Source organism: uncultured Tateyamaria sp. (genome assembly GCF_947497045.1).
Lineage (GTDB): Bacteria > Pseudomonadota > Alphaproteobacteria > Rhodobacterales > Rhodobacteraceae > Tateyamaria.
This window is the reverse complement of record NZ_CANMEU010000004.1, coordinates 226025-337874: the sequence shown is the minus strand read 5'-3', so window position 1 is coordinate 337874 and position 111850 is coordinate 226025. Positions and strand designations below refer to the sequence as shown.

General features: G+C 59.7%; 116 protein-coding genes, 3 pseudogenes and 1 riboswitch (2 of these 120 cut by a window edge). Of the genes and pseudogenes, 56 read left to right on the top strand and 63 right to left on the bottom strand.

What is annotated here, in order from left to right:
- The 6 genes from Q0859_RS11185 to Q0859_RS11160 all read left to right on the top strand — a co-directional run.
- On the top strand, positions 1 to 58 hold the final stretch of the coding sequence (locus Q0859_RS11185; protein WP_299151096.1) for a cupin domain-containing protein. 911 nt of this gene lie to the left of the window's left edge; the window shows 58 of its 969 coding nt (coding positions 912–969); the start codon falls outside the window, past its left edge; it ends in the stop codon at positions 56 to 58.
- Positions 55 to 669: a class I SAM-dependent methyltransferase gene (locus tag Q0859_RS11180; protein WP_299151093.1), complete on the top strand. Its 615-nt coding sequence runs from the start codon at positions 55 to 57 to the stop codon at positions 667 to 669. The genes Q0859_RS11185 and Q0859_RS11180 overlap by 4 nt, the downstream gene beginning before the upstream one ends.
- A gap of 9 nt (positions 670 to 678) precedes the next feature.
- Positions 679 to 1803 (top strand): cobalamin-independent methionine synthase II family protein, encoded by a 1125-nt coding sequence (locus Q0859_RS11175; protein WP_299151090.1) that lies wholly within the window; start codon positions 679 to 681, stop codon positions 1801 to 1803.
- Positions 1804 to 1807: 4 nt separating this feature from the next.
- Entirely contained in the window at positions 1808 to 2500 is a 693-nt protein-coding gene (locus Q0859_RS11170) for an RraA family protein (RefSeq protein ID WP_299151087.1), read from the top strand.
- A 62-nt stretch (positions 2501 to 2562) separates the two neighbouring features.
- Entirely contained in the window at positions 2563 to 3021 is a 459-nt protein-coding gene (locus tag Q0859_RS11165; RefSeq protein WP_299151085.1) for a CIA30 family protein, read from the top strand.
- Between the two features lie 148 nt (positions 3022 to 3169).
- A complete protein-coding gene (locus tag Q0859_RS11160) occupies positions 3170 to 4060 on the top strand; it encodes an adenylate/guanylate cyclase domain-containing protein (protein ID WP_299151082.1) in 891 nt (296 codons plus the stop codon).
- Here the strand turns inward: Q0859_RS11160 and Q0859_RS11155 are convergent.
- The 9 genes from Q0859_RS11155 to Q0859_RS11115 all read right to left on the bottom strand — a co-directional run bounded on the left by Q0859_RS11155 (position 4057) and on the right by Q0859_RS11115 (position 13526).
- A complete protein-coding gene (locus Q0859_RS11155; RefSeq protein WP_299151081.1) occupies positions 4057 to 5289 on the bottom strand; it encodes a mandelate racemase/muconate lactonizing enzyme family protein in 1233 nt (410 codons plus the stop codon). The two genes, Q0859_RS11160 and Q0859_RS11155, sit on opposite strands and share 4 nt — an antisense overlap.
- Before the next feature lie 50 nt (positions 5290 to 5339).
- Positions 5340 to 6431, bottom strand: a complete 1092-nt coding sequence (locus Q0859_RS11150) for a Zn-dependent alcohol dehydrogenase (protein WP_299151080.1) — start codon at positions 6429 to 6431, stop codon at positions 5340 to 5342.
- An 82-nt stretch (positions 6432 to 6513) separates the two neighbouring features.
- Positions 6514 to 7746, bottom strand: coding sequence for a TCR/Tet family MFS transporter (locus Q0859_RS11145; RefSeq protein WP_299151078.1), 1233 nt, complete (start codon positions 7744 to 7746; stop codon positions 6514 to 6516).
- Positions 7743 to 9065 carry a lyase family protein gene (locus tag Q0859_RS11140; protein ID WP_299151076.1) on the bottom strand — a complete coding sequence of 441 codons (1323 nt, stop codon included), beginning with the start codon at positions 9063 to 9065 and terminating at the stop codon, positions 7743 to 7745. Before Q0859_RS11140 ends, Q0859_RS11145 begins: the two co-directional genes overlap by 4 nt.
- 3 nt (positions 9066 to 9068) lie before the next feature.
- Positions 9069 to 9857, bottom strand: coding sequence for a 3-oxoadipate enol-lactonase (gene pcaD, locus Q0859_RS11135; protein WP_299151074.1), 789 nt, complete (start codon positions 9855 to 9857; stop codon positions 9069 to 9071).
- 6 nt (positions 9858 to 9863) lie between these two features.
- Positions 9864 to 11057: an endonuclease/exonuclease/phosphatase family protein gene (locus tag Q0859_RS11130; RefSeq protein ID WP_299151072.1), complete on the bottom strand. Its 1194-nt coding sequence runs from the start codon at positions 11055 to 11057 to the stop codon at positions 9864 to 9866.
- Positions 11054 to 12025, bottom strand: coding sequence for a threonine/serine dehydratase (locus tag Q0859_RS11125; RefSeq protein ID WP_299151071.1), 972 nt, complete (start codon positions 12023 to 12025; stop codon positions 11054 to 11056). The genes Q0859_RS11130 and Q0859_RS11125 overlap by 4 nt, the downstream gene beginning before the upstream one ends.
- Positions 12022 to 12840 (bottom strand): alpha/beta hydrolase, encoded by an 819-nt coding sequence (locus tag Q0859_RS11120; RefSeq protein ID WP_299151069.1) that lies wholly within the window; start codon positions 12838 to 12840, stop codon positions 12022 to 12024. Before Q0859_RS11120 ends, Q0859_RS11125 begins: the two co-directional genes overlap by 4 nt.
- Positions 12840 to 13526: a haloacid dehalogenase type II gene (locus Q0859_RS11115; protein WP_299151067.1), complete on the bottom strand. Its 687-nt coding sequence runs from the start codon at positions 13524 to 13526 to the stop codon at positions 12840 to 12842. Before Q0859_RS11115 ends, Q0859_RS11120 begins: the two co-directional genes overlap by 1 nt.
- Before the next feature lie 137 nt (positions 13527 to 13663).
- Between Q0859_RS11115 and Q0859_RS11110 the strand changes: the two genes are divergently transcribed.
- The gene (locus Q0859_RS11110; RefSeq protein WP_299151065.1) at positions 13664 to 14098 is read left to right on the top strand and encodes a peptidylprolyl isomerase; all 435 of its coding nucleotides are present in this window, start codon (positions 13664 to 13666) and stop codon (positions 14096 to 14098) included.
- A 72-nt stretch (positions 14099 to 14170) separates the two neighbouring features.
- On the opposite strand, the gene Q0859_RS11105 is transcribed toward Q0859_RS11110, so the two are convergent.
- Genes Q0859_RS11105 through fabA form a run of 4 tightly spaced genes read right to left on the bottom strand, consistent with a single transcriptional unit; the run spans position 14171 to position 17182 of the window.
- Complete coding sequence (locus tag Q0859_RS11105) at positions 14171 to 14551, bottom strand: hypothetical protein (protein WP_299151063.1); 381 nt, start codon at positions 14549 to 14551, stop codon at positions 14171 to 14173.
- 53 nt (positions 14552 to 14604) lie between these two features.
- Positions 14605 to 15396 carry an enoyl-ACP reductase gene (locus tag Q0859_RS11100; protein ID WP_299151060.1) on the bottom strand — a complete coding sequence of 264 codons (792 nt, stop codon included), beginning with the start codon at positions 15394 to 15396 and terminating at the stop codon, positions 14605 to 14607.
- Between the two features lie 9 nt (positions 15397 to 15405).
- Complete coding sequence (fabB, locus tag Q0859_RS11095; protein WP_299151057.1) at positions 15406 to 16635, bottom strand: beta-ketoacyl-ACP synthase I; 1230 nt, start codon at positions 16633 to 16635, stop codon at positions 15406 to 15408.
- Between the two features lie 37 nt (positions 16636 to 16672).
- Positions 16673 to 17182, bottom strand: a complete 510-nt coding sequence (gene fabA / locus Q0859_RS11090) for a bifunctional 3-hydroxydecanoyl-ACP dehydratase/trans-2-decenoyl-ACP isomerase (RefSeq protein ID WP_299151055.1) — start codon at positions 17180 to 17182, stop codon at positions 16673 to 16675.
- A 136-nt stretch (positions 17183 to 17318) separates the two neighbouring features.
- Here fabA and Q0859_RS11085 point away from each other — a divergent pair, with 136 nt between their 5' ends.
- The 3 genes from Q0859_RS11085 to Q0859_RS11075 all read left to right on the top strand — a co-directional run bounded on the left by Q0859_RS11085 (position 17319) and on the right by Q0859_RS11075 (position 19380).
- Positions 17319 to 18104 (top strand): 2OG-Fe(II) oxygenase, encoded by a 786-nt coding sequence (locus Q0859_RS11085; RefSeq protein WP_299151053.1) that lies wholly within the window; start codon positions 17319 to 17321, stop codon positions 18102 to 18104.
- A 76-nt stretch (positions 18105 to 18180) separates the two neighbouring features.
- Complete coding sequence (irrA, locus tag Q0859_RS11080; protein ID WP_299151051.1) at positions 18181 to 18600, top strand: iron response transcriptional regulator IrrA; 420 nt, start codon at positions 18181 to 18183, stop codon at positions 18598 to 18600.
- Positions 18601 to 19380: a phytanoyl-CoA dioxygenase family protein gene (locus tag Q0859_RS11075; RefSeq protein ID WP_299151049.1), complete on the top strand. Its 780-nt coding sequence runs from the start codon at positions 18601 to 18603 to the stop codon at positions 19378 to 19380.
- On the opposite strand, the gene Q0859_RS11070 is transcribed toward Q0859_RS11075, so the two are convergent.
- Together Q0859_RS11070 and Q0859_RS11065 are read right to left on the bottom strand one after the other, a co-directional pair.
- Complete coding sequence (locus tag Q0859_RS11070) at positions 19377 to 19748, bottom strand: DUF1428 domain-containing protein (RefSeq protein ID WP_299151048.1); 372 nt, start codon at positions 19746 to 19748, stop codon at positions 19377 to 19379. The genes Q0859_RS11075 and Q0859_RS11070 overlap by 4 nt on opposite strands.
- Before the next feature lie 83 nt (positions 19749 to 19831).
- The gene (locus tag Q0859_RS11065; RefSeq protein WP_299151046.1) at positions 19832 to 20698 is read right to left on the bottom strand and encodes a glycosyltransferase family 2 protein; all 867 of its coding nucleotides are present in this window, start codon (positions 20696 to 20698) and stop codon (positions 19832 to 19834) included.
- A gap of 119 nt (positions 20699 to 20817) precedes the next feature.
- Between Q0859_RS11065 and miaB the strand changes: the two genes are divergently transcribed.
- The 14 genes from miaB (at position 20818) to trpB (ending at position 34313) form a co-directional block, all read left to right on the top strand.
- Positions 20818 to 22140, top strand: a complete 1323-nt coding sequence (miaB, locus tag Q0859_RS11060) for a tRNA (N6-isopentenyl adenosine(37)-C2)-methylthiotransferase MiaB (RefSeq protein ID WP_299151044.1) — start codon at positions 20818 to 20820, stop codon at positions 22138 to 22140.
- A gap of 241 nt (positions 22141 to 22381) precedes the next feature.
- Positions 22382 to 22939, top strand: a complete 558-nt coding sequence (locus tag Q0859_RS11055) for an OmpA family protein (RefSeq protein WP_299151041.1) — start codon at positions 22382 to 22384, stop codon at positions 22937 to 22939.
- Positions 22940 to 22951: 12 nt separating this feature from the next.
- Positions 22952 to 23254, top strand: a complete 303-nt coding sequence (locus tag Q0859_RS11050) for a hypothetical protein (protein ID WP_299151039.1) — start codon at positions 22952 to 22954, stop codon at positions 23252 to 23254.
- Positions 23255 to 23413: 159 nt separating this feature from the next.
- Positions 23414 to 24406 carry a PhoH family protein gene (locus Q0859_RS11045; RefSeq protein ID WP_299151037.1) on the top strand — a complete coding sequence of 331 codons (993 nt, stop codon included), beginning with the start codon at positions 23414 to 23416 and terminating at the stop codon, positions 24404 to 24406.
- A gap of 63 nt (positions 24407 to 24469) precedes the next feature.
- Complete coding sequence (ybeY, locus tag Q0859_RS11040) at positions 24470 to 24964, top strand: rRNA maturation RNase YbeY (protein WP_299151034.1); 495 nt, start codon at positions 24470 to 24472, stop codon at positions 24962 to 24964.
- Positions 24965 to 25018: 54 nt separating this feature from the next.
- Entirely contained in the window at positions 25019 to 25906 is an 888-nt protein-coding gene (locus Q0859_RS11035; RefSeq protein ID WP_299151032.1) for a hemolysin family protein, read from the top strand.
- Entirely contained in the window at positions 25903 to 27420 is a 1518-nt protein-coding gene (gene lnt, locus Q0859_RS11030) for an apolipoprotein N-acyltransferase (RefSeq protein WP_299151030.1), read from the top strand. Before Q0859_RS11035 ends, lnt begins: the two co-directional genes overlap by 4 nt.
- A 9-nt stretch (positions 27421 to 27429) precedes the next feature.
- Positions 27430 to 27479, top strand: a riboswitch (SAM-SAH riboswitch).
- Positions 27480 to 27482: 3 nt separating this feature from the next.
- The gene (gene metK, locus Q0859_RS11025) at positions 27483 to 28664 is read left to right on the top strand and encodes a methionine adenosyltransferase (protein WP_299151028.1); all 1182 of its coding nucleotides are present in this window, start codon (positions 27483 to 27485) and stop codon (positions 28662 to 28664) included.
- A gap of 113 nt (positions 28665 to 28777) precedes the next feature.
- Positions 28778 to 29353: a hypothetical protein gene (locus Q0859_RS11020; protein ID WP_299151026.1), complete on the top strand. Its 576-nt coding sequence runs from the start codon at positions 28778 to 28780 to the stop codon at positions 29351 to 29353.
- Between the two features lie 366 nt (positions 29354 to 29719).
- Positions 29720 to 31396 carry a 30S ribosomal protein S1 gene (gene rpsA, locus Q0859_RS11015; protein ID WP_299151024.1) on the top strand — a complete coding sequence of 559 codons (1677 nt, stop codon included), beginning with the start codon at positions 29720 to 29722 and terminating at the stop codon, positions 31394 to 31396.
- Positions 31397 to 31707: 311 nt separating this feature from the next.
- Entirely contained in the window at positions 31708 to 31992 is a 285-nt protein-coding gene (ihfB, locus tag Q0859_RS11010) for an integration host factor subunit beta (RefSeq protein ID WP_299151020.1), read from the top strand.
- Complete coding sequence (locus Q0859_RS11005; RefSeq protein ID WP_299151014.1) at positions 31992 to 32342, top strand: LapA family protein; 351 nt, start codon at positions 31992 to 31994, stop codon at positions 32340 to 32342. The genes ihfB and Q0859_RS11005 overlap by 1 nt, the downstream gene beginning before the upstream one ends.
- A gap of 5 nt (positions 32343 to 32347) precedes the next feature.
- The gene (locus tag Q0859_RS11000) at positions 32348 to 32992 is read left to right on the top strand and encodes a phosphoribosylanthranilate isomerase (RefSeq protein ID WP_299151009.1); all 645 of its coding nucleotides are present in this window, start codon (positions 32348 to 32350) and stop codon (positions 32990 to 32992) included.
- A gap of 73 nt (positions 32993 to 33065) precedes the next feature.
- Positions 33066 to 34313 (top strand): tryptophan synthase subunit beta, encoded by a 1248-nt coding sequence (gene trpB, locus Q0859_RS10995; RefSeq protein ID WP_299151005.1) that lies wholly within the window; start codon positions 33066 to 33068, stop codon positions 34311 to 34313.
- A 3-nt stretch (positions 34314 to 34316) separates the two neighbouring features.
- On the opposite strand, the gene Q0859_RS10990 is transcribed toward trpB, so the two are convergent.
- The 5 genes from Q0859_RS10990 to Q0859_RS10970 all read right to left on the bottom strand — a co-directional run bounded on the left by Q0859_RS10990 (position 34317) and on the right by Q0859_RS10970 (position 38664).
- A complete protein-coding gene (locus Q0859_RS10990) occupies positions 34317 to 34685 on the bottom strand; it encodes a DUF2237 domain-containing protein (RefSeq protein WP_299151001.1) in 369 nt (122 codons plus the stop codon).
- Positions 34686 to 34690: 5 nt separating this feature from the next.
- Positions 34691 to 35860, bottom strand: coding sequence for a serine hydrolase (locus Q0859_RS10985; protein WP_299150998.1), 1170 nt, complete (start codon positions 35858 to 35860; stop codon positions 34691 to 34693).
- A 64-nt stretch (positions 35861 to 35924) separates the two neighbouring features.
- Positions 35925 to 36959, bottom strand: coding sequence for a DUF2332 family protein (locus Q0859_RS10980; RefSeq protein WP_299150995.1), 1035 nt, complete (start codon positions 36957 to 36959; stop codon positions 35925 to 35927).
- A complete protein-coding gene (pth, locus tag Q0859_RS10975) occupies positions 36956 to 37639 on the bottom strand; it encodes an aminoacyl-tRNA hydrolase (protein WP_299150989.1) in 684 nt (227 codons plus the stop codon). The genes Q0859_RS10980 and pth overlap by 4 nt, the downstream gene beginning before the upstream one ends.
- Positions 37640 to 38013: 374 nt before the next feature.
- A complete protein-coding gene (locus tag Q0859_RS10970; RefSeq protein ID WP_299150983.1) occupies positions 38014 to 38664 on the bottom strand; it encodes a 50S ribosomal protein L25/general stress protein Ctc in 651 nt (216 codons plus the stop codon).
- 150 nt (positions 38665 to 38814) lie between these two features.
- Between Q0859_RS10970 and Q0859_RS10965 the strand changes: the two genes are divergently transcribed.
- Positions 38815 to 39972, top strand: a complete 1158-nt coding sequence (locus tag Q0859_RS10965) for an MFS transporter (protein WP_299150979.1) — start codon at positions 38815 to 38817, stop codon at positions 39970 to 39972.
- 82 nt (positions 39973 to 40054) lie between these two features.
- On the opposite strand, the gene Q0859_RS10960 is transcribed toward Q0859_RS10965, so the two are convergent.
- Positions 40055 to 41221 (bottom strand): alpha-hydroxy acid oxidase, encoded by a 1167-nt coding sequence (locus Q0859_RS10960; RefSeq protein ID WP_299150974.1) that lies wholly within the window; start codon positions 41219 to 41221, stop codon positions 40055 to 40057.
- Positions 41222 to 41377: 156 nt separating this feature from the next.
- Here Q0859_RS10960 and Q0859_RS10955 point away from each other — a divergent pair, with 156 nt between their 5' ends.
- The 5 genes from Q0859_RS10955 (at position 41378) to Q0859_RS10935 (ending at position 45870) form a co-directional block, all read left to right on the top strand.
- Positions 41378 to 42523, top strand: a complete 1146-nt coding sequence (locus Q0859_RS10955; protein WP_299150970.1) for a twin-arginine translocation pathway signal protein — start codon at positions 41378 to 41380, stop codon at positions 42521 to 42523.
- A gap of 18 nt (positions 42524 to 42541) precedes the next feature.
- A complete protein-coding gene (locus tag Q0859_RS10950; protein WP_299150966.1) occupies positions 42542 to 43003 on the top strand; it encodes a MarR family transcriptional regulator in 462 nt (153 codons plus the stop codon).
- A gap of 72 nt (positions 43004 to 43075) precedes the next feature.
- Complete coding sequence (locus tag Q0859_RS10945; protein WP_299150964.1) at positions 43076 to 43771, top strand: tRNA (guanine(46)-N(7))-methyltransferase TrmB; 696 nt, start codon at positions 43076 to 43078, stop codon at positions 43769 to 43771.
- A 129-nt stretch (positions 43772 to 43900) separates the two neighbouring features.
- Entirely contained in the window at positions 43901 to 45247 is a 1347-nt protein-coding gene (aroA, locus tag Q0859_RS10940; protein ID WP_299150961.1) for a 3-phosphoshikimate 1-carboxyvinyltransferase, read from the top strand.
- On the top strand, positions 45247 to 45870 hold the full coding sequence (locus Q0859_RS10935) for a (d)CMP kinase (RefSeq protein WP_299150958.1): 624 nt from the start codon (positions 45247 to 45249) through the stop codon (positions 45868 to 45870). The genes aroA and Q0859_RS10935 overlap by 1 nt, the downstream gene beginning before the upstream one ends.
- Here Q0859_RS10935 and Q0859_RS10930 read toward each other — a convergent pair.
- The 3 genes from Q0859_RS10930 to Q0859_RS10920 all read right to left on the bottom strand — a co-directional run bounded on the left by Q0859_RS10930 (position 45843) and on the right by Q0859_RS10920 (position 47767).
- Entirely contained in the window at positions 45843 to 46307 is a 465-nt protein-coding gene (locus Q0859_RS10930) for a hypothetical protein (RefSeq protein WP_299150956.1), read from the bottom strand. The genes Q0859_RS10935 and Q0859_RS10930 overlap by 28 nt on opposite strands.
- A 117-nt stretch (positions 46308 to 46424) precedes the next feature.
- Positions 46425 to 47219 (bottom strand): tryptophan synthase subunit alpha, encoded by a 795-nt coding sequence (gene trpA, locus Q0859_RS10925; RefSeq protein ID WP_299150954.1) that lies wholly within the window; start codon positions 47217 to 47219, stop codon positions 46425 to 46427.
- Positions 47220 to 47278: 59 nt separating this feature from the next.
- Positions 47279 to 47767: an acyloxyacyl hydrolase gene (locus Q0859_RS10920; RefSeq protein WP_299150951.1), complete on the bottom strand. Its 489-nt coding sequence runs from the start codon at positions 47765 to 47767 to the stop codon at positions 47279 to 47281.
- 182 nt (positions 47768 to 47949) lie between these two features.
- On the opposite strand from Q0859_RS10920, the gene ychF reads away from it, so the two are divergent.
- Positions 47950 to 49047 (top strand): redox-regulated ATPase YchF, encoded by a 1098-nt coding sequence (gene ychF, locus Q0859_RS10915; protein WP_299150948.1) that lies wholly within the window; start codon positions 47950 to 47952, stop codon positions 49045 to 49047.
- A 56-nt stretch (positions 49048 to 49103) separates the two neighbouring features.
- Here ychF and Q0859_RS10910 read toward each other — a convergent pair whose 3' ends face one another.
- Genes Q0859_RS10910 through hutI form a run of 6 tightly spaced genes read right to left on the bottom strand, consistent with a single transcriptional unit; the run spans position 49104 to position 55691 of the window.
- On the bottom strand, positions 49104 to 49385 hold the full coding sequence (locus Q0859_RS10910; protein ID WP_299150946.1) for a hypothetical protein: 282 nt from the start codon (positions 49383 to 49385) through the stop codon (positions 49104 to 49106).
- Positions 49386 to 49436: 51 nt separating this feature from the next.
- Positions 49437 to 50477 carry an aromatic ring-hydroxylating dioxygenase subunit alpha gene (locus Q0859_RS10905; RefSeq protein WP_366523197.1) on the bottom strand — a complete coding sequence of 347 codons (1041 nt, stop codon included), beginning with the start codon at positions 50475 to 50477 and terminating at the stop codon, positions 49437 to 49439.
- 3 nt (positions 50478 to 50480) lie between these two features.
- On the bottom strand, positions 50481 to 52151 hold the full coding sequence (gene hutU / locus Q0859_RS10900) for a urocanate hydratase (RefSeq protein ID WP_299150938.1): 1671 nt from the start codon (positions 52149 to 52151) through the stop codon (positions 50481 to 50483).
- Positions 52148 to 52963, bottom strand: a complete 816-nt coding sequence (gene hutG / locus Q0859_RS10895; protein WP_299150936.1) for an N-formylglutamate deformylase — start codon at positions 52961 to 52963, stop codon at positions 52148 to 52150. Before hutG ends, hutU begins: the two co-directional genes overlap by 4 nt.
- Positions 52960 to 54501 carry a histidine ammonia-lyase gene (gene hutH / locus Q0859_RS10890; RefSeq protein WP_299150934.1) on the bottom strand — a complete coding sequence of 514 codons (1542 nt, stop codon included), beginning with the start codon at positions 54499 to 54501 and terminating at the stop codon, positions 52960 to 52962. The genes hutG and hutH overlap by 4 nt, the downstream gene beginning before the upstream one ends.
- Entirely contained in the window at positions 54498 to 55691 is a 1194-nt protein-coding gene (hutI, locus tag Q0859_RS10885) for an imidazolonepropionase (protein WP_299150931.1), read from the bottom strand. The genes hutH and hutI overlap by 4 nt, the downstream gene beginning before the upstream one ends.
- Before the next feature lie 76 nt (positions 55692 to 55767).
- Here hutI and Q0859_RS10880 point away from each other — a divergent pair, with 76 nt between their 5' ends.
- The gene (locus Q0859_RS10880; RefSeq protein WP_299150928.1) at positions 55768 to 57132 is read left to right on the top strand and encodes a formimidoylglutamate deiminase; all 1365 of its coding nucleotides are present in this window, start codon (positions 55768 to 55770) and stop codon (positions 57130 to 57132) included.
- A complete protein-coding gene (locus Q0859_RS10875; protein ID WP_299150927.1) occupies positions 57129 to 57830 on the top strand; it encodes a GntR family transcriptional regulator in 702 nt (233 codons plus the stop codon). Before Q0859_RS10880 ends, Q0859_RS10875 begins: the two co-directional genes overlap by 4 nt.
- 97 nt (positions 57831 to 57927) lie before the next feature.
- Here Q0859_RS10875 and Q0859_RS10870 read toward each other — a convergent pair.
- From Q0859_RS10870 to hmgA, 4 genes and pseudogenes are all read right to left on the bottom strand, one after another.
- Positions 57928 to 58155, bottom strand: a pseudogene (locus Q0859_RS10870) (pseudouridine-5'-phosphate glycosidase); the annotation flags it as partial.
- Between the two features lie 120 nt (positions 58156 to 58275).
- Positions 58276 to 59526 carry a fumarylacetoacetase gene (fahA, locus tag Q0859_RS10865; RefSeq protein ID WP_299150923.1) on the bottom strand — a complete coding sequence of 417 codons (1251 nt, stop codon included), beginning with the start codon at positions 59524 to 59526 and terminating at the stop codon, positions 58276 to 58278.
- Positions 59527 to 59536: 10 nt separating this feature from the next.
- The gene (maiA, locus tag Q0859_RS10860) at positions 59537 to 60178 is read right to left on the bottom strand and encodes a maleylacetoacetate isomerase (protein ID WP_299150921.1); all 642 of its coding nucleotides are present in this window, start codon (positions 60176 to 60178) and stop codon (positions 59537 to 59539) included.
- Positions 60178 to 61527, bottom strand: coding sequence for a homogentisate 1,2-dioxygenase (gene hmgA / locus Q0859_RS10855; protein WP_299150919.1), 1350 nt, complete (start codon positions 61525 to 61527; stop codon positions 60178 to 60180). Before hmgA ends, maiA begins: the two co-directional genes overlap by 1 nt.
- A gap of 220 nt (positions 61528 to 61747) precedes the next feature.
- Here hmgA and Q0859_RS10850 point away from each other — a divergent pair, with 220 nt between their 5' ends.
- The 4 genes and pseudogenes from Q0859_RS10850 to Q0859_RS10830 all read left to right on the top strand — a co-directional run bounded on the left by Q0859_RS10850 (position 61748) and on the right by Q0859_RS10830 (position 65085).
- Entirely contained in the window at positions 61748 to 62185 is a 438-nt protein-coding gene (locus Q0859_RS10850) for a MarR family winged helix-turn-helix transcriptional regulator (RefSeq protein ID WP_299150916.1), read from the top strand.
- Positions 62182 to 63927: pseudogene (locus tag Q0859_RS10840) on the top strand (CoA-transferase). Before Q0859_RS10850 ends, Q0859_RS10840 begins: the two are co-directional and overlap by 4 nt.
- Positions 63928 to 64043: 116 nt before the next feature.
- The gene (locus Q0859_RS10835; protein ID WP_299150909.1) at positions 64044 to 64577 is read left to right on the top strand and encodes a sulfatase-like hydrolase/transferase; all 534 of its coding nucleotides are present in this window, start codon (positions 64044 to 64046) and stop codon (positions 64575 to 64577) included.
- Positions 64519 to 65085, top strand: a complete 567-nt coding sequence (locus tag Q0859_RS10830) for a sulfatase/phosphatase domain-containing protein (RefSeq protein WP_299150907.1) — start codon at positions 64519 to 64521, stop codon at positions 65083 to 65085. The genes Q0859_RS10835 and Q0859_RS10830 overlap by 59 nt, the downstream gene beginning before the upstream one ends.
- 47 nt (positions 65086 to 65132) lie before the next feature.
- Here Q0859_RS10830 and kynU read toward each other — a convergent pair whose 3' ends face one another.
- The 3 genes from kynU to Q0859_RS10815 form a co-directional block, all read right to left on the bottom strand.
- Positions 65133 to 66389 carry a kynureninase gene (gene kynU / locus Q0859_RS10825; protein ID WP_299150904.1) on the bottom strand — a complete coding sequence of 419 codons (1257 nt, stop codon included), beginning with the start codon at positions 66387 to 66389 and terminating at the stop codon, positions 65133 to 65135.
- Between the two features lie 35 nt (positions 66390 to 66424).
- Entirely contained in the window at positions 66425 to 67855 is a 1431-nt protein-coding gene (locus Q0859_RS10820) for an NAD-dependent succinate-semialdehyde dehydrogenase (RefSeq protein ID WP_299150901.1), read from the bottom strand.
- Between the two features lie 176 nt (positions 67856 to 68031).
- Positions 68032 to 68565, bottom strand: coding sequence for a LysR substrate-binding domain-containing protein (locus Q0859_RS10815; protein ID WP_299150898.1), 534 nt, complete (start codon positions 68563 to 68565; stop codon positions 68032 to 68034).
- 233 nt (positions 68566 to 68798) lie between these two features.
- Here Q0859_RS10815 and Q0859_RS10810 point away from each other — a divergent pair, with 233 nt between their 5' ends.
- The 3 genes from Q0859_RS10810 (at position 68799) to Q0859_RS10800 (ending at position 70749) form a co-directional block, all read left to right on the top strand.
- Entirely contained in the window at positions 68799 to 69107 is a 309-nt protein-coding gene (locus Q0859_RS10810; RefSeq protein ID WP_299150895.1) for a hypothetical protein, read from the top strand.
- A gap of 21 nt (positions 69108 to 69128) precedes the next feature.
- Entirely contained in the window at positions 69129 to 69737 is a 609-nt protein-coding gene (locus Q0859_RS10805) for a nitronate monooxygenase (RefSeq protein WP_299150893.1), read from the top strand.
- 127 nt (positions 69738 to 69864) lie between these two features.
- On the top strand, positions 69865 to 70749 hold the full coding sequence (locus Q0859_RS10800) for an aromatic ring-hydroxylating dioxygenase subunit alpha (protein ID WP_299150890.1): 885 nt from the start codon (positions 69865 to 69867) through the stop codon (positions 70747 to 70749).
- Positions 70750 to 70797: 48 nt separating this feature from the next.
- Here the strand turns inward: Q0859_RS10800 and Q0859_RS10795 are convergent, their stop codons facing one another.
- From Q0859_RS10795 to Q0859_RS10780, 4 genes are all read right to left on the bottom strand, one after another.
- Complete coding sequence (locus Q0859_RS10795; protein ID WP_299150888.1) at positions 70798 to 71616, bottom strand: class I SAM-dependent methyltransferase; 819 nt, start codon at positions 71614 to 71616, stop codon at positions 70798 to 70800.
- Positions 71617 to 71734: 118 nt separating this feature from the next.
- Entirely contained in the window at positions 71735 to 72175 is a 441-nt protein-coding gene (locus tag Q0859_RS10790; protein WP_299150885.1) for a hypothetical protein, read from the bottom strand.
- Positions 72176 to 72341: 166 nt separating this feature from the next.
- On the bottom strand, positions 72342 to 72575 hold the full coding sequence (locus Q0859_RS10785) for a ClbS/DfsB family four-helix bundle protein (protein ID WP_299150883.1): 234 nt from the start codon (positions 72573 to 72575) through the stop codon (positions 72342 to 72344).
- A gap of 159 nt (positions 72576 to 72734) precedes the next feature.
- Positions 72735 to 73190, bottom strand: coding sequence for a universal stress protein (locus tag Q0859_RS10780; protein ID WP_299150881.1), 456 nt, complete (start codon positions 73188 to 73190; stop codon positions 72735 to 72737).
- 168 nt (positions 73191 to 73358) lie between these two features.
- Here Q0859_RS10780 and Q0859_RS10775 point away from each other — a divergent pair, with 168 nt between their 5' ends.
- The 3 genes from Q0859_RS10775 to Q0859_RS10765 are packed head-to-tail and all read left to right on the top strand — an operon-like array spanning position 73359 to position 74965.
- Positions 73359 to 73688 carry a hypothetical protein gene (locus Q0859_RS10775; RefSeq protein ID WP_299150880.1) on the top strand — a complete coding sequence of 110 codons (330 nt, stop codon included), beginning with the start codon at positions 73359 to 73361 and terminating at the stop codon, positions 73686 to 73688.
- Between the two features lie 46 nt (positions 73689 to 73734).
- A complete protein-coding gene (locus Q0859_RS10770) occupies positions 73735 to 74610 on the top strand; it encodes a DnaJ C-terminal domain-containing protein (RefSeq protein ID WP_299150878.1) in 876 nt (291 codons plus the stop codon).
- A 55-nt stretch (positions 74611 to 74665) separates the two neighbouring features.
- The gene (locus tag Q0859_RS10765) at positions 74666 to 74965 is read left to right on the top strand and encodes a chaperone modulator CbpM (protein WP_299150876.1); all 300 of its coding nucleotides are present in this window, start codon (positions 74666 to 74668) and stop codon (positions 74963 to 74965) included.
- A gap of 6 nt (positions 74966 to 74971) precedes the next feature.
- Here the strand turns inward: Q0859_RS10765 and Q0859_RS21520 are convergent.
- Together Q0859_RS21520 and Q0859_RS10760 are read right to left on the bottom strand one after the other, a co-directional pair.
- Positions 74972 to 75109, bottom strand: a pseudogene (locus Q0859_RS21520) (carbamate kinase); the annotation flags it as partial.
- Between the two features lie 600 nt (positions 75110 to 75709).
- Positions 75710 to 76198 carry a hypothetical protein gene (locus tag Q0859_RS10760; RefSeq protein WP_299150874.1) on the bottom strand — a complete coding sequence of 163 codons (489 nt, stop codon included), beginning with the start codon at positions 76196 to 76198 and terminating at the stop codon, positions 75710 to 75712.
- A gap of 308 nt (positions 76199 to 76506) precedes the next feature.
- Between Q0859_RS10760 and Q0859_RS10755 the strand changes: the two genes are divergently transcribed.
- The 5 genes from Q0859_RS10755 (at position 76507) to Q0859_RS10735 (ending at position 82208) form a co-directional block, all read left to right on the top strand.
- Entirely contained in the window at positions 76507 to 77424 is a 918-nt protein-coding gene (locus tag Q0859_RS10755; RefSeq protein ID WP_299150873.1) for a LysR family transcriptional regulator, read from the top strand.
- 104 nt (positions 77425 to 77528) lie between these two features.
- Positions 77529 to 78923, top strand: a complete 1395-nt coding sequence (locus tag Q0859_RS10750; protein WP_299150871.1) for an extracellular solute-binding protein — start codon at positions 77529 to 77531, stop codon at positions 78921 to 78923.
- 65 nt (positions 78924 to 78988) lie between these two features.
- The gene (locus Q0859_RS10745; protein WP_299150868.1) at positions 78989 to 79879 is read left to right on the top strand and encodes a sugar ABC transporter permease; all 891 of its coding nucleotides are present in this window, start codon (positions 78989 to 78991) and stop codon (positions 79877 to 79879) included.
- On the top strand, positions 79879 to 80706 hold the full coding sequence (locus tag Q0859_RS10740) for a carbohydrate ABC transporter permease (protein ID WP_299150865.1): 828 nt from the start codon (positions 79879 to 79881) through the stop codon (positions 80704 to 80706). Before Q0859_RS10745 ends, Q0859_RS10740 begins: the two co-directional genes overlap by 1 nt.
- Positions 80706 to 82208 carry a sulfatase-like hydrolase/transferase gene (locus Q0859_RS10735; RefSeq protein WP_299150862.1) on the top strand — a complete coding sequence of 501 codons (1503 nt, stop codon included), beginning with the start codon at positions 80706 to 80708 and terminating at the stop codon, positions 82206 to 82208. Before Q0859_RS10740 ends, Q0859_RS10735 begins: the two co-directional genes overlap by 1 nt.
- Positions 82209 to 82350: 142 nt before the next feature.
- On the opposite strand, the gene Q0859_RS10730 is transcribed toward Q0859_RS10735, so the two are convergent.
- The 12 genes from Q0859_RS10730 to Q0859_RS10675 all read right to left on the bottom strand — a co-directional run bounded on the left by Q0859_RS10730 (position 82351) and on the right by Q0859_RS10675 (position 95748).
- Positions 82351 to 83556, bottom strand: coding sequence for a hypothetical protein (locus Q0859_RS10730; RefSeq protein ID WP_299150861.1), 1206 nt, complete (start codon positions 83554 to 83556; stop codon positions 82351 to 82353).
- A gap of 247 nt (positions 83557 to 83803) precedes the next feature.
- A complete protein-coding gene (locus Q0859_RS10725; RefSeq protein ID WP_299150858.1) occupies positions 83804 to 84487 on the bottom strand; it encodes a YrbL family protein in 684 nt (227 codons plus the stop codon).
- A 565-nt stretch (positions 84488 to 85052) separates the two neighbouring features.
- Positions 85053 to 86177: a Gfo/Idh/MocA family oxidoreductase gene (locus Q0859_RS10720; protein ID WP_299150855.1), complete on the bottom strand. Its 1125-nt coding sequence runs from the start codon at positions 86175 to 86177 to the stop codon at positions 85053 to 85055.
- Between the two features lie 103 nt (positions 86178 to 86280).
- Positions 86281 to 87336, bottom strand: coding sequence for a sugar phosphate isomerase/epimerase (locus Q0859_RS10715; RefSeq protein ID WP_299150852.1), 1056 nt, complete (start codon positions 87334 to 87336; stop codon positions 86281 to 86283).
- A 27-nt stretch (positions 87337 to 87363) separates the two neighbouring features.
- Positions 87364 to 88416, bottom strand: a complete 1053-nt coding sequence (locus Q0859_RS10710) for a LacI family DNA-binding transcriptional regulator (protein WP_299150851.1) — start codon at positions 88414 to 88416, stop codon at positions 87364 to 87366.
- A gap of 17 nt (positions 88417 to 88433) precedes the next feature.
- Positions 88434 to 90059, bottom strand: coding sequence for a dihydroxyacetone kinase subunit DhaK (locus Q0859_RS10705; RefSeq protein ID WP_299150849.1), 1626 nt, complete (start codon positions 90057 to 90059; stop codon positions 88434 to 88436).
- 16 nt (positions 90060 to 90075) lie between these two features.
- The gene (locus tag Q0859_RS10700) at positions 90076 to 91071 is read right to left on the bottom strand and encodes an ABC transporter ATP-binding protein (RefSeq protein ID WP_299150846.1); all 996 of its coding nucleotides are present in this window, start codon (positions 91069 to 91071) and stop codon (positions 90076 to 90078) included.
- The gene (locus Q0859_RS10695) at positions 91064 to 92161 is read right to left on the bottom strand and encodes an ABC transporter ATP-binding protein (RefSeq protein ID WP_299150843.1); all 1098 of its coding nucleotides are present in this window, start codon (positions 92159 to 92161) and stop codon (positions 91064 to 91066) included. Before Q0859_RS10695 ends, Q0859_RS10700 begins: the two co-directional genes overlap by 8 nt.
- A 4-nt stretch (positions 92162 to 92165) precedes the next feature.
- Positions 92166 to 92354 (bottom strand): hypothetical protein, encoded by a 189-nt coding sequence (locus Q0859_RS10690; protein WP_299150841.1) that lies wholly within the window; start codon positions 92352 to 92354, stop codon positions 92166 to 92168.
- Entirely contained in the window at positions 92351 to 93289 is a 939-nt protein-coding gene (locus Q0859_RS10685) for a carbohydrate ABC transporter permease (RefSeq protein ID WP_299150838.1), read from the bottom strand. The genes Q0859_RS10690 and Q0859_RS10685 overlap by 4 nt, the downstream gene beginning before the upstream one ends.
- 100 nt (positions 93290 to 93389) lie before the next feature.
- A complete protein-coding gene (locus Q0859_RS10680) occupies positions 93390 to 94334 on the bottom strand; it encodes a sugar ABC transporter permease (protein WP_299150835.1) in 945 nt (314 codons plus the stop codon).
- A gap of 94 nt (positions 94335 to 94428) precedes the next feature.
- A complete protein-coding gene (locus tag Q0859_RS10675) occupies positions 94429 to 95748 on the bottom strand; it encodes an extracellular solute-binding protein (RefSeq protein WP_299150831.1) in 1320 nt (439 codons plus the stop codon).
- A gap of 288 nt (positions 95749 to 96036) precedes the next feature.
- On the opposite strand from Q0859_RS10675, the gene Q0859_RS10670 reads away from it, so the two are divergent.
- Positions 96037 to 96810 carry an MOSC domain-containing protein gene (locus Q0859_RS10670; RefSeq protein ID WP_299150828.1) on the top strand — a complete coding sequence of 258 codons (774 nt, stop codon included), beginning with the start codon at positions 96037 to 96039 and terminating at the stop codon, positions 96808 to 96810.
- Here the strand turns inward: Q0859_RS10670 and Q0859_RS10665 are convergent.
- From Q0859_RS10665 to Q0859_RS10635, 7 genes are all read right to left on the bottom strand, one after another.
- Complete coding sequence (locus Q0859_RS10665; protein ID WP_299150826.1) at positions 96803 to 97927, bottom strand: Gfo/Idh/MocA family oxidoreductase; 1125 nt, start codon at positions 97925 to 97927, stop codon at positions 96803 to 96805. The two genes, Q0859_RS10670 and Q0859_RS10665, sit on opposite strands and share 8 nt — an antisense overlap.
- A 17-nt stretch (positions 97928 to 97944) precedes the next feature.
- The gene (locus Q0859_RS10660; protein WP_299150824.1) at positions 97945 to 98700 is read right to left on the bottom strand and encodes a sugar phosphate isomerase/epimerase; all 756 of its coding nucleotides are present in this window, start codon (positions 98698 to 98700) and stop codon (positions 97945 to 97947) included.
- An 11-nt stretch (positions 98701 to 98711) separates the two neighbouring features.
- Complete coding sequence (locus Q0859_RS10655) at positions 98712 to 101108, bottom strand: glycoside hydrolase family 2 protein (protein ID WP_299150821.1); 2397 nt, start codon at positions 101106 to 101108, stop codon at positions 98712 to 98714.
- Positions 101105 to 102178, bottom strand: a complete 1074-nt coding sequence (locus tag Q0859_RS10650) for an ABC transporter ATP-binding protein (protein WP_299150818.1) — start codon at positions 102176 to 102178, stop codon at positions 101105 to 101107. Before Q0859_RS10650 ends, Q0859_RS10655 begins: the two co-directional genes overlap by 4 nt.
- A 3-nt stretch (positions 102179 to 102181) precedes the next feature.
- Positions 102182 to 103009: a carbohydrate ABC transporter permease gene (locus Q0859_RS10645; protein ID WP_299150816.1), complete on the bottom strand. Its 828-nt coding sequence runs from the start codon at positions 103007 to 103009 to the stop codon at positions 102182 to 102184.
- 55 nt (positions 103010 to 103064) lie between these two features.
- Positions 103065 to 103970 (bottom strand): sugar ABC transporter permease, encoded by a 906-nt coding sequence (locus Q0859_RS10640; protein WP_299150814.1) that lies wholly within the window; start codon positions 103968 to 103970, stop codon positions 103065 to 103067.
- A gap of 66 nt (positions 103971 to 104036) precedes the next feature.
- On the bottom strand, positions 104037 to 105266 hold the full coding sequence (locus tag Q0859_RS10635) for an ABC transporter substrate-binding protein (RefSeq protein ID WP_299150812.1): 1230 nt from the start codon (positions 105264 to 105266) through the stop codon (positions 104037 to 104039).
- Positions 105267 to 105453: 187 nt separating this feature from the next.
- Between Q0859_RS10635 and Q0859_RS10630 the strand changes: the two genes are divergently transcribed.
- The 7 genes from Q0859_RS10630 to Q0859_RS10600 all read left to right on the top strand — a co-directional run bounded on the left by Q0859_RS10630 (position 105454) and on the right by Q0859_RS10600 (position 111525).
- Positions 105454 to 106500, top strand: a complete 1047-nt coding sequence (locus Q0859_RS10630; RefSeq protein ID WP_299150809.1) for a LacI family transcriptional regulator — start codon at positions 105454 to 105456, stop codon at positions 106498 to 106500.
- A gap of 207 nt (positions 106501 to 106707) precedes the next feature.
- Complete coding sequence (locus tag Q0859_RS10625; RefSeq protein WP_299150808.1) at positions 106708 to 107646, top strand: sugar ABC transporter substrate-binding protein; 939 nt, start codon at positions 106708 to 106710, stop codon at positions 107644 to 107646.
- Between the two features lie 84 nt (positions 107647 to 107730).
- Positions 107731 to 108804: an ABC transporter permease gene (locus tag Q0859_RS10620; RefSeq protein WP_299150806.1), complete on the top strand. Its 1074-nt coding sequence runs from the start codon at positions 107731 to 107733 to the stop codon at positions 108802 to 108804.
- Positions 108805 to 108816: 12 nt separating this feature from the next.
- Entirely contained in the window at positions 108817 to 109590 is a 774-nt protein-coding gene (locus Q0859_RS10615) for an ATP-binding cassette domain-containing protein (protein WP_299150804.1), read from the top strand.
- A 6-nt stretch (positions 109591 to 109596) separates the two neighbouring features.
- Positions 109597 to 109800, top strand: a complete 204-nt coding sequence (locus Q0859_RS10610; protein WP_299150802.1) for a hypothetical protein — start codon at positions 109597 to 109599, stop codon at positions 109798 to 109800.
- A 3-nt stretch (positions 109801 to 109803) separates the two neighbouring features.
- Positions 109804 to 110799 (top strand): LacI family DNA-binding transcriptional regulator, encoded by a 996-nt coding sequence (locus Q0859_RS10605; RefSeq protein ID WP_299150800.1) that lies wholly within the window; start codon positions 109804 to 109806, stop codon positions 110797 to 110799.
- Between the two features lie 30 nt (positions 110800 to 110829).
- A complete protein-coding gene (locus Q0859_RS10600) occupies positions 110830 to 111525 on the top strand; it encodes an SGNH/GDSL hydrolase family protein (protein ID WP_299150798.1) in 696 nt (231 codons plus the stop codon).
- Here the strand turns inward: Q0859_RS10600 and Q0859_RS10595 are convergent.
- Positions 111522 to 111850 carry the 3' end of a Gfo/Idh/MocA family oxidoreductase gene (locus Q0859_RS10595; RefSeq protein ID WP_299150796.1) on the bottom strand. The gene runs 826 nt beyond the window's last position, so only the last 329 of its 1155 coding nucleotides appear in the window; its start codon lies off the right edge, out of view; its stop codon occupies positions 111522 to 111524. The genes Q0859_RS10600 and Q0859_RS10595 overlap by 4 nt on opposite strands.

The following is a 111850-nucleotide window of genomic DNA, read 5'->3' as shown; positions in this document are numbered from 1 at the left end:
ACTTTATCATATCGTGGGCACGGACGATCCGGCGGGGCCGACATGGCAAGGCCAGTGACACGGACACCCAACGCCTCCTCCGAAGATACGCGCGAGGTCTATGAACGTCAGGCCGCCGCCTATGACGCGACGCGCTCGCGCGCGTTGTTCGAGGCGCGGTGGCTGGCGCGGTTCACCAACGGGCTGCCAGCAGGGGCGCGGGTGCTTGATCTGGGCTGCGGCGCTGGCGAGCCGATTGCGCGCTGGTTCATCGCCGAGGGGTTCGCGGTCACGGGCGTTGATTTTGCGACCTCCATGCTGAATATCGCGCGTGCCCGCTGGCCGGATGGTGACTGGCGACAGGGCGATATGCGCACCCTCGACCTGGGCGAAACATTCGATGGGATCGTGGCATGGGACAGCTTTTTCCACCTGCGCCCGGAAGAACAGCGCAGCTGCATCGCGCACATGGCCCGCCACCTTGCCCCGGGTGGTTCGCTGCTGATAACCGTGGGGCCACGCGCGGGCGAGGTCAGCGGCACCGTGGGCGGCGAGGCGGTCTATCACGCCTCTCTTTCGCCTGCCGAATACGCGACATGCCTTGAAAACAACGACCTGCGCATGACCGGGTTTCTGGCTGAAGACCCGGAGACGCAAAACCACAGCGTGCTGATGGCACGCAAGGACTAGGACAGAACGATGGCAATTCTCACGACCCACACCGGCAGCCTGCCCCGCACCCAAGAGGTGGTCGATTTCATCTTTGCACGTGAACGCGAAGAACCTTACGACCCGGCCGCCTTTGATGCGGCGATGGCCAAGGCGGTGGATGCCACGGTGGCGCGGCAAGTTGCTGCCGGGGTCGATATCGTCAGCGATGGCGAGACGTCCAAGATCAGCTATGCGACCTATGTCAAGGATCGCTACACCGGCTTTTCCGGTGACAGCCCGCGCAACGCGCCCGCCGACCTCAAGCAATTCCCCAGCTTTCTCAAGCGTCTCGCAGAGGGTGGCGGCACGCCCCAATATGCTCGGCCCATGTGCACAGGCGCGGTCAAGAGCCGTGGGCAAGGCGAATTGCAAAAGGATATCGACAACCTCAAGGCGGCCATGGCCAAGCACGGGGTGAGGCGCGGGTTTATGAACGCCGCCTCACCCGGTGTTATTTCGCTGTTCCTGCAGAACGATTTCTATCCGACGCGGGATGCCTACCTTGCTGCCCTCGCCGATGCGATGAAGGCGGAATACGAGACCATTGTGGCCGCCGGTTTGGATGTGCAACTGGACTGCCCGGATCTGGCCCTCAGCCGCCACATGCTGTTCGCTGATCTGAGCGACAAGGAGTTCCTCAAGATCGCTGACAGTCACGTCGAGGCGCTGAACCATGCGCTCTCGGATGTGCCCGCCGACAAGGTGCGGGTGCATATCTGCTGGGGCAACTACGAGGGGCCCCACACCTGCGACATCGACATGGACACGGTGTTTCCGACGCTCATGTCGACCAAGTCGCGCTATGTGCTGTTTGAGACGTCGAACCCCCGCCATGCCCATGAATGGACGGTCTTCCGGGATCGCAAATCCGAGATTCCGGACGACAAGGTGCTGGTTCCGGGCGTCGTGGACACCACCACCAATTTCGTCGAGCACCCCGAGGTCGTGACCCAACGTATCGAACGCTTCACCGATATCGTCGGTGGAGACCGGGTGATCGCGGGCAGCGATTGCGGTTTTGGCACCTTTGCCGGGTTCGGCTCGGTCGATCCGGAAATCGCCTATGCCAAGCTCGACGCACTCAGTACCGGTGCGGCCAAGGCAAAGGGGTAGGGCGATGGACGGCACACTCCATGACCTGCTCAGATCGGTCGATACCCCCACGGTCTGTAACGCCATCGAGGTGGCGCAGGGCAAGCGTGGGTTCAACGCCTTCACGCGGGGCACGATGCTGGCCTCGGACCCTGCGGGCGTCATGGTTGGCTATGCGCGCACGGCCCGCATCCGCGCGCTGGCCCCGCCGACCGAACCGGCGGATGTGATCAAGGCGCGACGCATGGCCTACTACAAGTACATGGCCGAGGGCACGCGCCCGTCGGTCTGCGTGGTGCAGGATCTGGACGTGCCCAACGCCATCGGGGCCTATTGGGGCGAGGTCAACACCAACATTCACAAGGCGCTCGGGCTGTCGGGCACGTTGACAGACGGGGTCATGCGTGACCTTGGCGATCTGGCGGACGGTTATCCGGTTGTGGCGGGCTCTATCGGACCAAGCCATGGCTATGTGCATGTGATTGATTACGACCAGCCGGTGCGCATCCATGGGCTCGACATCCGGCCCGGCGATCTGGTCCATGCGGACCGGCATGGGGCCGTAGTGATCCCCGAAGAGGTGGTCGAGGACCTGTCGGATGCCATCGCAACGCTGATGCGCGCTGAAGGGATCGTGTTTGATGCGGTCAAAGGCAAGCAAATCAGCTTTGCCGAGTTCGAGACTGCCTGGGCGGCATTCGAAGCTGCGCGCACGTGATCGCGCGGGCGTTCGGTGCACTGCTGATGCTGGGCACCGCGTCATGGGCGCAGGAGAGCGTGATGGAATTGACCCCCACTTGGGAATATGTGGCCGATACGGTCATGGGCGGTGTCTCGACCGGGCAACTCGATTTGGGTCCCGTCGAGGGACGCGACGCTGCACGGCTGACCGGTACGGTGTTGCTGGACAACAATGGCGGCTTTGTGCAGATGGCCTTTGACACCGGGACAGTGGGGGCTGACCGCTATACCGGACTTGAAATCGACGTGCTTGGCAACGGCGAACCCTACGAGGTGCGGCTGCGTACTAACGATCTGACGCGGCCCTGGCAGGCGTATCGCGCGGTCTTCACAGCACCGCCCGCGTGGACCACGATCAGGCTGCCCTTTGACAGCTTTGCCACACACCGAACCGAGGCCCCATTGGACCTGGCGCAACTGCGCCGGATCGGGGTGCTTGCCATCGGGCGGGCCTTTGAGGCCGACATTGCCATCGCGCAGATGCGGTTCTATCGCTAAGCGACATTGGATCACAGATTGGGGACCTGCCACCAAATATAGTGACGGGGCGGCGACGGGCGTGTAATCATAGAGGCGTTAAAGCAAACGATTTGAAAACACAGATGGCCATATTGAACGCGGCCGCATTTCTGGGGGATGCAGTGGCATGAGTATTGAGCGCGCGATCCTGCTCGCTGATGTGTCGGGCAGCACGCCTTTGTATCAACGCTATGGTGACGCCGAAGCCAGCCGGATGGTGTTTGAATGCGTCGAGGGGATGCAGCGGATCGCCACTGAAACGGGGGGCGAATTTGTGCGCTCCAAAGGCGACGATGTGCTGTGCCTTTTCGAATCTGCCGATCACGCCATGGCCGCCGCACGCGGGATCCTTGAACAAGGGGCACGGGGCGAAGTGTCGGTGCATGCGGGCCTGCATTGGGGCACCGTATTGTGGCGGGGTGAAGAGCTGTTTGGAAATGCCGTCAACGTCGCGGCCCGCCTGGGCGGGCAGGCCAAAGAGAACGAAGTGCTGATGAGCCGCGAGTTGGTCGAACATGCGTCCGCCAGTGAAACATCCGATTTGCGGTCGATGGGCGAAATCACCTTGCGGGGGACGGATGCGCCGACCGAGATCTTTGCGATGTTGGCCGAGATTGACGATGATGAGGACGGCGTGACCAGTTTCATGTCGCAATCGACTGTCTTTACTGCCCGTCAGCGCGAACACGTGGCCAAAACCACCCTGCGCCTGTCCTTTGAAGACTGGGCGCAGGACATTCCCGAGGGGCGCGAGCTGAAAATCGGACGCTCGACCCAGTGTGATCTGGTCATGTCCTATGCCTGGGTGTCGCGGGTGCATGCGGCCATCTCGGTGCGTGGTGGCATCGTGGAATTCAAGGACAGCTCGTCAGCGGGCTGCACCCTGACCATCGGGACCCACCCCGAGTTTTTCATCCGCCGTCAAACGGTCGCTCTGACCGGCAGCGGTGTGATCGAATTGGGAAGCAACGCGGCAGGCGACAACCGCCCCCGGATCAGATTTGAGGTCACCGGCTAGTCCCTTGGTGCGGGTGCACCCCCTTCGAAATTGTTGCCATCGGCATAGTTACAGGGGTCTTCCTGCATCTGCAAATGCAACCCGTCGCCGGTATAGGGATGCGCACGGGCGAGGCCTTCGTCCACCTCGATCCCCAAACCGGGGGTTGTCGGCGGTGTGATGAACCCATCCTCGACCCGGATTGTGCCCCCGATCAGCTGGTCGTGGAATGGCGTTTCAATCGTTTCGCACATCAGAATGTTCGGGATGGAGGCGGCCAGATGTATGTTGGCCGCCCACTCAATGGGGCCCGCATAAAAGTGCGGCGCGATCTGCGCGTTGTAGACTTCGGCGATGGCGGCGACCTTTTTCATCTCCCAGATGCCCCCGGCCCGACCCAGGGCAGGTTGCAGAATGCTCGCAGCTCCGGACCGCAGGATGGGCGCGAATTCAGCCTTGGTTGTCAGCCGCTCGCCCGTGGCCACGGGGATGCGCACGGCGCGGGCAACCTTGGCCATTTCCTCGACCGCATCGGGTGGGATCGGCTCTTCGAACCAGAGGGGGGAGTAGGGCTCAAGCGCCTGACCCAGACGGATCGCACCTGCGGTGGTGAACTGCCCGTGGGTGCCGAACAGCAGGTCCGCACGATCCCCGACCGCAGCGCGGATCGCCTTGCAGAACGCGACCGACATCGAAATGTCGCGCATCCCCGGCATGTGCCCGCCGCGCATCGTATATGGGCCTGCGGGGTCGAACTTTACGGCCGTAAAGCCACGTTCCACGCAATCAAGTGCCGATTCTGCCGCCATCTCGGGCGAGGTCCAGAACGCGTCCAGCCCGTGATGGGGCAGGGGATAGAGGTAGGTGTAGGCGCGGATGCGGTCATTCATGCGGCCCCCGAGCAGTGCATGCACGGGGCGGTTTCGGGCTTTGCCAAGGATGTCCCAGCACGCAATCTCAAGGCCCGAAAACGCGCCCATCACCGTCAAATCGGGGCGTTGGGTAAAGCCCGAGGAATAGGCGCGGCGAAACATCAACTCGATATTTTCGGGGTTCTCCCCAGCCATATGCCGGGCGAACACGTCTTCGATGACGGCCCGCATCGCGTCCGGCCCGACGGAGGAGGCATAGCATTCGCCCCAACCCACGATCCCGTCGTCTGTCGTCAACTTGACCAAGATCCAATAGCGCCCACCCCATCCGGGTGCTGGTGGTGCGGTGACTATGATGTCGAGATCACGCAATTTCATGGGCTGGGGTCTTTCATTCTCTGGTTCAACAGCTGGGCCTCTGAGCGTTTCTAGCGGTCAAACATGATGACGTTCCGGCGGGCTTTGCCACCTTTGGTATCCGCAATCGCCTCGTTGATCTGATCCAGCGACCAGCGGCCCGAGATCAGGCTGTCCAGTTGCAAGCGCCCCTGTTGGTAGAGATCAACCATCCATGGAATATCGCGCTGGATGACCACATCACCCATCTTGGAGCCGATCATGCCCTGCCCGATGGCGGCCAGCACCGCAGGCTCGTACGATGCCTCCGCACCGGATGGAGGCATGCCGACCATCACGACCTTGCCGCCGCGCCCCATGAACCGGGGGGCCTGTTCATAGGCGGGGATCGCGCCAACGGTGACAATCACCGCCTCGGCACCCTTGCCGCCAAGCGCCTTGTAGCTGGCGCGCCACGGGGCGTTTTGAGTGGCGAGCACGCCGTGGGTTGCGCCGAATGCCTTGGCGTCCTCCAGCTTGTCCTCGGTCATGTCCACGGCCACGATGCGTCGCGCCCCTGCGATACGCGCGCCCTGAATGGCGTTCAGGCCCACGCCGCCTGCGCCGATCACGACCACGTCCTGGCCTGCGCGCAGGCCTGCCGCGTTCACCACCGCGCCGACGCCTGTGATCACACCGCAAGCGATCAGGCTGGCCGCATCCTTGGCGATCTCGCCCGAGATTTTGACCAGTTGGCGTTGGTCCACGACCACCTTTTCGGCAAAGGCCCCGCAGGCCATCGCCTGATGCAGTTTGCCGTCATCTGCGGTGCGGATCGGCCCCTTGTCCCCGTCATAGGGGGTTTCGCAAATCGTCGGCTTCCCACCCGCGCAAGACGGGCAGGTGCCGCAGGACCGGATCAGGGTGACAACGACGCTGTCGCCGGGGGCGAGGTCCACGACGCCGGGGCCAACCGCGCTTACGATCCCCGCCGCCTCGTGGCCATAGACCGCAGGCAGCGATCCCCCCCAGATCCCTTCCGCATAGGAAATGTCGGAATGACAGATCGCCACGGCGTCAAGGCAGACCTCGACCTCACCCGTTTCGGGCGCGCGCAGCAGGATGTCTTCGATCACAAGGGGGGCGCCAAAGGCGTGGCATACGGCGGCTTTGATGGTCTGCATGGGCGATCCTTGCTGGCGCTGTCAGTGTTGTCTTTCAAGGACGGTGGCGCAGCCTGTGCGCCCTCGCAAGACCGAATGCGACTTATTGTGACGCAGGCGGCTCGGGAATGGGTGTCTTGTAGGTGATTTTCCCGGCGCGCAGGAAGATGAACAGCCCAATTGCGATCAGAACGCCGGACAAAAAGAACGACGATCCCGGCGCATAGATCGGTGCGCCCGGTTCGGTGAAGGCATAAAACACGTAAGTCATCACCATGGGCGATATGATCATCGCGAGGGCCGACACCGAGGTCAGCGCCCCCTGCAATTCGCCTTGTTGATTGTCATCGACCGCCTTGGACATGATCCCCTGCAAGGCGGGTGTGATCACGGCCGGCAGGGCGGCGAGCGGTGTCAGGATCAGCAGCCATGTCCCCGAACTGACCACTCCGATCAGCAGGAACACGATCACATCCGCGCCGTGCCCGTAGATCACCGCGCCCCGCTCGCCAAGGGCGCGCAGGATGGGCCGGATCAAGCCGCCTTGAACGACTGCCATGGCAATGCCGAACAATCCCAGGGACAGCCCGCGCATGCCCGGTGACCAGTCAAAGCGTTCGAGGGTGTAGTAGCTCCAGATCGCGGGGTAGACGCCAAAGGCCACCTGATAGAAGAAGAACACGACCAGCAGCGGACCCAGACCGGGCAGTCGTGCGAGGTATTTGAACAGCCCGAACGGGTTCGCGCGCCGCCACTCAAAGGGTCGGCGAATGCGATCATCCACGGTTTCCTTGAGCACGAAATACCCAAATACCGCGTTGGCCGCCGCCAATCCTGCCGCTGCATAAAACGGCGCGCGCGTGCCGTATTCGGCGAGTGCACCCCCGATCATGGGACCAAAGACAAAGCCCATCCCGAACGCCGCCCCGATCAGTCCAAAATTCGCGGCCTTTTCGCCGGGTTTCGAAATGTCAGCCATGTAGGCATTGGCGGTGGACTGTGTGGCGGCGGTGATCCCGCCCACGACCCGCCCCGCGAGCAGCAGCCAGATCGATCCGGCCACAGCCATCACCAGATAGTCGGCCGTCATCACCACAAGCGACACCAACAGGATGGGCCGCCGACCGAACCGATCCGACAGCGCCCCGATCACCGGGCCGAACAGGAATTGCATGGCCGCAAATGTCGCTGACAGAATCCCGCCCCAGACGGCTGCTGACCCGATGCCTGCGCCGCGCACCTCCTGCACGAGATCGGGCATGACCGGCACGATCAGCCCAATGCCCATCGCATCCAGCATCACGGTGAACAGGATAAAGAGGACAGGCAGTTTCAAAGCTGTGCCACCCGGTCCGCAAAGCGGCGTGCATCGTCGGGGGCGTGGCCCATCTGGGCGCTTGGCTCGAACAGATCAGAGGAGAGATCGGGATATGCGGCCTGCGCCACCGCTTCGAGTGTATCGCCTGTTTCGATGGCGGCTGCGACCAGTCGTTTGGTTTCGCTTTGGGCCTCCGGGCGGGTCATGCGCGCGGTCAGCACAAAACTCAGGGCTTCGGCATGCACAAACCCTTGCCCTGTCACATTGCCCGTCATTTGGCCCGGTACGGGCGCGGCGCTGTCCATGACCTGCACAGCGGTTTCAATGGCAGATGCCGTTGTCAAAGCGATCTGGGGCAGCACCATCCATTCCGTGAACCACGCCGCCCCGTCCCGTTGGTATTGATGTGCGGCGGCCATCTGCAAACTGGTGCGCAGGCCTGCGATTTGATTTTGGCACGCCACCAGAAGGGAGGGACCGACCGGGTTCTGTTTTTGGGGCATGGTTGATGACCCACCCGCCCCGCCAAGCGTCACCTCGGCTGTGTCTGATCCGGCCAGCCCGATCAGGCTGTGCCCCATCCCGCCAAGGGTTGCGACCACATCTGCCATCCAGTCGGTGATGCGCAAGATTGGCCCGCGATCCGTGTGCCAACCGCGCCCCGGATCGCCCAGACGCAACGCTTCGGCCAAGGCTGCTCGGGTGGCGGGCGCGTTAGGGCCAAGGGCGGATGCAGTGCCCGATGCACCACTGAGCGAGACCCAAAGGGCGCTTGCGCGCACCGCCTCCAACCGCTCGACCGCCTCCAGCAGCGGATTGCCCCATTGCGCCAGCACAGCCCCCCAAGAGGTCACAGTCGCATGTTGCCCATAGGTGCGCGCGGCCATGGGCAGGCCGGCATGTGCGTGGGCCTCGGACCCCAAATGGGTCAGTAGCGCGCGCAGACGATCCTCCATCACGGCCAGGGTTTGACGCAGGCGCAGCATCAGGGCGGTGTCGATAATGTCCTGACTTGTGGCCCCCCAATGGGCGTATTGGGCGTGCTCGGGCGCCTCCATCGCGGTACGAAACGCGGCAACAAGCGCCGGCACGCTGACGCCGTTGGTGCCCGTTGCCTCGGCCAACCCGGCGGGGTCAATCTGCACCTCAAGGCTTGAGCGGTGCACGAATGCGGCGCTGGTCTCGGGGATGATGCCCTGGGCCCCTTGCACCTTGGCCAATGCCCCCTCAACCACCAGCATTGCACGCACTTCGGCGCTGTTTGACCAGAGGCGGCCCACCTCTCCGGTCGGAAAAAGGCCGCTGTAAAGAGGAGATGAAAACACACTCGCCGCCATGGATCAGATATGCCCCGTGGCGCGCATGAAATCGGTCAGGACCTGCGCGTATTCCTCGGGCTGCTCGACACAGGGCAAATGGCCTGCGCGGCGGATGAGGTGGAATTGGCTGCCGGGCACCAGATTGACGGTTTCGCGCACCAGATCGGGCGGCGTTGCGCCATCCTCGCTGCCCGCAATCCCGAGGGTGGGCAGGCGCAGCGTCGCGGTGGCTGCATAGAAATCCGTGCCGGAAATTGCGGCTGAACACCCCGTGTACCCCGCATCTGGCTGACGGACGAGCAGGTTGCGCCACAGCTCCAGTTCGGGTGTCGCAAGGAAGGCGCGGGAAAACCACCGCTCCATCGTGGCATCCGCAAGTGCCTCGATCCCGCCGGCCTCGACCGCTGCAATCCGGTCGCCCCACATGTCCTTGGTGCCGATCTTGGCCCCGGTGTTGGACAACACCATGGCACGGACCAGATCAAGGCGCTTGACGGCCAGACCTTGGGCAATCAACCCGCCGATGGACAGGCCGACAAACAGCGCATCGCGAAAGCCCAAGCGATCCATCAACCGCTCCACATCGCCCACAAGGCTGCCCATCGCATAAGGTGCCGCAGGGCAGGCGGACAGGCCATGCCCGCGCTTGTCATAGCGCAGGATGCGCAGACCGTGAGGCAGCAGCGGCAGGATCGGGTCCCACAGGCGCATGTCGGTCCCAAGCGAGTTGGCAAAGACCACCGGCGCGCCATCGTCGGGGCCATCAATGCGGTAGTGCAGGGTAACATCGCCCAGATCAGCCATATGCATTTGGTTTCAGTCCTTTAGACGGATGTGGGCGATGATCTGGCCATGATCCGAGGCCAGCTTGTTATAGGGGGCCTCGGCGTGGCTGCCATCGGTCAGATGATCGTTCAGCACGCTGAAATATTCCATATGCCCGATGCTATCGGGGGTATCGGCGAGAAAGTGGCGGGACATATAGATCTGGTCAATGCTCTCATACACCCCGCCAAATGCCGCCGTATAGACCATGTCGCGGGCCGAGCTGCGCACGAATTGTTTTTCGGCTGAATGCAGGCGGACCTTTTCAATGGCCTCGCGGATATAGGCATCTTCGTCCTCGGAATAGCGGTCGCGCGGGGTTTGGGCGTCGTGGCGCAGCATCCAGGCGTAGTTTTTGAACGGATGTTCACCGCTGATAATCTCGGAACTGACCGCATGTTCGCCGTCGTTGAAATCGCCCATGACCATGACAGGGTGGCCCTGATCCAACTCCGCGACAATGGCACGGCGCAGCACCCAGGCCTCGGCCATACGGCGCAGTGCGGCGCGCGCACCACCAAGGGCGCGCCCCACGGGGTCATATTGGGTGAGGTCGACTTCGGGCGGGAAAGGCGCGCCTTCGGGGCGGACAAATTCGCCCAGTTTGGATTTGAGATGGCAGTTGAACACGGTGATCACATGGCCCGCGACGGGTACCCGCACCTTGAGGATCGGGCGGCTGAGCCGTGTAAGGCGGAAATGTCCGCCTCCCCCTGCGTCACCCATGGAACCAAAGTCGATATCGACAGGTTCGGACAGATCTTGGATCACCTCAGGTGCGCCCACAAAGCCAAAGCGGGACAGGATCGCAACGCCAGGGCGGCGCTGACCGGGGCCGCCATCATTGACGTTGGGGGCAACGGCCAAAGCGGCGTCAGTGTAGGGGCGATAGGCCAGTTTGCGAAAGATGGCCTTGCGCCGATAACGTTTGTTGGGGCCGGGGATGTGGGCGTCGTTTCCGGCAATCCCGTCGGCATCCGCCATGTCGATCACGTCGCGCAGCGCGCTTTCCTCAAAGACTTCCTGAAAGCCGACGATATCGGCGTCCATGGTCTGAAGCTGTTCGGCCAGCCAATCGGCTTTCCATGCGTATTCTTCGGGCGTGTAACTTTGAAATTTGTAATATTCCTGATCCGCCCCGATCAGGTTTTTGACGTTGAAACTGGCGATAGTGAAATGGGTCATGCAAGGCTCCGGAGTGCGCGGGCGAACAGGTCAGGATCAACATTGCCGCCCGAGATTGTGATGATCACGTCCTCGCCTTCTATCTGGTCCGCGCGACACAAAGCGGCAGCAAGTGCGACGGCCCCACCCGGTTCGGCCACCAGTTTGAGGCGCAGGAACGCGTGGGCCATGGCGGCCAGCGCCTCATCTTCGCTCACCACCAGACCGGGGCCGCACAGCCGCTGCATGATTGGGAATGTGATGTCGCCGGGTTGCGGGGTGATGATCGCGTCACAGATATTGCCCGAGACGGCGTTGTTGCGTTCGATCCCGCCCGAACGCAGGGACCGCGCCACATCATCAAACCTTTCAGGCTCGACCGGGCGCACGCGCAAGCCGGGCGCTTCGGCCTCAAGCGCCAGGGCGATGCCGCTGGTCAGCCCGCCGCCGCCACAACACACCAACACGTCGGCTACTGTGACGCCGAGGGCCTCGGCCTGGGCTGCGATTTCCAGCCCCGTCGTGCCCTGGCCTGCGATGACTTGCGGTTCATCAAAGGGTTTGATCAGCGTCAGGTCCCGTTCTGCTGCGAGCTGTGCGCCGATGATATCGCGATCCTCGCTGCCACGTTCGTACAGGACCACCTCAGCGCCCAGAGCTTGCGTGTTCTCGATCTTGAGCGCGGGGGCGTCACGGGGCATCACGATCACCGCTGGCACGTCGTGCATGTTTGCCGCCAGTGCAACGCCTTGGGCGTGATTGCCGCTGGAAAAGGCGATCACCCCCGCCGTGCGGATTGCAGGATCGAGCGCGGACAGGGCCGACCACGCGCCGCGAAACTTGAAGCTGCCGGTGTGTTGCAGACATTCCGGTTTGATCCACACCCGCCGCCCCGCGATCTTGTCGATAAAGGGCGAATTCAGCAGCGGGGTGTGGCGCGCATGCCCGTTCAGGCGGGTGGCCGCAGCGCGGATCATCTCGATATTCATGTGAGGGCTTCTATCCATCTGTGCAGGGCCGCGAGGGCTTCGGGTTCGTCCAGAAACGGCACGTGGCCGCGCCCAGGGACCTCGGCAGCGATTATGTCGGGGCGACGATCCTGCATCTTGCGGACCGTGTCTGCGCTCAGCAGATCGGAGCCTGTGCCGCGGATCACGCAGATTGGTTTGCCCGCAAGCGAGTCGAAAAAGGGCCACAGGTCTGGCATGTCCCCACCTGCCTCGACCGCATCGCGCAGGTGGGGGTCATAGGTGATGTCAAGCCCCTGATCCGTCTCGACAAAATGAGTTTGGGCCTCTTGCATCCAGCGGGTTTGGGGGACCCCTTCGAACCCTTTGAGGATATATGGCAACGCAGCGGCCACTTCGGCATGGGTGCGGGCGGCAGGGCGGCGGCCAAGGTAGGTCATTATGCCTTCAAGACCTGCGGGGTCGAGTTCGGGACCCACATCATTGAGAGCGGCACCGAGCAGCCGATCAGGGGCGGCAGCGGCCAGGCCCATGGCGTTCAATCCGCCGCGTGAGGTGCCAAGGATCGCGCAGGATGCAAGCGACAGATGGTCCATCAGCTCCATCACGTCGCGGATTTCGATAGGCAACACGTAGTGGGCCCATATGTCGTCCCATTGCGATTGGCCCCGCCCGCGATAGTCCATCTTGATCAGGCGACAGAGGGGCAGGTGGGGGGTGACGTATTGGAAATCCTCGGTGGTGCGGGTGAGGCCCGGCAGGCACAGCAGCGGCAGCCCCGCCCCCTCGTCGGTGTAAAACAGTGACAGGCCGTCCGAGGTGGTGAAGGTTGCCATCAAACACCTGCCAGTTCTGGAATGCCGGTGAGGTCGTCGAGGCGATGTCTGGGTGTCCATGGCAGGCGATCGACAGGATCACCTGCGCGGTTGACCCAAGCGGTTTCAAAGCCGTACCCGGTGGCTGCCGCCGCATCCCAGCCATTTGAGGACACGAACAGAACCTCATCCTTGGCGCATCCAAAGCGTTGCCCGACCAGATCATAGACCCGCGCGCCGGGTTTGAAGATGCCAACCGATTGCACAGACAGGCTGTCGTCGAGAACATCCGCGATGCCCGCGGATTGCACAGCACCGTCGAGCATGTCGGGTGACCCATTGGACAGGATCGCAGTGTTCAACCCTGCCGATTTTAGGGCGCGCAACATCGCGGGCACTTCGGGATAGGCCTGCAATTCCCAATAAAGCGCCAGCAGCCGGTCCCGCAGGGCAGCGTCATCGCCGTGCCCGACCTTTTCAAGCGCCCAGTCCAGCCCTTCTTGGGTGACTTGCCAGAAATCGGTATGCGCCCCGGTGACGGCCCGCAGCCAGGTGTATTGCAACTGCTTGAGCCGCCAATGTTCGGCGAGGGTTGGCCATGTGTCCCTGATCGATGCAAAGGCGGGTTCGGTGGCGGCCTGCCGGGCGGCGGCGGCCACATCAAACAGGGTGCCATAGGCGTCAAAGATACAGGTGGTGATGGGCATGGGCGGTCTTCCTTTTTGAGGCAGAGTGGCACGGAGCGGCGCGCGCGAAAAGGGGGCAGGTGGGGTTTACCCGACTGGTATGCGTGCGCGCAGTGTGGCACGCTGCTGATCGGACGGAATATGTTGGGAGACAAGGCATGGCCGAGATCAAAGACGGCGACACGGTGCGCATTCACTATACCGGGACATTGGTGGACGGCACTGTGTTTGACAGCTCGGAGGGGCGCGACCCACTCGAGTTCGTGGCCGGGTCTGGTCAGATCATCTCGGGCCTTGATGTGGCGCTGATCGGGATGCAGCCGGGGGAAAAGAAGGTTGTGAACATCGCCTGCGATCAAGCCTATGGCCCGCTGAACCCGGCCCTGCGTCAGGGGGTGCCGCGGGATGCGATCCCCGAAGAGATTCCGCTGGAGCTGGGTTTGCAGTTGCAGATGCAGACACCACAGGGTCAGCCCATGCCGGTCACGGTTGTGGATATCGGCACCGAAGAGGTCATGCTGGATGCCAACCACCCGCTTGCGGGCAAGGACCTGACCTTTGATTTCGAAGTGGTGTCTGTTGATCCCAAGTGACGCTGTGCAGACGTTGTTTGCCGTATGGGGAAAGACGTCCCGCCCATCATCCCATGCGCCAAGCCGCCCAGATTATCCGCCGGGATCAAACGTGCTCAGGGTGTGCCCGATCGCGTCCGCTTGCGCCTGGGTGTCATTGCCGGGCGGCGACGTACCATGACCGGGCAAGGTATTGCCCCGTCGCACCGGCACCTTGTCGGTCAGCATGATGCGTGTCTGAACCTCACTGGGTTTGGCAAAGACCCGGTCAGGTGACCCGGCCCGAGGTGTGTCATGCGCCCAGGCGATCACATCCTCGACCACATTGGGATAGGCACGCAGTCCCAGCATCAAAACCACACCCATCAGCGAAAAGATCAGCCGCCCCAACCACTTGGAGAGTTGCGTCCGCCGCGCGCGCCGCTTGAGCACACGTGCGTGTTTGTCTGATGAATGTGTCTCTACCGCTGTCATGGGGCCGAGCCTAGCCTCAAGACGTGACCAAACTATGAACTAATTTTGGAGAATTAGAGGTGGTCCGGCTGTGGCATCCCAAGCACGTGGAAGCCGCCATCGACGCGGATGATCTCTCCGGTTGTGCAAGCCCCGGCTTCGGAACACAGGTAAACGGCGGTGCCGCCGACCGCCTCAAGCGTCGCGTTCGAGCGTAGGGGGGCGTTGAGGTCGGTGTGTTTGTAGGTCTTGCGCGCCCCGCCAATGGCGGCACCCGCCAGCGTTTTCATCGGCCCCGGCGAAATTGCATTCACCCGGATCCCCTCGGGCCCAAGGTCGTTGGCCAGATAGCGTGTAGCAGATTCCAGTGCGGCCTTGGCCACGCCCATCACGTTGTAATTCGGCACGACCCGGTTGGACCCCTGATAGGTCAGCGTCAGCAAGGTGCCGCCGTTTTCGATCATCAGCGGATGGGCGCGCCGGGCCACTTCGATGAAGGAATAGGCCGAGATGTCCATCGAGTGTTTGAAATTGGCGCGGCTGGTGTTCAGGAACCGGCCTGTGAGCTCGGATTTATCTGAAAACGCAATGGCATGGATCACAAAGTCAATCGTGGGCCAACGCGCCTCAAGCGCATCAAATGCGGCATCGAGTGAGGCATCATCCGTCACATCCACGTCCACCATGAAGTCCGAACCGACGCTGGCTGCCAGTGGCTCAAGTCGCTTGCCAAATGCCTCGCCCTGATAGGTGAACGCCAATTCGGCCCCGGCCTCGGCCATGGCCTTGGCAATGCCCCATGCAATGGATCGATCATTGGCGACGCCCATCACAAGGCCGCGTTTTCCTGAGAGCATTCCAGCCATATTCAATACTTACCCGTGAAATTTCGAAAGGATCATCGACCCGTTGGTGCCACCAAATCCGAATGAATTGGTCATAACGGAATCAAGCCCCGCTGCCGCCTTCATCTGCGTCGCAATCTCGGCCGGGTCCAGGCCGGGGTCGAGCGTCTCGACGTTGATCGAAGGCGTGATAAAATCGTTGTCCAGCATCAAGAGGCTAAAGATTGCCTCAAGTGCGCCTGCGGCCCCCTGGGCGTGCCCCGTCATCGATTTGGTTGAACTGACAGGCGGCGTGGTGCCTTGGCCAAAGACGCGGCGCACGGCCTCGATCTCGCCCACATCACCGACCGGGGTCGAGGTGCCATGGGCGTTGATATAGCTGACCTTGCGGTCCTCAGGCAGGGTCGACAGCGCCACACGCATCGCCCGCTCGCCGCCTTCGCCTGAAGGGGCCACCATATCGTGCCCGTCGGATGTGGCAGCGTAGCCTGTGACTTCGGCGTAGATCTTGGCCCCGCGTGCGCGGGCGTGTTCCAATTCCTCAAGCACGACGATCCCGCCGCCGCCCGAGATCACGAACCCGTCGCGATCTGCGTCAAAGGCGCGGCTCGCCCGTGCGGGGGTGTCGTTGTATTTCGAGGACATCGCGCCCATCGCGTCAAAGAGGCAGGACAGCGTCCAGTCCAGCTCCTCGGCACCGCCTGCGAACATAACGTCCTGCTTGCCCAGCATGATCTGTTCGGCGGCATTGCCGATGCAGTGCAGCGAGGTCGAACAGGCCGAGGTGATCGAATAGTTGATGCCCTTGATCTTGAAACCCGTGGCCAGGTTCGCGCTGATGGTCGAGGACATGCACTTGGGCACGGCAAAGGGGCCGATGCGTTTGGTGGCACCGGTTTTCAACACAGTCTGATGTGCCGCCAGCATGGCCGAGGTCGATGGGCCGCCCGAGCCTGCCACAAGACCGGTGCGCGGGTTCACGATGTCGCTTTCTTCGAGCCCCGCATCCGCAATCGCCTGGGTCATGGCGATATGGGCATAGGCCGCACCGGGCCCCATGAAGCGCAAGGTGCGTTTTTCCACGTGATCAGCCACGTCCAGCTTGAGCGTGCCTGCGATCTGGCTGCGAAAGCCGTGTTCGGCCATCTCTTCGCTGGCTTCAATCCCGCTGGCGCCTGCCTTGAGAGAGGCCAAAACCTCGTCCACGTTCGTGCCGATAGACGACACAATCCCCAATCCGGTGACGACGACGCGACGCATGTTCATGGTCCTTTTGTTGCTTTGGTGACGGGCACGCTTAACTTTCGGACAGCGCGACCTTCATGTCCTTGACCTGATAGATCACTTCGCCGTCGGCTTCCACCCGCCCGTCGGCGACACCCATCGTCAGGCGGCGGGTTTGGACGGCCTTGGTGAAATCCACATGGTAGGTCAGCATCTTGCGATCCGGGCGGACCATGCCGGTCAATTTGACCTCGCCCACCCCAAGCGCATAGCCGCGCCCCTGCCAGCCGCGCCAGCCGAGGTTGAAGCCGGTCAGCTGCCACAACCCGTCAAGACCCAGACAACCGGGCATGATCGGATTGCCCGGGAAATGGCAGTCAAAGAACCACAGATCAGGGGTGATATCAAACTCGGCCACGATGTGCCCCTTGCCGTGTTCACCGCTATCGCCGGACACGTCCGTGATCCGGTCCATCATCAACATGGGCGGTTCGGGCAATTGCGCATTGCCGGGGCCAAACAGCTCGCCACGGGCGCACTTGAGCAGGGCGTCTTTGTCGAAACTCGTTGGATATTCTGCCATTCTGGCCTCGTTTATTTGCGCACATGTCCCGCGTGGCGGGGTCAGGCCCGTCTAGCACTGGGAACGCAAAAAGCGCAAGAGCAGGGGCCATGAGGCACACTTGCCATCCCGCACATTCTTCAGGCACTCTCGGAACATGGATGATATTGTTGACCTTGAACGGTACCCGCTGGATCGCCCCCACACCGCCACGTGGCAGGCCCTTGTGGACGGGGCCAAAGCTGGCTTGGCGCGGGATGGGTTGTTCAACTTTGACGGGTTCATGCGGCCTGCTGCACTGGCCCAGGTGCTGGAGCATGTCCACCCGCGTATGGCAAGCGACTCCTTTCATCATAGCCGCTGGCACAACATCCATTTCAAGGACACCGTGGAGGGGGTGGCCGCGGATGATCCGGCCCTCAAGAAGGTCGAAACCTCGAACCACACGCTGTGTCACGACCAGTTGCGGGGCACGCCGCTGGATCGGCTTTACAACTGGCCCGAATTCGTAATCTTTCTGGCGGCGGTGATGGATCGCCCGCAGCTTTACGTGATGGATGACGCGCTGGCGGGTCTCAATGTGCTGGAATACCGCGATGGCGAGGCGCTGAACTGGCACTTTGATCGCTCGATTTTTACCACGACCCTGTTGCTGCAAGAACCCGAAAAGGGCGGGGTGTTTGAATACGCTCAGGATTTGCGCGGCGAGGACGATCCGAACCACGCAGGTATCGCCGCGCTGCTGGACGGTCAGATCACGCCAATTCAACTGCCTCAAGGGGCAGGCACGCTGAATGTCTTTCTTGGGGTGAATACGGCGCACAGGGTCAGCATCGTGCAGGGGGCAAAATCGCGCATTGTGGCGGTGCTGTCCCATTACGATACGCCGGGCCGGACCTTTAGCGCGTCCGAGCAAATGGGCTTTTTCGGACGTGTGGCATAATGCACGCCTGCGTGTTTGCAATTGATTTGCAAAAGTTTGACCCTTTATATGTAAGGGGAGAGCGCACGGGGACATAATGACACAAGATCAGCACCAAGTTGGAACCACATGGCTGTCCGGGGCAGGTTTGCGCCCGACGCGGCAACGCGTGACGCTGGCGGCTTTGCTGGTCGGCGATGGGCAAAACCGTCACGTCACTGCCGAAAGCCTGTTCGAGGCAGCCAAGGATCAGGGCGAGGCGGTGTCGCTGGCCACGGTCTACAACACTTTGCGCGCGTTTTGCGATGCGGGCCTCATGCAAGAGGTCACGGTGGACGGCTCCAAAAGCTATTTTGATACCAACACCCACGACCACCCCCACTTTTTCTGGGAGGATGACGCCAAGCTGACGGATGCCCCATCTGATCAGTTGGTGATCGCGCAACTGCCGGATGCCCCTCAGGGGGCCGAGATTGCGTCGGTGGATGTGGTGATCCGACTGCGCCGTAAGTCGTAAATGACGGCTGCTACGGCCTTGGGTGCGCAAACCTATCGCGCGGATGGGGTTGTCCTGATCCGCGGGCTGTTCGCACCTCACGTCGAAACCCTGCGTGCCGGTGTGGCGCGCAACATGGCTGATCCCGGCCCTTACGCCTCGACCAATGATCGGGCGGGTGAGACGGGGCTGTTTTTTGATGACTACTGCAATTGGCAGCGTATTCCCGAATTTCAGGAAGTGGTGCGGGACCCTGCGGTGATCGATGCTGCGGCGACCCTGATGGGGTCTAAATCCGTGCAGCTGTTCCACGATCACGTACTGGTCAAGGAACCGGGCACATCCATGGCAACCCCATGGCATCAGGACGCGCCCTATTATTTTGTGCAGGGTCAGCAGACGATCAGCTTTTGGTCCCCGCTTGATCCGGTGCGGGAGGCGACGCTGCGCTGCGTGGCAGGCTCGCACCTGTGGCCCAAGGATGTGGTGCCAACGCGGTGGGTGTCAGAGACGGCGTTTTTTGAGGGCGACTACATCCCCGTGCCGGACCCCGAGGCCGAGGGCATGCGGATTGTCGAGTTCGAGATGGAGCCGGGCGATGCGGTCGCCTTTCATTACCGCACCCTGCATGGCGCGCGCGGCAACACCGCCACGACCCGGCGGCGCGCGTTCTCGCTGCGGCTGGTCGGGGATGATGCGTGTTATGTCACGCGACCCGGCCCCACATCGCCCCCGTTTCCAGGGCACGACATGGTCGAAGGACAACGCCTGCGCGAGGACTGGTTCCCGGTCTTGCGCTAGGCCGACGGCGTCGCACCTTGCATGAACACAGGTTGGAACCCGCCATAGATCATGCGTTTGCCGTCAAAGGGCATCTCGCCCATTTTCTGTTCCATCTCGGGGTCGCTCATCATCCGCTCCCAACTGGCATCGCGGGTGGCGCGGTCTGGCCATATCACCCAGGAAAACACGACGGTCTCGCCTTCTTTGGCTTTCACAGCCATGGGGAATGACGTCATCTCGCCATCTGGCACTTCATCGCCCCAGCATTCCCACTGCGCCAGCGCACCCATTTCTTGAAAGATCGGCCAAGACTGTTTGGCATGGGCGATGAATGCCGCCTTTTTGTCCGTGGGCACGGCGGCCACAAAGCCATCTACATAACTCATCTCAGCACTCCCATCTGCGATTGGTGATGGGTCCAAGACTACCCCAAATCGCTCAATCTCTCAAATGCGGGAGGCTTGGTGCGCTAAAACCACTGTCCCGGCTCCATCAGCCCCAGATCGAGGAGCTGGCGGGAATGCCACTCGAATGGAGCCGAATTATGCCATTTGAAGGTATGGATATCGTAGGTGCTGCCGGGGTTCTGCTTCAGCGCCTTGGCGGTGCGGAAGGAACAGATGGCGGCCGTGAGGTTGTGATGCCATTTGCAGGCATAGGTGTTGTATTCCTCGTCATTCAGCGTGTGATCGGGGCGTAGTTTCAGCCCCGGCTTGGTCTTGAACAAAGAAATCCGGTCGATCTTGCGACGGGCTTCGGGCACGTGTTCCTCATAGCGCCAGCGCAGCCCCCCGAAAAAATCCAACTGGCGTTCCTTGGGATGACCCTGCGCATCAGGCCGCGCCAACGCATAATAACCGGAGCGATCCAGATGCGCCCGATCAAGGGACACCGCGTCAGGATGCTCCCAAAGGTCGTCGGAATACAGGTCCACCACATAGGTCAGCATGCCGTCGCGCCGTTCTTCGGTATGAAAGGCGAGCATTTCGCCCACCGACCGCGTTTCGCAAAACGGGTGAAACAGAAATTCGGCGTTGTAACAGTAATAAAGCCACGTGCCCGCAGGAACAGCGGCGATGATCGGATTGATCGCGCCCTCCAGCGCGCCCTCGACGGACATGTCATAGTCGATGCGGATCACATCCTCGACCAGATCGCGCGGCATGTCGAAATCGGTGGGCATACAGGCGATGACGTGGGCAAAACCGGCCTGCAAGTGGTGGCGCAAAGTGGTGGCCACCTCGATATTGTCCTCGACCAGAACCACGGCAACCGGACCCTTGGCAGGCACCGCTTCGGGGGTTTTTACGAACTGGGTCAGACTGTCAAAACGCATATGTGCTCCGGGATATGCACCGCTTAACCCTTTCATTCGGTTAAACCGCGCTCCATTGCAAGATCGGCGAGGCACTGTTACATCGCCAGCCTGATTTTCCTCAACCCCGGATACGCCCCATGTCGACGCCTAAAAAGCTCTTTATCAAGACCTATGGCTGTCAGATGAACGTCTATGACAGTGAGCGCATGGCCGAAGCACTGGGCGGGCAGGGCTATGTGGAAACCACGTCTGCGGATGAGGCGGATATGATCCTGCTCAACACCTGCCACATCCGCGAAAAGGCCGCCGAGAAAACCTATTCCGAATTGGGGCGGCTCAAGGCGCTGAAAAAGGGCAAACCGGACCTCAAGATCGGTGTGGCCGGATGTGTGGCCCAGGCCGAAGGGGCCGAGATCATGCGTCGCCAGCCTGCCGTCGATCTGGTTGTCGGCCCCCAAAGCTATCACCGCCTGCCCGAGATGGAGGCCAAGACCCGCACAGGGGCCACCGCCCTCGATACGGACTTCCCCGAGGAAGACAAGTTCGAAAAGCTGACATCGCGCCCCAAGGCCAAGCGCGGCCCAAGTGCGTTTCTGACCGTGCAGGAAGGGTGCGACAAGTTTTGTGCGTTCTGTGTGGTGCCCTATACCCGCGGGGCCGAGGTGTCGCGCCCGGTGTCGCGCATCATGGACGAGGCGCGCAATCTGGTCGAACGCGGCGTGCGTGAAATCACGTTGCTGGGCCAGAATGTGAATGCCTATCACGGGGCGGGGCCGGATGGATCGGACTATACGCTCGCCAAGCTGATCTGGGATCTGGACCGTGTGGACGGGCTGGAACGCATCCGCTTTACCACCAGTCATCCCAACGACATGACCGACGACCTGATCGAGGCGCACGGTACCTGCGCCAAACTGATGCCCTATCTGCATCTGCCGGTGCAGTCGGGCAGCGACAAGATCCTCAAACGGATGAACCGCAGCCACACCGCCGACAGCTACCTGCGACTGATCGAACGGATTCGGGCGGCGCGGCCAGATATCGTGATGTCGGGCGATTTCATCGTGGGCTTCCCCGAAGAAACCGAGGCGGACTTTCAGGCCACCCTCGATCTGGTTGAGGAGGTAAATTACGGCTACGCCTATTCGTTCAAATACTCGACCCGGCCCGGCACCCCTGCGGCTGAGCGGGCGCAAGTGGATGTGGCCGTAGCCGACGACCGGCTGCAACGGCTTCAGGCGCTGATCACCCAGCAACAGCGCGCCATTCAGAACGGTATGGTGGGGCGCACCGTCAATGTGCTGTTCGAAAAGCCGGGGCGGCTGGTCGGGCAGATGGGCGGCAAAAGCGAGTATCTGCATGCCGTCCACGTGGATAATGCCGCTGTTGAGATCGGGCAAATCGCCCCGGTGAGAATCACCAGCGCCTCAACCAATTCGCTGGCAGGAATACTGGTTTAAACGCCCGTATGGGATGAATTCGACCGCGAAATTGCGCGGTCTTATGGTAAGTGTGCCGATTTAAGGCACAATATCTGGTAATACCGGGTTCACAGAACGTTAATAATTGCATACGGTTTTGCGCAGTATTGCAGAGGTCGGTCTGGCATTCAGACGTGTTGATGGTCTTTGCGGGGGACCAACAAAAAGGGACAGGGCTGTGGCGAATTTGTATTCCCAAACAGTAAAAAAGCTTTTGACCATGGCGGCTGCCACCGCTGTGGTTCTGACATTGGCAATGGCAGTGCCGGTATCGGCGCAAAACTTTAGCACGGACACGCGCTCGCAAAATGGGCGCGACAAGGGCCAGTACATACCGACGATCTGGGTGGACCCGGACGGGTGCGAGCATTGGGTGATGGACGACGGGGCCGAAGGCTACATGACGCCCCACACCAACCGCAAAGGGATCCCGGTCTGCCGCCGTGGGAACGTCTGCGGTGTGATGCAGTCCGATCAGTTCTTTAAAACGGACAGCTTCCGCATCCACGCCGCTGGCAAACAGCGTCTGACAGAGTTCTTTAACAGTTCGACCGCGACCAGCTTCATCATCACCGGTCACACTGACAGCCGGGCGAGCGATGCCTATAACCTGCGCTTGTCGCTGAACCGGGCCAATGCGGTCGCGGCTGTGGCCCAGGCCTCGGGGGCGCGGATCGCGGATGTGCGCGGTTACGGTGAACGGCAGCCCGCGGCGGCCAACAACACTGCACAAGGCATGGCCAAGAACCGCCGTGTCGAAATCATCTGCATTCAGTAAGGGACGCTTATAATGACAAAGTATAAACTCGTTCCCGCCCTGATCGCAGCCCTCGCTCTTGCCGCGTGTGGCGATGGCCTGCCGCCGGACAAAACGGTGGACCGGGGGACGGATCGCAAAGACCTCAGCCAGCTTCAGGCGGGCATCTGGGTCGATCCCAACGGCTGTGATCACTGGATCATCGACGACGGTGTCGAAGGGTACCTGTCAGCCCGGCTCGACCAATACGGCAAACCGGTCTGTTCGGGCGTGGCCGAACCCACCCGCACCGCAGGCGACTTCAAAGGTGGCTCGCGCATTCGGGACCCCAACTGATCCGCGCCACATTCCACATCAAGGCCGGAGCGTTGCAGACGCCCCGGCCTTTTTTGTTTCAAATCCATGAAATGACGGGTCACGGCGTTGCACCCGCGACGGGAACTTGTCACGCTTGACCCAAACAGACTCGCAAATCTCGCAAACAAGGAGCAGGCCTTGACCCTGGATCAACCCTCCAAAGAAGTGGTTCTGGAATTTCCCGACAATCGGCTGCTGATTGATCTGTGCGGCCCCTATGACAGCCACCTGACGGCCATCGAAACCGCGCTTGAGGTGCAGATCGTGCGCCGCGGCAATGTGATTGGCGTCATGGGTGAAGAGGGCGTGCAGAACCGCGCAGCAGCTGTGCTGAACGCGCTCTACCTACGCCTTGAGGCGGGCAAAGAGGTGGCACCGGCGGATGTGGACCGCGAATTGCGGATGGGCCCCTCCGAGGCGGGCACCGGCACGCGGCAGGGTGACCAGCTTGAAATGCCAGTGGGCAACCGGATCGAGATCAAGACACGCAAGAAACTGGTCGAGCCGCGCACAGATGCGCAAAAGGCCTATGTGCAGTCGCTCTTTGACAATGAACTGGCCTTCGGGATCGGACCTGCGGGCACGGGCAAGACGTATCTGGCCGTCGCGGTCGGCGTGTCGATGTTTATCTCGGGCCATGTGGACAAGATCATCCTGTGCCGCCCGGCGGTCGAGGCAGGTGAGCGGCTGGGTTTTCTGCCCGGCACCCAGGAGGAGAAAGTCGATCCCTATATGCAGCCGCTTTACGATGCGCTGAACGACTTTCTGCCGGGCAAGCAACTGGCGAAACTGAAGGAGGAAAAAACCATCGAGATCGCGCCACTGGCTTTCATGCGTGGGCGCACGCTGTCGCGCGCCTTTGTCGTGCTGGACGAAGCACAGAACGCGACCACCATGCAGATGAAGATGTTCCTGACCCGGCTTGGCGAAGGCTCGCGCATGGTGATCACCGGGGACCGCACACAAATCGACCTGCCGCGCGGTGTCCCATCAGGGCTCTCGGACGCGGAACGGCTGCTGAAATCCGTGCCCAAGATCAGCTTCAATTACTTCACCTCCAAGGACGTTGTGCGCCACCCGCTTGTGGCCGCGATCATCGAAGCCTACGAGGCCGACACCGAAGCGGGCTGATCCTTCATCTTGCCATACAAACTCCACGGGGGTTCCGGGGGTGTGAAACCCCCGGTCCGACATATGATACATGACATCGACATCCTGATCGAAGACGAGCGCTGGCACCACACGGATCTTGCGGCGGTGGTCACGCGCGCGATCAACGCCACCCTGGATCATCTCGACATACCCACAGCCGAACTCTCGGTGCTGGGCTGTGACGATGCGCATATCGCTGCGCTGAACGATACATTCCGCGAAAAGTCGACCCCCACAAACGTCCTCAGCTGGCCCGAAACGGCGCTTGGCCCGGATGGGGATGGGGATGTGCCGCGCGTGCCGCAGGCGGACCCGGACGGCACGCTCAGTCTCGGGGATATCGCCATCGCCTATGAGACCTGCACGCGCGAGGCGCAAGCGCAGGGCAAACGCTTTTCGGACCATGTGACGCATCTGATCGTGCATGGAACGCTGCACTTATTGGGATATGACCATATCCGTGATGCGGATGCGTCACGGATGGAAGCGCTCGAAGTCGAAATACTTGGCATTCTGGGCATAGCTGACCCATATTGAGGTGGATCAAAGCAGCCCCGGATGTTCGGGGCTGCCACAATTGGACAGGAGCCAATGGGCGAAAACGACGGATCGTCTGACGCGGCGCAGCGCGCGCAGTCAGACAATGACATCACCGAAACTGCCGCATCGGGTGGATTTCTGGCGCGGGTGATTGGCGCACTCAGTCCGGCTGATACCTCGGAATCCCCCCCCGAAATCGCACCCCCTCGACCTCAAAGCCATGGCATGATCAACCTGCGCCGCATGCGCGTTGAAGATGTGGCTGTGCCATCCGCGGACATTACGGCGGTGCCCGACACCATCACCCTTGATGAACTGGTTGGGGTCTTCAAGGACAGCGGCATGACGCGCCTGCCTGTGTTTGAGGGCACGCTGGACACCCCTCTTGGATTTGCGCATCTCAAGGACATCGCGCTCAATCACGGGTTCAACGGCGATGCGCGGGATTTCGATTTGCGGGCCCAGTTGCGGCCGCTGCTCTATGTGCCCCCATCGATGACCATCGGGGTCTTGCTGACCAAGATGCAGACCGAACGGCGTCACATGGCGCTGGTGATTGACGAATATGGCGGGGTTGACGGGCTGGTCACCATCGAAGACCTGATCGAACAGGTCATTGGCGAGATCGAAGATGAACACGACGTCGACGAAGGCGTTTTGTTCAGCCGTGAAAAACCCGGCTGCTATCTGGCACTGGCCAAGACACCGCTGGACGATTTTGAGGCCGAGACGGGCACGTCACTGACCACCCACGATGATGTGGACGAAGAAGAGATCGACACCCTTGGCGGGCTGGTCTTCATGCTGGCGGGTCGTGTGCCCGCACGCGGCGAGGTCGTACCACACCCTGATGGTGCCGAATTCGAAGTGATCGATGCTGACCCGCGGCGCATCAAACGATTGCGCGTGCGTCTTAACGGGTCGGAGCCTGCTGCGTGACACCCCAGGTTGCGCGGTTTGGGGCTTGGCCCTCGTGGGTGCAGCTTTGCCTCGCCCTGTGCGGTGGGGCGGCGGGGGCGCTGGCCCATGCTCCATTTGATCTGGCACCGTTCATCCTGTTGCCCATGTTGGCCGGATTTGCGCTGCTGCGTGCAGCCCGGTCGACCCTGCGCGCGCTGACGTTCGGGTGGGCCTTGGGCTGGGCGTACTTTGCACTGACGCTCAACTGGATCACAGAGCCCTTTCAGGTCGATGCGGCCACAACCGGCTGGATGGCCCCGTTTGCACTGGTGCTGCTTGCACTGTTGCTGGGCGCGTTCTGGGCGCTCGCGCTGGCCTTTGCCAAATGGGCGGGGGGGCGCACGTGGATGTTGGTTTTGGCGTGGACGGGGGCCGAGATGCTGCGCGCCTATTTGTTCACGGGCTTTCCCTGGGCCATGCTGCCACAAACGCTGATTGATGTGCATATCGGGCAATCCCTGGCGTGGGCCGGACCGCACGGGGTGACGGCCGCACTTTTGGGGGTCGCAGGGCTCATCATGTCAGCGCAACGCCTGATTTTGAGTGGGGCAGGGGCCATTGTGGCCACGATTGCGTTGCTGATCCCGGTGGTCCAGCCCCCTGACACTCTGACGGGCCACACGGTTCGGCTGGTCCAACCCAATGCCCCCCAAACTGAAAAGTGGGACCCGGCCCTGATCCCGGTCTTTGTGGACCGCCAGATCGACGCAACAGCCGCCGGGCCTGCGCCGGACCTTGTGGTATGGCCTGAAACCGCGCTGCCCTACCTTTTGGAAAACGCCACCCCTGTGCTTGAGGCCGCAGCCCAGGCGGCGCGGGGCGCGCCTGTGGTGCTCGGGATCCAACGGCGCGACGACCGGGGTGCGTATTACAACAGCCTGGCGGTGCTGGGTGCGGGGGGGCGGGTCGCCCAGACCTATGACAAGCACCACCTTGTGCCGTTCGGAGAGTACATGCCCTTCAAGTGGCTGTTTCGCAATATGGGCATCCGCGCATTGGCCGAACGCTCCGACACCGGGTATGCCGCCGGGCCAGGGCCACGGCTGCTGGATTTCGGACCGCTTGGTGCCGGGCTGCCGCTGATCTGCTACGAGGCGGTCTTTGCCCATGATGTTGGCGGCACGCCTAGTCGGCCCGCGTTTTTGATGCAGCTTACAAATGATGCGTGGTTTGGGGCGCGATCCGGCCCGCAACAGCATTTGGCGCAAGCCCGGATGCGCGCCATTGAACAGGGACTGCCGATGATGCGCGCCGCCAATACCGGGATATCCGCAATGATCGACACGCGGGGGCGGATCACCAAGGCGCTGCCCTTGAACACGGCGGGCTATATTGACGCGCCATTGCCTGCCCCGGGCGCGCAGACGCTCTATGCGCGGATGGGTGATCTACCTTGGGTGGTGCTGGTGCTGGCCGGGTTGATCGTGGCCGTGTTGCATCGCGCCCGTACCCGGCGCACGCAGCACATTGACGGCACCCCACCTTCCGCGTAACGGGGTCCATGCCCGTCGCAACGGCTTCCTGACGCGACGGGGTCACATTGAATGGAGCATATATGTCCCGCCAAAACTATACTTTCACCTCGGAATCCGTTTCCGAAGGTCACCCGGACAAGGTCTGTGACCGGATTTCGGATGCCGTTCTCGACGCATTTCTGTCGCAAGAACCCGAAGCGAGGGTCGCTTGTGAAACCTTCGCCACCACCAACCGTGTCGTGATCGGGGGCGAGGTTGGCCTGAGCGATCAGGACAAGCTGCACACCTATATGGGCAAGATCGACGAGATCGCGCGCGCCTGTATCAAGGATATCGGGTACGAACAGGACAAGTTCCACTGGAACACCTGCGAAGTCACAAACCTGTTGCACGAACAATCCGCCCATATCGCCCAAGGCGTGGATGCGCGCGCAGACAAGGAAGAGGGGGCCGGCGATCAGGGCATCATGTTTGGCTACGCCACCAATGAAACGCCCGAGTTGATGCCCGCGCCGATCCACTATGCCCACGCCATGCTGCGCCGTCTGGCCGAAGTGCGCAAGGACGGGACCGAGCCTGCTCTGGGTCCGGATGCGAAATCCCAGCTTTCAGTGCGCTATGAAGATGGCAAGCCGGTCGGTGTCAGCTCGCTCGTGCTGTCAACGCAGCACCTGGATGAGGCCCTGACCAGCGCCGATATCCGCGCCATTGTCGAACCCTACATCACGCAAGTGCTGCCTGACGGTTGGCTAACGGATGCAACGGAATGGCACGTGAACCCCACGGGCAAGTTCGTGATCGGCGGCCCTGACGGGGATGCGGGCCTGACCGGGCGCAAGATCATCGTGGACACATATGGCGGGGCGGCTCCGCACGGCGGCGGCGCGTTCTCTGGCAAGGACCCGACCAAAGTGGACCGTTCCGCCGCCTATGCCGCACGCTATCTGGCGAAAAATGTGGTCGCCGCAGGGCTGGCTGAAAAATGCACGATCCAGCTGTCCTATGCGATCGGGGTGTCCAAGCCGTTGTCTATTTACTGCGATACATTTGGCACAGGCCAGGCCCCTGACGATGCCATCGAAAAGGCTGTGGCAAAGGCGATGGATCTCACACCACGCGGCATTCGCGAACATCTGTCGCTGAACAAGCCGGTTTATGAACGTACGGCGGCCTATGGGCATTTCGGACGCGCACCCGATGCGGATGGGGGGTTCAGCTGGGAACGTACCGACTTGGGCGAAGTCTTGAAAGAAGGCCTCTGAGCCACGGGCGCAGGACACCTGCGCCTTACGTATTGCATCCGATCACCAAAGGGTGCTTGGAAATTGAGGTGGGGCTGGCATAGCTTTTCATCATATTGATGAAAGGTCCCGCCATGCCCCGCCTCTTTTCTGTCCGTGCCCTGCTGATTGCCGCGTTGATAGGGGCAGGCACGTATGGTCTGTCCCAAACCGCAACACCTGATGCGCCGACCCCCGAACCCGAGGTCGTGCTGGAACCGCCCATGACCATGGCGCGCATGGCCGAGATCATCCAGGCCATAGACCCAGAGGTTGCCGCGGCGGGCAATGCGATCCAGTTCACACTCGACGACATTCCGGTCATCGTGATCGCTGACCCGCGCGCGAACCGGATGCGGGCCATGGTGCCGATCCGCTCGGCCGAGGGGCTCAAGGCGGAGGAGTTGATGCGGCTGATGCAGGCCAATTTCGACAGTGCGCTCGATGCCCGATACGCCGTGGCGCAAGGCCGGCTCTGGGGCGTGTTCATCCACCCGCTGTCCTCGCTGGAAAAGGATCAGCTACTGTCGGCTTTCATCCAGACGATCAATGTGGCACGCACTTACGGTCAGACCTATTCGGGGGGCGCGACCGTGTTCGGGGGTGGCGACAGCAACGGAATCTATCAAGAGCTGCTGAAGGAATTGCAGGAGCTGGGCGAAGAGATCTAGGCCAATACTGATCCCTTCATCTTGCCGGGTAAACTCCGGGGGAGGCCGCAAGGCCGGGGGCGGAGCCCCCTAAACAATAAATCCGGCCGAAGGCTGAAAACCGGGGGCAACGCCCCCAATTCCGCCGAACGATGGGCACAGGCACTCTGACCCTTGCCCTGCCACGCGACTCCGGCTATACGCCCGCACGTCGCCAAGGTGTAAACACCAACAATGACATTGAGACGCGCAGGGTCGGACTTCATCCGGCCCTCTTTGTTTTGTTTGGGCCCGACCGACACCTTCGCCCCTTGGGCATCAACTAAGACCGGCGGAGACAACCGCACGGCCCGATAAAAACAGATATAGTTAGGAAAACGACGCCACATGGCTGATAAAATGATGGAGGAATTCGAAGCCCTCCTGCAAGAAAGCTTCGAAATGGACACACCCGAAGAAGGGTCTGTCGTCAAAGGCAAAGTGCTCGCAATCGAAGCGGGCCAGGCCATCATCGACGTCGGCTACAAGATGGAAGGCCGTGTCGAACTCAAAGAATTCGCAAACCCCGGTGAAGCCCCTGAAATCGCTGTTGGCGACGAAGTGGAAGTCTTCCTGCGCTCGGCTGAAAACGCCAAGGGCGAGGCGGTTATCTCGCGCGAGATGGCGCGCCGCGAAGAAGCATGGGATCGCCTCGAAACCGCCTATGCAGGCGAAGCCCGCGTCGAAGGCGCGATCTTTGGCCGCGTCAAGGGTGGCTTTACCGTCGATCTGGGCGGTGCCGTTGCGTTCCTGCCCGGCTCTCAGGTTGATGTGCGCCCCGTGCGCGATGCAGGCCCGCTTATGGGTCTGAAACAACCCTTCCAGATCCTCAAGATGGACCGCCGCCGGGGCAACATCGTGGTGTCGCGTCGTGCGATCCTCGAGGAATCCCGTGCCGAACAGCGCGCCGAAGTGATCGGCAACCTGACCGAAGGCCAGACGGTTGACGGCGTGGTCAAGAACATCACCGAATACGGGGCCTTTGTGGACCTCGGCGGTGTGGACGGGCTGTTGCACGTCACCGACATGGCATGGCGCCGTGTGAACCACCCGTCGGAAATCCTGACGATTGGCGAGACGATCAAGGTGCAGGTCATCAAGATCAACAAAGAGACGCACCGCATCTCGCTCGGCATGAAGCAGTTGCAGGAAGATCCATGGGATCTGGTGGCCGCCAAGTACCCACTGGAATCCAGCCACACAGGCCGCGTGACCAACATCACCGATTATGGTGCCTTTGTTGAGCTTGAGCCCGGTGTCGAGGGCCTTGTCCACGTCTCCGAAATGTCGTGGACCAAGAAGAACGTGCATCCTGGCAAGATCGTATCGACCAGCCAGGAAGTCGAAGTCATGGTTCTGGAAATCGACGGTGCCAAGCGCCGCGTGTCTCTGGGCCTGAAACAGACCATGCGTAACCCATGGGAAGTGTTTGCAGAAACGCACCCCGAGGGCACCGAAGTCGAAGGCGAAGTCAAGAACATCACCGAATTCGGTCTGTTCGTCGGCCTTGAGGGCGACATCGACGGCATGGTTCACCTCTCCGACCTCAGCTGGGATCAGCGCGGCGAAGAGGCGATCCAGGACTACCGCAAGGGCGACGTCGTGCAGGCGGTCGTGTCCGAAGTGGATGTCGAGAAAGAGCGCATCTCGCTCTCGATCAAGGCCATCGGTGGCGACAAGTTCGCCGAAGCGGTGGGCGGCGTGAAGCGCGGCTCGATCGTGACGGTTGAAGTGACGGCCATCGAAGATGGTGGGGTCGAAGTGGAATATGAGGGCATGAAGTCCTTCATCCGCCGCTCGGACCTCAGCCGTGACCGTGCCGAACAGCGCCCCGAGCGTTTCTCGGTTGGTGACAAGGTTGACGTGCGCATCACCAATATCGACGGCAAGACCCGTCGCTTGGGTGTGTCGATCAAAGCCCGCGAGATCGCCGAAGAGAAAGAGGCCGTCGAGCAGTATGGCTCTTCGGACTCCGGTGCATCGCTTGGTGATATCCTTGGTGCGGCTCTGAAAACCGAAGACTAAGGGTCAGGCACCGCGTACTGATTTAGGAAAGGGGCCCAATGCGGGCCCCTTTTTCCGTCTCTGCACAGCCCGTCCAGTGCCCCGAATCACGCAACCGTGAGGGGGCTCGCGTGGTCTTGGTCATTGCCGCCTGACGTGCTCCTGACGCTGAAATGGGGGTTTTCATCGCGATCTGCATGACATTGGAGGTGTAAAAACCCGCTTAGACCAAAGGCTTCCTATTCACGGGGGCCATTATTCTTCCTATAGTCCCCTCCACAGATACGAGAATTCAGACCTGCCCACGCGGGGCGTCCTATGGGGGTATTGCCATGATCCGGTCCGAGCTGATCCAAAAGATCGCTGACGAAAATCCACATTTGTATCAACGGGATGTGGAGCGGATTGTGAATACCATCTTTGATGAAGTGACCGATGCCATGGCGCGCGGTGATCGTGTCGAGCTGCGCGGCTTTGGTGCCTTCTCGGTGAAGAAGCGTGATGCGCGGGTGGGACGGAACCCAAGAACGGGTGAAACGGTTTCCGTAGAAGAAAAGCATGTGCCGTTCTTCAAGACCGGCAAACTGTTGCGGGATCGTCTGAACGGGAAAGCCTGATGCGCTACATTCGTTACGCCTGCATCGCTGTATTTGCGGTGGCCCTTATTGCTGTTGCTCTGGCCAATCGCGGCCCGGTGGCGCTCAAGCTGTTGCCCGATGAAATCGCTGGCCTCTTTGCAGTCACCCCGACCATGGAACTGCCGCTGTTTGTGGTGATCTTTGGTGGCATCGTCACTGGCCTGCTGGTTGGATTCGTGTGGGAATGGATGCGCGAATATGCGGTGCGCGCTGAAAACGCCCGCAACGCGCGCGAAGTGCGTCGCCTTGAGCGTGAGGTCAAGCGCCTCAAGGCTGAAAAGCACGAAGGGCAGGACGATGTTCTGGCCCTGCTTGACGAAGCAAGCTGATCCAAATGCCCCCCGTTTCGGTCAAGATTTGCGGCCTCAGCCGTCCTGAGCACGTAGCTGCGGCTGCGGATGCCGGTGCGAAATATGTGGGCTTTGTGTTCTTTGAAAAATCGCCGCGCAATGTGTCCCTTGAGGATGCCCGCGCCCTTGCCCTTGATGTTCCTGTGGGCGTCGCGAAGGTCGCGCTTGTCGTTAATGCCGATGATGCGTTTCTGGATCAGCTGACCGGGACCGTCCCGCTCGACATGCTGCAACTCCATGGGTCCGAAACCCCCGAGCGCGTGACCGAGATCAAGGTCCGCTATGGCTTGCCGGTGATGAAGGCAGTGGGGGTGGCCGATGCCTCGGACTTGCCCAGGCTGGACGCCTATGCCCGTGTTGCGGATCAAATCCTTGTGGATGCCAAACCGCCCAAGGGTGCGGATTTGCCTGGTGGTAATGGGTTGGCCTTTGACTGGACCCTGATTGCGGGTCGCCGCTGGCCTGTGCCCTGGATGCTGGCCGGAGGTCTTCGGGCGGAAAACGCCGCCGAGGCGGTGCGCCTGACAGGGGCCAATCAGCTCGATGTTTCATCCGGTGTCGAAACCGCGCCGGGCGTCAAGGACACCGACATGATCCGCGCCTTTGTCGGGGTCGCAAACACGCTTTGATGCACGTGCGCCGTCTTTACCCGCTGACCAGTGGGGTATAGACGCAAACGCACCGACACCGGGGAGGCCCAAGATGGCAAACGACCTTTTCAACTCATTTATGACCGGCCCTGACGAAAACGGGCGCTTTGGCGACTTTGGCGGGCGGTTCGTGTCCGAGACGCTGATGCCGTTGATCCTGTCGCTTGAGGAAGAGTATGAAAAGGCGAAGACCGACGAGTCCTTCTGGGCCGAGATGGACTTTCTGTGGAAGCACTATGTCGGTCGCCCCAGCCCCCTCTATCATGCCGAGCGGCTGACCGAACATCTGGGCGGTGCCAAGATTTACATGAAGCGGGACGAGTTGAACCACACTGGCGCGCACAAGATCAACAACGTACTCGGTCAGATCATTCTGGCGCGCCGCATGGGCAAAAGCCGCATCATCGCCGAGACGGGCGCGGGCCAGCACGGGGTCGCGACGGCCACGGTCTGTGCCAAGTTCGGACTGAAATGCGTCGTCTACATGGGCGCGCATGATGTCGAACGCCAGGCCCCCAATGTGTTTCGCATGCGCCTTCTGGGGGCGGAGGTTGTGCCTGTCACCTCCGGGCGCGGCACGCTCAAGGACGCGATGAACGATGCGTTGCGCGACTGGGTCACCAATGTGCGTGATACGTTCTACTGCATCGGCACGGTCGCAGGGCCGCACCCCTATCCGGCCATGGTGCGCGATTTCCAGAGTATCATCGGCAAGGAAGTCCGCGACCAGATGGAAGAGGCCGAAGGGCGGCTGCCCGACACGCTGATCGCTGCCATCGGTGGTGGGTCGAATGCAATGGGGCTTTTCTATCCGTTCCTTGACGACAAGGACGTGGGGATCATCGGGGTCGAGGCAGGCGGCAAGGGCGTCAACGCCAAGATGGAGCACTGCGCCTCGCTGACCGGGGGGCGCCCCGGCGTGCTGCACGGTAATCGCACCTATCTGTTGCAGGATGAGGATGGGCAGATCCTCGAAGGGTTCTCGATTTCCGCCGGTTTGGACTATCCGGGCATCGGCCCTGAACACGCGTGGCTGCACGATATCGGGCGCGCGCAATATGTGTCGATCACCGACAAGGAGGCGCTTGGGGCGTTCCAACTGTGTTGCACGCTTGAGGGGATCATTCCCGCGCTCGAACCGTCGCACGCGCTGGCCCACGTGATGAAGATCGCGCCCGATCTGCCATCCGATCATATCATCTGCATGAACATGTGCGGGCGGGGCGACAAGGATATCTTTACCGTCGCGCGCGCGCTTGGGTTTGACATGTCGGGCCCCGAGGGGCGCAACGTCGAATAGGGCCTAGACCGCGTATTGGCGCAGCACCTCAAGGGATACGATATCTAGGGCACGTTTATGCGTCGCCTCAAGTGACACTTTGGGCGCGCACCCTTCGTCATGGGCCTGCAAAAAGCGTGCGGCGCACAGGCACCAGTGATTGCCGGGGTTCAGGCCCTGAAACCGGAACTCGGGGCGCGGGGTGCTGAGATCGTTGCCCACATATTTCGAGAACGCCAAAAACTCGGCCGTCATAATCGCACAGACCGTGTGGCTGCCCTGATCGGCGGCGCAGGTGTTGCAGTGCCCGTCGCGAAAGAAGCCGGTGACGGGGTCCATGCCGCACATCGTCAAAGCCGTGCCAAGCACGTTTATACTGTCCTCAGGCTCCATGTGCCTTACCCCTTGGTCGCTGCGACAATCCGGCGGAACATCTCGATATTGGCCTCGCTCACGCCGGGTTCGCGAAATTTGCGATCCGCGCCGGTGGTCACGATGACGACGCCCGCTTGCTGATCAATATAGATGTACTGCCCATAGATGCCACGACCCATGAACTGCCCGATGCCGGCACCCACGGGAATCCACCACTGATAGCCATAGCCGATATTGCCGGACGCAGTGGGCGCGCTTGGGCGGGTCGAGGCCTCAATCCAGTCCGCAGGGACGATCTGCTGACCCTGCCATTGCCCGTTTTGCAGGATCATTTGCCCGAAACGGGCATAATCGCGCGTGGTGATGTTGAGACCCCCGAGTACAAAGGCCACGCCGACCCCGTCCGTCAGGTAGAGTGGTGATTGTTCGAGGCCGAGGGGTGCGATGAGCTTTTCGCCCATCAGGTCGGGCACGCTGCGCCCCGTTGCACCCCGGATCACCATGCCAACCACGTGGGTGTCGATTGAGGTGTATTTCCATTCCTCCCCCGGCGCGGTGAAGCGATCCGTCAGCCCTGCTGCGAACTCGTCCATCTTGCCCCCAAGGGCAAGAACGCGACCCATCCGGTTGATATCGCTGTTCTTATCCAGATAGTCCTCGTCAAAGGTCACCCCGCTCGACATCTGCAACACGTTGCGGATGCTGGCCCCGTCATAGGCCCCACCCGCGAGCATGGGCGCATAATCAGTCACAGGCGTATCCAGCGAGGTGATCGCGCCCTCTTCAACCAGAATACCAAACAGGGCGGAGAGATAGCTTTTGGCGACCGACCAGCTGATGCGCAGATCGTCGGGCTGTGTGTCATGGTAATAGGCTTCGTGCACGATAACGCCGTCGTGCAGAACAAGCGTCGAGGTGACAGTGCGGTCCGTCACCCAATCCGCATAGCTTGGGGGCATCGACAAGCTGCTCCCCTGTGGCAGGGGGCTGATTGGGCCATCCCCTCTGGGGATAACCTGGTGGAGAAATGCGCTCTCCATATTGGAGAAATTGGACACGATGCGATCTGCGTCAAACAACGAGTTGACGGCGAGCAGGCGGGTGATCTCTTCGCGTTTCCAGAATCCGACTACAAGAGCGGCGATTATCAACGCGAGCCCGGCTCTGAGTGTCCATTTTAGGATTTTGCGCATATTTTACCCCCTGGCTGGCCCGAGTAATCCACAGACCTATCGCTTGCGCAATCCATCCCTAGGGTCAGCCTGTCCAATTGATCCAACGGCCATGGAAATCAGCGCGCCCCAGGTTGAGCGTTATGTCGCCTGGCCACAATCGCAGGGTCAGGGCAGCACCCACTGCACCCGTTTTGTCACCATCCGTTTCCATCTGCATCCATGCAAGCGGTGTTTCGGGCGTCGCGCGCGCGCCTGCGGCCTCGATCATTGCGGTGCCGCGTGCCTGTGCGTCCGCGGGGAAATACTGCCATGCGACTGTGTGCTGGAGGATGTGCATATGCCCTTCAGGTGCCGCCTCAAGACGATCTGCCAACCATTTGATCGCATCGCCTTTTTCGATCCGAGCGGTGAAGATTGAGGCCGCCGCACGCGTCAGTTCAAGGCGGTGGGGTTGATCTGCCCACAGATAGGCGCTGAGCCGTAACAAGTCGTCGTTATGGCGTGGATTCAATGGGTTAAGGTCCACACCTAACCTGTCCACAATCACAGGGGACGCGGCGGGCGGCAACGCACCCTCCCATTCCGGTGTCAGTGTCAATACTGGGTCATCCGACCCGAAAGATCCCAGTGGTGTTGACACCCCAAAGTGGTCCCACATCAGGTTCAGCCCGCCGCTCGCGCCCAATTCGGACAACACAACCGGTCTGTCAAAATGGGTACAGGCCACATGTGCCATCGCGATCAGGGCTGCACTGCGGCGCACCTCGTTCGTTTGCGGTGGCAGTTGGGTCCAATCCAGCAAGAAATCCTGATGTGTTTTCAAGGCAGATAGAACCGCAGCTTCGAGCGTTTCATCATTGACGGTGTTGGGCGGATAGGCGGCGATCAAACGGTCGTCCGTCCCTTGCAATACCAGTGCGTGCAACCCCCCCGCGATGCGCAGCGGCAGAGAGTGACCTGAGGGGCCAATATCGCCGGAATAGGCGGCCATCGCGTGGCCGAGCGCGGTCGTGGCGTCCCAATGCTCGGCCATGATCGATAGGACACGGCCCATCAGGGGCGACCCCATCCGCGCGCATGTGCCAGCCTGATCGCGAAAGGCCTGGGTCAGACTCATGTGAACCGGTCCATCAGCTTTTGCAGGGCCGAGCGATCATCGGGTTTCTGCGCTGGTCCTGGTGTCGGGGTGGCAGGTGCGGCCATGCCCTTGTTCCCCGTGCCCGAGCGGGGCGGCGAGACGCGCAAACCAACCGCGTTCATAAATTTCGCACCATCCCCGACCGCCAGATAGGGTGCCCCGTCCGAACAGCCGCGCATCACATCATCAAGCCATCCCGCATCCGCCTTGGGAAAGTCGCGCAGCACATATCCGGGCACCGCATCCTTGTGCCCCGGATGGCCCACACCGAGGCGCACCCGCGCATAATCAGCCCCGATATGGGCATGGATGGAGCGCAATCCGTTATGGCCCGCGTGGCCGCCACCGATCTTCCATTTTACCTTGGCCGGGGCGAGGTCGATTTCATCATGCAAGACCACTACATTCGCGGGCTCCAGCTTGTAAAACCGCATGGCGGCACCTACGCTGTCGCCTGACTTGTTCATAAAGGTTTCGGGTTTCAGCAAGACCGCACGGTCCGAACCAAAGCGCCCTTCGGACACAACACCCTGATGCTTGGATTTCCACGCCGGAAAGCCGTGATCGGCGGCGATCCGGTCCAGCGCCATAAACCCGATATTGTGCCGATTGTGCGCGTATTTCGCACCCGGATTTCCGAGACCGACAATGAGTTTCATAAGGCGCTCCACCACTTTGCTGCCACGCAGCATAAAGCGGGGGGCAGGGCACAACAAGGACCACGCGCCTTGCCCGGGTAAATCTGACCCGCCGGGGACCTGATCTGTGGCATGCTGCGGATTGCCAGAAAGAACCGGATGTCACCGTGAACGCGAGGGCAAAGACCGTGGCGGTAAGGCTGATCTGCCCACACGGATCCCCGTTGGACCGCCCAGCATCAAGTTGGTTGCGCAGGCCATGACTTTCATCACCTGCCATGAACCCATGGCCGCGACCTCGCCCGTGCAGAGCGGCCGAACCACGGGCCGGCGCCATGAAAAAGGCCGCCCCGGACAAGGGCGGCCTTGATGTCTTGCATCTCTGTCGGCGTTGCTTATGCGTCGTCAGCCTGCTCGGTTGCGGGCACTTCATCGGCCTCGGTCTCATCCGCTTCGGCGTCCTCGGCCGAGCGCAGGCCCGATGGGGCAGAGATCGTGGCGATCACAAAGTCGCGGTCGATGGTCGGCTTGGACCCTGTGGGCAGGTTGACGGACGAGATCGTGATGCTGTCGCCGATTTCCGCTTCGGAGACATCGATTGTGATGCTCTCGGGGATGTCGGCTGCGGTCACGATCAACTCGACCTCGGGGCGCACCAGCGACAGCACGCCGCCTTTTTTCAGGCCGGGCGACACCTCTTCGCCAGCCACGTCCACACCGATGAACAGGTTGATCTTGGTGGTGCGCTTGAGGCGCATGAAGTCCACATGTGTGGGCAGATCCTTGACCACGTGGCGCTGCACGTCGCGGCAGATGACGCGGACGTCATCGTGGCCTTCGACCTTCATGTTGAACAGGGTCGACTTGAACCGACCAGCTTTCAGCATTTTCAGCAGCTTGTTAAAGGGCAGATTGATTGGCAGCGGATCTGCGTCGCCACCAAAAACAATCCCTGGAACCATGCCGTCACGGCGGGCCTGACGAGCGGCGCCCTTGCCTGTCCCCGTGCGTTCCAGGGCTTCGAGATCAGGAATCTCTCCAGCCATCGTATTTCTCCAAATGTAAGGGCGGAGTGCCTCCAAGGCTGTCACCCCGCGTGAAGTGCGCGCTATAGACCGGTTTGACCCACATGAAAAGTGCAAAAAACCTATGCTTTGTGCTGGACGGTTGGGGGATCTCATGCGACCGCTTGAGGCATGCAACTTCTCCATGATCTTCACGCATCGCGCCGTGCGCTTGCAGGCTTTATCGTCGTCGGCTTTGGTTGGGCCAGTTTCTCGGCTCAGATGCCGGTGATCAAGGCCCAGGTGGGGGTCGGCGACGGGCTGTGGGGCACGCTTGTGCTGATGGGCAGCACGGGTGCGCTGATGGCGATGTGGCTGGCCCCGCTGGTGTTTCGCCTGATGGGCACGTGGGCGTTGATGACCGGGGTCGTTGGCATGATCGCGGGTTTCCTGCTCAGCGGAACGGCGCAAGGACCGGTGATGATCGGGTTCGCGCTGTTTCTGGCGGCAGGCGGATCTGGGGTGGCTGATGTGCTCGCCAATGCCGAGGTCAGCGAGGCGGAGGCCGAAACGGGGCGCAGTCTTATGAATTTGAACCACGGGATGTTTTCGGTCGCTTACGCGGTGGCGGCGGTATCTGTCGGTGCAGCGCGTGGGGCCGGGTTTGGGCCAGTGACGATCTTTGCGGGTATGGCGGTGGCCGTTGGCGTCCTGATGATATGGATGCGCCTGCCGGATCGCATTACCCCCGAAGATGACCCCACCGCGCCCGTGGCCGGCATGCCCCGCGCGCTGGTCTGGGTCGGCGGCCTCGTCGTCCTGTCCGCCTTTCTGGGAGAGGCCGCCTCCGAAGGCTGGTCCGCGCTCCACATCGAACGCATGTTGGGCGGAGGCCCGGCCCAAGGCGCCCTTGGCCCGGCATTGCTGGCGGGCGGCATGGCGGTGGGCCGTCTGGGAGCACATCTGTTCGGGGCAGGGTGGCCGCCGATCCGCGTGATGGTGATCGCATCGCTGATTGCGGGTGTGGGCCTCGCACTCGCAGGTGCCGCACCGAGCCTGCCAGTCGCCTATGCCGGGTTCCTGCTCGGTGGACTGGGCGTGTCAGTGGTCGGCCCACTCGCCCTTGGTCTTGTGGGGCAGGCGGTGCCGCGCAAATACCGGCTGGCGGCGATCAGTCAGGCGGCGGCCTTGGGCTACGCGGCCTTCTTCCTTGGGCCCGTGGTCATGGGCTACGTGGCCGAAGGGTTCGGCCTGCGCGCTTCATTCTATGTCATTGCCGCCGTCATGTGCGTCGTCGCCGCTGTGCTCGTGCCGTGGTGGGCGCGACTATTGGCGGTGCGTCCCGCCTGATTTCTTTTGACCGAAAATACCGCGGGGGGTCTGGGGGGCTGGCCCCCCAGACGGTCGCTGCGTGGAATACGCAGCGAAATTGCTAATCCTGCCAGCGCCCCTCGAACCCTTCTGGTACCAGCAGATTGTGGTGCCCCAGATTGTTCACGTTCGTCTCACCACACAGGGCCATGGTCGTGTCCAGCTCGCGGTGAATAATATTGAGCGCCTCGGTCACGCCCTGCTGGCCCATCGCGCCAAGGCCATAGATGAAAGCGCGGCCGATATAGGTGCCCTTTGCCCCCATCGCGAGGGCCTTGAGCACGTCCTGACCCGACCGGATACCACTGTCGAGATGCACTTCGACCTGATCCCCGACTGCATCCAAAATCGCGGGCAGGGCGCGGATCGAACTCAGCGCCCCGTCGAGCTGCCGCCCGCCATGGTTGGAAACGACAATCGCGTCCGCCCCCACCTTGAGCGCCATCTTGGCATCCTCGGCATCCAGAATACCCTTGAGGATCACCTTGCCGCCCCATTGCTCTTTCAGCTTGGCGACCTTGTTCCAATCCAGCGAGGGGTCGAACTGCTCTGCCGTCCACGCGCCCAGTTGCGACGTGTCCGAGATGCCCTCGACATGGCCGACGATATTGCCGAAGTCGCGGCGCTTGGCCGACAGCATCTCGATCCCCCAGCCCCATTTGGTGGCGAGGTTCGCGATGGTCTTGGCCGTCAGTTTGGGCGGGGCGGAGAGGCCGTTTTTGATGTCCTTGTGGCGCTGCCCGAGGATTTGCAGATCAAGTGTGATCACGAGGGCCGAACAGTTGGCGTCCTTGGCCCGTTGGATCAGGCGCGAGACGTAATCCTGATCGCGCATCGTATAAAGCTGGAACCAAAAGGGGGCGTCAGTAAAGCCTGCCACATCCTCGATCGAGTTGATCGACATGGTGGACAGGGTAAAGGGCACCCCGAACTTTTCGGCGGCGCGGGCGGCTTTCATCTCGCCATCGGCGTGTTGCATGCCGGTAAGGCCGACGGGGGCCAGCGCGACGGGCATTGCCACATCCTGCCCGATCATCTGGGACGCAGTGCTGCGCCCGGACATATCGACAGCGACGCGCTGGCGCAGGCGGATGTCATCAAAGTCCGAGGAATTGTCACGGAAGGTCTGTTCGGTCCAACTGCCCGACTCGCAGTAGTCGAAGAACATGCGGGGCACGCGGCGCTCATAGATCCGCTTGAGGTCGTCGATGTTGGTGATGGCGGCCATGATAACCCTCTGGATTGGTCATATTTACTTACCAATGCTCGGTTTTCATGGCAATATGAAACTTCCTTGCCCGCATCTAGTGCAATATAGGACTTTATTTAGATCGATATTGCATTATAATGGTGGGATATCGTACTAAATAGGAGGATCCTCCCCGTGACCCTTTCACGCCGCAAGACACTTGCCCTTTTGGGTGGCGGGTTCATCGTGGCCGCTGGCGGTGCGGCTGGTTTGGCAGTCACCCGAACGCCTCACAGCGCGCTGGCACCTTGGGCTGCCGCTGGTGGCTATGCTGATCCCCGCATGAATGCGCTGTCCTATGCAATCCTCGCCCCCAATCCGCACAACCGCCAACCCTGGCTCGTTGATCTGCGCCGCGCTGGCGAAGTCACGCTGCATGTCGATACGGACAGGCTGTTGCCCTACACTGACCCGTTCAACCGCCAAATCGTTGTGGGGCTGGGCTGTTTTCTGGAGCTGATGACACTCGCGGCCGCGGCGCAGGGATACGGTGTCGAACTTGATCTGTTCCCGGACGGAGAGGACCCGGGCGGGCTTGATACGCGCCGCGTGGCTGTGGCGCGGTTTGCACAAGGGGCTGGCGTGCCCGCACCTGATCTGTTTGCACATGTCATGCAGCGCCGCTCGCTCAAGGAACCTTATGACATTACGCGCCCCGTTGATCCGACCGTATTGGAGGACGTGATCGCCGCCGCCGAGCGGACCAAGGTCGAAGGCACAGTCGCCCCGGACGACATTGCCACGTTGCGCAAAATCAGCCATGCGGCCCTGCGTATCGAGATCGAGACCCCGCACACCTACAAGGAAAGCGTCGATCTGTTCCGCATCGGCAGCCGCGAGGTTGAGGTCAACCCGGACGGCATCGACTTTTCCGGCCCTGCCTTCGAGGCGATGGCGCTGACCGGGGTATTCTCGCGCGAGGCGGCGCTTGATCAGTCGTCGATGGCCTATCGTGGCGGGTTGAAGGCGGTCTTTGAGAACACCGATACGGCCATGGGCCACATCTGGCAGGTCACGCCGACCAACACCCGCACCGATCAGATCAATGCCGGACGCGACTGGCTGCGGCTGAACCTTGCGACCACGCGCGCGGGGCTGGGGATGCAGCCGCTGAGCCAGGGCTTGCAGGAGTACCCTGAAATGTCGGACATATATCGGGAACTGCATGCCCGGTTCGCGCCGGATGGTGGTGCCGTGCAGATGTTTGCCCGCATTGGTTATGGCCCCCAGGTGGGTCAAAGCCCGCGCTGGCCGCTGGAGCGCAAGATCTTGGAAGGATAGTCGCGATGGGGACGGCGTATGGATGACGGGCAAGGCGGACAGGATGTTGGCTTGATCTTTGATGTGTTCAAGGAAATCGGTATCATCGAACAGCTCAGCCGCGCCATTCTTGAGGCGCGGTTGCCGGGTGATCTCATCGCGCCGCATTTTTCGGTGTTGAGCCATCTGAGCCGCCGTGAAGACGGCCAGACCCCGATCGATATGGCCCGCGCGTTTCAGGTCCCCAAGACCTCGATGACCCACACCCTGAAGGGGCTGGAAGGTTTGGGATTGATCGAGATGCGCCCGAACCCGAAGGATGGCCGCTCCAAACGTGTGTGGCTGACGGATGACGGGCGCGCGCTGTTTGCCCGTGTGATCGTCGATCTTGGCCCTGACTTTGTCGCGCTTGCCCGAGGGTTCGACACCACCCGTCTGGCGGAAATTCAGCCTGTGCTGACGGATTTGCGTATCTTTCTGGATGCCGCGCGTGATGTCTGATGCCGGGGCGCAGGAAACCTGCGCCTTACCTCCCCATTGCCCCCGCGGGGCCTGCGCGCTAAACGCCCGCCCATGACCAAACGCCCCCATCGTAATTTCTATGGCCGCCTGAAGGGCAAGACCCTTAAGAAGAGCCAGCGCGCCTATATCGCCGAGGATCTGGAGGCGCTGTCTCCGGGTGCCGTCAGTTGGGAGGACAATCCCGACCGGGCACCGCTTGATCTTGAGACGCTGTTTGGCGGCAAACCGGTCTGGCTTGAGGTCGGATTCGGGGGTGGCGAACATCTGGTGCATCAGGCTGCCGCCAATCCGGACGCCGGCATCATCGGGGCGGAACCCTATATCAATGGTGTTGCGATGTTGCTGGGCAAGATCCGCCGTGCGGATGTGTCAAACCTTGCGGTGCATCCCGGTGATGCGCGCGATTTGATGGATGTTTTGCCTGCCGCCAGTATTTCCCGTGCCTTTCTGCTTTATCCTGACCCATGGCCCAAGGCGCGCCATCACCGCCGCCGTTTTGTGACGCAAGAGCATCTTGTGCCGCTGGCCCGCGCAATGCAGCCCGGTGCCATGTTGCGGGTTGCGACGGACATTCCGGACTATGTGCGCCAGACCCTTGAGGAAGTACCACAGGCAGGCTTTGAGTGGTTGGCCGAGAGCCCTGCCGATTGGCGGGCGCCGTGGGAGGACTGGATCAGCACCCGTTATGAGCAAAAGGCGCTGCGCGAGGGCCGCGTGCCGCATTATCTTACGTTTCGCAGGCTCTAGTGCGATGAAGGGGCGCTGCCCCCGGCTGCGCCTCCCCCGCGGTATTTCTGGTCAAAAGAAGCTGGTCTGGACGCCGTCCATCGCGTTCGTTAGGTGTCGCTCCGAAGTTTCCAGACGTGAGAGTTTGCAATGTCCAGCCACGGTGATCCGATCCCCATGCAATCTGGTGCCAGCGCGCCGCTTTCGGGGGTTGCCGATGTGCCGGGCGACAAGTCGATTTCGCATCGCGCGTTGATCCTTGGGGCCTTGTCCGTGGGCGAGACGACCATTACCGGGTTGCTGGAAGGGCAGGATGTTCTGGACACCGGCCGTGCGATGGAGGCCTTTGGCGCTGAGGTCATTGATCATGGTGGCGGCAAGTGGTCGGTTCACGGCGTGGGTGTCGGCGGATTTGCGGAGCCGGATCAGGTGATTGATTGCGGCAATTCCGGCACCGGTGTGCGCCTGATCATGGGCGCGATGGCGACCTCGCCCATTTCGGCGACGTTTACGGGGGATGCGAGCCTCAACAAGCGGCCCATGGCCCGGGTGACCGATCCGCTGGCGCTGTTTGGCTGTCAGGCTGTGGGCCGCACGGGCGGGCGTTTGCCCATGACCCTGGTGGGTGCCGCTGACCCTGTGCCTGTGCGCTATGTGGTGCCGGTGCCTTCGGCGCAGGTGAAGTCGGCGGTGTTGCTGGCGGGGCTGAACGCACCCGGTGAGACGGTTGTGATGGAGGCCGAGGCCACGCGTGATCATACCGAGCGGATGCTGGCAGGTTTCGGTGCCGAGATCAGCACCGAGGTCACGAATGAAGGGCGGGTGATCACCCTCAAGGGCCGTCCCGAGTTGAAATCGCAGCATATCGATGTGCCGCGCGATCCGTCCTCGGCGGCCTTTCCCGTCTGTGCCGCGCTGATTGTGCCCGGATCGGACGTGTTGGTGCCCACGATCGGGCTTAACCCGACCCGTGCCGGTCTGTTTGCCACCCTGCGCGAGATGGGGGCCGATCTGACTTATGAAAACGAGCGCACCGAAGGCGGGGAGCCTGTGGCCGATTTGCGCGCCCGGTTCTCGCCCGACCTCAGGGGCATCGAGGTGCCCGCCCACCGCGCAGCCAGCATGATTGATGAATACCCGGTCCTGTCTGTGGTTGCGGCATTTGCCAAGGGCGACACGCATATGCCCGGTGTCAAGGAACTGCGCGTCAAGGAAAGCGACCGGATCGCGGCCATGGCCGATGGGTTGCGCGCAGCCGGTGTCGGGGTTGAGGATGGTCCGGACTGGTGGACCGTTATCGGGCAGGGTCACGGCAATGTCCGCGGCGGTGTGACCTGCGCCAGCCATCTGGATCACCGCATTGCGATGTCCTTTCTGGTGATGGGCATGGCGACCCAGAACCCCATGTCCGTCGATGATGGTGGGCCGATTGCGACCTCTTTCCCGATATTTGAGCCGTTGATGGCAGGCCTTGGCGCGAGCCTGAGCCGGTTGTGATGAACCCACCCCAACCTTTCACCGTGGCTATTGATGGCCCTGCTGCGGCGGGCAAGGGCACGATCAGCCGTGCGGTGGCGGAGCATTTCGGGCTGGCGCATCTGGATACCGGTTTGCTTTACCGTGCGGTCGGGGCGCAGGTTCTGGACGGGGTCGATCCGGTTGCCGCGGCCCGCACACTGGACCACGCCGCGCTGGAAAACCCGCGTTTGCGCACCGCTGATGTGGCCCAGGCCGCCAGCAAGATCGCGGTGATTCAGGAGGTGCGGGATGCCTTGTTCGATTTCCAACGCGCCTTTGCGCGCCGGGCCGGGGGCGCAGTGCTGGACGGGCGCGATATCGGCACGGTGATCTGCCCTCAGGCCGAAGCCAAATTATTTGTCACCGCCAGTGCGCCCGTGCGCGCGGCACGCCGGTGGAAAGAGCTACAGGCGCGCGGTGATCACAGCCCCTTTGAGGATGTGCTGGCCGATGTCGAAGCACGTGATGCGCGCGACAGCGCGCGTGCAGCCGCCCCCTTGCGTGCAGCAGAAGGGGCCTTGGTGCTTGATACCTCTGAGTTGACGATCAAGGCGGCGGTTTCGGCTGCTGTCGATTATGTGGCTGCGTTGCGCGCGGCCTGAGTATGCGCTGCCAGCGCCGCGTTCAGCGGATCGGAATCCACGATCACATAAGATGAGGACGAAATGCGCCATCGCTTGTCCCACCCACGCCGGATCACGGAGAACGTCGGGTAGGGCTGCTGCACCATCACTCCGCGGCTGATCAGCCGGGTTTCATGTGTTGCCGCCACTTCGGTCTCGCTGCGAAAGCTGGCGCTGACGCAATGGCGCGCCATGAGGGTAATCTCGTGCTTGTTCAGATGTGCGCGAACGGCCTGAAATGTCGTCTCCATACCCGGTGCCGTTGAAATAAGCCGTGAGCTTTCAAGCGTTTCCATGTGGTATGGCAACACAAAGCAGGCCAGAAAATCAGTAAACCTGTCCGACATGATCGCATTTCCGGTTCGATCCAGCAAATGCTCGGATATCTCATGTGCGCTTTGGGTCGGCTCTTGCATCGGGGGTCCACATCAGTTGACCGACTTTGTGTCAAGCCAGACCCCAAAAGCAACGAATTTTGCAATCTCTCGCTATGCGTGTGGGGTTTGAGCGGTTTTTTGCGCGGAACAATCTGCTCAGGCGGCGTGTGCCCCGTCGGCCAGCAATTTTACAAAGGCCAATACGTCATCCACGTTTTCACCTGCTGCGATCTTGCTCACGATGGCGGACCCGACCACGGCCCCGTCGGCCACGGATGCGATGGCGCGCGACTTGTCCGGTGTGTTGATCCCGAACCCGACGATCACAGGCAGATCGGTGGCCGCCTTGATGCGCGCCACTTCGGGGCCAACATTGGTCGCCTCGGCCTCGGCCGCGCCCGTGATCCCGGTGATCGAGACGTAATAGACAAAGCCCGACGTGTTTTGCAGCACACGTGGCAGGCGTTTGTCATCCGTCGTAGGGGTCGCAAGCCGGATAAAGTTCAATCCCGCCTTTTGGGCCGGAATGCACAATTCGCTGTCTTCTTCGGGGGGCAGGTCAACCACGATCAACCCGTCAATCCCGGCCTCTTTCGCATCCGTCAGAAAAGCATCCACGCCGCGCGAATAGATCGGATTGTAATACCCCATCAAAACGATGGGCGTGGTGTCGTCGGTTTGACGAAAGGCACGCGCCAGATCAAGGGTGCGTTGCAGTGTCATGCCGGCCCCAAGCGCGCGTTGCCCGGCCAGTTGAATCGTGGGCCCGTCTGCCATCGGATCGGTGAAGGGCAGGCCAAGTTCGATGATATCCACGCCCGCGCCCGGCAAGCCCTTTACGACCTCAAGCGAACGGTCGTAGTCAGGGTCGCCCGCCATGATGTAGGACACAAATGCTTTGCGCCCCTCCGCTTTGAGGGCCGCGAATTTGGCGTCGATCCGGCTTGTCATCACACTCTCCGAGTTGGTCACCCTGACCTGCCCCAGAGGGCAGGAAAAGGCAAGCGCCCTCAGAATTTGACGTGATAACGGATGGAGTAGGAGTTCATGCCCGGATTATCGTCGGCAAGGCTTGCGTTCGACTTGTGCGAAATCGCTGCCGAAACGGCGCGCCCATTGTCGAATTGGTAGCCAAGACCCAGAAGCGAGCGGAACTCGAAAGAGGAGCCAAGATCGTTGCCATCTGTGCCTTCCTCGAAGAGGCCCGGCATGAGCGAGCTGTCGATGAACCAGCCATTGTCCCACTGCCAGCGGGTCCAAAGGCCCGCACCGATGAACACATCCCCTTCACCCGATACGCTGGCGTTGGCCCCGAACGCGTGCGAACGGACCCGTTTCTGCACAAAGGGTGTGTGGCGGTATTCGAAGTCGAACACGGCGCTGTCTTCGCCGCCTTCTCCAAAATCCGTTGCTCCAAGCGCAAATGTGAGTTCCTGCGCAGAAGCCGGAGCTGAAAGTGCCAGAAGGGATGAAACGACGGCAACACAAAAACGAGTCATGCGGTTGCTCCTGCATGTAATGAGATGAAAGAATCGCATGGAAGGATGCGTGTACCCGGCAGTGATAATGGTTTTTATCGTTTGGTTCCAAGCGTCTCTTCCAGATTTTTGCTGACCTGTCACCGTCTTGCACCTATTGGCACGCCTGCTAGAAGCAGGCCAACCTGATCAGTGAGGACGCTATGGGCTTTAAGATGGGAATCGTGGGGCTGCCCAATGTGGGCAAATCGACCCTGTTCAATGCGTTGACCAAGACGGCTGCGGCGCAGGCGGCCAACTTTCCGTTCTGCACCATTGAGCCCAATGTGGGCGAAGTGGCTGTGCCTGATGATCGCCTAGATAAACTCGCTGCGATTGCCTCGTCCAAATCCATCATTCCCACCCGTATGACCTTTGTAGATATCGCAGGGCTGGTCAAAGGGGCCTCCAAAGGGGAGGGCCTTGGCAACCAGTTCCTTGCCAACATCCGCGAGGTTGACGCCATCGCCCATGTGTTGCGCTGTTTCGAGGACGGCGATGTGACCCATGTCGAGGGCCGCGTGGATCCCGTGGCGGACGCGGAAACCATCGAGACCGAGTTGATGCTGGCCGATATCGAAAGTATCGAAAAGCGGTTGCAGAACATCGTGCGCAAGGTGCGCGGCGGTGACAAGGAAGCGGTGCAACAGGAACGCCTGATGCGTCTGGCTCTGGCGGCCTTGGAAGAGGGCAAACCCGCCCGTCTGGTCGAGGTGGACGCGGATGATCTGCGCGCCTGGAACATGCTGCAATTGTTGACTACGAAACCTGTGCTTTATGTCTGCAACGTGGGCGAGGCTGAAGCGGCCGAGGGCAATGCCCATTCCGCAGCGGTGGCTGAAATGGCTGCCGCGCAGGGCAACGCCCATGTCATCATCTCCGCCCAGATCGAAGAAGAGATCAGCCAGCTTGAGGCTGACGAGGCGGTGATGTTTCTGGACGAGATGGGCCTGTCGGAGGCTGGATTGGATCGCCTGATCCGCGCAGGGTACGCATTGCTGCATCTTGAGACCTACTTCACCGTTGGCCCCAAAGAGGCGCGCGCGTGGACGATTGCGTCGGGCACCTCTGCGCCCAAGGCCGCTGGCGTGATCCACGGCGACTTTGAAAAGGGCTTTATCCGGGCCGAAACCATCGCCTACGATGATTTTGTGACCCTTGGCGGTGAGGGTCCGGCCAAAGAGGCGGGCAAGATGCGTGCCGAGGGCAAAGGGTATATCGTCAAGGACGGCGATGTGCTGCACTTCCTGTTCAACACCTAACCCGCAATGGCGATGCGGTGGTGGTTGCATGGTACGACTGGAATGATCCATCCATCTCAGGGGAGAAACGGTTTGATTATCTGCTGGCCGCGACAGGGCGCAAACCCAATCTGGACAATATCGCGCTGGAACACACATTGTTTGTCCTGAACGATGGGGGTATCCCTGATATCACAGACTGGATCGGTCAATGTCTTGACCGCCTTAGCGCCGCATTTGAACACGTGCTGGGCCATGATGGTGGGCTGCCAGGCGATGTCAGCGCCGACGCCAGACAATTTGCGCATCATTAGGTGGGCATGCCCGTGCATCAACTTGCCGCTGTCGGTCAAACCCAAACGCAGTGATGCCTTGCGGTTTGACACACCGCCTTTTCCAGGTATCCGGCGTTACTCGGCCATCTGGCGATCAACCTGCTGTTCTTCGTTGATCATGGCCTGTAGCTGGCGGCGGAACCGCAATTGCCCGCCATCAATGGGCAGGTCGATGTGGGGTGAGGTCTTGTTGCTCATGCCCTTTTGCACTTCGTTCAGAACGGCACGGTCTTCCTCAAAGGCGTGCTGCACGTCCTCCGACATCATTTTGGACAGGTCCTCATCCTCTGGGCGGATGTTGCGCAGCTGGAACCAGTAGTAGCGCGTCCTTCCCTCATCGGTGGGTGTCATAAAGTTGTAGCTGTCCATAATGAAGGTCTGGTCATGCAACGGTCCATCGGGACCACCCGTGCCCGCAGGGGTGAACACGGCCTTGATTAACGCATGAGAGGGGTAACGGACCTCGTAGTGCTGCAAGCGGTCGCAGTTGCCCTCAAATTCCACCACTTTTTTGTAAAAAGGGGCTGGTTCGTGATCCATCATCCAGCGGTGCACGATCACGCCTTCCTCGGTTTTCTTGATCCGCAGGGGGGTATCTTTGGTCGCATCAGCGGCAAAGCTGCTTTGGTGGACCCATGCCACATGTGTCGGGTCCAGCAGGTTGTCGCACATCAGCAGATAGTTGCAGTCCAGTTCCATCGCGGCACCGCGATTGATGCCCCAGTCCGGGTTGTCGTAGTTTTCGATCTCGAAGATGTCCGACGGGTCGGCCAACGCAGCGTTGCCCATCCAGATCCAGACCAGCCCGTATTTCTCGTGCAAGGGATAGGCGCGGACCTTGGCGTTTGATGGAATGCTACCCGTTCCCGGTGCCCAGACACATTGGCCTGCGCAATTGAACGTTAGACCGTGATAGCCACATTCCACTGTGTCGCCCTTGATGCGCCCCTTGGACAGGGGGAGTTTACGGTGCGGGCAGGCGTCTTCCAGCCCAACCAGTTCTCCGGCCTCGGAGCGGAACACGCAGATCTTTTCGCCAAGCACCATGATCTGCTGCAATTCGCGGGTGATCTCGTGATCCCAGGCGGCGACGTACCAAGCGTTTTTCAAGAATATGAGTTATCTCCCCAGAATTCCGGGCAGATTCAGCCCTTTTTCCCGTGCGCAGTCCAGTGCGATATCGTAACCCGCGTCTGCGTGGCGCATCACGCCCGTGGCAGGATCGTTCCACAAGACGTTGGCGATCCGGCGGTCCGCGTCTTCGGTGCCGTCACAACAGATCACCATGCCGGAGTGCTGCGAGAAACCCATGCCCACGCCGCCACCGTGGTGCAGGGATACCCATGTCGCGCCGCCTGCGACGTTCAGCATCGCATTCAGGAGTGGCCAATCTGATACTGCGTCGGAGCCGTCCTTCATCGCCTCGGTTTCGCGGTTGGGCGAAGCGACCGATCCGCTGTCGAGGTGATCGCGACCGATCACAACCGGGGCGCTCAGCTCGCCGTTCCGCACCATTTCATTGAAGGCCAGACCAAGTTTATCGCGCAGGCCCAAACCGACCCAGCAGATGCGCGCAGGCAGGCCCTGAAATTCGATCCGCTCACGCGCCATATCCAGCCAATTGTGCAAATGCGGGTCGTCGATCAGCTCTTTGACCTTCGCGTCCGTCTTGTAGATGTCCTCTGGATCGCCAGACAGCGCGCACCAGCGGAACGGCCCAACCCCCCGGCAAAAAAGCGGGCGGATATAGGCCGGAACAAAGCCAGGGAAGGCAAAGGCGTTTTCCAGCCCTTCCTCCTGCGCGACCTGCCGGATGTTGTTACCATAATCCAGCGTTGGCACGCCTTGGTTCCAGAAGTCGACCATTGCCGCGACTTGCGTTTTCATCGAGGCGCGTGCGGCGTTCTCGACAGCCGCCGGATCGCTTTCCTGCTTGGCGCGCCATTCCGCGACGCTCCAGCCTTGTGGCAGGTAGCCGTGGATCGGATCGTGTGCCGAGGTCTGATCGGTGACTATATCCGGCTTGATGCCGCGTTTGACCAGTTCGGGAAAGACATCGGCCGCATTGCCGATCAGGGCCACAGATTTGGCTTCGCCCGCTGCCGTCCAGCGGTCGATCATGGCCAAGGCATTATCCAGATCGTGCGTTTTCTCATCCACATAGCGCGTGCGCAGGCGGAAATCAGCGCGGGTCTCGTCACATTCCACGGCCAGACAGCAGGCACCTGCCATGACAGCTGCCAAGGGTTGCGCGCCACCCATACCGCCAAGGCCGCCTGTCAAAATCCAGCGGCCTTTAAGGTTCCCGTCATAGTGCTGGCGACCGGCTTCCATGAAGGTCTCGTAAGTGCCCTGTACGATGCCTTGCGTGCCGATGTAGATCCACGACCCGGCGGTCATCTGGCCGTACATCGCAAGGCCCTTCTTATCCAGCTCGTTGAAGTGGTCCCAGTTGGCCCAATGCGGCACGAGGTTGGAGTTTGCAATCAACACGCGCGGTGCGTCTTTGTGCGTGTTGAAAACGCCCACGGGTTTGCCAGATTGGACCAGCAGAGTTTGCGTGTCCTCAAGGTCTTTTAGCGCAGCCACGATGGCATCAAAATCCTCCCAGGTCCGCGCGGCGCGGCCAATACCGCCGTACACGACCAGCTCGTGCGGGTTCTCGGCCACGTCAGGGTGCAGGTTGTTCATCAGCATCCGCATGGGTGCTTCGGTCAGCCAGCTTTTGGCTGTGATGTCGGTGCCGGTCGGGGGATAGATATCACGGAGGTTGTGGCGCGGATTGGTCATGTCTTCTCTCTCAAGCTAGGGGCGACACCTTCCAAAGCCATCAGGACATGGCTCAGGCGGTAGCGCAGTGCGGTCGCTTTTTCCTCGTCGTAGTCCCAAGGTGGGGTTTCAGTCGCCAGATACGTGGATTGGGCCAGTTCCATCTGGATCGCATGGATGCTTTGGTCAGGCCGGCCATACTGCCGCGTCGTCCAGCCCCCTTTGAACCGGCCATTGGTGATCTGGCTATAGGTGGGGTCTCTCGGATCGGCGACTGCGGAACAAGCGCGCTCCACGAGGTGTTCGATGGTCGAAGCGCAGGTCGTCCCATCATTGGTCCCGATATTGAAATCGGGCAGGGTTCCTTCAAACAAAAAAGGGATGCTTGATCTGATCGAGTGGCAATCATAGAGGATCGCGACGCCGTGAACCTCACGAACGCGGTCCAATTCTGCCTTCAATGCTGCGTGATAGGGCGCGTGAAACGCAGTACGGCGTGCGTCGATCTCCACGGGCGTGGGAGGCGCATTCCAAATCTCTGAACCATCAAAATCCGTGAGCGGTACAAGCGTTGTTGTGTTCTGACCGGGATAGAGGCTCACGCCGCTTGGATCGCGGTTGGCGTCGATGACGTAGCGATGGAAATTTGCCCTCACCGTTGTCGCACTGTCCAGCACTCCGTCATAGAGCTGGTCGATGTGCCAGTCCGTATCCGCAAGCTTGCGGCCATTCTCGTTAAGTTTGCACATGATGCCGTCAGGGACAAAGGTGCCCGTGTGCGGCAGCCCCAAAACGATAGGACTGTTGCCTTGGCTAACAGAAACCGGGTTCATTCAACCTGCCCTTTGACAAAAGCGGGCAGGTCTACGGCGGCGGCCAACGCACCGCTTTCCACCAGGCCCGCAGCCGCCTCGATTGCGGGCGCCATGTAGCGGTCTTCTGCAATGGTGGGCACGTCCGCGCGCAAGGTTGCCATGGCGGCCTGCAACGGCGCGCTGGTCTGCAACGGCGCGCGGAACTCAATGCCTTGCGCGCCGCACATGGCCTCGACCCCGAGGATTACGTTCAGGTTCGCGTTCATCCGCAACAGGCGACGCGCGGCGTGTGCGGCCATGCTCACGTGGTCTTCCTGATTGGCAGACGTGGGCGTGCTGTCGGTGGTGCAGGGGTTCGCCAAATGCTTGTTCTCGCTCATCAACGCGGCGGTGGTCACTTCGGCGATCATCAAACCAGAGTTGAGCCCCGGATCAGGGGTCAGGAAAGGCGGCAGGTCGAATGACAGGGTCGGGTCCACCATAAGCGCCACGCGTCGCTGTGCGATCGCGCCGATTTCGGACACCGCAACCGCGATCTGATCTGCCGCAAAACCCACGGGTTCGGCATGAAAATTCCCGCCCGAGACAATCAGGTCGTTATCCACCAGCACCAGCGGGTTGTCGGTCACGGCGTTTGCCTCAATCTCCAGCGTGCGGCCCGCAAAATGCAGCAGGTCCATCGCGGCACCGGTCACCTGTGGCTGGCAGCGGATGCAATAGGGGTCTTGCACGCGGGTGTCGCCGTCGCGGTGGCTTTCGCGGATTTGCGAGCCTTCCATGAGTGCCCGTTGCGCTCGTGCCACCGCGATCTGCCCGGCGTGCCCGCGCAGAGTGTGGATGGCGTCCTGCAAGGGCGCGGTTGATCCCATGATGGCATCGGTAGAGAGCGCGCACGTGACGACCGACGTGGCCGCATTGCGCCATGCGCCCCAAAGACCGACCAAGGCACACGCGGTTGAAAACTGCGTGCCATTGATGAGCGCCAAGCCTTCTTTTGGGCCCAACACGATAGGTGTGACGCCGGCCTTCGCAAGCGCATCCGCAGCAGTCATGCGCGTGCCTTCGAACACCGCTTCGCCTTCCCCGATCATGGCTGCGGCCATATGGGCAAGGGGGGCCAAGTCGCCGGATGCCCCGACCGAGCCTTGGCTGGGGATCACGGGGGTCACGCCGCGCGCCAGCATATCCTGAATGAGCTCAACCGTTGTCATTGCAACCCCGGAGGCACCACGTCCGAGCGACAGCAGCTTCAGGACCATCATCAGCCGGGTGGTGGCTTCATCCAACGCCTCACCCATGCCGCAGCAATGAGACAGGATCAGATTGCGCTGGAGGGTCGCCACATCCTTGGCCGCGATCTTGACGCTTGCGAGTTTGCCAAAGCCCGTATTGACGCCGTAAACCGCAGCCTCGCCATTGGCGGCCTTTGTCACCAACTCTTGCGCCGCCGAAATGCCCGCGTGCGAAGAAGGCTCAAGAACGACCGCGTGGCTATTGGTCCAAATGTCTTGCAGTTGGGCCAGAGTTGCCGCACCCGGCGTCAGAGTGACAGTCATAGCGACCCCTTGAAAATACGTTTGTGCAGCGGGTTGAAACCGATCCGATAAGCAAGCTCTGCCGGATGGGTCACGTCCCAGACGCACAGATCGGCGCGCGCGCCGGCCGCAATGCGCCCACGATCGGCAAGACCCAACGCGGTGGCGGCATGTGCTGTCAGGCCAAGCAAGGCCTCAAGCGGGGTCATGCGGAACAACGTGCAGGCCATGTTCATGGTCAAGAGCGGCGAGGCCAGCGGGGACGATCCGGGGTTGCAATCGGTGGCCAGCGCCATCGGCACACCATGGGTGCGGAAGGACTGGACCCGCGGCGCTTGCGTTTCGCGCAGGGTGTAGAACGCGCCGGGCAGAAGAACAGCGACCGTGCCTGACTTTGCCAATGCCTGCGCATCCGCGTCATTGGCATATTCCACATGGTCCGCACTCAGCGCGCCGTATTTTGCAGCCAACTGGGTGCCCCCAATATTCGACAACTGCTCGGCGTGCAGTTTGACGGGCAGCCCAAGCTCGACCGCCACGTCGAAAACACGGGCAATCTGGGCGGTGTCGAAGGCGATCCCTTCGCAAAAACCGTCCACGGCGTCCACCAGCCCTTCGGCATGGGCGGCACGTAATGTCGGAATGCAGATATCGTCGATATAGGTGTCTGGCTTTTCCTTGAACTCCGGAGGCACGGCATGCGCCCCCAGAAAACTGGTGCGAATGTCGACAGGACGGCGCGATGCGATCTGACGCGTGACGCGGAGCATTTTTAATTCTGTGTCGTGGTCGAGACCGTAGCCGGATTTCACCTCGATCAGAGTGACACCTTCGGCGATCAGGGCGTCCACACGAGTCAGCGCGTCCTCCAGAAGTTCATCCTCGGACGCGGTGCGCGTTGCGGATACCGTCGACACGATCCCACCACCAGCGCGCGCAACTTCTTCATAGCTAGCCCCGTTCAGCCGCAGCTCGAACTCTGCGGCGCGATTGCCGCCAAAGACCACGTGGGTGTGGCAGTCAATCAGGGCAGGGGTCACCAGCCTGCCACCAAGATTATGCGCCGACTCGTTCCGGTAGGTCGTTGGAATCGCGTCCACGCCACCGACCCAGGCGATTTGCGCGTCCCGCACGGCGATGACGCCGTCTTTGATCAGGCCGTAGTCGGTATCATTTTGCAGGGTGACGATCTGGGCATTTGTGAGAAGCATAAGCCGACTCGCTTGCTAAAGCTCATATTTATCGCTTTTATGTGTGCACATAATAACCCTGTCAAGCGGAGGTGTCATGCAAACGATTTGGGCCGAAACGGCCTTGCTGCCCACGGGATGGGCCTCTGATGTTGCCATCGACATTGATGCCAAAGGACACATCGCTGCAGTTCAGACGGATGCGCCGGAACGCGCGACGCGTATCGCCATGCTGCTGCCTGCACCGGTCAACGTACACAGCCATGCGTTCCAGCGTGCAATGGCCGGGCTGACAGAGCGGCGCGGCCCTGATCCAACCGACAGTTTCTGGACCTGGCGCCAGCTCATGTTCCGTTTTCTGGACCGCATGACGCCTGAGCATATCGAGGCAATCACGGCCTTTGTGCAGATGGAGATGCTGGAGGCGGGATACGGTTCGTCTGTCGAATTTCACTACCTGCATCACCAGCCCGGCGGCATTCCCTACGACAACATTTCAGAAATGTCGGAGCGAATCGTGGCCGCGTCTGATCAGTCTGGGTTGGGTCTATGTCTTTTGCCGGTGCACTATCAGTATGGCGGGTGCGACGGGCGTACCCTGACGGCGGGGCAGGTCCGGTTCGGCAATACGTTGGAGCAGTTTCAGAACCTTCATGCCGCGGCATCGTCCTGCATCAAAACGGGTGCACCCGATGCAGGCATTGGCGTTGCCCCGCACTCGCTGCGCGCGGTGGGGAGGGAGGACCTGAAGCGATACGCCCTGCTGTTTCCCAATGGCCCGATCCACATGCATCTGGCGGAGCAACAGGCCGAAGTTGCGGAGGTCGAACAGGCGTGGGGTGCGCGCCCTGTGGACTGGGTGCTGGAGCACATGGGGCTCGACCCGCGCTGGTGCCTTATTCACTGCACGCAGATGACCGCGCAAGAAACGGTCGCGCTTGTACGGTCCGGGGCCGTCGCGGGACTGTGTCCGATCACGGAAAGCAGCCTGGGTGATGGAATTTTCGATGGGGTGCGCTGGATGGACAACTCAGGTGCTATCTCCATCGGCTCTGACAGTAACATCCGTATCTCACTCAATGAAGAATTGCGGACCTTGGATTATTCGCAGCGTTTGCGAGATAACAGCCGGGCCGCTTTGGCGTCTCGCGACAAATCCACTGGTCGCCGCCTGTTTGACGAAGTTGTCAAGGGCGGCGCTCAGGCGTCGGGCCGCAAAACCGGGCGCATTGAAGTGGGGTACTGGGCCGACCTGTTCTCACTTGATACGTCGTCCGAGCATCTTTGGGGGCGTGACAAGGATACAGTTCTCGATTCTTGGATTTTCGCGGGCGATGACCGACTTGTTACGGATGTTTGGTCAGCGGGCCGACATATGGTTGCAAACGGCAAACACCTCCACCGTTCGCAGATTGTGGCAGCTTACAAGCGGACAATCGATGCGTTAAGGGATGCGATATGAACACACAGACCTTTCGCAATTGGCAGAGAGTTCAGGAAGAAGTGCTTCGGCGGATCCATGCTCGCGAATGGCTCCCGGGCGATCTGATCCCCAATGAGGCTGACCTGGCGATTGAGTTCGGTTGCGCGCGATCAACCGTGAACCGTGCATTGCGGTCATTGGCAGACAGCGGACTATTGGACCGCAGGCGAAAGGCCGGTACGCGTGTGGCTGCCGAACCGGTGGCCAAGGCAACGCTGAATATTGCCGTAATCCGACACGAGATCGAAGAGCATGGCGCAAGATACGGCTATATGCTGATCGCAAGATCGCTTGTTGCGCCTCCGCTCCATATCAGCGGCGCGATGCAGACCCAGCCAATGCAGGAGATGCTGCATGTACGAGCGCTGCACCTTGCAGACGAGACCCCGTATGCGTTTGAAGAAAGATGGGTCAATCCAAGCGTCGTCCCCGATGCGTTGTCCGAAGGGTTTGAAAAACTGAGCGCAAACGAATGGCTGTTGAAACATGCGCCCTATACCCACGGGGATATCGCATTTTCGTCTGTCCAGGCGGAGCCGGAGGTCGCTGAAATCCTAGATGTTCCCCCGCATAGTGCTTTGTTCGCTATTGACCGACTGACCTGGGACAATCAGGCATCTGTCACAAAGGTTTGCCTGCTGTTCGCACCCGGCTATAAACTGCGTACACAGATTTAGCGGCAGATGGGTGCCTGACGATGTGAGGCATCAGGTTCAACGGACGACTTGACCCAAGCTCGGCCCCTGCACCAAAAACGGGCAGGGTACTGAAAGGCTACACATGAAACGCGACAGCGATGCCAGCGGCCAACTGTGCATTGTTTTTGACCGGAGCAATGTTGGCTTTGAGGCTTTGCCCCTCTGAAAGCTCGAAGATGCGTTGCAGCCGGAAGGGTGTGATCGCCTTGCTGGAAATCCCCTGCGCGTCCATTTCTGATTGCGCGCGTTCTATGTAACCGTTGATGATATCGGACGGGATTTCATCCTGTGTCGGGATCGGGTTCCGGGGCGACGACATTGAGTGTTCAGATCACCCAAAGCAGTGTCTCGGCCTCAGAAAAAAAGCCCACTCTCCGAAGAGGGCGGGCATTCTGTTTTGTACCTGTGGCGAGCGTCGGTTGGCTTAGTCGAGGATCGGTGCCGGACGCAACGTGCCAGCACAGTCACCGAACCCTATTTTGTATCCGTCCCCTTTGGCCGCGCCGCGCAGGGTCAGGGTATCGCCGTCTTCAAGGAAGGTGCGCGTTTCGCCCGTGTCCAGTGTCAGCGGTTCCTTTCCGGCCCAACTGAGTTCCAGCAAGCTGCCACGGTTTTCCTTTTCGGGTCCGGAAATCGTGCCGGAGCCCAGCAAATCACCCACCCGCATCGGGCATCCGCTGGTGGTGTGATGCGTCAGCTGTTGGGCGGCCGAATAATACATCACGTTGTAATTCGTGCGCGACAGGATCGTCTCGACCTTGCCGTCGGGGGCCAGACCGACCTCAAGATCAATGTCATATAGCATCGGACCGGGTTCGGTGAGGTATGGCAGCAGTTCTTTCTCGCGCGGCGGGGTCGAGGCGCGGAACGGTTCGAGCGCGGCCTTGGTGACAATCCACGGGCTGATCGTGGTCGCCGTTGCCTTGGCCTGAAACGGGCCGAGCGGCTGGTATTCCCAGGCTTGGATGTCACGTGCAGACCAGTCGTTCAGCAGGACATAGCCGAAGATCATGTCATCGGCTTCTTGCACGCCCACGCGGCCTTTGGATGGTGTGCCGACAATTGCGCCCATCTCAAGCTCAAGGTCAAAACGCTTGGAGGCCTCAAAAACCGGCATGTCCATGTCGGGTGCTTTCAACTGGCCATTGGGGCGCGTGATGTTTGTGCCGCTGACCACGACCGACGATGCGCGCCCGTTATAGCCAATGGGTATGTGCAACCAGTTCGGCGGTAGGGCGTTGGCCGGATCGCGAAACAGCGAGCCGACGTTGAAGGCGTGATGCCGGCCCGCGTAGAAGTCGGTGAACTCCGTCACGATAAAGGGCATTTCTAGCGTAGCATTATTCATGGGAACCAGATGCGGCTCAAGCTCGGATTGCTCAGCGGCACCCTCTGCCAGCACCGACGTCAAATGAGCGCGAAAGCTGTTCCACACATCCGAGCCAAGAGCCATGAAATCATTCCACGTCCCGCGTGCAAAAACGCCGGTCTCGGGCAAGTCGAGCAATCCGATCTGTTCCAACGCGGTCACATCAAGAATTTGATCCCCGATGGCAACACCAGCATGCAGGCCGCTGCCTGACGTGTGAAACGCACCATAAGGCAAGTTGTTAAGCGGGAAGTCGGTATCGGGCGAATTGGCGCTTTCGACCCAGGAGCGGAGTAGCTGTGTCATTGGATGTCCTTCAGTTCGAATCTGGCTGTTTTTCGGGGCGCGCGACGTCAAAGGCCGGCAGCTTGAGGGCTTGCTCTTCTATTTTGAGCAGGCGGGCAAAGGGTGTCATGTCAACGCCCCAGCGATGTGCATTGTAAAGCTGCGCGACGAGGCAGATGTCGCACAGCAGCGGTGTCTCCGCGAAGCTGAAGGCAGGGCCATCCGGCAGCAGCGCCTGATAGGCGTGAAACCCTTCGGTCATCCAGTTGCGCATCCAGGCGATGCCTTGATCGGCGCTCAATCCGTGTTCGGACTTCAGGCGGTTCACGACCTTGAGGTTGTTCACCGGATGGATGTCCAGCGCGATGGCCTGCGCTGCGGCCAGAACCCGCGCCCGTAACAGTGGGTCTTCCGGCAAAAGCGCGGGATCGGGGGCGACGTGATCCAGATAGTCGAGGATCGCCAGCGATTGCGTCAGCACGGTGCCGTCCTCCAGCACCAGCGTCGGCACACCCTTGCTCGGGTTCTTGGCCACATATTCCGCCGCGCGCTGATCGCCCGCGACGAGATCCACTGGGACTGTCTCGTAAGACAGTCCCTTGAGGTTGAGCGCCACCCGCACCCGGTAGGATGTGGTGGAGCGCCAATAGGAATAAAGCGTCAGCGTGCCCATCACTTCTTGCCCGGCGTGCCGTCAAACTTCTTCTCCATATCCGCCCAGCAATCGATGTAGTCGTCCTGCAACGGGGCTTCCTTGCCTGCGAACGGGGTCAGTTGCTGCGGAAAACGTGTCTCGAACATGAAGGACATGGTGTTGTCCAGTTTGTCCGGGCCGAGGTTGGCATTGGATGCTTTCTCGAATGCTTCACGATCAGGCCCGTGGGGCAGCATCATGTTGTGCAGACTGACGCCACCGGGGACAAAGCCCTGCGGCTTGGCATCATATTGACCGTAAATGTTGCCCATCATCTCTGACATAATGTTCTTGTGGTACCACGGCGGGCGGAACGTATCTTCCATCACCATCCAGCGTTCGCGGAACAGCACGAAGTCGATGTTTGCAGTGCCCGGCTGGCCGGATGGCGCAGTCAGAACGGTGAAGATCGATGGGTCTGGATGGTCGAACAGGATCGCGCCGACAGGGCAGTAGTTGCGCAGATCGTATTTGTAGGGCGCATAGTTGCCGTGCCATGCCACAACGTCGAGCGGGCTTTGACCGATCTTGGTTTCATGGAACTGGCCGCACCATTTGACCGTCACGGTGGAAGGCACTTCGCGGTCCTCGAACGCCGCAACAGGCGCTTTGAAATCACGTGGGTTGGCCATGCAGTTGGCCCCGATGGGCCCGCGGCCCGGCAGTTCGAATTTCTGACCGTAATTTTCGCAGACAAAGCCGCGCGCTGGCCCTTCGAGAACCTCGACGCGGTACACAAGGCCGCGCGGCAGGATGGCGATTTCCTTGGGTTCAAGGTCGATGATCCCAAGCTCGGTCGCAAAGCGCAGCCGGCCTTCCTGTGGAACCACCAGCATCTCGCTGTCGGCGGAAAAGAAATAGGCGTCCTGCATGGATTCCGTCACCAGATAGACGTGAGACGCCATACCCACCTGCGTGTTTACGTCCCCTGCGGTGGTCATTGTGCGCATGCCTGTCAGCCATGTCAGCGGCGTGTCCGTATGCGGGATTGGATCCCAACGGTACTGGCCCAAAGAGGTCACATCGGGGTGAATGTCGGGCGCAGAACGCCAATATGGCAGGTCAGTTTTTTCATAGCGATGGCTGTGTTTCACCGACGGGCGGATACGGTAGCACCACGTGCGTTCAGGGCGCACATCGGTGAAAGCGGTGCCGGAAAGCTGCTCTCCGTAAAGGCCATAGTTGCACTTTTGCGGGCTGTTCATGCCTTGGGGAAGGGCATCGGGCAGGGCTTCGGTCTCGAAATCATTGCCGAACCCCGGCATGTACCCCGGTGTGGTGGTGGTGCCGTCGGCCTGAACCAAAGGGCTGATAACTGCGTCTTTCATGGCATGTCTCCTTGCGTTTCAACGGATCGGCACTGCGGCAACGTGTGGTGCGTTCAAACCCGTTTTAACGGGCGGCTGAAAATTCGTTTCACTTGCAACGATTAACATTTTGTGGAAAAGTGAGTCAAGATCATTTCATGTGCAACGAAATCAAAGGCACTAGATTCACATGACATCAAGCGGTTTCAATCTGTCCGAATTTCTGCCCTACAAACTGTCGGTGCTGTCGTCGCGCGTCACCAAAATGCTTTCGAAAGTCTATAGCGAAGAATACGGTTTTTCGACGCCTGAATGGCGCGTCCTCGTGCACGTCGCGCGCCGCGAAAAAATGTCTGTTCGTGAAATCCACGACAGCGTTTATCTTGAAAAGCCAAGCGTCAGCCGAGCCGTTGCCAAGCTTGAACAAGCGGGGCTGTTGGCAAAGTCGACCTGCGATGCGGATCATCGCCTTGTTGAGATCGAGATTACCGATGCCGGGCTAAAAGTCTTTAACGCGATTGTCCCGGACGCACTGTCTTTTGAAGCTGCGCTGCTTGAGGCCTTTACCCTCAAGGAAAGGCAGGACCTGCATCATCTGCTCTTGCGTCTGCAAGATGCCTTGGATCGGCAAGCGGAGCCTGTGGTGCAGCAAAGTCCAAAATCGAGGGCAGATACATGAAGGCAAGCAAGGTCGTTTCCCCATCTGAGGCCGCCGCCCTGATCAAGGACGGTGACACGATCACGACGTCTGGTTTTGTGGGTATCGGTGTCCAGGACGAACTGCTGGCTGCCGTTGAAGATCGATTTGTCCAGACCGGGCATCCGCGTGACCTGTCCTTGGTTTTTGCAGCAGGGCAGGGCGACGGCAAGGAACGTGGCCTGAACCGGCTTGGCCATGAAGGCCTGTTGAAACGGGTTGTCGGCGGTCATTGGGGTCTGATCCCCAAGGTCGCAAAACTGGCAACGGAGGGCAAGATCGAGGGTTGGAACCTGCCGCAGGGCGTGATCAGCCAACTTTATCGCGATATCGCGGCGGGCAAGCCGGGGCTGCTGTCGAAAATGGGGTTGGAGACCTTTGTTGATCCGCGAAATGGTGGCGGGGCCGTCAACGACATCTCAACCGGACCCTAGGTTGAACTGATGGAATTGGGCGGCGAAGAGATTCTCTTCTACCCGTCGCAAAAACTGACCGTCGCCTTGCTGCGCGGCACGACAGCGGATGAGGCAGGTAATGTGACAATGGAGCGCGAGGCGCTGACCATCGACAACCTGGCCCAGGCCATGGCCGTGCATAACGCGGGCGGTGTGGTGATCGTGCAGGTGGAACGCGTGGCGCGTGCCGGGTCGCTGCCTGGTCGGGATGTGCACATTCCGGGCATTCTTGTGGACGCCATCATAGTCGCGAAACCGGAGAACCACGTGCAGACTTACAGGACCGTTTTCAGTCAGGCCTTCACCAACCGGATCAAACCACCTCTGGGCGAGATGCCCGTCATGCCGCTGGATGCGCGCAAGGTGATTGCGCGACGGTGCGCGTTTGAGCTGCCGGTCAATGGCGTCGTCAATCTGGGAATCGGGATGCCGGAAGGGGTTGCATCCGTCGCGGCTGAAGAGGGATTGCTGGAGCATCTGACGCTCACCGCAGAACCCGGCGTAATCGGAGGCCAGCCTGCCTCTGGCCTTGATTTTGGCGCGGCGGTCAACACCGATGCGGTGATCCCGCAGAACAACCAGTTTGATTTTTACGATGGCGGTGGCCTCGACATGACGTGCCTTGGGCTTGCGCAGGCGGATGCGGCAGGCAATGTGAATGTGTCGCGCTTTGGGTCCCGTCTGGCCGGGGCCGGCGGATTCATCAATATCAGCCAGAATGCCCGCGCCGTGGTCTTTGCGGGTACGTTTACCACGCAAGGGCTAGAGGTAGAGGTGCGTGAGGACGGTGTTGAGGTCCGCCAAGAGGGCAAGGCCCGGAAATTCTTGAACCATGTCGAGCAAATTTCCTTCTCCGGAGCGCGCGCGGCGCGTTTGGGTCAGCCGGTCCTGTATGTGACAGAGCGGTGCGTGTTTGAACTGACGCCAGACGGATTGAAACTGATTGAAGTCGCGCCCGGCATTGATCTGGAACGCGATATTCTACGCCTGATGGATGTGGACCCGATCATGGACGAGATCCGCCCAATGGATCCGCGCATCTTCCGCGCGGAGGAGATGGGTCTGCGCACCGATCTTCTGCACCTCGACTTGCCTGATCGCGTTGCAATCGACAGTAAAGTCGGGCAGCTGTTCCTGAATTTCGAGAAGATGCGCATTAGGACACAAGAAGAAATCCACCTTGTGCGCGATACTGTCGCCCGAACCTGCGAAGCGCATGGAAAGCGGGTTGATGTCATCGTGAACCGTCCAAATACAAGGATCATCTGAAGGCCCAAGGACATGAGGGGCACAATCCCTGGCACTCGGCCGCGAATTCGGGGCGAAGTGACGATGGCGATATCCTCTCAGGTTGGCTGTTAAAACACAGCAGTGAACCGGCTGCGGTGGCGGAAGAAGATTCCGAGACCCCCTACACCACAACCCGCGCAATCGAGTTCATGGAGCAGGCCAAAGAAGACAGCTGGTGTCTGCATCTGAGCTATATCAAGCCGCACTGGCCCTACATAGTGCCAGCCCCCTACCACGATATGTACAGTGAGGAGGACGTGCTGTCGGTGAAGCGATCTGAGGTTGAACTGGAGGACCCGCATCCCTTGATGGAGGCGTACTATGGCTATCGGTATTCGCAGGCCTTCAGCCGTGACGAGGTGCGCAAGGCTGTGATCCCTGCTTACATGGGGCTAATCACCCAGATTGATGACCAGATCGGACGGCTGATGACCTATTTGAAAGACAGCGGGCAGGCGCATGACACATTGATCGTGTTTACTTCGGATCACGGAGACTACCTTGGCGATCAGTGGATGGGCGAAAAAGGACCTCTTTTACGATCCATCCGCCCGTATCCCGATGATCATTGTGGATCCCAGCAAAGATGCGGAGGCGACGCGGGGGCAGGTCATCACAGACCTCACTGAGGCGATTGATCTTGCGCCAACGTTTGTGGAGTATTTTGGTGGCAAAGTGCCCGATCATATTCTGGAGGGGCGTTCGCTTTTGCCGTCCTTGCATGGCAAAACGATCCCACCCCGCGCCTACGCTATTTCTGAATATGACTATTCCACACGCGCGCATCTCAGGCACCTCAGCCCCAATGCCAAATCCTGCCTGTTGACGATGGTGTTTGACGGGCGGTGGAAGATGATTTGGGTCGAAGGGCATCGCCCGATGCTGTTTGATCTGGAAACTGACCCCGACGAGTTTGTCGATCTTGGCGCAAACGAAAAATACGCAAATGAAATTACGCGCCTCTCATCTGCGATGTTCGACTGGTCCCGCAGACAGCATAACCGCGTCACGCTGTCAGACGAAAAGATCGACACCCACATGTGCCATGATGATGCGGTTGAGGGTGTGTATCTTGGATTTTGGGACGAAGACGAACTCGCCGCCTGGAAGGCCGAACAAGAGCCGAAGCCAGAATGATCGAGGTACCCCCGCGCCCATAATCGCGTGGGGAGCGCCTGTTGGTGTTAAGTGACGGCGCGGCGCTCTTTGAACTCGGCGCGGTCCCATTCGCCTGTTTCCATGACCTCGCGCAGGTGCGACACCGAATCCCAGATGTCGACATAACGGACATAAGGTGCCGCAAACCCAAAGCGCAGGATGTCTGGCGCACGGAAGTCACCGACCACGCCACGCGCGATGACGGCCTGCATGATTGCATACCCGTTCTCATGGGTCAGCGACACCTGCGAGCCGCGCTGCTCTGCGTCTTTGGGGCTGGCCAGTGCGAAGCCCATGCCGCCAAGCTCTTGCTCGACCAGTGCGATGAACAAATCCCCGAGCGCCATATTTTTCTGGCGCAGCACGTTCATATCGACGTCCTCGAACACTTCCATCGCAGTTTCCAGCGCCAATGTGGCAAGTTGGGAGGCGGTGCCCGTCAACATCTGGTCGATGGTGGGATGTGGTTTGTAGTTCTGGGTAAAGGCGAACGGTTCGGCGTGTCCGTGCCAGCCGCGCAGGGGTTGGTTCATGGCTTCAAAGTGACGTTGGGCTACGAACACAAACGCAGGCGCACCTGGACCGCCATTGAGGTATTTGTAGCCACAGCCGACGGCAAAATCAGCGTTACAGGCGTTCAACTGCACAGGCAGGCATCCCGCAGAGTGGGCCAGATCCCAGATCACCAGCCCGCCAAGGTCTTGGGCGCGCTTGGTGATGCCAGTCATGTCATAGATGCGACCCGATTTGTAATGCACATGTGTCAGCTGCACGAGCGCGAGGTCCTGCCCTGCATCGTCAATGGCCTGCTCAACATCTTCGGGCATGACGCAACGCAACTCGCAGCCCATCATCTCGGCCACTTCGGTGTTGATATAGACATCCGTGGGGAAGTTCCCGATCTCGGACACGATGACCTTGCGGTCGGGGCGCATGCGCAGCGCGCCCACCAGCAGCTTGAACAGGTTGACGGAGATGGAGTCGCAAACGATCACCTCATCATCATCGGCCCCCAGAATACGTGCAATCGCAGTACCTGCGCGCTGTGGGGCAGGGTACCAATCGGTGTCGTTCCAGCTGCGGATTAACCCTTGTCCCCATTCCTTTTTGACCGCGACTTCCAGCCGCTCCATCACGCCACGTGGAAGAGCACCAAGGGAATTGCCATCCAGATAGATGTCATTGGCGGGTAATTCGAAGCGGTCGCGCAGGTGGGCGATGGGATCATCGCCATCCATTTTGATCGTATCAGCGCGGGTGATTTGTCCTGTCTGGGCGTTCAATGTGCTCTTCCTGATATGTGGTGTTTTTGTGGAGGTCAGACGATCTGCGACGAATGCCACACGTTCTTGACTGTCATGTAATTGTCCAAACCTTCCGAACCACCTTCGCGGCCATAACCGCTGGACTTCACGCCGCCAAAAGGGGTTTCGGGCATGGATGCTTCGAGTGTGTTGATCGACAGATTGCCGACCTCTACCTCGTCAATCAGGCGGTCGATGTAGTCTGCACGATTGGTGAAAGCATAGCCCGCCAACCCGTAGGGCACTGAATTGGCCCGCGCGATTGCGTCATCCAGAGAGCTCACAGGGTTAATAACGGCAATCGGTCCAAACGGTTCTTCCTGCATGATGCGCGCGTCATCGGGGACGTTGACTAACACGGTGGGCTGAAAGAAATAGCCGGTGTCGCCGTGACGTGCGCCGCCTGTCGCAACAGTCGCACCCTTGGTGCGTGCATCCTCGACCAGTGCCGTCAGGACAGGGACCCGGCGGTCATTTGCGAGAGGCCCCATCTCAATGCCTGCCTCCATGCCATTACCCACAACGGTCTGCGTGGCGCGGGCGATAAACTTCTCAACGAACCCATCAAAGATCGTGTCGTGCACGAAGAACCGTGTCGGTGATGTGCAAACCTGACCCGCATTGCGCATCTTGCGGATCGCACCCGAGACTGCGGCAACCTGCACGTTGGTGTCTTCGCAGACGATGACGGGCGCATGCCCCCCGAGTTCCATAAGCACAGAAGTCATGTTCTCGGAAGCCAGCGTTGTCAGATGCCGACCAACAGGCGTCGAGCCGGTGAAGGCGACAAGGCGCACAGGATCCTGCGGTATCAAATGGCCGGAGATTTCGGCAGGATCGCCAAAAACGAGGTTCAAGACACCTGCGGGCAGGCCTGCATCCTGAAAGGCGCGCGCGATATGGATGGCACCTGCGGGGGTCTCCTCGGCAGCCTTGAGTATGATCGAGCAGCCAGAGGCCAGGGCACCGGCGATCTTGCGCGCGGGCTGGCTCATCGGGAAATTCCATGGAGAGAAAGCCGCGACTACGCCGATGGGTTGATGGTGGACCGAGAACTTGTGCCCCCGTGCGGCAGGAATAACCCGGCCATAGGTGCGCATGGCCTCGCCCGCGTCCCATTCAAAGAATTCGGCACCCCGGATCACTTCCAGACGGGCCTGCGCAAGTGGCTTGCCGTGCTCCAATGTGATGGACTGCGCAATCTCTTCCTGACGTTCACGCATCAGGGCCGCAGCCCGCAGGATCGTATCACCACGCGCGCGGGGGGAGGTTGCGGCCCAGATGCGGAAACCCTCTTGGGCAGCGGCAAGTGCATCATCAAGGTCGCTGATATCGGCGCAAGGCAGACGCCCGATTTCTTGCTCTGTCGCGGGGTTCACCACGGCCATATCGCGGCGGGTTGTGCGCCATTTGCCTGCAATGAACAGTTTCAGCTCAGGATACATCGATCTCGCGCTCCATCGTTTCTTTCGCCCAGATCATTCAGGATTGGGGGGCGTTTCAAGTGAATTGCTTGGATACTGATATCACTTTCCTGAATATCAAAGCTCATCGCTGTTTTGCCGGGATGTGCAGCGCGTCTTTGAAAATATGGGCGACAGGCTGTTGTCATTGCGATAGGTCAGACCGATGGGGCTTTGACCGAAAGGAACATTCCAATCAAGCGTGGTGAGATATCCCGCTCTCGATGTCCTGGCGCACCACCTCGGCAGGCATCAGTCCGATAGTCGTTGGATTGCAGCATCGCCCTGTCGGCCAGATGCGAGACGGGTTCGATGGCGAATTGGGGTGCGTACTGATGTTGTTTGATCAAGAGCTGGTTAATCTGACGGCGAAGGGTCGTTTCCACCTTAGGCAAAATCCATCCAGGGGGTTTGATCCGATCAAACGGCAGCGACTTGATCCGCGCCAAGGGAGGATCGTGGCCAACAACAGCTTTGACACGATCCTCGAGCAGCCTCTCCTGTCGCAACTTGTCTCCATGACGGTGTGCAGGCCGCCGATCCACAACAAGATCAGTCTCACCCGACAGCAATGCTGGCATCAGAATTTCATTGGTGGTCTCAACGATCTTTATCGCGATCTTGGGCCGGTCGCGCAGCACCGTGGCGATTGCGGTTGTGGCAAGGGCCGCGTGGCCTGCACAATAATACACTCGATGCTATGGAGGCGGTGTTTCAGCGCGCTTCGCACATGGCTTGCGATTGCATCGTTGCCGACCAAGCCTATTTTCGTCGCGCCGCGCTTCGATTTGCCTTAGCCCATGTGAAATTGAGGTGGCCTGGATATTCAAATTATCAATGTCTAGTTCCAGCGTTTGAAATTGGCAAAGTCGGCAGGATACGGCTTTCGGGTTGGAAACCAGAGCGACACAAACGGGTCCGCCCCATGAAATACAGCAAACATGACGCCAAAGCGTACGCGTGTGACGCGATGAAGGCATCAGGATCCGGCGACGAACTGACCGCTTTCGGAGAATACCGGCAGGAGCTTTTGGGGCGGACGCGTGCGGCGACCGATGCTGGAGCTATCGGAAGACAGGAAGCCGGCGACGCACCTTGGGCAATGAACATGATCACGCACAACAGCTATGGCCGGTTCGATGAAGAGATCGCCTTGGTTGGGGAATTCCAGCCCGATCTGGTGATTACAGCACTCGGCGGTCCTTATCGGGTGACAGAACCGGTTCACCGATAGGGCGGGCTGGTATTTGCAGATGTGATTTCGCCAAAGTTTGCGCGCAAGACCCTGGACAAAGGCGCGGACGGTTTGGTGTTGGTGCGTTCAGGCGCAGGTGGGCATACGGGCGAATACGCCATGTTGCCGTTCATTGACGAAGTGCGCAGGTTTTTCGAAGGGCCACTGATTGTCGGCGGCGGCATCGGATCTGGCCGTGCCATCCGAGCGGTCGAAAACCTTGGTGCGGATTTTGCGTATCTGGGGACCCGTTTTCTGGCCGGTCGCGAAACCATGATCTCTCAGGAATACCGCGAGATGGTATGGACCAGTGCCATGGAAGGCCTGATCGCGCTCGCGCGCCATCACCGGTGCATTGGGAAACTGGATGCGCGCCAATGTCGAGGCTGCGGGTATTCAATCGAGGACATGAAAGATGCGGCCAAGCTCGACTTCTCCGGCGACATGGGCGCCGGATCAAAGGCATGGAAACACGTCTGGAGCGCCGGGCAGGGCGTCGGCGGTATCACCAAGCCCGAAGCCGTCGCAGACGTCGTCGCGACGCCGGTCGCAGAATACCATCAAGCCGTCACAGATCAAAGCCAAGGGAGTCGTTTCGGCACGGTCCCAAGCCAAAAAGACGGAGCGTAAGATTATGGGCCTGAGCACCGAAGAAACACAGATCATCAAAGATATTTTGCAGCACACCGAAGACCGTACAACCGACATGGAACCTGCGTTGATGCGCAACCCAGTCACGAACTAAACCGACCCGGACGTGCTTGCGCGCGAGGTTGAAACCCTGTTCCGCAAGTTCCCGATCATCATGGAGCATGCCGAGCAATTGCCCGAACTGGCGTCCTATTTCACCAACGGCGAACTGGGCGTACCGATCCTGATCACGCGCAACAACGACGGCGTGGTCAAAGCCTTTATGAACGTCTGCTGCCACCGTGGTGCACGGCTAACCAGTGGCGAATGCGGTAAGGCGAAAACCTTTGCGTGCCCCTATCACAAATGGACCTATGACCTGAACGGCAACCTACGCGGACTGCCTCATGCTTCCGGCTTTGGGGACATCGATAAGAAAGCTTTGGGGCTGGTCGAACTGCCAGCGTTCGAACGGTTTGGCCTGATCTGGGCGCGGCCCTCGGCCGGCGAGGGTGAACTGGACCCTGATGCTTGGATTGCACCAATGGCGGAGCAACTGGCTTCGCGGGGTCTGGAAAACCACGTGGTCTTCCGTGCGTGGTCTTTGGACCGCAAAATGAACTGGCACCTTGCCCTTGAGGGCTTTCAAGAGTCCTACCACTTCTGCGGCGCGCATGAGCATACCGCATGCGCGGCCTATCTCGGCAATCAATCCAGCTGGATCGACAAATGTCCGCATGTGCGTCACTCCGTGCCGCTTCCAAGTATCGTTGACCTCAAGGATACCCCACAGGAAGAGTGGCAGCATCGTCAGCACTTCATGACGCCGAAATACATCTTTCCCCTCAATTATGTGCGGGTTATGACCGATTACGTCTATATCTACCCCATCAAACCGCGGGATCAAACACCAGCAAGCAGGTCTGAAAAAGCCTGCCGTCTGAATGACGACCAAATCTCGCGATGCGTTGATTGTACTGGTCCATCATACGCTTCAACCGAAAAGATGTAGCCAAAGATATCTGCTGTGATCCACGCACTCGCTAATCCGTAGATGTTTTCATCCGGGTTTCTTCGCGACAATCATAATTGCGGATAGATGCGTTTCGTATTTTTTGAAGATACGGTGCATCTGTAAGACACGTTGTCTGGCGGTACGATCGAACAGCAGGTTCTTGACGATCCGAAGCGCCCCGAGCAGTCCTTCGTCCTGAATTAGACGCATAGGCTGCAAGAGGTGCATTGGGGCATGTTGAACGATCTCAACTTCGAACCCCGCGGCTTCAAGAAGTTTGCGCCAGTCAGACTCCGCCAGTGGTCTCGCTCCCACGTTAATCGCGTCAGACAATGCGGCTTCGATCTCTTGTTTTATCTCGATCGGTATCTGATCGGGCGTGATACTCAGCTCATGGATGCCGTAGCGCCCACCCGGTCCCAATAATCGAAAAGCCTCGTGCGCAATCAGTTCTTTCTGCCACTGCGTTTGCATGCTCAACATCGCTTCGCCAACCACGACCGATGCTTCGCCATCCCCCAAGTTGCAGTTGCTTGCGGTCCCCTGGATCACCTTTGCAATATCAGTGCCCTCGAGCTGGCGGGCGGTGAATTGGACCGCATTCTTGTCTCGCTCGATGCCGATATAGCTTGATGGCTTCATCGTAATAATCTGATGTGCCGTCGCCGCAAGTCCGGGTGCGAACTCGACAACATTGTCTGACCCGTTGATCTTCAGAGAGTCGAGGAGAGAATGCGTCATGCTCAGGCCGCCCGGCCTGAGCACCCGTTTTCCAACCCGCGCGAGCAACCAATGGCCGGGCATCTTGGACGCATCCAGTTGCGCACCTGGCACTGTTTCGTTTTTGGAGCCCCGTCCGGTCATATCCGCTTTCCTCTTTTCAGTGTTGCGAGCAGGGTCATAGTTTGCATCCACGAGCGGTCGCTTCGTCAGTATCCGGACCGGCAAAACAGGCTGCACGCGGTGTGATGGGAAGGTCACATCATTCCAGCTGTTCTTGGATGCCTGGAACCGGGGTGTCACGCGCAAGTGTGACGAGTTGCAGTTGGAGGGCACCGTCGCGTGCGGCGAGCCAATGGGGATCTTGCTCGGACACCACAAGGACACTCCCGGCCGGGAAGACCCTCTCCTGCTCCTGGTCCATTTCGGTGCCATCTCCCCAGTGAAGGTTTCCACTGATCACGGTCAAAAGGCGCAAACCGCTCTCGCTCTCGGTCGCGTGTGGCGGAACGACCCCACCGGCGGGAAGGTCGAGCAGCAGGACCATCGGCTTTCCGTCAACGATTGCGAGAGGGGTTATTTTAGCGACATCATGGACCTGTCGCGATTCCAGAATATCAACGTCAATGAGCTTAGTGTCGGCAAACACTATGAGCGGGGAAAAACCGAGCACGAGGGCTGGCAAAAGGAGCTTTATCATCATGGATTCTCATCAGTTTGAGAGTCGCAGCCAACGACCGTTTGTTGGCTCGCTCACGAAGACGCTTGCTCGGCAGGAAATATATGATCGATTTGATATATTTCATCTGCATCTTATAGTGTTTGGGCAGATCGCACAAGTGTCGTCTGGCGCATAATTGCAGCCCGTCTCACCTTGTGCGGTGATGATAGCGAAAGCTCATTCCGTATGCGTTGCCAAAGTTGCGATAACGCCCCGGCTCACAGCGCCAACCAGATACCGTAATCCAGTCAAGTTGCTGCTGTGTTTTTCGCAGATCGGTGTTGTAGCGTTTCAAATCGTTCTGCTTGTAGCCTTCGGCTGGAAAGAACACCGTTTTCCCGGCCTTGTCGTATTTATGCCAGCCAAGGAACAGGTGACCCAATGGGTACGATGACCAATTACATCCTTGATCACTACATCTGCCTGCCTGAACTCTGAGGACCCTTGGTTCAACGACGCTATCGGCTCTTGCAACTTGCCATATTCCTTTTCCACTAGCGCGACCAATTCGGCCTTGTTGCCGCAAGCCAATCCGATGCTCTCAATGCGCCAGCAAGAGTGGGAGATTTGTCTGTTCAATCATGGTGCGGGTGGTGCCACCAAGGACGGTCTGGATCATCCGGGCGTGGCCATAGGCGCCCATGACAACCAAATCCGCACCGAACTCGGTTGCCCGGTCCTGAATGGCGCTGCCGATTTCGTGGCCGCCACTGGGGAACTGAGAAACAGTGACCTGGCACCCATGATGGTTAAGCCATTCGGCGACATCCACACCGGGGTCCTGACCATCATGTGCGGCAGTCATCACCGGATCAAAGCACGCAATGACGACCTCCTTTGCCTCTTTGAGATATGGCAGTGCCGCATGCACCGCGGCGGACGACGCCTCGCTGCTGTTCCACGCAACAAACACACGATCCGCTTTCTGTTCAACTGATCCGTTCAGGCGCAAACCGATCGGAGAGTGAAACAGCACACCCGCAGCCGCTTCACGCATCACATCCGGAGAATCCCGCAGATTTGCTGCGAAAAAGGCCTCATCGGTGACACGGGCCAGCCTGAAAACAAGATGCTTGACGTCCGTCGTCACACACAGGGCCGAATGGACATCGCCTGAGGTGTTGCTTTTGGCGAGCAGATCTTCGAGGGCATCAACGCGATCCTGTTGGGCTTGCTGCGCTGCCGCAACCGTTTCATTCTAATTGTCGGGGATATTCATTCCGCCGTATGGGGGTACGCCGTAGGCATATATCGGCAGCGCAGGGGCGTGCCCAATCAGCAAACAGACCAGATTGGTTTCATCCTGCCTGGCAGCGTCTGCGGCAGCGCTGACTTCGGCGTCGGGCGTTTTGGAATCCAGGACAAAGAGTATCGTGCGGTGCTGCATTGCATCGTCCTTCAGCAAGGTTGCCGGCTGATGGGCCGGATCAATTGCAGGCATGATGTCACGCCGTGCAGCGGGCCAACTGACAAAGATCAAATCAGCAGTACCTGACGGATGGCATGATCCGACCAGATGAATGGATGCGAACGGCAGGCAAATGGAATTCAAGGACTACTACAAGGCGTTGGGTGTTGCGCGAAGTGCGGACGCGAGCGAGATCAAAAAAGCCTTCCACAAGGCGGTGCGCAAGTATCACCCGGACATCAATCCCGGTGCCGAAGCCGAGGCACGGTTCAAGGACGTGAATGAAGCCTACGAGGTGCTCAAGGATCCTGAGCGCCGCGCGGCTTATGATCAGCTTGGACATGAGCCGCCGCGCAATCGGGGGGCGTACCGTCCGCCCCCCGATTGGGACATTGGCTTTTCGTTCTCTGATGTCGGGCCGCAGGATGGTGCGACGTTCAGCGACTTTTTTGAGACACTCTTTCGGCATGGGGGTGGTTCACCAGGTGACATGAAAACCGACCGTGGCGGCGACAGCCATGGCCGGATTGAGATCACAATCGAGGAGTCCTACACTGGCGTTGCGCGAACACTGAGCCTGAGATCACCGGTTGTGGAAGCAGGTGGGAGTGTCACTCTACAGGAACGCACCATTGCGGTGAATGTACCCAAGGGTGTCGTCGAAGGTCAGCACATCCGGCTCGCGGGTCAAGGTATGCCGGGGCTGAGGGGGGCGGGCGATCTCTTTCTTGAGATCACGTTCGCCGCGCACCCGGTTTATCGGGTTGATGGCAGGAACCTGCACCTCGATTTGCCGGTTACTCCGTGGGAGGCCGCGCTTGGTGGGCATGTGACGATGCCGACACCGGAAGGCAAGGTTGATCTGCGCATCCCCCAGAACTCCCGCGCGGGTCAGAAATTAAGACTCAGAGGCAAAGGGCTGCCCGGCCAGCCGAAGGGGGGACATCTATGCGACCTTGAAAATCGTCAATCCAAGGGTCGAAAGGGCCGAGGCCCGCGCGTTTTTTGAAAAGATGGCACGGGAGATGCCCTTTGATCCGCGCGCCAATCCAGGAGGTTAGATTATGAAAAGGACCACCTTGCGCAGCGAAGTTGTGGACACGCTTACCTTGCAGGACCTTTGCCGCTTTTGCCATGCGGATGAGGCATGGGTGATCGAATTGGTCGAGCACGGCGTGCTCGACCCTGTCGGTGAAACCAGAAGTGACTGGCGTTTTGTCGGCACCAGTATCGTGCGGGCCAAAAAGGCACATCGCCTGAACCGGGACCTGGGGGTCAATACCGCTGGTGTCGCATTGGTCCTGGACTTGCTGGAAGAACGGGATGCGGTGCTGCGTCGGCTGGCGCAATACGAGATGCTCTAGGCAGGTTCAGGCCCCGCGGCTGATGCGCGTGCCGGCGCTGCCGTTCACCAGTGCGCTACAATCGGTCAGCCGACCGACCGCGGCGAAACCACCGGTTGCCGTCACAAAGTCACATGCGGCTTCAACCTTTGGACCCATTGAACCTGGCGGGAACGACATTGATGCCAGTTCCATCGGCGTTGCGTGGTGGATATACGATGGCCGACCGTTTTGGATATCGCGTTGCTGGAAGCAGCCATAGAGCAAGAAGGTGCATGCATGCTGATCCTCCAATTTAGGGGGTATTCCATCCCAGTTGGTGGACACCTTTCGGCGGACCACTCCAGTAGCCGATCACGGATGGTATCGATGCTCTGTCCACGGCAAACCCATCAGCAGATGTCGAGCACACGCAGCCGGAATTTACACATCAGGACCCGATAGCGATACTGCGTTGCCAGACGATATGATAACGAAGTGGCTATCGGCGTCATGGTAGGTGACCTTACCCACCGGAAAATAAGCCCTCGACCGGGCCGCGGCTTATTTTCCAGTGCATAAGGGCACATGATCATCCATTCATGCCAAGGTGAAACCGATCGGACATGAATTGGTTCGCTGCCAAAAGCGTATCCGCAACCGACCACACTCACCGCCCGACAAACTGACGCCAAGCCCATTTGTGGCCCCCCCGAACGTCGGATAAAAACCAGACCCGAAATAGGCTCAGCTTCGCTTTGTCGAGCGGCCAGATGGCTTGCCGCCTTAGAGAAACGCTTCCTCATAGGTGAACTCACGACCAGTCACATTTTCGAAAATCAGCGTCGTGTCACCGTACTGGGCGGTCACTTCAAAGATGTCCGTCCGATCCCATTCAAATTCGCTATCCCCCAACAGCAGGATCGCATCCATTTCTTCCAACGAGAAGTCTGTCACGAGATGGGTGCCACCTTTGTCATCAAATACAAAAGTGTCGCTCCCCTCACCTCCATTTGACTTTGTAACCCCTCCGTCCGTGATTTCGAGCCTGTCGTCTCCTGGTCCGGCAAGTATCCTGGCGTTGCCGCCACCAGTGATGATGGTATCGTCTCCTGCCTTTGCCTTCAAAATGGAAAACAATGTGCTGAACATCGTGTCGTCGCCGCTGGTGCCGACGTCGACAAACGGTTCTGGCAAAGCAGAAAACAAGTCTCTGAACGTCGTAGATTCATCACTGGTACCCATGTCGTCAGATGGTTCCGATATGGTATTCATCGCATTGTTCTCCTTATGGATTTCGTCACCACTTATGATTGTAATCGACGTCTCTCTCTATCCAAGATGACGCATTGCGACAGCGAATAAACCAGCAGATAGCTGCTTAACTTCGGTGGTGCGTGGCGATTTAATGCTGAACTGAACTGGTTTTCATTGAGACCATTTAAGGCCGTACAAAATTGCGGCCTCGTGTCTCATGGTGCTTTGATAATCGGTTGAACGTCTGCAATAATGTCGTTTCTGCAGTTCGCATTGTTTTCGAGTGGCAATGGACAAACCACATGCCCGCGCCTCTAATGTGCCGCATGTTCGACCGGATCAAAGATATAGAGCGCTTCCTCGCGATTGTGGACGCAGGCAGCTTGCATGAAGCTGCTGCGCGTCTCGATGTCAGTCAACCGGGGCTGTCACGTGTGCTCAAACGCATGGAGGAACAGTGCGAAGGACAACTCTTTGACCGGCTGCCAAGAGGGATCGCCTTAACGCCGTTGGGTGAGGTCGTAACGGAAAAGTGCCGACACCTTTTGCGGGAAAGTGAATTGGCCGGAGACGATATTCGTTCGGCCGTAAGCGGACGCACCGGGCAACTCCGTCTGTCAGTCGGGCCGGTCTGGATTTTCGCGATCCTGCCCCAGGTTTTACCGGCACTGAATGACAGTTTTCCGGGCGTGCGTTTGAAACTCAGTGCGCGTGGCTTCCACGAAGCAGTCACCCTTCTGGAGCAAGGACACCTGGATGCCCATGTTGGCGGGTTCGACTCGGAAGCCACGTTGCCATCACACCTGACACGCATTCCTCTTATGGATGTTGAGCTTGGCGTTGTTGCCGTCGCGAGCCACCCAATATTCAAAGGTGATCTGTCGCTTGAACGTCTCTGCGACTTTCCATGGATCGACTACGGCGCTGGCCGTCCGTCCGGCTCTCAGGTTTGGCCGGGCGCACAGGATATTCAAAGCGAGGTATTTCGGAAAACAGGGCGGCGCTTTCGCACGATTGTGGAATGTGACGCGTCAGGTCTCGCGTTGATGCGCGCCGAACCCTACCTCGCTTACCTTCCCACGACAATCGCAGAGAATATTCCGGGGCTACCACTTCGGCAGGTTCCGGTCCAGCTGGACGAGCGCAAGTTTCGGGCCGGGCTCGTTGTGCGCAAATCCCTCCTCGCCAATCCCATTGTCGAGATGCTCACGGATCTGCATCGACGTATTCTGCGTGACCGATAACAAATTGGCATCAATAAAGTCATTCCTGATCATGTCTCGAATGTGTCTGTTGTTCTAGGCTTCCTCGTAACGCCGCGACATGTGGCGAGAACCGGGAGGAAGATATGTCATTCAAACTCACACGCCGTCAGGCGATCCTTTCGTCCGCTGCTATGGCAACCATCGCTTCAACACCAAGCGCTGTCTGGGCGGATGGACATGGTCAGGCAGCCACGGGCGTTCCTTATGTTCGCAAGGATCAGATCAATAATGGCGAGCCGATCAAGCTTGAATATTGGGAATGGTCCGGCCAGCGCGCTGACTATCAGCGCCAATGGGCCGCCGCCTATATGGAGATGTATCCCAACGTCGAAATCGAAGTCGTCTTGCAGCCTTGGGCAAGCTACTGGCCGTCGCTCATCACAAATGTGCCTGCGGGCGCAGGCCCGGCCATGTGGCACATGCACGCCTCAAAACAGGCCGAATTCTGTGGCGGCAATCTGATGGACCCGATTCCCGCAAGTGCCGCTGACCCGGCCTATCTTAACGAAAACTGGATTGGGTATTCCGAGGGTGCGATGCAATGTGCAGCAACCGGGAGCATCCATACCGTTCCCATGGGTGCGATGATGCCGCTTCTGTTCGTGAACCTCGACAAGTGGGAAGCCGCAGGTCTGACCGAAGCAGACGTGCCCAATACGTGGGAAGAGTTGCGCGCCGTCGCGGTAAAGCTGACTGAACGCGATGCCAGAGGCCGGATCACCGTTGCAGGCTTGTCGATGGACGGTCAGGAATGGCTGCAAAATGCGGTCTATCAACAGGGCCGTTTCCTGTTCAATGAGGATGCGACAGCGGTTCAGGTCAACAATCCTGAATATCGCACGGCACTCCAGTTCATTGCCGACCTCGTGCACTCCGACAAGGCGCTCGACAACGAGATCGCCTCCACGCGACACGAAGCTTTGCCTGCGGGGCAGGCGGCCATGTATGTCGGCTTTTCCTGGATCGCTGGTTTCATGCGTGCAAATGCGCCTGACATCAACTGGTCAGCGTTCCTTCTTCCGACGCCCGATGGTGAGCTGGCTCCGGCCTACGGCAATATCCGCTTTGCAATCGAAGCTGCGATCAACCCCTTTGCTGATGAGGCAACCAAGGCCGTTGCCTGGGACTTCTGGCACTTCAACTACAGCCGCGAAGACGTGATTGTCGAAGATCTGGCACTTTTCAACGGCTTCCTGCCGCCCTATTCCAAGGTGTTGGACGACCCGCGTGTGACAGGTGATCCTTTGGCATCAACAATGGCCAAAGCCGGTTCATTAGGTGTGATCAACGACCTGCCCAACGTCATCCGCGATGAACAACTCGAACTCGTGACTGCGGTGATCCTTGGCCAAGGCGATCTCGATGACTTGCTGGCTCAATCGGAAGAGGCGCAAAACCGTCTGCTGGCGGAACGGGCCGACTGGAACATTATCGAGCGGAACTACGCAAACGCCTCGTTGATGTTGGCCGGGCAATAGGAATTGGGCATCCTCCCTGGGGTGGCGGGCTTCGGCCTGCCCCCCGAATTAGGTAAGCTGAAATTATGACCTCAAAGAACGCCTTTATATACGGCGCTCCCATTCTGGCGGGCGCGTTCTTTCTGATTTGGTATGTCCTGCCGATCGGGTGGGTGTTGTGGGTCTCTTTTTGGGACTACTCGCCCATCAGCCCGAACAATGCACCGGTCGGGTTGGAAAACTACCGCGAGGCACTCTTTCAGGATCACGTCTTTTGGGCAGCCGTCAAAAACACGGCCTACTTCACTTTTGGCAATGTCGTCCTTGGCACGATAATGGCCTTGCTGATCGCCAACGGATTGTCCCGCCTCGGCACACTTCGTCGCCTGGCGCAGACCGCGTATTTCATGCCGACATTGTTTTCAATCGTGGCCGCTGCCGTCGTCTGGGAAGAGATTTTTCAACCGCGCTTTGGCATATTGAACAACGGGCTTTACTATCTCACCGACAGTCTGGGGTTGCCGCCTTTCCCTGAAATCGGCTGGACGACAACAACCGACTGGTCGATGCCGACTGTCATCCTGTTCGGTCTGTGGAAATTCCTCGGCATCAGGATCATCATTCTTCTTGCCGCCATCGAAGCGGTCCCGCGCGACCTTTATGAAGCCGCTTCCATAGATGGTGTCACAAAACGCCAGCAGTTCTTCCATGTCACCATCCCGCTGATCAAACCTGCGCTTTGGTTCGTGGTGATCGCAGGCATCATCAATTCGTTTCAGGTGTTTGAACCGATGTATGTCATCACAGATGGCGGACCGCTGCGTTCTTCGGTTTCGATGGTCATGCTGGTTGCCGAGACCGCCTTTGAACGCCAGCGATTTGGTTATTCCGCTGCAATCTCAATTCTGCTCTTCGGGATGATCCTGGCGCTGACTGCGGTCCTGTTTTGGTTGCGCGGCCGGTCGGAGGAGCGCTGATGGACCATGTGACCAACCAAAGCCGCCTTGCCACAGGTCTGATCTGGATGGGTGCCGCAATCATGTTCTTTCCGGTTGTCTGGATGTTGCTCTCGGCGTTCAAATCCCCACAGGAGCTGTTGGACTATCCGCCTCGATTGCTGCCGGACAGATGGTCCACGGAATTCCTTGTCTATATCTGGACCGAGCGGAACTTTGGCCGGATGATGCTGAATTCGGTCTTCGTTTCCAGCACGGTTACCCTGCTGACGGTCTTCTCAAGCGCATACATCGCCTACGTGTTTCGAGAGTTTCAGTTCCGTTTCCGAATACCACTTTTGTATCTGGTGATCGCCACGACAATGATCCCCTTGCCGGTTCTTGTCCTGCCACATTTCCAGATTGTGCTTTGGCTCGGATGGCTCAACACCTATCAGGCCTTGATCATGCCCTATGCCCTTTGGGGGTTCGGCGTCTTTTTGATGTATCAGTTTCTGGCGGGCTTCCCGCATGATCTGATCGAAGCGGCACGCCTTGATGGGGTGAGCGAGCGCCAGATATTCCAGCACATCGTACTGCCATTGATGAAGAGCCCATGCGTGGCCCTCGGGATCATCACTTTCCTGCATCAATGGGAAAGCCTGCTCTGGCCTCTGGTGGCAGCCAATTCGCCCGAAATGCAGATGTTGCCAGCGGGTCTGGCCACGTTCTCGGGCGATGCGGTGGAATCCGCCGACCTCTTCAATCCTTATTCCGCCGCGCTCATTGCAGCGTTCCCACTCCTCATCGCCTTTCTGATTTTCCAGCGGATGATCGTGAAGGGGATCGCCATGACGGGTATGAAGTGATGAAGCGCCCCAATATTCTTGTCATCTGCACCGACCAGCAGCGCACCGACACATTGTCATGCTATGGGGCAAAGCATGTGGCTACGCCCGGTTTTGACCGGATCGCCCAAGAAGGCACGATGTTCACCCGTGCCTATGCGCCCTCGGCGGTGTGCACGCCAAGCCGCGTATCACTTCTGTCGGGACAATATCCGGGGCGGCACGGTGTGTGGAGCATCGGGGTCAACACCGGCGATGATGTACGCATGATCCAGCACGGTTTGCGGGATGCGGGTTACCGGACGGGGCTGATTGGGAAGGCCCATCTGGAGGCCTATCTGGCCCCACCTGAAGTGAGTCAGGAATCCGTCGCTGGCTATGAGGCGGGCTATGGCGACTGGACTGGACCATATTATGGATTTGACGAGGTGCAGCTGGCCCTGGGACATGTCAACTACGGTATGACAGGTCATTATGGTGCCTGGTTGAGACAGAGGTTCAGTGCGGATCAGATCGAACAGTTCAAATCCCTGAAACCCCGACGCAACCACAAGCCCTTCGGTGGTGAAGGCTATGATTGGGACCTGCCTCTTGAGGCACATAATTCGGTATGGACGGGTGACCGCGCCGTCGAGTTCATCGAAACCCACGAAAGCGATCAGCCCTTCTTTCTCTTTGCGAGTTTCCAGGACCCGCATCATCCTCATGCGCTGCCAGCAGATTTTGAGAATCCCGTCGATCCAAAGAAGATCCCGAAACCCGTCTATTGCGAGGGCGAACTGGACGATCGACCACCGCATTTTCAGCTCGCCCGCGAAGGGAAACTCAGCGGATCGCGATATGTCGGAAAGACCTATCCGATGTCCGGTCAAGGCAAGGGTGCAGACTTCCGGCAGGTCACGGAAGACGCCGCACGGGATGGACGGCACCAGTACTACGGGATGGTATCCCTCATCGATCAACAAATCCAAAGAATCTGGTCGGCTCTCGAAGCATCCGGTCAGCTCGAAAACACACTCATTATCGTGACATCGGATCATGGCGAACTCTTGGGAGATCACGGGCTCTGGATGAAGGGCCCTTTCCATTATGAGCAAGTGATCCGGGTTCCCCTCTTGATGCGCGCCCCGCAGTGGCTGAAGCCCAAGCTGAGTTCCCGATGGGACAGCCCGGTCTCTCTGGTCGACATCGCACCGACCTGTCTGGCCGCTGCCAAAGTGTCTTCTGCCTTGAAGACCGATGGCGTGGACCTCTTTGCGCCCGATAAAGATCGCCATGTTTTCGTTGAGACGGTGCAGGATTGGCACGCACTCAACTGCGTGACCGTTGTGTCCAGCCGGCACAAGTTGACCTGCTATCCCGGCGAAGCGTTTGGTGAACTGACGGACCTTGGGGACGACCCAGACGAACGCGTGAACCTATTCGGGAATGCGCCTGATATCGAGGCCCGACACATGCGAGCCATCCTGAATGTTCAGTACAGCTACAATCAATCTGCAAAGCAGAGACTTAGTTACGCTTGAACACTTGTGAACGGTTGTTTCCAATTCCAAACGAGTGTTCGAAAGATCATGGCGAAGGTCTGCTAAGTCCCTAAAATCGTGAACCTATCGAGGATCAGACGCCCGGATCATTTGCTGACATGTTTGGGGGTATTTATCGGGTTCATGCGGACCCGGACGACAGTGGTTCATCCTGAGGGAATATTTCGAGGCCACTTTTACCGAGTTGGAATGTCGCACCTGCCCGGATGTCGGCCTGAACACATTCAGACAGCATGTCGAGTGCGCCTTCCGGCCCGTCCTCCCACGCATCCGGACAAATTGCCGTCAGCCGGGACAGCACCAACTCCTGACGCATTTCTTCAATATCAGTTGTGATATCCGACCACAGCTTGCGCCCGTCCCGGGTATAGCTGTCACCTGACCCGATTCCGGTCCACCATCTGATGTCCTGGACAAGCTGCGCCACAAAGGCCGGGTCGTCGCCTCTGAGCGTTATAAGATCATGTGCGCCGCGCTTTAGTACCTTGGTGTCCATGTTCAGAACGCTCGGGTCCCAAGCATCAAAGACACGTCTGTACATTGTGAAATATGCAGCATCGCCGGCCGCCGTCGTTGTCCGCACCGCGGCCTTTTGCGCTTCGATCTCAAGGGTTTCCTGCGTGCCAAACCAGCGTGGTAGCATCATAATCGCATGTTTTTCGTGTGGTTCCTGATCCTTTGGATCAAGCGCACTCCATTCCTCATAAAATCGTCCAACATGTTTGTCGGCGTCCGGCATGAAACCCAAAAGGCGATGCCGCGCTGCCGCCAACAACGGTGCATTCATTTCGACAACGTCATACTTTTCAAGAAGCCATGCAGCTTTGGCAAAGTGCTGTCCCATCCCGAACCAGCCGTTATCGCTGACATATTCAGCGTAGTCTGCCCCGCGTGAAGACCACCCCTGATAGCACCGCATTTCCGCCGCCAAAGCGAGCAATGGGTACTTTTCGGGGTGCATTGCCGAAAGCGTCTCCATCCGCTGGACAACCTCATCAGAGAATATTGCAATCGGGTCAGGGTGACAGTCGTGCCCCTCGACAACAGCATCGGCCAGATCGAACAGGACGGCCTGTCTGCCGATCTGCGCAAGCGGAATGCCAGCGTTGCATGCCGCGCGCGATTGATCCCATTGGATCAGGTGATCTGACAGTTCTGTCCAGTTTCTGGCGGAGACCAGTGCCCGGCACTTGTCTTCCGTGGCGGCCCTGCGTTCCATGGCAGGCGTTGCCTTCACCGTGTCGAATGCGATCCGCGCGCGATGTTCCGGCTCGGACAAAGAAATGTCCGTCAACCCAGAGAACAGGCTCTTCAAGAGGGCACCCATCGTCCTGAACCTGAGAACCACAAGAAAAGGCAGAGCCAAAAGCCCCGCGGACAGGTGAACAAAACTGCGAAGAACGATCATTGTGACCCTCCCTTGGATACCTGTCATCTTCTTCTAGTACAGGTTGGGCCAGAGTAAGTCCTGATTGTGGCAGATGGAGGAGGCATTCAACGAAGCTGCCAGACGGGTCTTCCTCTCAGCAGTCGTGCGCATAGCTTTCGTCATCTATAGGTAGTGCGGCCTGACACTAATCAGCCTTATGGACGACTGCAAAACTCTGGGTGTCTGATGACCATTTCAGATTGCGATGCTTTTCCATCTCGGAGAACCGGTAATCCAGATGCCTTTGGTTCAACCATGTGAGCCACGACCGGATCGGGATCAGCGTCTTGTCTCCATACCCATCGATCACGACGAACCGGCGGTTCACCTCATCCAGCGCGATATTTGAAGGCCGCAAGTCCGGGACGTTTACATTCAGCGCAAAAATGTTGGTGACAAAGTCATTCAGCCATTTCAGCCGTTCCTCATTCAGCGGACCCTCTCTCAGGATGTCCTCCAACGTCCGGGCCACATTGCCTGACGCATCGGCTATCTTTTCGCAGACCTGCGCGAGGCCGCGGTCGGTAATGACGAGCCCGCCCATTTCCGCAATGGGGAGGGGACGTTCTTGCTGCGCACAGCGATAGGCCGTCTTCAGATAGCAGCGATATTCAATCCTGAATGTCCCGTAAGGTCCCATGCGAAAATAGTCGAGCGTACGGCGCAATCCCCGGCGGCGCTCATATTTTTCGCGTTTGTAGGTGCGTATCGTCTTGAGAAGCTGATCGGGGTGGCCGGGGCGATGCCAGACGTCACGGACTTCGCCATTGGCGATGGGTTCATAATCCTTGAGGATCGTCAGACCGGGGGGGGTGTCAGTTTTCGTCATAAATATCGTGCACTTTTATTCTATGGCAAAGGGTGCCCGGGGGTTGCAGGTTTACGCAAGGCAAGCCGCTCAAACATCATGGTAAATGATGACATCTGCCTTGTCAGCCAGACACCAGATCGCTTGATTTGACAACGGTGTACGTGCTGCAAACATGTCTTTTTCCGGGTCTTCGGCATGGATCGTCTCGCATCTGCCTCCAGTGCCCAATCATTTCAGCCTGCTTGCGGCGTACAGAACAAGTGATGCGACACCATCTGATGCAGTTGCAAAACTGCCGAACCAAAAGAGTGCGGAAACTGAACAACATGCGTGACGAGGTAACGACAGACGGCGTTGCGGATCAGGCGGAAATCTTGCCTCCCGATGGAAAGATGGCGTGCTGCATCACCGCGTTAACCTGAGGGGGCTGCTGACCGACCTTTGGGCCTGCAAAATCGATGATGGTTTCAGGACACGTCGCCCTTTCCCGTCCTCGACGGGTTGGCAAAGGTCGGCTTGCCGGATGATCTTGAGACAGCCAACCGACCGATTATCTGAAAGCCCCCGCGGTGGCGGGCTCCTACTACAGCCTGACCCATGCCGCATTGCGCGCGGACGAGCGCACACAGGCATCGACAAAGGTAACCCCACGCACGCCATCCTCAATCGACGGATACATGACGTCGGCAGGGATTGGTGCGCCCGCGCGATGCGCTTCAATCGCGGTGGCGGCTTCGGAATAGATGTTGGCGAACCCTTCCAGATATCCTTCGGGGTGACCAGGTGGCACGCGACTGACGCGCGCCGCCGCGTCGCCCGCACCCGCACCATTGCGGGTGATCAGCCGCTTGGGCTCCCCGAACGGGGTGTGCCACAGATAGTTTGGATCCTCCTGGGCCCATTCCAGACCGCCGGTTTCACCATAGACCCTAAGGCGCAGCGCATTCTCATTGCCGGGTGCGACCTGACTGCACCACAGCATGCCCTTGGCCCCGCCTTTGAAGCGCAACATGACGTGCCCATTGTCGTCCACCTGCCGACCGGGCACAAAAGCGTCAAGATCAGCGGCCAGTGCCTCGACCTCAAGTCCGGTGACGAAACAGGCCAGATTGTGGGCATGGGTGCCGATATCGCCGGTTGATCCACCCGCGCCCGAACGGGCGGGGTCAGTGCGCCACTCGGCCTGTTTGAAATCCTGCTGCGTGGTCAGCCAATCCTGCGGATATTCGACCTGCACCACCCGCACCTTGCCAATATCGCCCCGTGCGATCATCTCACGGGCTTGGCGAACCATCGGGTAGCCTGTGTAATTGTGAGTGAGAACAAACAGTGCATCGGATTTCTCGACCGCCCTGGCAAACTTCCTGGCGTCCGCCAGGGTCGAGGTCAGCGGCTTGTCGCAAATCACATGGATACCACGCTTGAGAAACTCGTTGGCGGCGGCATAGTGCATGTGATTGGGGGTGACGATGCTGACGGCCTCAATCCCGTTCTTGAGGCGGGCCTCGCGGATCGCCATCGACTTGAAATCGTCATAGACACGATCCAAACCAAGCGCGGCACCCGAGGCCTGCGATTTCTCGGGCGTCGACGACAACGCACCCGCCACCAGCTCAAACCGGTCATCAATACGCGCCGCAATCCGGTGCACCCCACCGATAAAAGCGTCATTGCCGCCGCCAACCATTCCCAACTTGATCCGTGTCATCTCACTCTCCCTGCGGCGCACCGCGATCCGATCTTCATCTTGCCAAATAAACTCCCCCCGGAGGGCCGGATTGCCATCTGCTCCGACGTCCGGGGGAAAGTGCTTAATCGATGCCCAACAACTTGCGGTTCGCCGCCTCGTCAGTGCCGCCATCGGCAAAGTCATCAAAGGCGCGTTCGGTCACCCGGATGATATGATCGCTGACGAAAGCCGCCCCTTCACGGGCACCGTCTTCGGGATGTTTGAGGCAACATTCCCACTCGACCACGGCCCATCCGTCAAAATCATTGGCGGCCATCTTGGAAAAGATCGATGCGAAATCGACTTGCCCATCCCCCAGGGACCGGAAACGGCCCGCGCGATCCACCCAAGGCTGATAACCGGAATAGACACCTTGCCGCCCCGTTGGATTGAATTCGGCGTCCTTGACGTGGAACATCTTGATGCGATCCTTGTAGATGTCGATGTTGTCAATGTAATCAAGGCATTGCAGCACGTAGTGGCTGGGATCATACAGCATGTTGCAGCGTGCATGGTTGTCCACCCGCTCCAAGAACATCTCAAAGGTGACCCCGTCGTGCAGGTCTTCGCCAGGGTGGATTTCATAGCAAATGTCGACGCCATTGTCCTCGGCATGATCCAGAATAGGTCGCCAGCGGGCGGCCAACTCATCAAAGGCGGTCTCGATCAGACCTGCGGGCCGCTGCGGCCATGGATAGATGTAGGGCCAGGCCAGTGCGCCTGAAAATGTCGCGTGCGCCCCGATGCCCATATTGGCGGACGCGCTGATGGCCATTTTGACCTGATCGACGGCCCAGGCTTGGCGCGCCTTGGGATTGCCCCGTACCGATGGATCGGCAAAGCCGTCAAAGGCAGCGTCATAGGCCGGGTTCACCGCAACCAGCTGGCCTTGCAGGTGGGTGGACAATTCGGTGACTTCGACTCCGTTGGCCACCGCCTGACCCATGAAGTCATCGCAGTACCCTTTGCTGGTCGCTGCGGCGGCCAGATCAAACAGGCGTGCATCCCAACTGGGCACCTGCACACCTTTATATCCGCAACCGGCCGCCCATTTGGTGATCGCGCCCCACGAATTGAACGGTGCCTCATCGCCTGCGAATTGCGCCAGAAACAGCGCCGGGCCCTTGATGGTTCTCATGTGTAGTCCTCCCGAATTGGACCGCCCTCAAAGCGGCATGTTTTCTTTCAAGTAGATGTCGATACGAATGCGCTCCTGGGCGGCGTGAATGGGGGTGCGGTCGCGCTCGGCGCGCATGATGCGCACGGCACTGCGTACCAGATGGCCGGTGTCCTGACTTATGACTGCATCGAAAAGCCCCTCTTGCAGGGCATTGCGAGACAGTTGTGTCAGCTCGTGGGCGACCACGACGGGGCGGGACGTGTTTTGCTGCGTGCTCAGGAAGCGCAGCAAGCCTTCGTTGCCGGCAGCGGATGAATAGATGCCGATGACGCCCGCATTGTCGTGCAGCGCGCCGGGCATAAGTCGGGCGATCAGGTCGGGGTCATCGCGCCCCTCAAGCGAGGCCAGAATGTCGAGATGCGGAAAATCACGGCCCATTACCTCGTCAAAGCCAAGGCGGCGTTCCAGATGATCCCGCGCCAGCATGGAGCCTGTCAGGACCAGAATTTTACCGCGCTGAGGCCCGACAAAGCGGCCCAGCAAATGCGCCGCGGTGCGCCCCGCGGCGATGTTGTCCACGCCGACATAGTGGTCGCGATCAGAACTCGGGATGTCAGCGACCAGCGACACGACGGTGACCCCGTGCGCCTTGAGATGGGCGATGCTGTCACGCACTGATGGGGTTTCGGGTCCGAAAATGGCCACCCCGTCCACGGCGGTCACATCAATGGCGGCAATTGCATCCGCCAATGCGACAGGATCAAACGCGGCCACCCGCACAAAGCTGAGCTGCGTGCGGTCCCGCCGGATATCGTTGCCAAGCGCTTCGATTTGCGCCTCGAGCGAGGTCAGAAATTCGTTGCTGTTGGAGGGCAGGATGAACACGAACCGATAGACCCGCCCCCGCGCCAGATTGGCTGCTGCCGTGTCACGCACATAGCCCAGTTCGGCGATGGCCTGATTGACTTTTTTCACGGTTTTTTCGCGCACTCCGGGGCGCGCGTTCAGGACGCGATCCACGGTCGCAAGGCTGACTTCGGCAACGCGGGCGATGTCGTTGACGGTGGGGGTGGAGTGGGGGGTAAGTCCTTGTTTCATTGCGCCCTTATGCGTGGTTACGTGTGCTTGGCCAACCCTTCAAAAAGGCGGGTAACCGCTTCGGCACCGGGATCATTGTGACCGATCAAATTTTCGGATGGCACGTAGCTGGCGCGCCCGGCATTTGCGCGCCCCATTTGTGCCGTTGCGTCCGCCCCTTGGCGCGCCGCCGCCGCCGCCGCATCAAGCCCGTCGGGCAGGGCTTTCAATGCAGGTTCCAGCGCGTCGATCATGGTGCGATCGCCCTTGGTGGCTCCGCCCACCTGCGTGATCCGCTCAAGGCCGGCCAGCAATGCCTTGGTCGTGGGTTTGCCGCTCGCGCAGGCATCCCCCGTCGCCCCGAAAAAGATCGCCATGATCACGCCTGATGATCCGCCCATGGTTTGGCTCAGCTCATTGCCAACCGCCCGAAACAGTTGCGTCGGATCGGCCAGCGGCAGCCGATCCAGCGCCCCTTTGAGCGCACGTGATGCGGTGGCGAGCGTGCTGCCCGTGTCCCCATCACCCGATTTTGCGTCCAGCAGGTTCAGATCCGTTTCGGCAGCCAGCAAAAGATCGCAGCACCGTTCGATCAGCGCGCGGGTTTCGGCTTTCTCCGATGGCACGGGGCGGATCGGGGACAGCCCATCGGGCAAAGGGCGCACCGATACCTGCGTCACATCCTTCACACCGGGCCATGCAGGCAGGTCCACGGCCCGACGCAGATGCGGCACGGTGTTGGCATCCACAGGCAAAACCGACACCGAAAACCCGTGCATGTCCAGCGATGTCATCAGTGGTGCAGGTCCGATGATGTGCTTGATATGCCGGGCTTTCACCGAGGTGGCCAGCGCATGGGCCAGAATACTCATCTCAAGTGGGGTGGTGGACCCCAGGTTGTTGAGGATCGCGACATGCGGGGTGTCCCCGATATGGGGGGCAAGTTTTTCCAGCACCAGATCCATTGCATTCCGGGCATCCTTGAAGACCACCTGTTGCACGCCTGCCTCGCCGTGGATGCCAAGCCCGAGTTCGGCCATGCCGGGCGCGATCCGGTCCTCCTTGGCCGAGCCGGGCACGGTGCAGGTGTCGAGAGATGTGCCTATGGACGCCATCCCATTGATCGCGGTATTGGCGGCGTCGGTGATGGCCGCAAGGTCGGCCCCGTCCTCGGCCATGGACCCGGCGATCTTGTGAACAAACAACGTGCCCGCCACGCCGCGGGCCTGGGGCAGATCGGGCAGGGCGATGTCATCATCGACCACCACCATCGACACGTCCAGCCCGAAGGCCCGCGCCCGTTCTGCCGCCAGCCCGTAATTCAACCGGTCGCCCGTGTAGTTCTTGACGATCAGCAAACAGCCCGCAGGCCCCGTGACCGCGAGGATACCCGCAAGCACCGCATCGACCGAGGGCGAGGCGAACACCTCGCCGCAGACCGCCGCCGTCAGCATGCCTTTGCCCACGAATCCCGCATGGGCCGGTTCATGCCCCGATCCGCCCCCCGAAATCAGTGCGACGCGTGATTTGTCCCAATCCGCGCGACATACCACCTTGATGTGGGGATAACCGTCCAGCCGGGTCAGCATGCCGCTGGATGTGGCCAGCAACCCATCGATGGCGTCGGTCACAAGGGTTTCTTTTGCGTTGATGAATTGGGTCATGGGCGGGCTCCTGATATCAGCGGATGCGGTGGCCTTGGGCGTCAAAGCAAAGCGGGCTGCGGGGTGAGATTTTGAGCATGGTGCCGGGCGCATAATCGGTCGATGGATCGGCAATCGTAGTGATCGCGTGACCCTTCAGTATCAGGTGCAGCCGGTTCTGATCACCCAGATGTTCGACGCGCTGCACTTCAGCCTCTTGCCCCTCACCCTGGGCAATATGTTCGGGGCGCAGGCCGATCTGCGTGGTGCCCTCAGGTACGCCGCCGAAGATGTCGGCGGGCAGCACGTTGATGCGGGGCAAACCGAGGCGCGAGGCGACGTAAAGCGAGTTGGGGTTTTCGTAGATTTCGCGGGGCGTGCCGTATTGTACGAGCCGACCATGATCGAGCACACCCACATGGGTCGCCATGGTCATCGCCTCGATCTGGTCATGGGTCACGTATAGCAGAGTCGCGCCAAGGCTCGCATGGATGCGTTTCAACTCGACCCGCAGGTCGGTGCGCAGTTTGGCGTCAAGCGAACTCAGCGGTTCATCCATGAGGTAGATCGCCGGGTCCCGCACCAGCGCGCGCCCGATGGATACCCGCTGCATCTCGCCCCCCGACAGGGCCGTGGCCTTGTTGTCGAGCTTGTGGCTGATCTGGAGCACATTTGCGACCTCGTTCACCTTGCGCTCAATCTCTTCCGGTGGTGTGTTCAGGATCGGGGATTTCAGTGGAAAGGCGAGATTGTCGCGCACTGTCAAATGCGGATAGAGCGAGTATTGCTGGAACACCATCGCCACATCGCGCTGTGCGGGCATCTCGTCCGCCACATTGCGCCCGCCGATCCACACCTCGCCCGCATCTGCCTTTTCCAACCCCGAGATCAGGCGCAATGTGGTCGTCTTTCCCGCCCCAGTGGGGCCGAGCAATACGACGAAAGCCCCGTCGGGAATGGTCATCGAGATGTCCGCGACCCCGACATCGTCCCCAAAGGACTTGCTGAGTGATTTCAGGACAACCTCAGCCATGGGCCAGCACCTTTTCGTTGAGTTCGGAGCGCAGGGCCTGCCCACTGGCCTTGTCGAACAGCGTGATTTTCGGCCCCTCGAAACTCAGCCCCACGGTTTCGCCAACGGTCGCGATCTGGGCGCTGTCGGTGCGCGCCTTCAACTCGCCATTGGGCGTATCAAGTGTGATGATTTGCGTCGTGCCCAGATATTCGGTGGCCAGAACCTCGCCCCGATACGCCCCGGTATCTGACAGTTTCACATGTTCGGGGCGCACCCCAAAGACCAGATCGCCGGATGCGCCTTCGCGTTGGGTCGGCACCGCGTGGTGCTGTCCGCCCAGATCGACGGTGCCCGCACCGGGGGCGAGCGATCCGCTGAAGTCGAGGAAGTTCATGGAAGGCGAGCCGATGAAATCGGCCACGAACATGGTCGCGGGCGTGTCATAGATGTCCTGTGGCGTACCGAACTGTTCGACTACGGCGTTGTTCATCACCACGATCTTGTCGCCCATCTGCATCGCCTCAAGCTGGTCATGGGTCACGTAGACGGTTGTCGCCCCCATCCGGTCATGCAGGGCGCGCAGTTCTTCGGACATGTGTTCGCGAAACTCGGCATCGAGCGCCCCAAGGGGTTCATCCATCATAAAGGCTTTGGGATCGCGCACGATGGCGCGCCCGAGGGCCACGCGCTGGCGATCCCCACCCGACAACCCACCGACGGGCCGGTTCAGGATGTCACGGATGCCAAGAATGCCTGCCACCTCGTCCACCTTGGCCCGCACATCGCGCCGCGCCATGCCTTGGCTCACCAGCGGATAGCTGAGGTTCTTGCGCACGTTCATATGCGGGTAAAGCGCAAACATCTGGAAGACGAAGGCGATGTCGCGCTGGCTCGGGGGCTTTTGGCTGATCTCCTCACCATCAAGGTAGATTTCGCCGGATGTGGGCAGTTCGAGGCCCGCAATCATGCGCAAAGTCGTCGTCTTGCCGCAGCCCGAGGGGCCGAGCAGCATGAAGAATTCGCCGTCCTCGATGGTGAAGCTGCTTTCCTTTACGGCGGTGAAGTCACCGAATTCCTTGCGCACGTTCTTGATGATGATCTGGGCCATGGCGCTACTCTTTGAAATGGGAGACGATGATGAACATCACGGTCCCCACCAGCGTGGTGATGAAGGAATAGGTGTAAGCCCACAGCACGAAGGGCTGCATCAGCATGAACACCCCCAGACCGATGAGGATGGTTGCCACCATCTCCCAGGGGCCACGTTTCAGGGCAAGCAGGCCAGAGAAGAAGTTGCTCATTTGCGCACCGCTCCGAATGTGATCCCGCGCAGCAGGTGTTTGCGCAGCAGGATGGTGAAGAACATGACCGGCAGCAGGAAGATCGTGGCGCCGGCCGCGACTGCGGGCCAGTCAAGACCTCCGACCCCGATGATGGTCGGGATGAAGGGCGGTGCAGTCTGGGCGGTGCCGGACGTTAGGAGCACGGCAAAGGCATATTCGTTCCAGGCAAAGATCAGACAGAAGATGGCGGTCGAGGCGATGCCCGTCGCCGCCTGAGGCAGCACGACTTTGTAGAACGCCTGAAACCTTGTGTAGCCATCGATCAGCGCCGCCTCCTCGTATTCGCGGGGGATTTCGTCGATAAACCCCTTGAGCAGCCAGACAGCGAGCGAGATATTCACGGCCGTGTAAAGCAGGATCATGCCCAGATGCGTGTCCGACAGGCCCAGTTGCCGGTACATCAGGAAAATGGGGATTGCGACGGCGATGGGGGGCATCATTCGGGTGGAGAGAATGAAGAAGAGCAGGTCATCCGCGAGCGGAATCTTGAACCTTGAGAACGCATAAGCGGCAAGCGTGCCCAGAACGATGCTGAGGAACGTGGAGCCAAACCCGATAATGACCGAGTTCAGGAACCGTTCGCCGAATTTCGAAGGGCCTGCGATGACCATGTCATATTCGCGCACGATCTCTTCGTACCAGGTCTCGGGCGGGTTGGCGGCGAGGAATGCGTCCGTTTGCCGTGTACGGGTGGTGAACAGGTTCACGTAACCTTCAAGCGTGGGATCAAAGATCACCTTGGGCGGATAGCTGATCGCATCGGCGGGGGATTTGAACCCGGTCAGCATGATCCACGCCAAGGGCAGCATCGTGACCAGCGCATAGACGATCACGAGCGTGCCCGAGACCCATTTGGTGCGCTGCGTCGGTTCAGTGACGGAAAAGCTGCTCATGGTTTGGGCTTTCGTTGCGAGGGTCGGAGGGGGGCGGTCGGCCCCCCGCGCTGACGCGCCCCCCCGAAGGTATTTGGGGCGAAAGGAAGGAGGGTGTTGCTCATCGTTCTTTCACCTTGTTCAGGGCTTTGACGTAGATGCTGGCGAGGCCGAACACGGTGACAAAGAGGATGATCGCGTAGGCGCTGGCATAGCCTGTGCGCCATTTTTCGAAGGCTTCACGCTTGAGGTTGATCGAGGTGAGTTCAGTGGTCGAGCCGGGGCCGCCGCCTGTCAGCTGCACCACGAGGTCGAACATCTTGAAGTTTTCGATCCCCCGGAACAGCACCGCCAGCATCAGGAAGGGCAGCACCATCGGAACGGTGATGGTAAAGAACTGCCGCAGCTTGGAAGCGCGATCGACCTCTGCCGCCTCGTAGATGTAATCGGGGATGGAGCGCAGCCCGGCCAGACAGATCAGCATCACGAAAGGCGTCCACATCCACGTGTCCACGATGACGATGGACCATGGGGCCAGCTGGACGGAGCCGAGCATCTCAAAGCTTGACGGGTCCTTGCCCGTAAAGAAGGCAACGATGTAATTGAACAGGCCGATCTGCGGCTGGTAAAGAAACTTCCAGAAGTTTCCGACCACTGCGGGCGAGAGCATCATGGGCAGCACGATGATCGTGGTCCACAGGTCATTGCCCTTGAATTTCTTGTTGATCAGATAGGCCAGTGTGAACCCGATCAGCACCTGAAAGAAGATCGTCCAGAACAGGAAATGCGCGGTGGCCTGCATGTTCAGCCAGATGTCGCTGTCGGTCAGGATGCGTTCATAATTGCGCGTACCCACCCATTCGATCTCTCGGTTCCGGTTCGCTTTGAAGTTGGTGAAGGACAGTCGGATCGTCCAGATCAACGGAAAGATGTTGATCGCCAGCAGTAGGAAAATGGTGGGGCCGACAAAGATCCACGCAATCGCCCGGTCACTGAGACCGCGGATCTTGCGTGCGACACGGGACGGTGTGGCTGAGGCAGCGCGGGTGACGGGCGTGTCGGTCATCGGGCATGTCTTTCGAAAGGGGTGGTTGGACCCACCCGGCACGGTTTGGAAAAGTGAGGGGTAGGGTGGGCGTTACGCCCACCCCGGGGAGGGATCAGAGCTTGCCCTCATCCTCGAACACTTCGGTCCAGTCCTCGACCAGCTTGTCGAGTGCGTCCTGAGCGGTGCCTTGATCGGCCACCACATAGTCGTGCAGCCGTTTCTGCATGGCCAGCAGCAGTTCGGCGTATGCCGGTTCCTGCCAAAAATCCTGCACCGAACCCATCGCCTCAAGGAAATCACCCGCAAAAGGCGCGCTGTCTTTGAAACCGGGATCGTTCAGCACTGCGTTATGCGCTGAATAGCCGCCCAGATCCCACCACTTGGCCTGAACCTCGGGGTTGGCAAACCACTTGATGTACTCAAGTGCTGCGTCCTGCTTGTCGGAATAGGCGACGACACTGATCCCCTGACCGCCAAGGGTCGATCCGGCCACGTTTTGGGGTGGATTGACGAAAAAGTCGATCTTGTCCCCGCCGGTGTTTGGATCCGCATAAAGGCCGGGGAAGAACGCAAACCAGTTCATCGCCATGGCGACCTGTCCGGATTTGAACGCGTCCAGTGATTCACCCATGTAGGAGTTGGTGTAGCCGGGTGGTGTCGCGGTCTCGTAGAACTCCTTATAGAATTCAAGTGCTTCGACCGCTTCAGGTGAGTTTACAGCGCCGTCCATGTCGTACGAGCCGGGCGTGTTTTCGTATTTGAACCCCCACGGGTAAAGCGCAGAGGTGACCCCCATCGTGATCCCTTCGGATCCGCGCTCGGTAAAGATCGATGCGCCATAAACGGTTTGTCCGTCAATCTCGCGGCCCTGGAAGAATTGCGCGATCTCAAGCAGTTCTTTCTGCGATTTGGGCTCTGCCAGATCGCGGCCCGTGGCCTCTTTGAAGGCGGCCTGAATGTCCTCGCGTGCGAACCAGTCCTTGCGATAGAACCACCCGTTCGCATCCCCCATGGCAGGCAGGGCATAGTAGTTTTCGGTGCCTTTGGGCCATGTGGAATAGGCATAAACGGTGGCGTCCGCAAAGTCGGACATCGAAATGCCCTCTGCGTCAAAGAAATCGTTCAATTTGACATAGTGACCGTTTTCCGCACCGCCCCCGATCCACTGGCTGTCGCCGATCAGAAGGTCGCAGAGTTTGCCGCCCGAGTTCAGCTCGTTGAGCATCCGGTCGGCGAAATTGGGCCACGGAATGAACTCAAAGCTCATGGTGTGGCCGGATTGGGTTTCAAATTCCTTGCTGAGTTCGACCAGCGCGTTCGCGGGATCCCAAGCGGCCCAGCACAGCGTCAAATCCTCGGCTTGTGCGGTGTTGGCAAGGGATGCAGCGGCGATACTGAGCGCACTGACAGATGCCAGTTTCAAAGTCTTCATTGGTAGTCCTCCCAGTTAAAAATCGGCGTTTGGTTTTTATGGGCCGAATCGTCTTAGTGACATCTTCAACGCTATTTGAGGTACGCACCTCACGTCCACTGTTGATTTGAGGTGCGTACCTCAGAACCATCAGATATTTCTATAAGACACTGTTTTCAAATGATAGAATTTCGAGAAAAAGCATTGCGCCGATTGTGCGCAGGCCGGTTCCAATTCGCCGCGGTGGGGCTATTGTGGTGAACGGTACCGATGATGTGTGCCATGCGAAATCTCAGGGACGGAGAGGATATGACGGCACGTGTCGAAGGTTTGTTTTGCTATCCGGTCAAAGGCCTCAGCGCGCATGATTTGGACGCGTTGACTTTGGCGGTGGACGAAGGCGTTCCGGGGGATCGCGCCTATGGGTTTGCGCGCCATGACAGTGGGTTTGATCCGCAAGACCCCAAGCCATTGCCGAAATCCCGTTTTGTTGTTTTGGCGCGTGATCCGGCGCTGGCCCTGATCAAAGCCCGTTTTGATCCGGACACACGGTACCTGACCTTGTCGGTTGCGGATGAGGTGCGGACCTTTGATGTGACCGGGGATGCGGGTCGGGCGGGTGTCGCAGATTTCCTTGCCACTTTCCTTGGCTATCCGGAGGCGGAAACACCTACACTGGTTTCGGCGGCACCACACAAGTTCACGGATGTGTCGGTTGTGTCCAAGGCGATGATGAACGCGGTGTCATTGATCAATGCTGATACGGTCGAGGCGTTTGGCACACAGGTGGGGCACGCCATTGATCCGGCCCGTTTCCGGGGCAATATCGTGTTTTCAGGCGCGCCGGCGTGGTCCGAACTGGACTGGATCGGGCGCGAGATAGAAGTGGGCGAGGTGCGCCTCGAGATCGTCAAGCGCACCAAGCGGTGCCCCGCCACCGAGGTAAACCTCGACACGGGCATGCGTGATCTGGACGTGCCGGGTCTGATCCGTACCCATCATGGGCATTCGGATATGGGTATCTACGCCGAAGTGCGCAGGGGCGGTCGGATTTTGCCCGGCGATCAGGTGCGCCTCATTTGAGAAGCGCGCGGGCGGCGTCTGCGGGCAGCGGATCGGGGCGCGTGCAGGTTGTCGACAGTGTCACCATTTCGCCGGTTTCGCCGGATTTGAGAACGGATGTCATCACATCAACCGCATGAATCGCCAGATCAAGTGAGCAGCGATGCGCCCGCCCCTCATTCAAGGCCGCTGCCATGTCGGCCAACCCGGCGGTGCGGTAGTTGGCCTTGGGCGTGGCCTGATCATGCTGGTTTGGAACACCAAAGGGGTGGTCGCCAGGTTCAAGCACATGCGCTTGACCATCTTTGCCCGCGACCTCGACTGTGCCGGAAAACCAGTTCGGATCAGGCAGGAACATTGTTCCATCTGCGCCATATAGTTCCATGTTTCCATGGCGATGCGCCCATACGTCCCATGAGGTCGACAATGTGATCGTCGCACCCGAATGGAATTCGAGCAGGGCATGAATGTTCGTTGGTGTTTTGACCGGGATGAGTTCGCCACGGCGCGGTTCAGACAGGATTGTGCGGGTGGTCTGAGGGGTCGAGGTCAACGCCGCCACTTTTTTGACGGGCCCGATCAGCTGAACCAGGTTGGTCACATAGTAGGGACCGATATCCAGCATCGGCCCAGCCCCCGGCAGAAAGAAAAAATCGGGGTTCGGATGCCAGTGTTCCAGCCCGTGGGACATCACATGTGCCGTGCCCGAGATGACCCGCCCGATGGCACCTGCATCAATCGCCGCACGTGCGGCCTGATGCGCACCACCCAGAAACGTGTCGGGGGCCGATCCGATCCGCAGGTTTTGTGCCGTGGCAAGCGCACGCAGCTCTTCGCCTTCGGCCAGCGACAAAACGATGGGTTTTTCGCAATAGGCGTGCTTGCCCGCGCGCAAAATCTCGCGCGTGACCATGAAATGCGCATTCGGGATTGTCAGGTTCACGATGATGTCGATATCGGGGGCATTCAGCAGTCCGTCGACCGTCTCAGCGCGCACGTCGAACTCGGTCGCGCGTGCGCGGGCTGTGTCCGTGTTGATATCGGCAACGGCCCGTATTTCCAGCCCCTTGAACAGGGGGGCAAGCCGTAAATATGCCGACGAGATGTTGCCGCAACCGATGATGCCGATGCCTTGCATGGGGTGTTCTCCTGTTTTCAGAACCGTTTGGCAGCGGCGAGTGCGCGCGCGGCAAAGCGGTGGTGATCGTTTGGTTTGTCATGTTCCATGATAAAGTGGCGTGTGCCTGCCGTTTTGAGCGCACTGAACAGGTTCGGCCAATCCATGGTGCCATGGCCGACATCGGCCCAGCCATCTTCGTCCTCTGCCTCGCCTTTGGGTGCGATGTCCTTGAGGTGGGCGCATAGAATGCGGCCCCCGTATCTGGTGATCGTGTCGACAGGATCAGCGCCTGCGCGCACGGCCCACGCCAGATCGTATTCCAGATGCACGGACGGTGCCGCATCAAGGATCAGATCAATGGGCATCGTCCCATCTGCCAGCGTCGCATATTCAAAGTCGTGGTTGTGATAGGCAAGGGTGATCCCGGCCTCCGCCAGCCGCTTTTGCACCTGCTCAAGCCCGGTCCCATAGGCGCGCCATCCGGCGGCATCTGTCGGGCGATCATCGGGATGAATATACGGGATGACAGCCGTTTTGATCCCCAGTTGCGCTGCGATCTCTACCACGCGGGCGGGGTCCTGTTGGCACATCGTGAGCGCGACATGGCAGGTGGGCATGATCAATCCGGTGGCCTTCAGCCCGTCTGCTAGGGCTGCGATCATGGCCGGATCATCCAGCAATGCGCCATACCCTTCGACCTCGCCGTAGCCGAGATCGGCGAGCATTTGCAGCGTGTCGCCGAGGGGCGGGAACATGCGGGAGCTATAAAGCTGATAGGAAAATGCAGTCATGTCAGGACCTTTCAGGCAGGATATGTGGCGGAATGCAGATCGCGGATGGTAAAGACCGGGTCGTCGCTTGGTGCGATGGGCGTGAAGTGGATGGTGACCGGATGGCCGGGCCACAGGGTCACGGCATTGTCCGAAAAGCGGCCCGGCTGATCCGCTTCGACAGCGACAAAGAGCGCGAGGGCCTGAGCGGTCAGGGTCACGTCCCAGCCTGTGTCGTTTTGGGTCGCTCTGCTCGAGATCATGGGCGCGCGCAGGTCGTAGCCCTTGAACGGTTTGGGTGCGAATGTGTCAGATGCGGTGTCGCCAGTGGTGGTATCAGTCCATGAAAACTCAATCATTTCAAAGCTGCGTAGGTCGCCCAATGCAACCTTCAGCACCATTTGGGCGGCATCCGGACCGACAGTCATGCTGTGCCGCCCGAGCGGGCGCGTGCTCCCATCAATCGATATGGCCCGAACCTTCACCGCCAGCATGACGTCATGGTCCAGATCATTGATCGCGCGCAACTCGATACCGTCGGTGACGGGCACGGCGCTGACCAAGACGGGCGCATAAAACCGGCGCGCCATATGGTGCATCAATTTCCACCCGCCGCCGTGATCCAGACTGGCCCATGAACAGACAGGCCATGTGTCATTGAGCTGCCAATAGAGCGTGCCCATGCAATGCGGTTTCAGGCTGCGCCAATGGGTGACCGCCGTTTTGATGGCAAGGCCCTGCTGGATTTGGGACAGATAGACGAAATTTTCGAAATCGTTTGGAAAGCGGAAATACCGAAACATCGTCTCGGCAATCCGCGCATTGCCGCCTGCGTTTTTCTGATGGCTCTCCATCACGGGCGAGGCGATGTTGAAATCAAGCGGATCAGCGAATTTTCGAATGACGTCGATGGACGGATAGGATTGGAACCCGAATTCCGAACAAAAACGGGGGGCCACATCGCGGTAATGATCAAAGTCGCACCCCTCGTGCCAGACCGACCAGAAATGCATGTCGCCCGAGCGGTCATCGTGCCAGGCATCTCCGAAATTCATCAGCCCCGGCGATGGGCTTGATGGCCACCAGTTTGCACCGGGGGCGGTGGCTTTCAACGCCGTCTCGATCGTGCGGTTCAGCCGGTCATAGGCCACCAGATATCGGTCGCGATTGGTCCGGCTTTCTTCGAACCAGGTGAGCGCGCCAAGCAACTCATTGTCCCCGCACCACAGCGCGATGCAGGCGTGGTGGTTCAGCCGGGCGACCTGTTCGCGCACCTCGGTGTCGATGCTGGCCAAAAACGTATCGGTGGAGGGGTAAAGGTGGCAGGCAAACATGAAATCCTGCCACACCAGCAGCCCCAACTCGTCGCAGATGTCATAAAACCAATCAGGCTCATATCGCCCACCGCCCCAGATGCGGATCATGTTCATGTGGGCGTCTTTTGCCGATTGCAGCAGGTTGCGGCAGACCTCAGGCGTGATGTTGGAACCAAGCGCGTCGGCCGGGATCCAGTTGGCCCCTTTCATAAAGGTGGGCCGTCCATTGACGTGGAAGGCGAACCCGGCTCCGGTATCATCCGTCGTGGTGACCAGATCGATTTGACGCAACCCGATTTTGCGGGTCATGCTGTGATCGGCGAGGCGAACATGCAGGTCATGCAGTGTCTGCGCGCCATGTCCCGCGGGCCACCACAGCGCGGGCATGGTCAGAGTGATCTCTGCGGTTGCGGCGTTGTCGGCGATCGTGGTGCGCACCACCTGATCCGCGATTGCAAAGGTGACCTCGGCCCCGTCCTGTGCACCGCTTGTCCGCACGATGACAGCCAACGTGACATCCCCATCGCGATGGGTCTGATCCACGCTCAGGCTGTCGATGCGCGCGCCCGCAGGCTCAAGCCGGATATCACCATAAAGCCCGAAGGGTGCGAGCGCGATGTTCCAGTCCCAACCGAAATCGCATTGCGGTTTGCGCAGCATATTGCCGTGTGGAATTGGGCAGTTGGACTTTTGATAGGGCACCGGGAACGGCTGTCTGGCCGCGCGTGCAACCGCTTCGCGCGGGGCGGAGTGGAAGTGAATGGTAATGACATTTGTACCAATCTGCACCGCATCCGCCACATCAACCCGATGGGTGCGAAACATGCTGTCGGTGCGCAACAGTACCTGCCCGTTGATCGAGACATCGGCAACCGTATCCAGCATGGTGATATGCAACACCTGATCGCGATCCGTGATTTCAAACTCCCGACTTAGCAGCCAGTCACGATCCGCAATCCAGCGCAGATCGTATTCGTTACGGCCGAAATAGGGGTCAGGTATCAACCCCGCAGCATGCAGCGCCGAAATGCCATCGCCGGGCACGGCCATGGGCGCGCTGAACTGTCCGGTTTCATCGGCCAGCTGCCAAAAACCCGCAAGATCGTATGTCAAAGCCTCAACTCGCTTGCGGCGTCAAAAAAGGAGCCGCGGGCGGGGTCGAACCCGATCAGAATGCGCGTGCCGGACGCCACGGCGGCCTGCCCGTCCATGCGAATGCGAAGCGGGCACCCGGCAAGGGTGGTCCAGGCCAGGGTGTCCGAACCCATAGGCTCCACAATCTCGATCTCGACTTCTTGAGAAAACGGAAGATCACGGGCCATGTCGCCTGATTGAATATGCTCGGGGCGGATGCCAAAGGATGCCATAACATCCCGACGCGCGCCTTGAAACGCGTATGCGCCAAGCGGGATGTGCAGATCGTCGGCCACGAAATGATCGCCCTCAATGCGCCCCTCAAAGAAGTTGATTTCGGGCGAGCCGATGAACCCGGCCACGTATTTGTTGATGGGCCGGTTGTAGATCTCGGTGGGTGTATCGAGCTGCTGGATCACACCGCCTTTCATAATGGCGATGCGGTCGGCCAGCGTCATCGCTTCGACCTGATCATGGGTGACGTAGATCATGGTGTTCTTGAGGTTGTGATGCAGGCGCTTGATCTCGACCCGCAGGTCAGCGCGCAGCTTGGCATCAAGGTTCGACAGCGGTTCGTCAAACAGAAACACGTCGACGTCGCGCACCAGTGCCCGGCCAATGGCCACCCGTTGGCGCTGCCCGCCGGACAGGGCCGCAGGTTTGCGATCCAGCAAAGGTTCGATTTGCAGCACTTCGGCGGCACGGGCCACGCGGGCGGCGATTTCGTCCTTTGGCATCCGCGCATTCCTGAGGCCAAAGGACAGGTTCCCCGCCACCGTCATTTGTGGATAGAGCGCGTAGGATTGGAACACCATTCCGATCCCCCGCTCGGATGGTTCGGCCCAGGTGACGTTCTGGTCGTTGATGTGGATTTCACCATCCGTCACATCCAGCAATCCCGCGATACAGTTCAGCAGTGTGGACTTGCCGCAACCCGACGCGCCGAGCAGCACGAGGAATTCACCTTCGGGGATGTCGATGTTAAGCGTGTCGAGCACGGTCAGCGCGCCGAACTTGAGCGTGAGGTCTTTGACGAGAACGGAAGTCATGGATCAGCCCTTTACTGCGCCAGCCGCGATGCCGCGGACAAACAGTTTGCCGGAAACGAAATAGATAGTGAGGGGGACAAGGCCCGTGAGCAGGGTCGCAGCCATATTGACGTTGTATTCCTTGACCCCCTGCACCGAGTTGACGATGTTGTTGAGTTGCACCGTCATGGGGTAGATTTCGGGACGGGTATAAATCACCCCGAACAGGAAATCGTTCCAGATACCGGTCACTTGCAGGATCATCGCGACCACGAAGATCGGCAGTGACATGGGCAGCATGATGCGGAAATAGATGCCCCAGAACCCGGCCCCATCAACGCGGGCGGCCTTGAACAGTTCTTCGGGGATGGCGCTGAAATAGTTGCGAAACAGCAGGGTCAGGATCGGCATGCCAAAGACCGTATGCACCAGAACCAGACCCCAAAGGCTGCCATAAAGCCCCATCTCGCGCAGGATGATCACGATGGGGTACAGCATGACTTGATAGGGGATGAACGCGCCGAGGATCAAGATGGTAAAGAACACATCCGCCCCCTTGAACCGCCAGTTGGCCAGCGCATAGCCGTTGATCGAGGCGATGATGATCGACAGGAACACCGACGGGATCAGGATTTGAACCGAGTTCCAGAACCCCCGGCTTAGCCCGTCGCAATTGATGCCCGTACAGGCTTCGGACCAGGCTTTGACCCAGGGCTGAAAGGTGATCTCGACCGGGGGTGAAAACACATTGCCCATACGGATTTCGGGCATGCCCTTGAGTGAGGTGACGATCATCACGTAAAGCGGCAGCGCGTAGTACATCGCCACCACAATCAGGGTGCCGTAAAGCATGATATTGCCGCGCGACAGGCGCCTGCGGGGTTTGGGGCCGCGGGGGTGGGCTGCATCAACCACGTTTCTTACCTCCGAATTCGAGGTAGGCCCACGGGATCAGAATGATGATCACGCTCACCAGCATCATGGTCGAGGCGGCAAAGCCCTGCGCCAGATTTTGCGACGCGAACATCTTGTCATAGACGTATTTGGCGGGCACTTCGGAGGCGATCCCGGGCCCGCCGGAGGTTTGCGCCACAACCAGATCATAGACTTTCACGATACCCGAGGCGATCAGCACGAGGGCGGTTACGAACACGGGGCGCATCATCGGGATGATCACCACCACATAGGTTTTCCATGTCGGGATGCCGTCAACGCGGGCGGCTTTCCATATGTCTTCGTCGATACCGCGCAGACCCGCCAGCATGATCACCATGATCAGCCCCGAGCCTTGCCAGATGCCCGCGATCAGAATCCCGAAGATCACGATGTCAGGGTTATAAAGGGGGTCGAAGGTGAACCCCTCCCAACCCCAGTTGCGCACGACCTGTTGCACGCCAAAATCAGGGTTCAAAATCCATTGCCACACCAGTCCGGTCACGATGAAGGACAGCGCGAACGGGTACAGAAGGATGGTTCGAAAGGTGTTCTCAAAGCGCACCTTGCGGTCAAGCAGGGCGGCCAGTGTGAAGCCGATCACCAGCGTCAGAACCAGTGAACACACTCCGTACCATGCGAGGTTTTCGATGGAGACAAGCCAGCGTCGCGTGCCCCACAGCCGGTCATATTGTTCGAAGCCCACAAAGTTCAGCCGGGGCAACAGCTTGGAATCGGTAAAGGAATAGAGGATGGTCCACGCGGTGCAGCCGATGAAGATCACCAGCGCCGTGGCGACCATGGGGATCGATGCGATCTTGGCATTCAGATTGCGCAACAGGCGCACAGGCCGCTTGGATGTGCCGGACGATGTGGCCATGAGACTCCCCCCTTTGGCGAAAAGTGCCAGCCCCGGAACGACGCACCGGGGCTGGCCTTGTGCCTATCAGTCAGCGTCAGCGATGATGGCCGCATAAGCCGCCTGCGCATCCGCCGCCGAATAGGAGGGATCGTTCCAGAACTCGACCATCAGGTCTTCGATCTGGCCTTGGGTGTCTGCGGACAGGACCTCGTCCCCGCTCAGCATGACGTTGCCGGCAGCAAGGATTTCGAGCCCTTTTTTCATGCAGTCATTGGCCGAGCTAAGGTCGATGTCGCCACGCACAGGCAGGGACCCTTTCTTGAGATTGAAGGCAACCTGCACCTCCTGGCTGATCATCAGCTTGGCGAGCTCTTTCTGGGCGGCGGTGATGTCAGGATCATCGCTCTTGGGGAAATAGAAGGCATCGCCCCCTGTCGAAATGACTTCGTTGACGCCGAGGCCGGGCAGGCATTCATATTCTTCACCCGCAGTTTGACCGGCGATCTGGAATTCGCCTTGGGCCCAATCGCCCATGATTTGACCGCCCGCTTCGCCGGTGATGACCATATTCGTGGCCTGGTTCCAGTCCTGAACGCGCGAGTTGGCGGCCATCTCCCGGGCTGTCACAGCCGCCTCGAAGACCTTGGCCATCTCGGGGCCAGCGGCCGCGTCCGAATCCTTGTCCACGTTGATCTTATTCCAGAGGTCCTGGCCTCCGATTGCGATGGCCATCACGCCAAACGCACCGTTGGATTGCCAAGGCTGCTGACCCATCGCGAGAGGCACCTTGCCTGCGGCCTCAAGCGCGGGGGCGGCAGCCACGAATTCATCCCAGTTGGTCGGGGTGTTGACGCCTGCATCCGCATAGGCCTTGTTGCTCAGCCAGATCCACTGCCACGAGTGGATATTGACGGGTACACAATAGATTTTGCCATCCAGCGTGCAGGCATCCAGCAAAGAGGTCGGGTTCACCACATTGGCCCAATCGCCTTCGGTCGCAATGTCGGTGAGGTCAAGCATCAGGCCCGCTTCGACCAGTTCTTCGGCCTGGCGACCATGGTTGAGCTGGGTCGCCCCCATGGGATCACCACCCAAAATACGGCTGATGATGATGGGGCGGGCGGTGCCGCCCGAGCCTGCAATGGCCCCATCGATCCACGTGTTGCCGGTCGCGTTGAAGGCGTTGGCAAATTCGGTGACGGCGGCGGCTTCGCCACCCGATGTCCACCAGTGCGTGACCTCAAGTTCGGTCGCGTGCGTCGCCCCTGCCGTTAGGAACGCGGCGGTGGTCAGCAGCTTTGAAAAAGTCTTCATTATGTGTCCTCCCTGACTACTAAATCGTTATAGAAATTGCTACAACGATTTAGATTTCGCAATCAAGCTGGAATAATGCTGTGGGTCGAATTAACGAGGTGAACAGAGACAACGGTTTGATTCCGTTGAAATACTTTATGGCGCTTGTCGCGTCGATTTATGCAATTTGTGTACGAAAGGCGCTGTGATGACCAAGTCTGGGCCGCCGGATTCGCCTGAACCCATCGCCTTGCAACCGGGCGAACGCCCCACACTCAAAACCATTGCGCGGCTGTCGGGGATGGCGGTGCCCACTGTGTCCCGCGCGCTGGCAGATGCGCCGGATATCGGGAAAGAGACCAAGGCGCGGGTGCGTGATATCGCCCGCCAGATCGGGTATCGACCCAACCGTGCGGGCGTGCGTCTGCGCACCGGGCGCACCAATGTGATCTCGCTGGTGATGTCCACCGAACATGACATGATGAACCACACCGCCCGCCTGATTTCGTCCGTGACCTCGGCGCTGCGGGGCACGCCCTATCACATGATCATCACCCCCTATTTCCCGGACGAGGACCCTATGGTTCCGATCCGGTATATCGTCGAAACCGGGTCGGCGGATGGATTGATTATCAACCAGATCGAACCCGATGATGCGCGGGTCCGGTATCTGATGGACCACAAGTTTCCCTTTGTGACTCACGGGCGCACCCAAATGGGGGCGGAGCATGCCTATTTCGACTACGACAATATGGCGTTCGGGGATCTGGCGCTGCGCGCCTTGGCCGAACGGGGGCGTCGGCACATTGCGATGCTGGCACCGCCCCGGTCGCAGACCTATGCGCAGGACATGATTGCGGGCGCGCAGGCGGCAGCCGTTGAATTGGGTGTGGACTTTCACGTGATCGAAGGGGTCGACGCCCATTGCGACAACCCTGTGATCGAGCGTGCCGTACTGCCCATGTTTCAAAACGGGCAGGTGCCTGACGGGTTGATCACGACCAGTATCGGCGCCTGCGTGACCATTGTGGCGGCTGTCGAAAGCATGGGACTGACGGTCGAGCAGGATTTTGATGTGGTTGCCAAAGAGGCGATCACCTTTCTGCGCCGGTTTCGTCCGGGCATCATCGTGGTCAAAGAGGATATTGACCGCGCCGGCACCTTTCTGGCCCGCGCCCTGATGCACCGGATTGCGCAGGGGGATGACCCGCCCATGCAGGAACTGGACGTACCGGATGCGGGAACGGTGTCCTAAGTCCCTGATTTGACGGGGCGCATTTTCGACCTGTGCTGGCGGCAAACAGACAAAGTCAGTTTTTGAATGCAACCGGTTGCAAAATGCAGCGACTCGCCTAAGATCGGCGCAGTTGCCAACCGGATATGTGCGATGGATGCGCAGATGCGGCGGGCGGCCCGGCCAAAAGAAGGGCGTGATCCGGGCACGCATTCCAGGGAGGAAACCATGAAAAAGATACTAGTCGCGAGCCTGCTCGCAACGCTGATGGGTGGCACAGCCATGGCACAGCAAATTGGTGTGTCCGTTGCACGTTTTGACGACAACGGCCTGACCGTCATGCGCAACGGCATGACCGCGCACGAGGCGACGCTGGACGGTGTCAGCCTCCAGATCGAGGACGCCACAGATGATGTGGCCAAGCAGCTTGACCAGATCAACAACTTCATCGCCAGCGGTGTGGATGCGATCATCGTGAACGCGGTTGACACCAACGCGACCGAAGCGATGAGCAATGCCGCCGCCGCTGCGGGTGTGCCCATGGTTTACGTGAACCGCCAGCCGATCAATATGGACACGCTGCCCGACGGGCAGGCCTTTGTTGCCTCCAACGAGATTGAGTCGGGCACGCTGAAAGCCTTCGAGATCTGCAAAAACCTGCGCGCCGAAGGCAAATCGGGCGGGGCGACCGCCTATCTGATGATGGGCCAGCTTTCGAACCAGGCTGCCGTGCAACGCACCAAGGATGTCGAAGACGTCATCGGTATGGACATGTGCAATTTCATCACAATCATCGACAAGCAGACGGCTGAATGGTCGCGCGACAAGGCGTCGGATCTGATGACCAACTGGCTGTCCTCGGGCGAGCCGTTCGACGCCGTGTTTGCCAATAACGACGAAATGGCAATCGGGGCCATCAACGCGATGAAGGCGGCGGGCATGTCCATGGACGAAGTGCAGGTCGGTGGCGTGGATGCTACGGCGGACGCTTTGCAAGCGATGCAGGCCGGTGATCTGGATGTTACAGTATTCCAGGACCTTGCAGGTCAGGGTGCGGGTTCCATCGACACGGCGCTCAAGCTGATTGCGGGTGAAGAGGTCGACAAGACCGTGTTCATCCCCTTCAAGCTGGTGACGCCTGATAACATTGACGAATTTGTCAACTAAGCCGCTCACGGCCAAGACACACAAGGGCGGCGGGACCGCCCTTGTGCCACGGTTTTTTCAAAGACAGATGCGGGGGATCTGACGATGTCAGACACGAGCCACGGCACCGGCGGACTGATGTTCGACAAATCCAAACGTCAATGGCCCAACGAACTCAACGTGCTTGCTGCACTGATCCTGATTATCCTAATTTTCGAGGCACTGGGTGCTTATTTCATGGGCCAGAGCCTGCTGTTTGACACCCGCGACCGGTTCGACAGCATCTTCAACGAGGCGCGCCTGCGCATCATCATCATCCAGGTTGCCATTGTCGGGATCATCGCCCTTGGGGTGACACAAGTGATCATCACGGCGGGCATCGACTTGTCCTCCGGCTCGGTTCTTGGGGCAACGGCCATGATCTGCATGAGCTTTGCGCAAGTGGGCGAAGTGAACGGCAGCCCCAATCCCAAAGCGATCTTTGGCCCGGCTTTTCTCGATCTGCCGGTGATTGTGCCGCTTTTGGTGGGGCTTGGCTGCGGCATTGCGGCCGGGATCGTCAACGGTATATTTGTCGCCTTCTTCCGCATTCCGCCCTTCATTGCGACGCTCGGCATGATGCTGTTTGCGCGCGGTGTGGCGCAGTGGTGGTCGAGCGGCAATCCGGTATCCTTTCCGACCGAAGCCTATGCGGTGATCGGGCAGGGGATGAACCCGGTGATCATCTTTCTTGGCCTGGCAGTCCTGTTTCACCTGATTATGAACTACACGATCTATGGCAAGCACACCTATGCCATCGGTTCAAACGAGGCGGCGGCGCGGATGTCGGGCATCAACGTGCCGCGCCATCTGGTGCTGGTCTATGCGATTGCGGGGATGCTGGCGGGGCTGTCCGCGGTGATCCTGACATCCAAGAACCTGACGGCGCAGTCGGGCATGGGGCTGTCTTACGAACTGGACGCCATTGCCATGGCGGTGATTGGGGGCGTGTCGCTGTTTGGCGGGCGCGGATCGATCATCGGCACCGTTATCGGGGCGCTGATCATTGGCGTCATTACCTCGGGCTTTACCTTCCTGCGCCTCGGGGCGTTCTATCAGGAAATGGTGCTGGGCTGTATCATCGTGGGTGCGGTCGCGCTTGATCAATGGCAGCAAAAGCGTGCTGCGGCGCGGGCTTGAGGGGGATTTACGATGTCGGACATCATTCTGGAAACCAGGGGCCTGACCAAACATTACGGTGGGGTGCACGCGCTTGAAAATGCGAATTTCACGCTGAACAAGGGCGAACATGTCGCGATCATGGGCGATAACGGGGCCGGCAAGTCGACCTTTGTGCGCCAGATCACCGGGGTTGAACAGCGCACCCGTGGCACCGTCATGTTCGATGGGCAAGAGGTGCATTTTGCAGGCCCGCTTGATGCGCGCGAGGCGGGGATTGAAACAGTGTTCCAGACCCTCGCGCTGGCCGATGATCTGAATGTGCCTGACAATCTGTTTCTGGGGCGGGAAAAGACCAAGCTCAACTTTCTGGGGCCTTTCCGCTTGCTGGACTACAAGGGGATGCGTGAGGAAACACTCGCGGGCCTCGACAAGACGGGCGTGAAAATTCCCAACATCAAGAACACCATTGCCCATATGTCGGGCGGTCAACGCCAATGCGTCGCCATCGCGCGCACTGCCACGTTTGCCTCCAAACTGACCATCATGGACGAACCGACCGCCGCCCTTGGCGTGCAGGAAACGGCGCAGGTTGAAAACATCATCCGCACCCTCAAGGATCAGGGTGAACCACTGATCCTTGTCAGCCACAACATGCGCCAAGTGTTTGACTTGGTCGACCGGATCGTGGTTTTCCGACGCGGGCGCATTTGTGCGAACCTGAGGAAAGAGGACACCGATGGGCAAGACGTTGTCGCCTATATCACCGGCGCAAAAACCCAAGAGGGGTACGAGGACGCCGCCTGAGGTCCCATGCGCCCGCTGATCAACTTTGACCACGCGTTCTTTGCGCGTCCCAGTCGCCGCTATCTGACGGTGGCCGTTTGCGCGGCGTGGGGGCTGTTTGAACTGTCAACGGGGGCGGTGTTCTGGGCTGTGATCTTTCTGGGGCTGGCGGGGCTGGCGCAGTGGCGGTTCATGCAGATCGACTGGACCAAATACGACGGCGGGTCCTGAGCCATGGCGGTGACTCTCAAGGATGTGGCCACCCGTGCGGGCGTATCCCGCTCGGCGGTGTCGCGCTGTTTCACGCCGGGGGCCTCCATCAGCGGCAAAACCCGACAAAAGGTCGAAAAGGCCGCGACCGAGTTGGGCTACAGCCCCAATGCGCTCGCCTCGTCCCTCACCACCGGGCGCACCAAGCTGGTGGGCGTTGTGTCCAACAACTTCCATAACCCGATTTTCCTCGAAGTCTTTGATCTGGTCACCCGCGAATTGCAAAAACGCGGCCTGCGCCCGCTTTTGGTGAACCTGTCGGATGAAACCGATCCCTCGCAGTCAATGCGGATGTTGCAACAATATTCTGTGGATGCGGTCATCGTCGCATCCTCGACCCTGCCGGTCAGCTTTGCGGAGAGTTTCCAGGAGGCAGGCATGCGAGTGGTCCACTCCTTTGGGCGGCTCACCGACACGCCCCGTATCAATGTGCTGGGGATCGACAATTGCGAGGCCGGTCGGATTGCGGCGCGCGAGTTGCTCAAGCGTGGCTATCGCCGGGTCGGGTTTCTGGCGGGGCCGCTGTCAGCCACATCAACGCGCGACCGTCACACCGGCTTTGCCGAAGAGTTGGGGCGGCATGCGGACGTGTCCCTGTCGGTGTCCTATGCCACTGCCTATTCCTTTGATGCGGGCCGGGCCGAGATGACGCGCCTGCTCGCCATGGGTCCGGCAGAGGCGTATTTCTGCGGCGATGATGTTCTGTCGATCGGTGCATTGTCGGCCATTCGCGACGCCGGCCTGTCGGTGCCGGATGACGTGGGGATCATCGGGCTCAACAACATGGAAATGGCCGGGTGGGAGCTGATCAACCTCACCACCATTCACAACCCCATCGACGATATCGTGCGCGCCTCGGTCGATCTGGTCGAGGCGATGTTGGACGGAACCGAAACGACTGCCCAGTCTCTGAGCTTTGAGTGCCACGTGGTCGAGCGGGGGACGTTGCGTGCGCTTTAACCCCTCTGCGGATGGGTGATAACAGACACCATGTCGATCACATCCATCGCCTTGTTTCCGATCTATGTACCGCAAGCCTTTTGGGTTGCGGCGCGTGCGTCCCGCCTGCCCGAAGCGCCCGGTGCGCGACGGGGCCAGTGCGGACAGGGTGATCTGAAACGCCTGATGGTGCTGGGGGACAGTTCGGCGGCAGGGGTGGGCGTGAGTGACCAAAGCCTCGCTCTTGGTGGGCAATTAAGTTCGGAATTGGCCCACCATCACCGCGTTGACTGGCAGGTGGTGGCCAGGTCGGGGGGCACCACGGCCAGCACATTGCAGATGATCAAGGATGTGCCCGCACAACAGCTGGATTTCGTGGTCATCGCGCTCGGGGTTAACGACGTCAAGAATGGGGTGTCTCTGCGCGCATGGGCGGATCGCTATGCCCGGCTGCTGGACCTCATCGACGACAAATTCGCGCCACAGCGTGTCTGCGTGTCAGGGGTGCCGCCCATCCGGGACTTCCCGATCCTGCCTTGGCCCTTGAACGCGGTATTGGGCGCGCGTGCGGAAGCCTTTGATGCCAAACTGCGTGCCCTGTGCACAGCGCGGGCAACCGCGCATCATCTGCCATCGGATTTCATGCTTGATGCGGCGGAGATGGCACCAGACAATTTTCATCCGGGTCCTAGACTACATCGGGCCTGGGCGGTTGAAGTGGCCAAAACACTTCGTGCGGATTCCTAGCGGAACATCGGCGGTCGTGCATCCAGCCACACGCCATTCTGCTTGCCTGACTCCGCCACCGCAAACACCGCCGCCATCGACCGCACCCCATCCTCGGCGCGCGGATAAAGGTTGGCAGCCGGGTTCATCAACCGCCCCTCCTTGCGCGCGCTGATCGCTTCGGCGAGATCGGTGTAGATATTGGCAAAGGCCAGCGGCATCCCTTCGGCGTGTCCAATGGTGACGCGGGTGGTGCGGTCGGCTTCGGGTGACAGGCTCGCCTCGCCCCGTTCGATCACCTGCAAGCGCTCATTCAATGGCATGTAATACAGCTGATTGGGGTGTT

Excerpts from the sequence above, each read along its gene's own strand:
- Q0859_RS10945 (WP_299150964.1), top strand. The coding sequence starts at position 43,076 with ATGACCAAACGCCCCCATCGTAATTTCTATGGCCGCCTGAAGGGCAAG.
- Q0859_RS11140 (WP_299151076.1), bottom strand. The coding sequence starts at position 9,065 with ATGGCGGCGAGTGTGTTTTCATCTCCTCTTTACAGCGGCCTTTTTCCG.
- Q0859_RS11075 (WP_299151049.1), top strand. The coding sequence starts at position 18,601 with ATGACGGCTGCTACGGCCTTGGGTGCGCAAACCTATCGCGCGGATGGG.
- aroA (WP_299150961.1), top strand. The coding sequence starts at position 43,901 with ATGTCCAGCCACGGTGATCCGATCCCCATGCAATCTGGTGCCAGCGCG.
- Q0859_RS10635 (WP_299150812.1), bottom strand. The coding sequence starts at position 105,266 with ATGAAGACTTTTTCAAAGCTGCTGACCACCGCCGCGTTCCTAACGGCA.
- Q0859_RS10695 (WP_299150843.1), bottom strand. The coding sequence starts at position 92,161 with ATGGCCCAGATCATCATCAAGAACGTGCGCAAGGAATTCGGTGACTTC.
- Q0859_RS10610 (WP_299150802.1), top strand. The coding sequence starts at position 109,597 with ATGCGCCCGCTGATCAACTTTGACCACGCGTTCTTTGCGCGTCCCAGT.
- Q0859_RS10680 (WP_299150835.1), bottom strand. The coding sequence starts at position 94,334 with ATGACCGACACGCCCGTCACCCGCGCTGCCTCAGCCACACCGTCCCGT.
- Q0859_RS11155 (WP_299151081.1), bottom strand. The coding sequence starts at position 5,289 with ATGAAATTGCGTGATCTCGACATCATAGTCACCGCACCACCAGCACCC.
- Q0859_RS11000 (WP_299151009.1), top strand. The coding sequence starts at position 32,348 with ATGCCCCCCGTTTCGGTCAAGATTTGCGGCCTCAGCCGTCCTGAGCAC.
- Q0859_RS10645 (WP_299150816.1), bottom strand. The coding sequence starts at position 103,009 with ATGCTTTACGGCACCCTGATTGTGGTGGCGATGTACTACGCGCTGCCG.
- Q0859_RS10810 (WP_299150895.1), top strand. The coding sequence starts at position 68,799 with ATGAAATACAGCAAACATGACGCCAAAGCGTACGCGTGTGACGCGATG.
- trpB (WP_299151005.1), top strand. The coding sequence starts at position 33,066 with ATGGCAAACGACCTTTTCAACTCATTTATGACCGGCCCTGACGAAAAC.
- Q0859_RS10720 (WP_299150855.1), bottom strand. The coding sequence starts at position 86,177 with ATGACACGGATCAAGTTGGGAATGGTTGGCGGCGGCAATGACGCTTTT.
- miaB (WP_299151044.1), top strand. The coding sequence starts at position 20,818 with ATGTCGACGCCTAAAAAGCTCTTTATCAAGACCTATGGCTGTCAGATG.
- Q0859_RS10970 (WP_299150983.1), bottom strand. The coding sequence starts at position 38,664 with ATGGCTGGAGAGATTCCTGATCTCGAAGCCCTGGAACGCACGGGGACA.
- Q0859_RS10755 (WP_299150873.1), top strand. The coding sequence starts at position 76,507 with ATGTTCGACCGGATCAAAGATATAGAGCGCTTCCTCGCGATTGTGGAC.
- Q0859_RS10790 (WP_299150885.1), bottom strand. The coding sequence starts at position 72,175 with ATGATGATAAAGCTCCTTTTGCCAGCCCTCGTGCTCGGTTTTTCCCCG.
- Q0859_RS10820 (WP_299150901.1), bottom strand. The coding sequence starts at position 67,855 with ATGTATCCTGAGCTGAAACTGTTCATTGCAGGCAAATGGCGCACAACC.
- Q0859_RS11085 (WP_299151053.1), top strand. The coding sequence starts at position 17,319 with ATGGATGATATTGTTGACCTTGAACGGTACCCGCTGGATCGCCCCCAC.
- Q0859_RS10615 (WP_299150804.1), top strand. The coding sequence starts at position 108,817 with ATGTCGGACATCATTCTGGAAACCAGGGGCCTGACCAAACATTACGGT.
- Q0859_RS10630 (WP_299150809.1), top strand. The coding sequence starts at position 105,454 with ATGACCAAGTCTGGGCCGCCGGATTCGCCTGAACCCATCGCCTTGCAA.
- ychF (WP_299150948.1), top strand. The coding sequence starts at position 47,950 with ATGGGCTTTAAGATGGGAATCGTGGGGCTGCCCAATGTGGGCAAATCG.
- maiA (WP_299150921.1), bottom strand. The coding sequence starts at position 60,178 with ATGGGCACGCTGACGCTTTATTCCTATTGGCGCTCCACCACATCCTAC.
- Q0859_RS11120 (WP_299151069.1), bottom strand. The coding sequence starts at position 12,840 with ATGGCAACCTTCACCACCTCGGACGGCCTGTCACTGTTTTACACCGAC.
- hutU (WP_299150938.1), bottom strand. The coding sequence starts at position 52,151 with ATGACCAATCCGCGCCACAACCTCCGTGATATCTATCCCCCGACCGGC.
- Q0859_RS10730 (WP_299150861.1), bottom strand. The coding sequence starts at position 83,556 with ATGGGTGCCCTCTTGAAGAGCCTGTTCTCTGGGTTGACGGACATTTCT.
- Q0859_RS10660 (WP_299150824.1), bottom strand. The coding sequence starts at position 98,700 with ATGACTGCATTTTCCTATCAGCTTTATAGCTCCCGCATGTTCCCGCCC.
- ihfB (WP_299151020.1), top strand. The coding sequence starts at position 31,708 with ATGATCCGGTCCGAGCTGATCCAAAAGATCGCTGACGAAAATCCACAT.
- Q0859_RS11100 (WP_299151060.1), bottom strand. The coding sequence starts at position 15,396 with ATGGCTGGAATGCTCTCAGGAAAACGCGGCCTTGTGATGGGCGTCGCC.
- Q0859_RS11175 (WP_299151090.1), top strand. The coding sequence starts at position 679 with ATGGCAATTCTCACGACCCACACCGGCAGCCTGCCCCGCACCCAAGAG.
- Q0859_RS10640 (WP_299150814.1), bottom strand. The coding sequence starts at position 103,970 with ATGGCCACATCGTCCGGCACATCCAAGCGGCCTGTGCGCCTGTTGCGC.
- Q0859_RS10705 (WP_299150849.1), bottom strand. The coding sequence starts at position 90,059 with ATGACCCAATTCATCAACGCAAAAGAAACCCTTGTGACCGACGCCATC.
- Q0859_RS11055 (WP_299151041.1), top strand. The coding sequence starts at position 22,382 with ATGGCGGCTGCCACCGCTGTGGTTCTGACATTGGCAATGGCAGTGCCG.
- Q0859_RS10920 (WP_299150951.1), bottom strand. The coding sequence starts at position 47,767 with ATGACTCGTTTTTGTGTTGCCGTCGTTTCATCCCTTCTGGCACTTTCA.
- Q0859_RS10875 (WP_299150927.1), top strand. The coding sequence starts at position 57,129 with ATGAACACACAGACCTTTCGCAATTGGCAGAGAGTTCAGGAAGAAGTG.
- Q0859_RS10740 (WP_299150865.1), top strand. The coding sequence starts at position 79,879 with ATGGACCATGTGACCAACCAAAGCCGCCTTGCCACAGGTCTGATCTGG.
- Q0859_RS10750 (WP_299150871.1), top strand. The coding sequence starts at position 77,529 with ATGTCATTCAAACTCACACGCCGTCAGGCGATCCTTTCGTCCGCTGCT.
- pcaD (WP_299151074.1), bottom strand. The coding sequence starts at position 9,857 with ATGCATATGGCTGATCTGGGCGATGTTACCCTGCACTACCGCATTGAT.
- Q0859_RS11150 (WP_299151080.1), bottom strand. The coding sequence starts at position 6,431 with ATGCAGACCATCAAAGCCGCCGTATGCCACGCCTTTGGCGCCCCCCTT.
- Q0859_RS11130 (WP_299151072.1), bottom strand. The coding sequence starts at position 11,057 with ATGACCCATTTCACTATCGCCAGTTTCAACGTCAAAAACCTGATCGGG.
- ybeY (WP_299151034.1), top strand. The coding sequence starts at position 24,470 with ATGATACATGACATCGACATCCTGATCGAAGACGAGCGCTGGCACCAC.
- Q0859_RS11020 (WP_299151026.1), top strand. The coding sequence starts at position 28,778 with ATGCCCCGCCTCTTTTCTGTCCGTGCCCTGCTGATTGCCGCGTTGATA.
- Q0859_RS10625 (WP_299150808.1), top strand. The coding sequence starts at position 106,708 with ATGAAAAAGATACTAGTCGCGAGCCTGCTCGCAACGCTGATGGGTGGC.
- metK (WP_299151028.1), top strand. The coding sequence starts at position 27,483 with ATGTCCCGCCAAAACTATACTTTCACCTCGGAATCCGTTTCCGAAGGT.
- Q0859_RS10650 (WP_299150818.1), bottom strand. The coding sequence starts at position 102,178 with ATGACTTCCGTTCTCGTCAAAGACCTCACGCTCAAGTTCGGCGCGCTG.
- Q0859_RS10735 (WP_299150862.1), top strand. The coding sequence starts at position 80,706 with ATGAAGCGCCCCAATATTCTTGTCATCTGCACCGACCAGCAGCGCACC.
- rpsA (WP_299151024.1), top strand. The coding sequence starts at position 29,720 with ATGGCTGATAAAATGATGGAGGAATTCGAAGCCCTCCTGCAAGAAAGC.
- Q0859_RS11170 (WP_299151087.1), top strand. The coding sequence starts at position 1,808 with ATGGACGGCACACTCCATGACCTGCTCAGATCGGTCGATACCCCCACG.
- hutH (WP_299150934.1), bottom strand. The coding sequence starts at position 54,501 with ATGACTGTCACTCTGACGCCGGGTGCGGCAACTCTGGCCCAACTGCAA.
- irrA (WP_299151051.1), top strand. The coding sequence starts at position 18,181 with ATGACACAAGATCAGCACCAAGTTGGAACCACATGGCTGTCCGGGGCA.
- Q0859_RS10880 (WP_299150928.1), top strand. The coding sequence starts at position 55,768 with ATGCAAACGATTTGGGCCGAAACGGCCTTGCTGCCCACGGGATGGGCC.
- Q0859_RS10690 (WP_299150841.1), bottom strand. The coding sequence starts at position 92,354 with ATGAGCAACTTCTTCTCTGGCCTGCTTGCCCTGAAACGTGGCCCCTGG.
- hmgA (WP_299150919.1), bottom strand. The coding sequence starts at position 61,527 with ATGAAAGACGCAGTTATCAGCCCTTTGGTTCAGGCCGACGGCACCACC.
- Q0859_RS11065 (WP_299151046.1), bottom strand. The coding sequence starts at position 20,698 with ATGCGTTTTGACAGTCTGACCCAGTTCGTAAAAACCCCCGAAGCGGTG.
- Q0859_RS11125 (WP_299151071.1), bottom strand. The coding sequence starts at position 12,025 with ATGAATATCGAGATGATCCGCGCTGCGGCCACCCGCCTGAACGGGCAT.
- Q0859_RS11005 (WP_299151014.1), top strand. The coding sequence starts at position 31,992 with ATGCGCTACATTCGTTACGCCTGCATCGCTGTATTTGCGGTGGCCCTT.
- fahA (WP_299150923.1), bottom strand. The coding sequence starts at position 59,526 with ATGACACAGCTACTCCGCTCCTGGGTCGAAAGCGCCAATTCGCCCGAT.
- fabA (WP_299151055.1), bottom strand. The coding sequence starts at position 17,182 with ATGGCAGAATATCCAACGAGTTTCGACAAAGACGCCCTGCTCAAGTGC.
- Q0859_RS10685 (WP_299150838.1), bottom strand. The coding sequence starts at position 93,289 with ATGAGCAGCTTTTCCGTCACTGAACCGACGCAGCGCACCAAATGGGTC.
- Q0859_RS10950 (WP_299150966.1), top strand. The coding sequence starts at position 42,542 with ATGGATGACGGGCAAGGCGGACAGGATGTTGGCTTGATCTTTGATGTG.
- Q0859_RS11110 (WP_299151065.1), top strand. The coding sequence starts at position 13,664 with ATGGCCGAGATCAAAGACGGCGACACGGTGCGCATTCACTATACCGGG.
- Q0859_RS10930 (WP_299150956.1), bottom strand. The coding sequence starts at position 46,307 with ATGCAAGAGCCGACCCAAAGCGCACATGAGATATCCGAGCATTTGCTG.
- pth (WP_299150989.1), bottom strand. The coding sequence starts at position 37,639 with ATGAAACTCATTGTCGGTCTCGGAAATCCGGGTGCGAAATACGCGCAC.
- Q0859_RS10990 (WP_299151001.1), bottom strand. The coding sequence starts at position 34,685 with ATGGAGCCTGAGGACAGTATAAACGTGCTTGGCACGGCTTTGACGATG.
- fabB (WP_299151057.1), bottom strand. The coding sequence starts at position 16,635 with ATGCGTCGCGTCGTCGTCACCGGATTGGGGATTGTGTCGTCTATCGGC.
- Q0859_RS10745 (WP_299150868.1), top strand. The coding sequence starts at position 78,989 with ATGACCTCAAAGAACGCCTTTATATACGGCGCTCCCATTCTGGCGGGC.
- Q0859_RS10670 (WP_299150828.1), top strand. The coding sequence starts at position 96,037 with ATGACGGCACGTGTCGAAGGTTTGTTTTGCTATCCGGTCAAAGGCCTC.
- Q0859_RS10710 (WP_299150851.1), bottom strand. The coding sequence starts at position 88,416 with ATGAAACAAGGACTTACCCCCCACTCCACCCCCACCGTCAACGACATC.
- Q0859_RS11165 (WP_299151085.1), top strand. The coding sequence starts at position 2,563 with ATGGAATTGACCCCCACTTGGGAATATGTGGCCGATACGGTCATGGGC.
- Q0859_RS11070 (WP_299151048.1), bottom strand. The coding sequence starts at position 19,748 with ATGAGTTATGTAGATGGCTTTGTGGCCGCCGTGCCCACGGACAAAAAG.
- hutI (WP_299150931.1), bottom strand. The coding sequence starts at position 55,691 with ATGCTTCTCACAAATGCCCAGATCGTCACCCTGCAAAATGATACCGAC.
- Q0859_RS10960 (WP_299150974.1), bottom strand. The coding sequence starts at position 41,221 with ATGGCCGCCATCACCAACATCGACGACCTCAAGCGGATCTATGAGCGC.
- Q0859_RS10985 (WP_299150998.1), bottom strand. The coding sequence starts at position 35,860 with ATGCGCAAAATCCTAAAATGGACACTCAGAGCCGGGCTCGCGTTGATA.
- Q0859_RS10715 (WP_299150852.1), bottom strand. The coding sequence starts at position 87,336 with ATGAGAACCATCAAGGGCCCGGCGCTGTTTCTGGCGCAATTCGCAGGC.
- Q0859_RS10605 (WP_299150800.1), top strand. The coding sequence starts at position 109,804 with ATGGCGGTGACTCTCAAGGATGTGGCCACCCGTGCGGGCGTATCCCGC.
- trpA (WP_299150954.1), bottom strand. The coding sequence starts at position 47,219 with ATGACAAGCCGGATCGACGCCAAATTCGCGGCCCTCAAAGCGGAGGGG.
- Q0859_RS10765 (WP_299150876.1), top strand. The coding sequence starts at position 74,666 with ATGAAAAGGACCACCTTGCGCAGCGAAGTTGTGGACACGCTTACCTTG.
- hutG (WP_299150936.1), bottom strand. The coding sequence starts at position 52,963 with ATGAACCCGGTTTCTGTTAGCCAAGGCAACAGTCCTATCGTTTTGGGG.
- Q0859_RS11160 (WP_299151082.1), top strand. The coding sequence starts at position 3,170 with ATGAGTATTGAGCGCGCGATCCTGCTCGCTGATGTGTCGGGCAGCACG.
- Q0859_RS10620 (WP_299150806.1), top strand. The coding sequence starts at position 107,731 with ATGTCAGACACGAGCCACGGCACCGGCGGACTGATGTTCGACAAATCC.
- Q0859_RS11035 (WP_299151032.1), top strand. The coding sequence starts at position 25,019 with ATGGGCGAAAACGACGGATCGTCTGACGCGGCGCAGCGCGCGCAGTCA.
- Q0859_RS10725 (WP_299150858.1), bottom strand. The coding sequence starts at position 84,487 with ATGACGAAAACTGACACCCCCCCCGGTCTGACGATCCTCAAGGATTAT.
- Q0859_RS10795 (WP_299150888.1), bottom strand. The coding sequence starts at position 71,616 with ATGACCGGACGGGGCTCCAAAAACGAAACAGTGCCAGGTGCGCAACTG.
- Q0859_RS10980 (WP_299150995.1), bottom strand. The coding sequence starts at position 36,959 with ATGAGTCTGACCCAGGCCTTTCGCGATCAGGCTGGCACATGCGCGCGG.
- Q0859_RS10770 (WP_299150878.1), top strand. The coding sequence starts at position 73,735 with ATGGAATTCAAGGACTACTACAAGGCGTTGGGTGTTGCGCGAAGTGCG.
- Q0859_RS10760 (WP_299150874.1), bottom strand. The coding sequence starts at position 76,198 with ATGAATACCATATCGGAACCATCTGACGACATGGGTACCAGTGATGAA.
- Q0859_RS10700 (WP_299150846.1), bottom strand. The coding sequence starts at position 91,071 with ATGGCTGAGGTTGTCCTGAAATCACTCAGCAAGTCCTTTGGGGACGAT.
- Q0859_RS11105 (WP_299151063.1), bottom strand. The coding sequence starts at position 14,551 with ATGACAGCGGTAGAGACACATTCATCAGACAAACACGCACGTGTGCTC.
- Q0859_RS10665 (WP_299150826.1), bottom strand. The coding sequence starts at position 97,927 with ATGCAAGGCATCGGCATCATCGGTTGCGGCAACATCTCGTCGGCATAT.
- Q0859_RS10965 (WP_299150979.1), top strand. The coding sequence starts at position 38,815 with ATGCAACTTCTCCATGATCTTCACGCATCGCGCCGTGCGCTTGCAGGC.
- Q0859_RS10675 (WP_299150831.1), bottom strand. The coding sequence starts at position 95,748 with ATGAAGACTTTGAAACTGGCATCTGTCAGTGCGCTCAGTATCGCCGCT.
- Q0859_RS10600 (WP_299150798.1), top strand. The coding sequence starts at position 110,830 with ATGTCGATCACATCCATCGCCTTGTTTCCGATCTATGTACCGCAAGCC.
- Q0859_RS10935 (WP_299150958.1), top strand. The coding sequence starts at position 45,247 with ATGAACCCACCCCAACCTTTCACCGTGGCTATTGATGGCCCTGCTGCG.
- Q0859_RS11050 (WP_299151039.1), top strand. The coding sequence starts at position 22,952 with ATGACAAAGTATAAACTCGTTCCCGCCCTGATCGCAGCCCTCGCTCTT.
- Q0859_RS10780 (WP_299150881.1), bottom strand. The coding sequence starts at position 73,190 with ATGCGTGAAGCGGCTGCGGGTGTGCTGTTTCACTCTCCGATCGGTTTG.
- Q0859_RS11115 (WP_299151067.1), bottom strand. The coding sequence starts at position 13,526 with ATGCCCATCACCACCTGTATCTTTGACGCCTATGGCACCCTGTTTGAT.